Consider the following 115343-nt stretch of genomic DNA (forward strand, 5'->3'; position numbering starts at 1 on the left):
GTCACAATACAGTACCGCGTTCCTGTCGATGCCGACGCCCCGCCTCTGGCACTGCCCCAGTATGAAATGCGCACCGAACTTGGCGGCTTTTCTGCGGCAGGCAACGCGTTCCTGATCCTGCCGGATGACAAGACGCCGCGCCGTGCCAGCGTGGAATGGAATTTCTCCGCCTATGGTCCGGGCGGCAAGGGCGTTTCCAGCCTTGGCGTAGGAAACGCCGCCAGCCGCACGGCTCTTCCGGCCGGCGACCTTTCCTCGATGTATTACATGGGCGGAAAGCCCGGTGTGCATCCTCCCGCTGCGGATGGCTTCTTCGCTGCATGGCAGGGCACACCGCCCTTTCCCATGACGCCGCTGATGGACTGGGCTTCGGACCTGCACCGATATTACGGCACTTTCTTCGGCTATGCCCCGCCCAGCTTCGGCGTGTTCGGCCGCACCAATCAGCGCAATCCCGGCAGCGGGATCGGCCTGACCGACAGTTTCGCCTTTACCTTCAACGACACTTCAAAACCGGCTGAACTGCGTTCATTGCTGGCGCACGAAATGCTGCACGCCTGGGTGAACTCGCTTGAAGCATCGATGGACGCGGCCGGAGGGCTGGACCGTTCGTGGTTCGGAGAGGGACTGGCGGTTCACTATCAGCGCCTGCTGCCATACCGCGCCGGCCTGATCACCGCAGAGGATTTCCTGTCCGACCTCAACGAAACGGCGGCGCGGTATTATACCAACATCAAGATCAACGTGCCCAATGCGGATATTCCGGCAGGGTTCTGGCGAGACACCCGCATCCGTGTGCTGCCTTATGATCGCGGCTCACTCTATTTTGCCGCCACCGATGCCGCTATCCGCCGTGCAAGCGGTGGCAAGCGTTCGCTCGACGACCTTGTGCGCACGATGCTGGCCGAACGGCGCGCTGGACGGCCGATGGACGAGGCGCTCTATCGCCGCCTGCTGAAAGCAGACCTTGGGGATGCAGGCATCGCCGCTTTCGAAGCTATGCTGAGGGGGCAAGTGGTACTGCCGCCCTCGGATGCGTTCGGCGCACAGTTTCGCCGCGTGGAAAAGCCGCTCAGGCGCTTTGACCTGGGGTTTGATCCCGCTTCGCTGCTGGCGCGCCCGAAGATCGTGAAGGGGCTTATTCCCGGATCAAATGCTCAGGCGGCGGGCCTGCGCGAAGGGGATGAAATCCTGAACACCTTCTCGCAAGACGGGCTGCAGGGTGATCAACAAGCGTTCCTGTCTCTGGAAGTGAAGCGCGGCGATGAAAAGCTCAGCTTGCGCTACCAACCGCGCGGCGAAACGGTTTCCGCTTATCAGTGGGAATCCGCACAATGACCGCTCAACCCTTGAAGATCCATACCAGTCGAAATGGCTGATAAGGATATATGCATACAATTGAACACTTTGAATTCAATTTATATGCATATAGCCGCTTCAATAAAACCTGCGGCGTTCCCATATGAAGATCATGTCACAGCATGATACGACCATAAATCGCAGGGCGATTATGCTGGCCGGCGCCGCTCTTGCGGTTGGTGCCTGCTCTCGCTCGTCTTCAACCCTGCGCTCCGCCACGCCACTCAGCGCGCCGACCTTGCCTCCGAAGGGGCGTCTGCCGAGCGTGCCCGCGATGGTACGCCAGGACGCCCCCAACGCCGTGTTCTCAACGGTCAGTCCGGCACTGCTTGGCAAGGCGCTTGCCTCGCTGGATCGCCATGGCAGCCGGATTAAACACCGCGACCGCATCGCGATCGTCGATTTCTCTGCCCCGTCATCGGACGCACGGCTGCATTTCCTCGACGTGGTCGGCGGCAAGGCGTCGCGACTTCTGGTAGCCCACGGATCAGGTTCAGACCCCCGCCATACGGGCTATCTGGAGCGGTTTTCCAACGCGTTCGGGTCCAATGCGTCGAGCGAGGGCGCTTATCTGACGCAGGACTATTACGTGGGCAAGCACGGCCGCTCGCAACGGCTTATTGGGCTGGACGCCACCAACAACAACGCTCTCGACCGCGCTGTGGTGGTGCACAGCGCCTGGTATGCCAACGAGGACATGATCAGGGCACACGGCAAGCTGGGCCGCAGCCAGGGTTGCTTCGCGGTGGGCGAGAACAAGCTGGACGATGTGTTTTCGTTTCTCGGCCAGGGCAGGATGATCTTCGCGGCACGATCCTGATCGCAGGAACCCGCAACCTTGCATTCGCCCGCTCGTTGGTTCCGACAGGCAATGCCCGCGGAGAATGCACAACGATGATCATCGTACACCACCTGGAAAACTCTCGCTCGCAACGCGTGTTGTGGATGCTGGAGGAACTCGGGATGCCTTACGAGGTCAGGCGCTATGAACGCGACCCGGCGACGATGCTGGCCCCACCTGAACTTCGCCGGATCCACCCGCTGGGCAAGGCGCCCGTCATCGTCGATCACGATCCTTCGGGCGCCGAACGCATCGTCGCCGAAACCGGTGCGATCGTTGAGTATCTTGTCGCGAAGGCGGACGGGCGACTTGGCAAGCCTTACGCAGACGACGCGGCGCTGCGCTACCGCTACTTCCTGCATTACGCGGAAGGTTCCCTGATGCCTCCGTTGCTGGTCAAGCTGGTCCTGGGTCGCATTCCGCTGCTGGGCAAGGCGGCGCAGAAAAAGCTGCAGCCGATGATCGACGTTCATCTGGACTTCGTGGAGCGCGAACTGAACGCAAGACCGTGGTTTACCGGCGACACCTTTACCGCGGCGGACATCATGATGAGCTTTCCCCTCGAAGCAGCCAAAGATCGTGGCGGCCTTGATATCGGGCGCCCCGCGACGCTGGCGTGGCTAGACAAGATTCACGCGCGGCCCGCATATCAGGCGGCGCTCGCAAAAGGCGGACCTTACCGATACGCCTGAATCCAGGATTCATTTAAGATCACTCTGCAGCCCTCTTCTTTTGTTGCGCTGCAGCGCAACTTTTCCGTAGGCGCAGGCCCCATCCGGCGCTAGTCAACCGGGCATGTCGTAACCGGCGAGGGTCCATCCTTCGCCGCGAAAGGATTGCCCGATGAAGACCCCCAGCAACTTCCTTGCCGCACTGCTGCTCTGCACAGCGCCCCTTGCCATCGCTGCGACCGAACCTGCGGGCATCAACGAAGCCGCGATGGACACCTCGGTGAAGCCGGGGGACGAGTTCTATCTCTTCGCCAACGGCGCCTGGCTTGCCAAGGCGCAAATTCCGGCCGACCGCAGCCGCATCGGCGCTCACACCGTCGCTGCCGACGAGACCGAACGACAGCAGACCGCCCTGATCCAGAAGATCATCGGCGCAAGGCAGAAGCCCGGCACGGACGAGGCGAAGATCGGCGATTACTGGCGCGCCTATCTGGATACGGCCACGATCGACAAGCTGGGCATAGCCCCGCTCAAGGCGGATCTAACGCGCTACGCCGCGATTGCGGACAAGGCCGCGCTGATCAAGGTGCTGGGCGGCCAGACCGAGGCTGACCTCGACCTGTTCAACAACAACAACGACATGGCCACCGAAAACCTCTTCGGCCTGTTCATCACTAAAGCGCTGAAAAGCGATGAGGTGGTGCCTTATCTGTTCCAAGGCGGCATCGCCCTGCCTGACCGGGAATATTACCTATCGGCCGAGCCGCGCATGGTCAGCATCAGGGCCGATTACCTGAAGTACATCGCCGATCTGCTGCGCCTATCCGGCATTGATCAGCCCGAAGCCCGCGCCGCGCGCATTCTCGCGCTGGAAAGCAAGATCGCACAGGCCCACCCGACCAAGGCCGACACTGCGGACTTTACGCAGGGCGGAACCCTTTGGACCCGCGCCGAGTTCGCCGCCAAGGCGCCGGGCATGGACTGGGACGCCTACTTCACCGCTGCCCACATGCCGAACCAGCAGACTTTCGACGTCTACAGCCCGTCCGCCATCACCGGGCTTGCCGCCCTCGTCGCGTCCGAACCGCTGGACGCCTGGAAGGACTGGCTGGCTTTCCATCGCATCAACGCCCAGACGGACGTGCTGCCCGGCAAGTTCGACGCCCTGCACTTCGCCTTCTTCGAAACCAACCTGTCTGGCACGCCGCAGCAGAAGACGCGAGAAAAGCGGGCGCTGGCGTCGATCAACGACGACCTCGGCATGCCCTTTGGCAAGCTCTATGTCCGTGAATATTTCCCGGCTTCCGCCAAGGCGCAGGTCGAAGACATGTCCAGCCGCATCAAGCATGCCTTCGCGCGCCGCATCGACGCGCTGGACTGGATGAGCCCGGAAACCCGCAAGGAAGCCAAAGCCAAGCTGGAAGGCATGGTCGTGGCGGTGGGCTACCCTGATGTATGGCCGGACACTTCGATGGTCGTCATCAAGCCGGGGCAGGCCTATGCCAACCGTATGTCCGCGATCCACGGCTACACGCTGCAGCAGATCGCCAAGCTCGGCAAGCCACAGGACCGGGGCGAATGGTGGATGACCCCGCAGCTGGTCAACGCCGTCAACCTGCCGGTGCAGAACGCGCTGAACTTCCCCGCTGCTATCCTGCAAAAGCCGTTCTTCGATCCCGCTGCAGACCTTGCTTCGAATTATGGTGCGATCGGCGCGGTGATCGGGCACGAGATCAGCCACAGCTTCGACGCCAGCGGCGCGGCGGTGGACGGCGACGGCCGCCTGCGCAACTGGTGGACGCAGGAAGACCTCGCCCACTTCGAAGCGCAGACGCAGGCGCTGGCAACGCAGTATGACGCCTACCAGCCGTTCCCCGACCTGCATCTGAACGGAAAGCTGGAACTGGGCGAAAACGGAGCCGACGTGGCCGGCCTTGCCGCCGCTTACGATGCCTACCGCGAAGCACTGGGCGGCAAGGAGCTGCCGGTGATCGATGGCTACACCGGCGATCAGCGCTTTTTCATTGCCTATGCCCAGAGCTGGGGCGACAAGACCCGCGAAGGCGCGCTGCGCCGCCAGGTCATCGGCAATCCGCATGCCCCCGGCCAGTACCGGGCGCTGACCGTCCGCAACATCGACGCCTGGTACAAGGCTTTCGACATCAAGCCGGGCGACAAGCTGTACCTGCCCCCCGAAAAGCGCGTAAAGCTGTGGTAAGCCGTTAGCAGACGGGGGTTCGGTAAGGCTCAGCCTGTCGAATCCCCGTCTGCACAGACTAATCCAGCGCGATTAGTCCTTTATACTCCGCGCGGTGCGTGCTGGCGGTGGATGTTACGGAACGAACGGCTCTGGAACAGCCACTTGCCGCCCACTTTCACGCAAGTATCCTCATATACGCCGCGATCGCGCATAGTGACGCCGTCCTGATCGTAGACTTCCGAGGTGTAGCTGCGCATCACCGCGCTTTCGCCGCTGATCTCGATCGAACCGGGCCATGCCTCGAACATGATGCCCGGATAAGCCTTCATCGCTTCCACCCACATGGCGACGATGGCCCGGCGGCCTTTCGTGGTTCCCAGTTCGGGATAGTCCGGCAGCGACCATTCCGCATCCTCGGCCCAAGTCGCGCCCCATGCATCGGCATCGTGGCGCGTCACCGCATCGGCATAAGTCTCCAGCAGCTCGCGAATGGCGAGGCGGTCCTCGAAGGGGCCGGTGAAGGGCATTTCGGCATTCTCCCGTTTCGTTTCGGAAGGATGCTAGCCCCTGTCCCGGCGGGCGAAACTATGCCTTGTGCGAGTTCATGCCGTTACGGGCCTTTCGTTCGGGCCAGGAGCCTCGTCAGGCACCGCGACCTCGATCATTCCGCCTTCGATCCGCAGCGCAAAGACGCGCAAGTCCGCATAGGCGCCGCCGATGCACCGTCCTGTCGCCGCCTCGAAGCGGGCGCCGTGCAAGGGGCACATGATCGCGCCGCGGCGCACCCGGCCGGGCGACAGTAAAGCCGCCTGATGGGTGCAGCGGTCGTTCACGGCGCGAAAGCCGTCCTCGACCCTGATTATCAGCACGCTCCAGCCGCGCAGGAGGATCGCGGCCTTGCCCTCTTCGGGAAAGTCGGCCTCGGCGATGACGGGGTGGTAGGTTTCGCTCATGGTAGCCATCGTTTTTCCGGATCTCAGATGCGGACCAGCGTCTTGCCGATGGTGCGGCCAGACATGAGGTCGATGAAAGCGGCGGGCAGGTTCTCGAACCCGTCGCGCAAATTGGCCAGCGGGCGCAGCTTGCCTGCCGCCACCCACTGGTCCAGTTCCGCCTGCGCCTCTGCCAGCACGTGCGGATAGTCGTAAGTGATGAAGCCCTGCATCCTGATGCGGTTCACCACCAGCTGCCACAGCGTCCTGACGCCGTAAGGGTGATCTGCATCATTGTACTGCCCGATCATGCCGCAGACAGCGACGCGCCCGTGCAGCCTCATGAGCGGCAGGATCGCTTCCAGCATCTCTCCGCCAACGTTGTCGAAATAGACATCCACGCCATCGGGTGCATGCCGGGCGACTTCCACGGCGATATCAGGCGTCGCGCGATAGTCGATCGCGGCATCGAAGCCGAGTTCACGGATCACGTCTGCCTTTTGCGCGGACCCGACGATGCCGATGACCCTGCATCCCCGCGCCTTCGCGATCTGGCCCACGGTGGAACCGGTCGCGCCTGCCGCAGCGCTGACCAGCACGGTTTCGCCTGCCTTGGCCTCGCCCACGGCGAACAGGCCGACCCATGCGGTCAGGCCGACCGGGCCCAGCGCGCCCATGTAATGATGCAGGTCGGTCCCCGGCTGCTGTTCGACCTTCTCCAGCCCCCAGCTGTCGCCCGACAGGATGAAATGGTCCTGCCAGGTCGCAAAGGCCCGGACCAGAGTGCCGACCGGATAGTCAGGGTTGCGGGACGCCACGACCTCTCCCAGCGACATCCCGTTGATCGGCGCGCCCAGCGCAACGGGTTCGATGTAGCTGGGCCGATCGTCAAGGAAACCGCGAATCGCCGGGTCCACCGACCCGACCCGCATCGCCACCAGAAACTCACCGTCACCCGGTTCCGGCATTTCCGCTTGTGCAAGCTGGAAATCTTCAGGCACGGGCATTCCTTCCGGACGCCGCGCCAGCAATATCTGTCTTACCTTTCCCATGCCCCTTGCTTAACCCCGCAGGGGCCAAGCGGAAGGCTGGCCTAAACGCTAGGTGCCCGTTCTCTCTGCCTAATTCCTGCCGCCTGAGGCAGAAACAACAAAGGCACAGCCATCGGCCGTGCCTTTGCATATGCTTTCGTTCAAACGGACAGGCTCAGCCCATCAGGGCGATCGCCTGCTGTTCACTGAGCACTTCGGCGTACTTCTTCGACAAGTCAAACAGGTTCGCTTCATGCGGGCGCTCGTCCCGATCACCGCAGGCATCGGCTACTACCAGAGGCACGAAGCCGTTCTGCAGGGCATCCAATGCCGAAGCGCGAACACAGCCTGATGTTGAGAAGCCGGTGATGAACAGGCTGTCCACCCCCATACTGGTCAGCGTCGCCGCCAGCGAAGTGCCGAAGAACGAAGAGGCATACTGCTTCGTCACGACCACTTCATCCGCACGCGGCTGAAGCGTGTCCGGGAAGGCGCCCAGCGCAGAACCTTCAAGGAAAGCCTCCAACGCGGGCACCTTCTTGTAGAACAAGCCGCCGTCCACACCACCCGCGCGATAGACGACGTTGGTGAAGATCACCGGCACGCCCGCCTTGCGCGCCGCTTCGGTCAGGCGCTCACACGAGGCGAGCGCGGTCTCGAAACGAGGCGAATAGAGCGGCTGGCCGGGCGTGAGATAGGCCACAACCACGTCCACCAGCAAGAGCGCCGGCTTCTTGCCAGGCTGCAATGCCCCGCCGAAGCCGCCACGGTTGTAGTCGTCGAGCAGGTCGGTCATTCCGCAGCCTCGGCCAGTTCCACTTCGTCGCGGTTCCACTTGGGCGCGGTCGGTGCAGGCAGGCCGGTTTCGGCCAGGCAGTTCTTGCGCAGCGTTTCGATGTCAGGGCCAAAGTCGAACACGCCGATCTCGCCGCGATCGCTGCGCAGCTTGTCGCGCAGAGCCTTGGTAGCGGCTTCATCGACTGCGCCGTCGACGATGACTACACCGTAGTCCTTCGCACCCTCGACGGTAACGAGGCCCTGCCCGATTTCCTTGAGCACCAGTGCCGGATCGCGATCCAGCGGGTCGCCCCAGCCGCCGCCGCCCCAGGTGATGAAGTGCAGCACGTCACCCGCCTCGACCGGGTAGTCTTCCAGCTTGTTGCCGACGACGATCTCGGTGCCGTCGGCCTTCACCAGCAGCTTGCGCGCGCGCTTGCCCGGATGGCCGCCGTTGACACCCCAGGGCGGTACGAACCAGCGGTCGTCGTGGATTGCGATCACGCCCGGCTCCAGGAAGCGGTAGACCATGTTGATGCCGTTGCCGCCACGATGCAGGCCCGCGCCGCCCGAATCCGGCACCGTCTCGTACTTCTCGATGACGAGCGGGAAGTAACGTTCAAGAAACTCGTTCGGAACGTTGGTAAAGCCGGGGAACAGCGAGTGCCCATCCGGTCCGTCACCCAGCGGACGACCGGGAATGCCACCGAAGCCGATCTGGAACAGCTGGAACCACTTGCCGGCCTTGTCGGTGCCTGCGTAGAACAGGTGCGGCGACGACGAGAAGCCGGCGGCGTTGAGGAATTCCGGGGTCTTCTGGCCGAGCAGGCCGCCCAGAATGTCAAACAGGCGACCCAGCACGTGGGTACGGCCCGAAAGCGCGGCCGGGAACTTGGGCTTCAGCAGCGAGCCTTCCGGGATACGCACGTCGATCAGCGGATAGTAGCCGTCGTTGAACAGGATCTGCGGATCGAAGACCATGATCATGTAGATGCCGAAGAACATGCGCATCATGTTCTCGTTCAGGAACATGTTGATCGATGCCTGGCTCTGCGGATCGGTGCCATCGAAGTCGAGGACGACGCGGCCATTCTCGCGCCACATCGTGCACTTGATCTTGTATGGCCCGAAGCCCATACCGTCGTCGCAGATGTAGTCTTCGAAGCTGACCTTTTCCTCGCCGATCGAACTGGCGATCAGCTGCTGCATAGCGCGGTAGTTGCGGTCAAGCAGCAGGTCCGTGGCCGAAACGAACACGTCATCGCCAAAGCGCTCGGCCATTTCCACTACGCGGTGCGCGGCGACGCGGCACGATGCGATCAGCGCGTTGAGGTCCGCCTTGCACCACGCCGGGGTGCGCGACTGGTGCATGACCAGCTTGATCAGGTCCTCGTTGTATTCACCCTTCTTCCAGATCTTGACGGGCGGGATGCGCACGCCTTCCTGGAAGATCTCGGTGGCGTGGATCGGCATAGAGCCGGGGACCATGCCGCCGATGTCGCTCTGGTGCCCGAACATCGAGGTATAGGCGATCAGGCGGCCGTCCTTGAACACGGGCAGCAGCACGAGCCAGTCGTTGCAGTGGCTGATCGCACCACCGACCGAGTAAGGGTCGGACAGGAAGATCATGTCGCCGTCTTCGACCGTACCGTCGAACCCGTCGAGGAACGGGCCGATGTAGGAGCCGAACTGGCCCACGATCATGCGGCCCTGATGGTCCGCGATCAGCGGGAAGGCGTCACCCTGTTCGCGGATGCCGGGCGACATGGCGGTGCGCACCAGCGTGGCGTCCATCTCTACGCGCGCGTTACGCAGCGCGTTCTCGATGACTTCGAGGGTGACGGGGTCGATATCGACCTTGTTGAAGGGCGTTTCGTTAGCCTGGATGATACGTGCGGGCATTGTTTCTCTCCCCTCAGGCCAGGTTGATCAGGATGTTGCCGACCGCATCGACGGTACCGACACAGTCGCCTTCGATGAGCGTGGTCGAGTCCATCTCGGTGACGATGGCCGGGCCCTTGATCACATCGCCAGCGCGCAGCTTGGCGCGGTCGTAGATTGCGGCAGGGGCCATGGCACCGTTGAACCACAGTTCGTGGTCGCGCACCTTGGCGTCGACCGGATCGCCGTTGCCTTCGGGCAGACGCAGCGCTTCCAGTTCAAGCAGCGGCCCGAGCGCCACGGCGCGCAGGTTCACCAGTTCATGCTCGGTGTCCATGTTGAACGTGAACAGACGCTCATGCTCTGCATCGAAGCGTGCCTTCACACCAGCCAGACCATCGGCCTTGAGAACTTCGGGGCTGATCGAGAGCGGCACTTCGAAGGCCTGGCCTTCGTAACGCACGTCGAGTTCGAACTGCACGGTGACGTCAGCATCCGCGATGCCTTCGGCCGTCAGTTCCTTCGTGGTCTGCGCGGCCATCTCTTCCAGCAGGGCGATGACTTCGGCTTCCTGCGTTTCCGAGAAGCGCTTGGAGAAAGAGCGCGCCGTTTCAGTGCGCATGCGCGTGGTCGCATCGCCCAGCGCGCAGAGCACGCCCGGAGAAACGGGCGAAACCGCAGGCCACGAACCCATTAGCTTGGCGACGGCGTTGACGTGGAGCGGACCGGCTCCGCCAAAGCCCATCACCGCGAAGTGGCGCGGATCGTAGCCCTGCTGCACCGAGATCATGCGCAGCGCGCCGAACATGTTCTCATTGACGATATCAATAATGCCGCGCGCTGCTTCCATCAGGCCGATGCCCAGCTTGTCGGCGATGGTCTGCACCGCCGCCTTGGCGCCTTCGCGATCAAGCTTGAAGGTGCCGCCCAGGAGGTTCTCGGGCAGGTAGCCGAGCACCACGTTGGCGTCGGTCACGGTCGGCAGGGTGCCGCCCTTGCCGTAAGCCACCGGCCCCGGAACCGCACCCGCCGATTGCGGGCCGACGCGCAGCGCACCGGTCAGTTCGGGCACATAGGCAATCGAACCGCCACCAGCACCAACCGTCTTCACGTCCAGCGCCGAGGCACGAACAGAGAGGTGGCCGACTTCGGTGGTACGCACGCGGCGCGCCTCCAGGTTCTCGATCAGCGCGACGTCCGTGGAGGTGCCGCCGACGTCGAGCGTCAGGATGTTCTTGATCCCGGCATTCTTGCCAACCCACAGCGCGCCCGTGACGCCGCCTGCAGGGCCGGACATCAGCAGTGCGACCGGCTGCTCTTCCGATTTTTCGGACGACATGAGGCCGCCGTCAGAACGCAGTAGCGAAAGCGAACCCGCCATGCCGCCGCCGCGCAGATTGTCGCGCAAGTTGCGCACGTACTTGCCCACGACCGGACGCACGGCCGCGTTGGCCACGGTGGTCAGGGTACGTTCGTATTCCTGCATTTCCGGCAGGACAAGGTGGCTGAGGGAGATCGGCACTTCGGGCATGATCTCTGCCGCCAGTTCCGCGACGCGCTTTTCGTGCGCGCCGTTGAGATAGCCGTTCATCAGGCTGACGGTGAGCGCTTCGACGCCCTGCGCCTTCAGCTTTTCAAGGGCGGCGCGAATGCCGGCTTCGTCGATCGGGCGGATTTCGTTGCCCTGGGCGTCGATGCGACCGGCGATTTCCACCGTATCCTCAAGCGCGGCGAGCGGTTCAGGCTTGGGCCACACGATCCAGCCTGCAAGGCCGCCGGGCACGAACGAGCGGGCGATCTGCATGACCTGCCCGTAACCCTCGGTCACGACAAGACCGACGCGCGACCCCTTGCCTTCGAGCACCGCATTGGTCGCGACGGTCGTGCCGTGGAGGAAGTACTCGATATCCGCAGGCGTGATTCCCGCCTTCTCGCAGATCGCGCCAAGGCCGTTCAGGATGCCTTCCGAGCTGTCATGCGGGGTGGAGGGCGTCTTGTGGCGCCAGAACGAGCCATTCTTCTGATCGAGCAGCAAAAGGTCGGTAAACGTCCCACCGACGTCCACCCCCAGGCGATAAGTCATGAACCCAATCTCCGTTAGATTGATATCTAGCAAGCATCGCGAAGCCCGCAATGACAGACCGGTGCCCCCGAATGATCGGCAGGTGGAGAGAGCTTCCCGCACTGCGGAACGATACATTGCGCAGCGCCGTTCCACCCGATTTTCGAAGGCTTGTTGAGATTACCGCTCAATACAGTTTCAGACAGATTGGTGCAGATGCGGCAAAATCCTGCGACACTGCGCAGTCATATCGGCCCCATCGACAGCCTCTGATGGACGACGCCGAACATGACACGCCTGCTTCCCGCCTTTGCCGCCCTTGCCATGTCTTCAGCCCTCCTCAGCAGCGTCGCCGCGACAGCATTGCCCCCTGCGCCCCCTGTCATCGGCGCGGAAAACCCGGTGTTCCTCGGCCGCATGATCGTCACCGCCACCCCGCTCTGACACGGCAACAGGCAATACCTTCATTGCCCGCCAGTCGATAAATCCTCGATTGGTGAATAGAGGCAGCGGCGTCGATTTGCCGTTCGCCAAGGCTGAGGCAGCCTCCACGTCGAACTCCGAAGCAATGGCCCCGGACCCAATCATGCGGGCCGGCCATCCGGACCGACAGAGAGGTACATCGAATGCCCCTTACCCGCACCACCGGCAGCTACGTTATGGGCCCCAGCGACGACCGCTCGAAGTGGGTCGAATGGGAAAACTTCATCGTCACCACCAATCCGGACGGCACCCATACCGCGCAGTCGATGACGCGCTTTCCCGGCACTTCGCTGGTGCGCCACGTCACCCAGACGGTCAACGCCGCTTTCATGCCAATGGACGGCCATCTGCGCCTGTTCGTGGGCAACGAATTCCAGGGCGTGCTGGTGCGCCGCGTGGTGGGCGATGAGGTCACATCGCTGCTCATCGCGCCGGACGGCAGCCCGATCGAACAGGCCCAGCTCCCCGGCGGCGGCGACCTTGTTCTGGGCTATCACCCCACCGTTGTCGAAGGCTGGAAGTTTACCCAGTGCGACCGCACAGTGGAAGGCACCCAGCATGTGCGCATCCTCACCACATCGGCCACCTGGAACGGTGGCCAGATGACGCACGGCAAGGAAGTGACGCTGGCCATCGAATATATCGGTGAAGAGGAAATCGAAGTCCCCGCCGGCAAGTTCGTCTGCGATCACTACCTCTGGCACACCGGCGCCATCGATGCAGACATCGAAGTCTGGACGACAGGGCAGGATCGCATCTGCGCAAGGGTAATCGGCCACGCCAAGGGCGTGACTTACGAACTGGCCGAATTCGACCAGAAAACATTCGGCGACACCCTCGAATTCGATTTCTGATCCGAAAGGCACACTTGATGCTCAGGGTAGCCACGGCACAGTTCGAAACCGGCAAGGACACCGGCCGCGTTCTTGCAGACATCCTGCGCCTTGCCGACGAGGCAGCGGCGGGCGGGGCAAGGCTGGTCCACTTTCAGGAATGCTGCAACTACCCCACGTCCTACTCCGATCGTGAACACGCCTGGCGCGAAGCGGTCACCCTTGACGGGCCGCTGATCACCGCGATCCGCGCCAAGGCGCGCGAACATAGCCTTTTCATTGGTTTCAACGCCGCAGTGCGCGGACCATTCCCCAAGGCGTGGATGGTCAACCACCTGATCGGCCCTGACGGCGAATACATCGGCTCCAACAAGAAGCAGGTGCTGATGTGGATCGAGCGCGACGCCTTCTTCCCCTCGGACGAGGACGGGCGGGTCTACGACACCGCGATCGGGCGCATCGGCATGATATCCTGCATGGACGGGCTGGTGCCTGAAACTTCGCGCACGATGGCGTGCCTGGGTGCGGACATCGTGCTGAACTCGCTCTGCTCGAACGGTGTGGACGAGGCGAACCTGCATATTCCGGCGCGCGCGGCAGAGAACGGCTACTTCATGATCTCCGCCAACCGGGTGGGGGACATGGTCAAGGGACAGGATCTGCAGGATCTGATCGATGCGGCGGGCATGACACGCGACTTCGTGAAGGGTGCAGGCGAAAGCCAGATCGTCGGCCCGGACGGTGTCCCTCTGGCCCGCGCGACGCATGATGACGTAGGGCTGGTCTTCGCCGACATCGATCTGTCAAAGCTTGAACGCGAAGAGCGCATGGCGCGGCGGCGGCCCGAACTCTACGCCCTGATGGGGGAAGAGAACACCACGCTGGCAGCCCTTACCGAAGGCCGCGCTCCCGCCGGGAAGGTGGCGCTGACGACCATCGTACCGGACGGCGCCACTTTCGATGAACGGCTGGCGCAGGCCATCGCGATGATCGCGGCGGCGCCTGCGGGTCTGGCAGTGCTTCCCGAATTCTTTGCATGGGATTTCGGGGATGATGCCCGCCTCGACGAAGCGACCACAGCGCTCGTCGAAACCGCAGCCCTAGCGGGCACCTACATCGTCGCCGGATTGCCTGGGCGCGAGGGCGGCAAGCGCGTCAACCGCGCCGTCCTCTACGGACCCGAAGGCGTGATCGGTGAGTACCGCCAAATCCACGACGATCCCGCGTCAGACGAGATGGTGCTCGGCGATCGCCTTCCGGTGTTCGATCTGCCTTTCGGCCGCATCGGGCTGCTGCTGGGCGAAGACCTGCTGTTTCCCGAAGCCGCCCGCGTGCTGGCCCGCAAGGGCGTGGACCTGATCGCCTGCCCTGCCGCCTGGCGCACGGACTGGCACCACGAACTCATGCTCACCGCACGGTCGGCCGAGAACCACGTCACCATCGTCAGCGCATCGCGCGCGGACGCCTCCTGCCCCAAGCCCGGCACCGTCTGCACCACGCCACCGGAATACCGCTTTCCGCAGACCAAGCAAGTCAACGCACCCGACCGCCACATGGCGCCCTCGATCACCGGCGTGTTCACCGTAGAGATCGATCTTGCCCCTAACCGCGACAAGCGGCTGATGGGCGCAACCGACCTCATCATGGACACGCGCCCGGAACTCTATGGTGCGATTCTTGCGCTGCGCGAAAGCATCCCGGCGTGAGCCGCCCCCCCATTGGCACCTTGCGCGGTGCGGCCAGCCTCGACGATGAAAGCTACGTCGATTTCGTGGAGGGGATGCGCGCCTTCAACCTTTCACGCATGGTGCCGCGTCTGGTCGGGGCGGGTGATGCAATCGGTGCAACGATGGAGACTCAGTCCCCCCGCCCCCGCGTGCAGGACCTGTTCAACGCGCTTGACCATGCGCCCGCCGCCCAGATGGCGCGGCGCATGATGCGATCGACCCAGATGATGATGTGGCGCGGCACCGGCGATACCTATCGCCGCATCGCAGGCGAACTGGAAGGCTGGCTGGAGCACGCCGAGTCGGCCGCGCCTCACCTGCTGCGGATCGACCCGGACTTTGCCTATCCCGAATACTTCCGCGCGCAGGACATTCACCTGCAGCCGGGCAACTATCACGACGACCCGCTTGCCGGGTTCGTGTTTCACTATGGCTCCAAGGTGTTCTTCACCGGCGGCAACGATGATGACCGGCTGCACAACGTCATGGCCACCTGGTGCCCGATCGAAGGTGCGCCGGAACGCATCGTCGACTTTGGCTGCGGCGTCGGCCAGTCCACCACCGCCTTCAAGCTGCGCTTCCCTGAGGCCGAAGTCCACGGCATCGATCTTGCTGCGCCGATGCTGCGATATGGCCATGCCCGCGCGCACGAGTTGGGGATCGAGGTCCACTTCAGCCAAGCCGACGCCTCCGCCCTAGAATTCGCGGATGACAGCGTCGACGCAGCGCTGGCGATGATCCTGTTCCACGAACTGCCGCGCGAAGTGGCCGAAGCCGTCGTGAAAGAGGCCGCGCGCATCCTGAAGCCCGGCGGCACCTTCACTATCATCGATTTCCCGCACATTCCTGTCGATGAACTCAGCGGCCGCCACTGCATGCGCCTGTTCGACAGCTGGTATAACGGCGAGCCTTACGCCCCCGCCTTCGTCCATTCCGACTTCACCGCGCTGCTCCAGGCCCACTTCGACGACGTCGATCCCGATTATCGCCCTGCCGCCACCTCCACCGGGGCGCTGCAGATCCGCGTTTGCAGGAAATCCGCATGAGGCCCGCCGATGTCACCTGACGAAGTCACCGACCTGCGCCGCTGGCTGGACAAGAGCGAGGGGCTTGCCGATGGCCGCCCGTTCCTGGGCGACCGCCGCCTCGACGCGATGATGGACGTCATGCTCGAAATGGCAGCGCAAGTCTGGGTGCTCAAGCGGCGCAATGCCGTGCTGGAGGGCATCCTTGCCACTCAGGGCACGCTCAGCCCAGCCGCTATCGAAAGCTTCACCTTCACTCCCGACGAAACCGCCGCGATGCGCGAAAGCCGCGCCGCCTTCGTATCCACCATCTTCCGAAGCCTTGCCGAGCTGCCGCTCGCACCCGAGGCCAGCCAGCAGGAGCCGTCATGATCCCGACCATCGACACCGCGCCCGTCAACTTCAAGCGCGGCTATTCCAGTTGCTTCCTTGGTCAGCTCCATTACCGCGAGCATGGCGCGGGAGAGCCGATCCTGTGTCTCCATCAGGCCCCGCAGTCGAGCGGCATGTTCGACACCGTGCTGCCGATGCTGGGCGAGCATTTCCGCACGATCTGCCTCGACACCATCGGCTATGGCATGTCCGACCTGCCCGGCCGGCTCGTCGAGCCTGAGGAATATGCCCGCACCATCGTGGAATTCCTCGACGACATGGGGCTGACCGATCCGATCGCCGTCATCGGGGTCCACACCGGCGCCTATTTCGCCACTCAACTGGCGGTGCAGTACCCGGAGCGGGTCAAGAAGTTCGTGCTGTCCGGCCCGGTGCTGCTCCACCCCGACGAAGGCGTGGTGCCGATGCGTGCACCTGCGACCATCGCAGAAGAAGACGGCAGCCACCTGACCCGCCTGTGGCAGCTGCGCTGGAAGAACGTTTCGCCCGTGAAGAACCTCAAGGCGTTCGAAAAGCTCTACGTCGCAGCTCTGACAGCGGGTGAGAACGCACAGGCCAGCTACTATGCCGCCAGCAAGCTGGACACGCTCAAACAGCTGCGCTTCGACGTGACGGTGCCCGGTTTCATCGTGTGGGGTGACAAGGATCTTTCGGCGCCGGGCATCATGAAATGCCTGCATTTCCTTGAAGGCAAGATCCCGGACTACCGGATAGAGGGCGGCACGCTCGACACGATCGAGGAATTCCCGGAAGAGTGGACCCAAGCCTGCGTCCGCTTCCTCAAGGAAGGCTGAGAGACCTTGGCCCCGCATTCGCAGACCGGCCATCCGAAGTTGGGAGACTTCGCCGCGTCGAGCATGGCGGACACGCAGGGCAAATGGCTTTTGCGCGAAAACCCCGCCCGGCCCGACGAACTGGCCGGACGCATCCGCCGCGACAGTCCGGCCGAAGTGCACGCTGCTGCGTCTGCCGCCGCGCAGGCACAGCGCGAATGGGCGGCACTCGATTTCGAGGCACGTGCAGCGCTGCTGCGAAAAGCGCTCGGCAGCGTTGAGGGCGTCGACGCCCTTGCCCGCACGATGGCCACCGAAATGGGCAAGCCGGTTGGCGAATGCGCCGGAGAGATACGCTTCGCGCTGGCCTTCGCCGCCGACATGGAAGAGCGCGCCCGCCGCCTGCTCGCAGACGATGTGCGCGGCGAAGGGCCGGGACGGCGTGTGGTGCGGCGCGCGCCCTATGGCGTGATCGCGGCGATCGTTCCGTGGAACGCACCGATCATCCTGGCCATGACCAAGATCGCCCCGGCCCTGCTTTCCGGCAACGCGGTCCTGGTAAAGCCCTCTCCCTTCGCTCCGCTTACGCTCAGCGCCATCGTGTCCATGATCGCTGCTCACCTGCCCGCCGGCGTGCTGCGCGCCGTCAACGGTGGCGCGGAAACGGGAGAGGCGCTGATCGCTGCGCCCGAAGTGACCAAAGTTGCCTTCACCGGCGGCAGCACTGTCGGCCGTGCAGTGCTGGAGCAGACCAGCCGCCGCTTCATTCCCAGCGTGATGGAACTGGGCGGCAACGACCCCCTGATCGTGCTGGAGGATTTTGAGCTCACCACCGCGCGCATGGAAGCGCTGGTCTGGGCCAGCTTCCTCAACGCAGGGCAAGTCTGCATGGCAGCCAAGCGCCTATACGTCCACGAAGCGCTCGCCCCCCGTTTCATCGATGCCTACGTCGAGACGGCGCGGCGGCTGCTCTACATGGGTGATCCGCTTGATCCGCGAACCAACATCGGACCGGTCATCAGCGCACAGGCGCAAGGCCGCATCAGCCGGATCGCAGCGCAGGCACGGTGCGACGGCGGGGTGGTCGTCCCGCTGCTGGGCCACATCTGCGACCATCCGGAACAAGGCTACTTCGTACCGCCGCAGCTCGTCACCGGGCTGACCGACGATGCCGAACTCGTGCGGGACGAACAGTTCGGTCCGATCATGCCGATCGTCACCTGGAAGGACGAGGCGCAAGTGCGCAGATGGGCGTCCAACGGTGCCTGCCTCAGCGCATCTGTCTGGTCCTGCGATACGCAGCGGGCGTGGGATATCGCCGCCTCGCTCCCTGCCGGGCTCTGCCTCGTCAACGCGCACAATCGCAGCGGCTTCTCATTCGACCTGCCGTTCGGCGGATCGGAGGCGAGCGGTTTCGGGCGCGAATACGGCGACGAGGGGCTGCTTGAATATTCCATGCCCAAGGCCCTCCACCAGCCCTCTGCGGACGCGGTGGCCAGCGCCTATCCGGGGAAAAGCTGATGCTCGAAGCGACCTGCGACACCGCCATCCCCCCAACGCGGGTGCAGGAGCCCCCAGTGCGGAGGGAGCCGCCTGTCTCCCTTGCCACCAGGCTGGGCTACGGCAGCGGCGCGGTGGGGGCGCAGATCTTCCGTGACACGCCCGCGCTGATCCTGCCGATCTACATGATCACCGTGCTTGGCATCCCGGCGTGGATGGCGGGCATCGCGATTCTGATTCCCAAGGCCTGGATCGTATTCTGCGATCCGCTGGTCGGCGGCTGGTCCGATCGCCGCGCCGCAAGCTGGGGACGCGCGCCCTTCCTTGGCGCGGGAGCGCTGCTGTCAGGGCTTGCCTTCGTGCTGATGTTCAGCGCGCCGGATTTCGCATCGCCGCTGGCGAGCGCGGCCTACATGTCGCTTGCCTTCGCGCTTGCATCCACCGCCTACAGCCTGTTCTCGGTGCCTTACCTTTCCGTCGCGTCCGAGATGAGCGAGAGCCCGCGCGAACGCACGACGATCCTTGCCTATCGCCTCGTCTTCCTGGCCATCGGGGTTGCGATCGGCGCGGGATATGCCCTGCCCGTTGCCCAATGGCTCGGAGACGGCTGGCATGGCTTCAACCGCATGGGGTTGCTTTACGGTGCAGTCTGCCTTGTCAGCATGGGCGTAACCTGGGCCACGGTGCGCCGCACGCGCCTGATCACCCTTCCCCGCCCCGAAGGCGCGACGGGGAAGGGTGATATCCTGGCCTTGTGGCGCAACCGCAGTTTCGTGAGCCTTTCCACCACCTACTTCGTCGCGCTGACGGCGCAGGGTATGACGTATACGGTCTTCGGCCTGTTCTTCCTCTATGTCCTGCATGATGCGGGCGCACTGGCCATCGTCAACGTCTTTGCCGCCGCCTCGGTGCTCGTTGCCCAGCCGCTGACTGTGTGGCTGAGCAAGCGGTTCTCCAAGCGCGCGCTATTTGTAACCGGTGTGCTCGGCTGGTCGCTGTTCTGCCTCTCGTGGATCACCGCGGGTCCGACCGAGAACGCATGGATTGCCGCGCACATCGGCATTCCCGCCCCCAGCATGGCGTTAATGGCACTGCGCGGGTTTCTGTGGGGCCTGTTCAATTCGATGTACCTGCTGATGGCGCTGTCGATGCTGACAGACACCATCCAGCACGATCGCGAAACAACCGGCGCATCGCGTGCGGGCGTCTATTCCGGCGTGTTCAGCGCGCTGGAAAAAGTCGCGTTCGCGCTTGGCCCGGCAATCACCGGCGTGCTGCTCAGCCTTGGCGGGTTCGTCGGCGCCAAGGGCAGCGGAACCGTGCCTCAGTCTTCCGCCGCGCTGACCACACTGGTGCTTTGCTTTGCGGTCTATCCGGCCGTGCTCAAGGCGCTGAGCCTGATCGCCTTCATCCGTTACCGGGGAGATTGACCCGATGACCGCCGAACCAGTTCCGCCCCCCTCTCTCGCCCGTCAGGAATCCCACAAGTCACTGCGCCGCGCCCTTGTGGAGCGATTGCGCGACGGGCGCACGGACCTTGCCGATGCCGTCATGGAGATCGACGCCCGCGCCTACGTCGATCCCGAACGCCACGCGCAGGAACGCGCAGCGTTCCGCAAGCTGCCGATCATGGCCTGCCTTTCGCTCGACGTGGCGCAGCCCGGCGACAAGCTGCTGTTCGACGCGTTGGGCCCAGAGATCGTGATCCTGCGCGACGGCGACGGACAAGTGCGCGCCTTCCTCAACATGTGCCCACACCGCGCAGCGCGCCTGGTCACCGAATGCGACAGCCGCAAGCGCATGACCTGTCGGTTCCACGGCTGGACTTTCGACCTGAAGGGCCGGCTGATCGGCCTGCCCGGCGCGGAGGGCTTCGCCGGGATGGAACGCGAGGCGCGCGGCCTTGTCGAACTGCCGGTGGCGGAATGGGCGGGCATGGTCTTCGTGCGCGCCGATCCCGATGGCGGCCAGATCGACCTTGCCGAATGGCTTGGCCCTTTCGCGGCGGAGCTGGAGCACCTCGAACTCGGCCGCGCGCGCCCGATGCGCCATACGCAGCTGGAAACGCGCACCAACTGGAAATGTGCCTGGGACACGTATTGCGAAAGCTACCACTTCGCGACCCTGCACGCGACCACGGTGGCCCCGCGCCTTGTCTCCAACGTGATGGCACTGACCCCCTTCGCCCGCCACGCCCGCATGGGCTTTCCCCGCAAGGACTGGTATGCGCTGGCCGACGCGCCGGAAGCCGAATGGCCGGACGAGAACTTCGGCGGCAACTATTTCATCTTCCCCAACATCAACCTGAACGTATCCTCCGGGCCGAACGGAGAGATGTTCTACGGCTTTTACCACCTCTACCCCGGCGAGACGCCCGGCAGTACGGTAACGCGCATGGCCACCTATCGCCCCGGCCACGCCGACGGCCCGCAGCCGGATGAGGACTGGCAGGTGCTCCACGGCTTCATTGAGGACGTGGTGCGTACCGAGGACTACAGCGTTTCCGAGGAAGCCTATCGCAACCTGCTAAATGCGCCGGAAGGCTTCAGCGCGGTGCTGGGCGCGAACGAAATTCTGGTACAGAAGTGGCACCGCGACTGGGCGCGGCAGTTGGAGGAACTGGCGGCGAGTTGACGCCCGCGCCCTCAGGTTCGCGCTAGCGCCGCCGCCATCGGCACGGACGCTGCGCGCGCCAGGTAGCGCCCATATCCGCCCGCCCCGGTGACCTTGCCGTCCTGCATGATCGTCTCCCCGCGCAGGATCGCCCGCACCGGCCAGCCGCGCAGGGTCCAGCCTTCGTACAGGCTATAGTCCGAATACGAAGCCAGCGCGGCGGGATCGACCACGCGGCTCTGCTCCAGATCCACCAGCGTCACGTCCCCGTCCGCGCCGGGGGCAAGGCTGCCCTTGCCTTTCATGGAGAACGCCTCCGCCGGCTTGCTGGTCAGCAACTGCGCGATCCGGTCAAGGGATAGACGCCCCTTGTGATAGCCCTGATCCAGCAGGACCGGCAGGATCGTGGCCGTGCCGGGAAAGCCCTGCGATGCCTGCCAGACGGGCTTCTCCTTGGTCGCCCGCTTGCGGGGAACATGGTCGGACGCGACAACGTCTATCGCACCGTCCGCCAGCCCCTCCCACATCGCGGCAACGTCGTCCGGGCTGCGGAAGGGCGGGTTGGCCTTGCCGATCGAACCGATATCCGCGTCCCAGTCATGCGTCAGGTAATGCGGGCAGGTTTCCACCGTCACCCGGTCATAACGATCGCGCCAACGGCGCACCTCGTCCAGCGCCATGCGGGTGGAAATGTGCGGGATATAAATCTGCGCACCCAGCTTTTCCGCCAGATATAGCGCACGAATGGTGCTTTCGGCCTCGGTGATCGCGGGCTTGGAAAGGTTCCAGTCCTTCAGCGTCATTCCGCCCCCGGCGATGCTGGCGCGGCGGAATCGGTTGACCAGTTCGATGTTCTCGGTGTGGACGACGATGGTGACTTCGCCAAGGCTCGCCGCCTTTTCCAGCAACGCATAGAAGTACCCATCGTCGGTGCCGTCCAGACCGAGATAGCGCCCCTCTTCGCCCTTGAAGTTCATGAAATATTTGAAGGACGTGACACCGTAATCGGCCACGTAGCGCGCCATCTCCTCTACGTGCCGTTCGCTGGCGACGGAGAAGTGGAAACCGAAATCGACGTGCGCCCGCGCGCGGGCGTGGGCATATTCGGCATCGAAGATATCGCCGTAGCCCTCGCTCGACAGGAAGTAGCCGAGGATAGACGTGAACCCACCGATGGCCGCATGTTGCGTTTCGGTGGTGTATTCGGTGATCGGCTCTCCAAAGCCGAAGTGGACGTGCGTGTCGATCAGCCCCGGAAAGACATGAAGGCCCGACGCGTCAATCGTCTCGCGCGCGGCAGCCCCGCTGCCGGAAGCGAGGCGCGCAGCAATTCGGCCGTCGGCGATGGCGATATCGCCGGGCGCAGTACCGCTTACGGGATCGACTATGGTGCCGTTGGCGATCAGAAGATCGAAGCCGCTCATTGCAGACCCTCTCTGGTTGGGGGCATCGTGCCCTCGGGTACGTGGAGCCACGGGAGTAGCGCCGCGATCTCGTCCTCCCCCCGCTGCCGGACGATGACGGTAAGGTGCGGTTCGCCCCCCGCAGCGGACGGCGGTGCCTCAGATACCGCCAAGCGCGTGCCCACGCCCTGCACCAGCAACAGGCGCCCGCGCGTTTCGACCAGTCCCTTGCAGCGCAGCAGGTCAGCACCGAAGCTAAGTTCAAGCGCCGCCGCAAAAGCGGCAAGCCCCGCGCGCGTCACGGGCTCGTTCAGGCGGAAGCTGCAGGCCCGCACGCCATGGGTATGCGCTGCGTGGGAATACGCGGCAGGGCTATCCGTCCCGGCAAGGCGAGGCCCGCGCGGAGGCGCAAGCAGAAGCGCCGGATCGGTCAGCACGTCTGCGGCCGTGACCACATCCGCCAGCGGATTGGCACCGGCGATCCAGATGCATTCTTCCGGACTGAGCGGCGTGCGCAGGTCCAGCTTGGTAAGCACCAGCCGGTCGGCCAGAACCAACTGGCGCAGCGCCTCGGGGTGACGCTCCACCTGCGCCTGACCGCCCAGCATGTCGAGCGCAGTCACGATGACCCCCAGCGACAGGAAATGCGCCAGCAGCGGGCTGCGGCGGATCACCTCAATGATCGGACCCGGATCAGCCAGGCCAGTGGTTTCGATAACGATCCTGCCAAAGCGCGGCAGCTCTCCCGCCGAACGGCGCCGGCACAGGTCCAGCAGGGTTTCGGGCAACGAATCGATGACGGCGCAGCACAGGCATCCGCCCTCCAGCAGCGCCACCTGCCCCGGCGCGCTTTCGACCAGCAGGTGATCGAGCGCGATTTCGCCCAGTTCGTTCACCACGACGGCAGTGTCGCGAAAGGCGCCCTTGGCCAGCATCCGGTTGAGCAGCGTGGTCTTGCCGCTGCCCAGAAAGCCGCTCAGGATCTCCACAGGGATGCGCTCGTCTGGCGTCATGCGTGCAGCCTAGGATGCCCTGCCGTGCTGCCAGCACTTATGCGCAGCTTTGCCCGCCAGCCGAACAAACTCCACCTGCCGGATAGCGCCCGCGCCCCGCCTCCCGCGTGGCCACGGCACCGATAGTCTTCGCGCTTATGACCAGACACGAATTCAAGCTGCGGCTCACTGCGCCGAACGCGGCAGACAAGCGCACCGTCCTGCTGCCGGGCGTGGCCAATCCGCTTGCAGCGCGCGTGGCGCAGGATCTGGGCTACGAAGCGCTCTATGTGACCGGCGCGGGTGTGGCGAACACCGAACTGGGCCTGCCCGATATCGGCATCCTGGGCCTTTCCGACATGGCGCAGGCGGTAGAGCGGATCGCCGCCGTGGTCGACGTGCCCCTCGTCGTCGATGCCGATACCGGCTATGGCAATTCGGTCAGCTGCTATCACGCGGTGCGCCGCCTCGAAGCGGCCGGAGCAGCCGTCATCCAGATCGAGGATCAGGTCTTTCCCAAGCGCTGCGGCCACTTCGAAGGCAAGGACGTTGCCCCCGCCGCTGAAATGATCGGCAAGATCAAGGCGGCGGTGGACGCCCGCCGCGACCAGAATACGCTCATCATGGCCCGCACCGACGCCAAGGCGGTGGAAGGCTACGAAGCAGCCATCGAACGCGCTGCCCGCTATGCCGAGGCAGGCGCCGACATCCTTTTCGTAGAGGCGCTGACCACCGAAGCCGAACTGCGCGATGCCCCCTGCCGCAACCCCGGCCTGCCGCATCTCGTCAACGTGGTCCACGGCGGCAAGACACCGCCCTTCCCCGCGAGCGAGTTCGAAGCGATGGGCTATGGCCTCGTCCTCTATGCCAATGCGGCGCTGCAGGCTTCGGTGCTGGCAATGCAGCAGGTGCTGGGCGCGCTGAAGGACGACGGCTCGCTGCAGAACGTGGGCGATCGCCTTGCCGATTTCGTACAGCGTCAGAAGGTGGTGCGCACCGCCGAATGGGACGCGATGCGGCTTCACTACGAAGGCGACATGAAGTCATGAACAGGCCGTGGACCGGCATCGTCTCCGAAGAGGAGGAGCGCCGTTACCGCGCGGCCGGTTTCGGTCGGCCCGGTGGTATCGGCAAGCGCCCGGCCCTGCTCATCATAGACGTGCAGTATCGCACCATAGGTACCCGTGAGCTACCGTTCTGGCACGCGATAGAGGAGTTCAAGACCAGCTGCGGCGATGCGGGATGGCAGGCGGTACGCCACATTGCCCCCTTGCTGGCGAAGTTCCGCGAACTGGGCCTGCCCGTGCTATACCCCCACGTCGCCCCCAAGGAGGCGTTCGATCAGGGCCGCCTCGCCGCCAAAGTGCCCGAACTCATGACGATAGCAGCCGAAGGCTACCGCTTCGTAGAGGAAGTCGCACCGCTCCCCGGTGACGTACTGCTGCCCAAGAAGCACCCCAGCGCCTTCTTCGGAACGCCGCTGGCCAGCTATCTCATCGATCTGGGCTGCGACAGCGTGGTCGTCACCGGCTGCACGACCAGCGGCTGCGTGCGCGGCAGCGTAGTAGACGCCTTTGCCTACAACTTCCGCGTCACCGTGCCGGAGGAATGCGTCTACGACCGCAGCCCCACGGCCCATGCGGTGAACCTGTTCGACATGGCCTACAAGTACGCCGACGTGGAGCCGCTGGCGCAGGTGCTGGCGGCGCTGGACGGATTGAACACATGACGGATCACCCTGAACTTCCACGCACCGTGCGCGGCAAACGCCCGGAATTCTTCACCACTGAAGGCGTCGACGAAGTTCTGTCGATGGTGCTGGTTCTCGCACAGGAACTGCATGTCGTGCGCGAAAGGCTCGACACGGCAGAGCGCGTGATGACCCGTCACGGCATCAACCTTGCCGCAGAAATCGAAGCCCTCCAGCCCGACGAGGCGCTGCTGCGCGAGCGCGAGCAGGCGCTTCAGGATTTCTACGGCAGGCTCTTCCAATTCTCGCGCCAGCGCCGCAGCGAACTCGAACACAAGTACAGCGACCGCGCCTATCACGAAACGCTCGACAAGGTCGCGACAGGAGATATCTGATGAAGCATTCTTGGCCCCGCCGTCATTACGCAGACGGTCCGTTCGGGCAGGTTCACTTTCAGGAGACGGGCGAAGGCCCCGCGCTGCTGATGTTCCATCAGGCCCCGATGACATCGGGCCAGTTCGACAATGTCTACGCCCCCCTGGCCGCTCGTGGCTATCGCGCGATCGGCATCGACATGCCCGGCTTCGGCATGTCCGACCCCACGCCCGATACTCCCACCGTCACCGATTACGCGCAGGTCATTCCCGCCGTGCTTGATGCACTGGAGATCGAACGCACGGCACTGCTAGGTCACCACACCGGCGCACTGGCGGCGACCGAGGGGGCCGTCCTGTTCCCGGACCGCATTTCCGCGCTGATCGTAAACGGTCCGCTGCTGGTGAGCGCCGAAGATCGCCGGAACTTCCTCGACAACCTGCACCAGTGGGAACTGGCCTACGGCGCGCGTGAACATGCAGGGCATATGGCGGAACTGTTCGATATCCGGAACAACCTGGCCAGCGGGACCATCCCCGATGCGCGGCTGAGTGATTACGTGGTGCAGGCGCTGATCGGGCGTGGCGCCTTCTGGTACGGCCACAACGCCGCCTACATGTACGATCAGGAACCGCAACTGGCGCAAGTGAAACAGCCGACGCTGATCCTGTCTAACACCGGCGACATGATCTTCGGCCACGCGCAGCGCGCCCATGAACTTTTCCCCCACTTCGCCTTCGCGGCGCTGGAAGGAGGCGGCGTCGACATCGTCGATCAACAGCCCGAAGCATGGGCCGATGAAGTCGCGAAGTTCCTGCGCGGAGCCGGCTGGAAGTGAGCACGCGCCGGGTCCTGCTGGTAGGTGCCACCCAGGGCCTCGGCCTCGCGCTGGCCCGGCACTATCTTGCCGAAGGCTGGGACGTTGTAGCGACCACGGTCTCCCCCTCCCCCGCGCTGGAAGCGTTGGAAGGCATCACCGTTCTGCCGCTCGACATCACAGATGAGCGGCAGGCGCTTGCCTTGCGCGATACCCTTGCCGGGCAGCGGATCGACGTGCTGCACATCGTTTCGGGCATCCTGCCGCAAGGCGATGTACCGATCTGGGAGCGTAGCGACGAAGAAATCTTGCGCGTCCTTCAGACCAACGCGATCGGCGGCGTGCGCCTTGCCACTTTGCTGGAGCCGTTGGTGCCAGAAGGCGGAACATTCGCCTTCACCAGTTCAGGCATGGGATCGATGGCGCGCAACACGCTGGCCGGCGCAGACCTGTACCGCGTCAGCAAGGCGGCGCTCAACATGCTGGTGCGCAGCTTCGCCGTCACGCACGGAGCACCTTCGGGGTCGGCACGTGCCGTGCTGATCATCTGCCCCGGCTGGGCGAAAACCGAGATGGGCGGCGCTGACGCCACCGTTGAGATCGCCGACAGCGTGGCGGGTATCTACCGCCTTGTCAGCACCGCCGAACCCTCTCCGAAAGGCGCCCCCTTCCTCGAATACACCGGCGAAACCGTTCCCTGGTGAGCCCTGCAAAGGACCGACCATGACCTACCAGATCCCCAAGCATCTCTCCGGCCGTGTCGTCCATCTCAAGGAAGGCGACGAGGAATGGGGGCGCGAAGCCTTCACCATGTCGGTCTGGGACAAGGGCCGGCTGATGAACGCCACCATCGAGTTCGACGACCGCAAGGTGCTACGCAACGCCACATGGTCGGTCGATGGCGCCTGGAACCCGATCGAGGCACAGACCCGCGAATTCGTGGACGGCGACCTCAAGGCGCACTGCTGGTTCCGGATCGACGGGACGGCGGTAGAGGCGGAAATCTTTTCGCAGGAAGCAGGGCGGTTCTCGCAGCGGCTGGAGGCAGGCAAGCGTATCGACTACCTCGGCATGCACACGATCCTGGCCGACGTGCTGGTCGCTGCGGCCTGCGGCACCGCCGATCCGGGTGTGGAGAAGCCGGTGACCTGTGTTACCAACTCGACCTCCGAATGGGGCATGGGCCATTACCGCGCGCACTGCGTAACGCCGCTGGTTACCTACATCGCCCGTGAGGAAATCACCGTTCGCGCCGGAGCATTCGAAGCCGAGCACTTCAAGGTGCGCTGGAGCGAGTTCGTGCCCGAATACGCCGACTTCTGGGTGACACCCGGCGATTACCTGCCCCTGCGTCTGCAGGGTTCGTTCGGGCCGGTCCGCTACGAGTTGGCCCAGATCGATCTGGGTCTGGACTGATGCTCAACGTCTTCCAGCAAGCCGACCATCCGGTCCTTCCGCGCGCCAGCCATGACGAAGCGAGCCGCCAGAATTTCGCCAAGGGGCTGCGCGGCTTCATCCAGCGAGAAGTCCTGCCGGGCCTGACCCCGCTTTTCGCCAAGACAGCAGCGGAATCGAAGTCGCTTGGCGTCGATCTGGCGAGCCGCCATGACGTGCGAAAAGCCATGAAGACGGAGCCCTACTTCCAGTCCTACGCTGCGCTCAATCGCACCGCGCAGGAACTGCTGTGGCTCTCGGTGGTGGACACTATCGAACGCGACTGGCCACGCCTTGCCGCCGAAGTCAAGGCGCGCGAGGGACAAGGCGGCGAACTGCGGATTCCCAGCGCGTTCAACGTGCCGCGCTACGTCACCGCACTCGACATCCACTGCATGCCGGGCGGTTATGCAGCGCAGAGTGACGCCGAACAGTTCGCGGCCGGCGCACTCTATGAACGGGGCGTCTATCTTTACGGCATGGGCTACGGCGGGCCGTTCAACGATGGCAAGGGCCGTTCGGTGGTGAACTATATCCGCCGCACGATGCCGGATTTCGTGCCGGCCCGCGTACTCGACATGGGTTGCACGGTGGGCCACTCGACCCTGCCCTACAAGGAGTTCTTCCCCGAGGCCGAAGTCTGGGGCATCGACGTGGCGGAGCCCTTGGTGCGCTACGCTCACGCCCGCTCCGTAGCGCTGGGCGAAACGGTGAACTTCGCGCAGATGAACGCCGAGCGGACCGAGTTCGACGACGGTTCATTCGATCTTGTCGTCAGCCACATCCTGCTGCACGAAACCAGTGGCAAGGCCATGCCCCGGATCTTCGACGAATGCTTTCGCCTGCTGCGTCCCGGCGGCGTCATGATCCACTGCGACCTGCCACCGTTCGACCTGATGGACCCGTTCACCCAGTTCATCCTCGACAACGAGACTTATTACAACAACGAGCCTTTCTGGGGCGCCATGCGCGAAATGGATCAGGTAGCGCTGGCAAGAAAGGCCGGCTTCGATCCCGAGACGATCCGCTTCGACACCGCGCCGATGGTGATCCGCGAGTACGCGGGCGCCGAAGCAAAAGGCTACGATGCCGCCAAGGCGGATGAACTGGCCGACCGCGAATTCAAAGCTGGCGAGTATGCACCCGGCGGCGGCTGGGAAGTGCTGATCGCACGCAAGTCCTGACACACCAAACCGATCGAGAGAGATGCCGATGCCCCTGCCCGATGCCCTCGACAGTGCCCCATCGCGCCTGCCGGACAGCGAAGCGGACTTCTTCGGCTCCGACGTCTACCGCCGCCACGCCACCCCCGCAGGCGTGTTCCGGCCGAGCAGCATCGCAGACTTGCGCGCCATTGTCCTCGCGGCGGCCGAAGCGGGACTGGCGATCCATACCCGCGGCGGCGGTGTGTCCTATACCGATGCGCACTTGCCCAAGCGAGCCGACAGCGTGGTAATCGACAGTTCGGGTCTCGGCCGCGTGATATCCATCGACGAAACCGACATGACCGTCACCGTCGAGCCGGGAATCAGCTGGAAGGCGCTGGACGATGCGCTCGCCTCGTACGGGCTGAAAGTGCCTTTCGTCGGCACCTTCAGCGGCCTTGCCGCAAGCGTCGGCGGCACGATAAGCCAGAATGCCAACGGTCACGGCTCCAACGCCAACGGCATTTCAGCAGACAGTGTCATAGCCGTGGAAGTGCTGCTGCCGGACGGGACATTCGTGCGCACCGGCACAACCGGCTCACAAGCGCACTGGGGCCATTTCCGCAACTATGGTCCGGACCTCGCCGGCCTGTTCCTGGGAGATTCCGGGGCCCTGGGCATCAAAACGGCGATCACGCTGAAACTGCTGCGTCGCAAGCCCGCACATGAGACCGCATCCTTCACTTTCCCCGACTTCGCCGCTCTGCACGGCTGCATGTCCACGATCGCGGCCATGAAGATCGAGGAGAAGTCATTCGGGCTCGATCTTGCGCTGTCGCAGGGCCAGATCGCCAGGCAGGACACCGGCACGATGCTCTCCGTAGCAAAGGGCGTGTGGCGTTCGTCTCCCAACGCGCTGGCAGGAGCGCGCAGCCTGGTTCGCATGGCAGCAGCGGGACGACGGGTTCTGGCCTCCGCGCCTTACGCTGCGCATTACATCGCCGATGGCTATTCCGCCGTGGAAGCGCGCGCCAAGATCGACGCCATTCGCAAGGTAGCGACTGGCTTCGGGCGTGAAATCGCCAACTCAGTGCCGACGGTCGTGCGGGCAATGCCGTTCCAGCCCTTGCACAATATGCTGGGCCCCGCAGGTGAGCGCTGGGTGCCGTTGCATGGCCTGCTCCCCCACTCGCGCGTGGCCTCGTTCCATGCCGCCTTTAGCGCTTACGTAGAGAGCAAGCGGGCCGAGATGGACCGCAAAGGCGCCTACATCGGCGCAATGTTCTCTTCGATCGGGGCAGGAACGTTCCTTTACGAACCGGCCCTGTACTGGAAGGACGAACTGACACCCTATCATGAACGGATGATGGAGCCGCGCTACCTCGCCAGCCTGCCGCGCCATGCCGCCAATCCCGAAGGTGCCGCGCTTGTCGAGGAAATCCGCACCGAGATCATCGGTCTGATGCATGCCCACGGCGCGGGCCATTTTCAGGTGGGCAAGCTTTACCCCTACGCGCGTGAACGTGACGAGGGTGCGCTGGCTCTGCTGCAGGCAATAAAGGCGCAGGTGGACCCCAGGGGGCTGCTCAATCCGGGCGCGCTGGGCATCTGACGCCGCAACTGCGCGAAATCCTGATCGACCGTGTGGATCAGCTCTTCGCGCTGATCCGCACCGGCAGTCGCTCCAGCCCGCGGAAAGTGAAGCTGTTGATCCACGGCCGCCCGGCAGAGAGAATTGCCACGTCATAGCTACCGAAAAGCTCGGTGAAAAACTCGGCGAGTTCCATCTTCGCCAGCAAATGGCCGAGGCAGAAGTGCATACCCGGCCCAAACGCCATGGAGCGATTGTTGTCGCGGTCCGGATCGATCTCGTCCGGCCGCTGCCACATGCGCGGATCACGGTTGGCGGATATGTTCATGCCATAGACGAAATCGCCTTTGCGGATCGTCTTGCCATGCCACTCGAAATCCTCGCGCGCTATGCGCAGCATGCCCTTGGCCATGCCGATGTAGCGCAGCAGTTCGTCCACGACTTGCGCTGCATCAGAAGAACTTGAAAGCAGGCGCTGCTGCAGCACCGGCCGTTCATGCAATTCGAGCATACCCAGTGTCAGCATATGCATCGTGGTCTCGAAGCCTGCGATGATGGTCGCATGGCAAGCCCCCAACAATTCATCATCGGACAACTGGTCGTTTGCATCGCGCGCCTGAACAAACTGGCTAAGCAGATCTTCTTTCGGGCTTTCGCGACGTTCGGCGATAAGCTTGAGCAGTTCAACGTTCATGTCGGCGAGGGTCTGGTGATAAAGGTCCACCATGTCTCGCGTCAGTACGGCTGCGCCGGTCGCCTGCTGGATCGCCCCAGCCCAGTCGGCGAACTGATCGCGCAAGTGGTCCGGGATGCCGAACATCGCAGTGATTACCCGCGCCGGAAGTTCACGCGCGACCGCGTGAACGTAGTCCACCTCGCGCCCGTCCACTTCGCTCAGAATGTCCGCGCTGATCTTGCGTGAGGCGGGACGCAAAGCGTCCACCACCTTGCGCGAAAACGCATTCGCCATCAGCCGCCGCAGGCGGGAATGAACCGGCTGATCGACGTTGGAAATCCACTTCTCCTCGAATTGCGCGACCAGAGGATATTCCGCCCGAACATCGGCCACGAGCGTGGAGAGAAACGGCACGATACGCGACGCGGACAGCCGCTGGTCCCGAAACGTCGCCATGACATCGTCGTAGCGCGTCACGATCCACGCCTGCTGCTTTTCGCTCCAGAACACCGGGTCCTGGCCCTGGAGCGCGCGCAGCGGACTCCAGGGATCTTCGAGGAAGGCCGGGGAGCCGAAGTCGACATCCTGCACCGGTTCTGCGATTCCGGTTTCTCCGGCCATTTGCATCACTCCTTGGTCATCAGTTTTATGCCGGGATGCCGACGCATCATGCCCGGCATCTGCTCAGGCACCGCACTGGCTTTGTTCACATCTTGTAGCGAAAGCCGATGCGCCAGACGCGCGGCTCCAGCGGGATCTTGTAGCCGAACACACCCGGTACGAACTCGGCCGAAGCGAACCAGTCCTTTGAATCGAACACATTGGTGGCCTGCGCATAGATCTGTATGTGATCGCCGGGCAGCTTGTAGGTGATCGACGCATTGGCGCGCCCGATGGCCGGATTCTGCGAGGCTTCCGATAGCGATACGAGCGAATTGTAGGACGAACGCCAGCTGTAATCCGCGGCGAGTGTCATTGTGCTGTCGCCCACCGGGATATCCGCCGTGCCGCCGACCTGATACTGCCAGCGAGAGATAAGCGGCAACCGCGTCGCCCCGGCAGTCGCCGCCTGAGATTCAGGATCGAGTTCCTGATATTTGTCGTAAGTGTAAGTCACGTTCCCGAAAAGGCTGACACCCTCCACGGGCCGCAGGGTCGATTCCAGTTCGATGCCCTGCACTTTGGCTTTGGCCGCGTTCTGGATGAGATAACTGCCTGCGACATTCCCCAATGCCAGCGTCTGCAGGTTGTCGAGGCTCTCATGATAGGCCGCAAGGTTCAGTTGCAACGCGCGATCAAGCAGGTCCACCTTGGCGCCGACTTCGTAGGACCATGCGAATTCCGGAGCATAAGGCCGCCCGTACCCGTCCGGTTCACCCGAATTGAGCGAGTTGAAACCTGCTGCCCGATAGCCGCGGGCCACGGTGGCATAGACCATCGCGTCAGGAGAAAACTTGTACTGAAGGTTGAACTTGGGCGTCCAGACGTTGGCCTTGATGGCGTAATTCAGTTCATGCATTACGCCCAGCGCATCCGGCGTGGTGCCGAAGAACCGCTTGGTATCGTGGGTGTAGCGGATACCCGCCGATGCAGTCAGGCCGGGCACGACCTCGTAGTCTGCCTGGGCATAACCCGCATAGCTTTTCGAGGTCGTATCGATCGTCGAAGGCTGGAGCTGATAGCCAAGGTAGATATCCCCCGCCGTGCCCTGTTCTGCATGTTCACGGAAGTAGAAGGCGCCCGCGATGAAGTGGAAACGATCGTCGGCACTGTTGGCAAGAAACTGGAATTCCTGCGTGAACTGGTTCTGGCGCCCCAGACTGTCACGATAGAACCCGACGATCGGGTCCGCATCGCTGCCCGGCGCCACGTAGCCCCCCGCAAAGTCGAGCGCCCAGCGCTCCTTGAGGTGCTGGTAGGCGGTGATGGAACGCACGGTGATCGCATCGCTCAGATCGTAGCCAAGCCTGCCGGAGAACGAATACTGCTCATTGTTGCCAAGGGCGGGAAGCGGCGTGCGAGTCTCGTAGAAGCCGATCGCCGGATTGTAGGGAGATGTCGGCTCGATCGGAAGGAAGTGCTGGCCGTCACTGGTGCTCTTGGCATAGCGCGCGGTGACCACCGCCTCCAGCTTGTCGACATTGGTCACACCAAGGGCAACCTGCCCACCGTAGCGGCGGAACTTGGTCACGTCCTCGCCGGTGTAGATGTTATGCTGCCAGCCCTGGTTGCGGTTGTCGTAGAAGCCCGAGGCCGCCAGCGCGAGGTTCCCGGTGATCGGCGCTCCGACGCTGACCTTGGCTTTCACTTCCTCGAAACGGGCGTAGCTGATGTCGAAATTCGCCCAGTGCTCCCCATTCGGCTGGCGGGTGACCAGCTTGATCGCCCCGGTCATCGAGTTGCGACCATAAAGCGTCCCCTGCGGCCCGCGCAGCACCTCGACCCGCTCGATGTCGGCAAGGTCGTAGTCAGCCGCGGAAAGGCGCGACTGGTAGACGTCGTCGATGTAGATCGCGACAGGAGATTCAGAGGTGATGGTGCCGCCGTTCTGTTCCAGCGCCCCGCGCATGGCGACCTGAAGCGTGCTTGGCGATGCGGTGCCCTGGCTCAGGTAAAGGCCCGGCGTGTTCTGCGCGATATTGACCACGCTGCTGATCGCGCGATCTTCCAGCATTTCGGGACTGAAGGCGCTCACGGCAATCGGAGTGTCCTGCAGCGACTGTTCACGACGCTGCGCCGTGACGACGATGTCGTTGCCGCTGACGGCCTCCGACGTAGTCTGAGCAGCCTCCTGCGCCATTGCCGGCGCAGTTGCGAATGTGGTGGCAAGAGTGGTGCTGAAAAGGAAACCGAACCGACTGGACATGACGATTTTCCCTGAACCTTTGTTGTCCGAGGAAGGTGCCTCACAACCGATTTCGGACAATTTGAGTCGAGTTCGTTGATCACCAGCCGATGATTTATCACTAGGCGGACAGCCATCAGAATCCGTGCTTGCCCGCGAACAGCGAAGGTTAACCGCGAAGCAGGGTCGCATCTGTGCCACACCGGCAACAGGTTGGAATCACATCTTATCGGGAACCCAAGTCACGATGATCAAAGACAATTTCACCGGCCTGAACGTCGTCGTCACCGGCGGTGCGGGTGGTCTTGGCAAGGCCATCGTCACGGCATTCGCTGCAGCTGGCGCCACTGTCATCAGTGCCGATCTTGCCACCTCCGGCGAAATTGCAGGTGATGGCAAAGTCATCGAACGCAGCCTCGACGTGACCAGCGAAGATTCCTGGATCGCGCTGATGGACTATATCGATCGCGAGCTTGGCGGCATCGACGTACTGGTCAACAATGCCGGCATCTACCGCCCCAACATCCCCTTCGAAGACATGCCCCTGGAGCTGTGGCAGAAGCACTTCGCAATCAATTCGGACGGCGTATTCCTTGGTTGCAAGCACGCCATCCGGCGCATGAAGGCCAGCGGCAGGGGCGGTGCGATCGTCAACATGGGCTCGGGCATGTCGATCACAGCCAACCCGACCGGGGCAGCTTATTGCGGATCAAAGGCCGCGGTTCTGATGACCACGCGCACTGCAGCGCGGGCTGCGGGGCGCTATGGCGTGCGCGTCAATGCAGTGCTGCCTGGCGCGGTGCCGACGGAAATGCTCATGGGCAACAAGCTGGATGGCGAGAGCGACGGTGACTTCCTCGCTAAGATGGAAACCTACAGCCCGCTCGGTCGCCTCGCCACGCCTGAGGACATCGCCAATAGCGTGCTGTTCCTGGCCGATCCGGCCAACAAGGCGGTCTCGGGCGTGTTCATCCCGGTCGACGGCGGGAACATTCCCGGCGCCTGAACTCAGCCGCAGTCCGAACACAAAAAACCCGCCCTGCTAAACGCAGGGCGGGCTTTTTTTCTCAGTGCAACGGGCCGATCAGCGCTCCAGGCCGGGCGACGGCTCAAGACGAGCCGCGTCCTCCCAGTTCTCCGGTCCCGTCGAAATCTCGGCCGGGTCGAGCCGGTAACGCGAAAACACCAGCAGGCTGAGGAACTGCGTGAGCACGGGAACGGCCGAGTAGAGGAGCACCACGCCCAGCACCGCGTTCTGGCTCTGCTGCACCACGCCATGGGTAGAAGACACGAAGCCGAACGCACTCATGATGATCCCCGCCACCAGCGGGCCAAGGGCGAATGCCAACTTCTCGGCGGCACTGAAGATGCCGGAAAACACACCTTCGTTCGCCGAGCCGTGGCGGCGGCGGTGCAGGTCGACGGTGTCCGTCAGCATCGAGAACGAAAGCAGCAGGAAGCCCGTGTTGACGACACCGATGAACACGCCGCGTGCCAGCACTAGCAGGCCTTCGCGCGTCAGGTCGCCGATCAACGGCAGGGTCAGGACTACCGGGCTCTCAGGCTCGACGAAGTACCACGTCACGGTAACCAGCATCCACAGTACCGAGCCCACGACGTAGCACTTCTCCTTGCCGAACCGACGCGACAGGTAAAGGAACGTCGGCTGGCTGAGCAGGCTGCCGCAAGCCATGGCGATCACGAACGTCGGAATGATGTGCACCAGGTTCAGCGCGTAGACGTAGTAGAACCCGATGACGGTATAGCTCGAAGCCTGACCGATGCCCTGGATGAAGGTGGTCGCCAGCAGGATCATGAACGGCTTGTTCGAAGCGACCGAACTCAGCTGATCCAGCATCTTGCCCGGTGCCTGCGTTCCCTTGAGCAGCGGCACGCCACGCAGGCCGAAGGCGGGGATAAGCATCGAAACGAGGCACAGCGCCGCAAAGGAGAACGCCATGACGTGCCAGCCATGCGCCCCGCCGCCCAGCGCGAATACCAGCGGCTGCGCCACGCCCACGCCGATCACTACGCCGCCGATCGTCGCCGCCATGCGGAACGTCAGGATACGGGTGCGCTCATGCGGGTCGTTCGAAAGCTCCGACGCGACTGCAAGATACGGCACCGAATAGATGCTGAAGGCCGTGGAAGCGACCAGGAACAGCACACAGACCGCAGCAGCAGCGACATAGGGGCTGGGATATTCGACAATGGCGAAAAGGCTGGCGAAGCCAAGGCTGGTCAGGATCGCGCCGATCCCCAGGAAGCCTGTGCGTCCCCAGGCTTCCTTCTTGCGATCGGAAAAGACGCCGACCAGCGGGTCGCACACGATCACCCAAAGCTTGGGGATCAGGATGACGATGCCCGAGAGCCAGGGCGGAATGCCCAGGATCGTGGTCATGAAGATCGGCAGGAGAACGGCCGGCGTGTCGCGGAAAATCTGCGCACCAAGCTGCCCGGCGCCATAAGCGGCCGCCGTGCGGGTAGGCACCCGTTTCAGGTCATGTGTCATGACGATGTTGCTAGCGTCCTTGAGGGAGGGAGGAGGACCAAGGACAGGACGCTAGCTTACGCGCGGGGGTGTATGGAAGAGCGAGATGACGTTGTCCGCAGAGCGAGAACCCTTGCGGCAGGCCAAGACCCCTTCAGGCGGCTTCGCGCACCCTCGCCGGCGTGAAGCCCAGCGGCAGGCCCGCATCGGTGACGAAGCCATAGAGCGGCTCGCCCGGCAGCGCTTCGGCTACGATCGAACGGACCTTGAAGAGCATATCCAGGTCGATCCCCGTGTCGACCCCGATGGCTTCGAGCATGAACGCAAGGTCCTCGGTCACGATGTTCCCGCTCGCCCCCGGTGCGAACGGGCAACCGCCGAGCCCCCCCAGTGAGGCGTCAATGGTGTCGAGCCCGCAATCCAGTGCCGCCAGCACATTGGCAAGGCCAAGGCCACGGGTGTTGTGCAGATGGATGCCGGTCAGCGCCGTGTCGCCCACCACGCCGCGTACCAGTTTCACCAGATGCTTCACGGCGGAAGGGTCGGCGTAGCCCGTCGTGTCGGAAAGGCCCACTTCGTCACAACCAGCTTCCATCAGCCGTTCCGCCAGCCGCGCGATCTGCGCGTCAGGTACGGAGCCTTCCAGCGTGCAGCCGAACACCGTGGAAAGGCTGCCCTCGAAATGCGGACGCTCGGCTTCGGGCAGCTCGCGGATCATCGCCGCGATCCGGGCGGCTTCCTCGACCACCTGATCGTGCGTCCGGCGCAGGTTCTTGAGCGAGTGGGTTTCCGAAACAGAAAGCGGCAGGGTCAGCTTGTGCGCTCCGGCAGCGATCGCATCGGCAGCGCCGCGCGCATTTGGCACCAGAACGGCAACGGTCAGGTCCGGCAATGTGCGCGCAAACGCCACGATCTCTGCGGTGTCGGCCAGCTGCGGCAGAAGCTTCGCGGGAACGAAGCTACCCACTTCAATCTCCCGCACCCCGGTGGCCGCTTCGGCGGCGATCCATGCCTTCTTGGCCTCGGTCGGCATCACTGCCTTGACGTTCTGGAGGCCATCACGGGGGCCAACTTCGCTGATCAGAACCGACACGTCTGGACGCTCTCTTCTTGCCTATATTGTTATATCTATATATCATTTGTTTCCAGCCTGTCCACCGGACTTTTTGCCGCTGCGACTGATCACTTGGGGAGCCGTGAAATGACCAAGACTGCCGTGTGCATCTATGCCGAAGCTGATGGTGGATCGCGCCTCGTCGACCTTGAAATTCCGCTGACCCGCAAGGTGATCGCAGGGGACGGCACCACGCATTGGGAAGGAATCGCGCCGGCTTCGATCTGGGGTATCGCCACCGGCGATCCCAGCCACTGCACCGACTGGCACCCCTGCGGCATGGCTGGCTTTTCCATCACGCTGGAGGGCAAGTGGGAAATCGAAGCGACGGATGGAACCCGCCGCCGCCTTTGCCCCGGCGACATGCTGGTGATGCTTGATACTACTGGCAAAGGTCACCGCTCATGGCCAAGTGGTGACAACCGCTGCCTGACGATGGGCGTCGGCTTCGGTGACGGCGTGGAAGAGCGGATGCGTACCCTGCTGGCCGCGACCCTCGCTGCCGCGTAAAGTCCGCAAGGTTCAGTTTTCGACGAGATCGCGCACGCGCGCGGCCAGCGTTTCGACGACGAAGGGCTTCGTCAGCACCTGCATCCCCGGTTCAAGATGGCCATTGCCGATGACGGAATTCTCCGCATAGCCGGTGATGAACAACACTTTGAGATCGGGCCTCACCTGCCGCCCTGCGTCCGCCATCTGGCGCCCGTTCATGCCGCCTGGCAAGCCGACATCGCTAACCAGCAGGTCGATGCGCACGTCTGACTGCAGCACCCTTAGCCCGGATGCGCTGTCGGCTGCTTCGATCACCGTATAGCCAAGATCTTCGAGGATATCCGTGATCAGCATGCGAACGCTCGGCTCATCGTCCACGACCAGCACGGTTTCGCCCGCGCCGACACCCGAAACCTTCACCTCGACCGAATGAGATGCGTCCTCTCCCGCATCGCCGTAATGGCGCGGCAGGTAGACACAGACCGTCGTTCCGTGCCCCACCTCCGAATAGATGCGCACCTGCCCGCCTGACTGCTTGGCAAAGCCGTAGATCATCGACAGGCCCAGCCCCGTGCCCTGCCCGATCGGCTTGGTGGTGAAGAAGGGGTCGAACGCCTTGGTTATGACGTCCGGGGGCATGCCCGTGCCGGTATCAGTTACGCAAAGCGACAGGTACTGTCCTTCGGGAACATCGTGGGTCCGGGCGCTGGCATGGTCCAGCCATTTGTTCGCGGTTTCGATGGTGATGCGCCCGCCATCGGGCATCGCATCGCGCGCATTGATGCACAAGTTGAGCAGCGCGTTCTCCAACTGGCTGGCATCCACCAGCGTAGGCCAGAGCGCCGCCGCGCCCACCGTTTCCACCCGGATCGCAGGGCCTACCGTGCGCTGGATAAGGTCCGTCATCCCGTTCACCAGCACGTTGACGTTCGTTGGGCGCGGATCAAGCGTCTGCCTGCGCGAGAACGCCAGCAAGCGATGCGTCAGCGCCGCCGCTCGCCGCGTCGCGCCTTGGGCTGCGACGAGATACTTGTCGACATCGGCGATGCGGCCCTGTTTCAGCCGCGTGCCCACCATTTCGATGGCCCCGGAAATGCCGGCCAGCAGATTGTTGAAGTCATGTGCAAGCCCGCCCGTCAACTGGCCGACCGCTTCCATCTTCTGGGCCTGGCGCAGTTGCTCCTCGGCCTTCATCAGTTCCTCGGTCCGCTCGGCGACGCGTTGCTCTAGCGTCTCGTTCAGCGCCCGAAGTTCGGCCGAGGCGCGATCGCGTTCCTGTTCGATCGTGCGACGCTGCTCGATATCAAGGAGCACGCCTGGGAAATTCAACGGCGCTCCGTCCGGGGCAAGTTCGACGCGGCCATTCGCCTCGATCCAGTAGTATCGCCCGTCCGCTCGGCGAACCCGGTACTGGTGGGCATAGGCTCCGCCTCGCCGGATCGCCTCGTCCATGGCGGAGGCAAGCCCGGCCCGATCGTCGGGATGAACCCTTGCCACGATCTGCGCCAGCGACAGGTCTTCACGCCGAAGGGCGGGGTCGAGGCCGAAGGACTGTGCGAAAGCCTCGTCGACCGTGAAGCGGTCTTGCGGGATATCCCAGAACCACGTGCCGATGATCGCACCCGCCGACAGCGCCAGTTGCACACGCTGGATGTTCTGCCGGGCCAGCGCCTCGCTGGCGAGCAGGGCATCCTGAGCACGGCGACGCGCTTCGATATCGCGGAACAGCACCGACACCTGCTTGCGACTTGCCGGCTCTACGCGTGCGGCGGAAACCTCGATATGCCGGCCGGCCGCAAGAAAATAGCGTTCGAAGCGGATCGGCTCGCCGGTCAACAGCACCCTGCCGTACAGTTCGGCCCAGCCTTCCGCATCGTCAGGTTCGAGTTCGCGCAAGGTCATGCCGACGACATTGGGGATGCCGGACTGGCGTTCGTAACCCGAATTCGCCTCTACATGGATGTAGTCGCTGAGCGGGCCGTGCGGGCCGTCGAAGAACTCGATGATGCAGAACCCGTCATCCAGCGCTTCGAACAGGGCGCGCAGCCGCTCCTCGCTGCGTTCAAGTGCGACAACGCGTTCGGCTTCAGGATCGGCAGGGTCGTTCATCAGGGGCGGGCTTCGATCTTCCGGTTGAACGCCAGCCCCTTAGCACGGACAGGCTGCGACGAAAGCGCATCGGGCGGCTTCCCGTTCCCGGCGAACGCACAATCTTGCTCTATCCCGGCGCATCTACTCCAGTTCAGGCCGCCACGGGCCTGTCCAGATAGACCGCGCCATCGCGCCGCTGCGTTTCCAGACCGAACAGCGCACCGATCAGCGCCAGAGATTCCTCAGGTGCATCCAGCCTGAAGCGGCCGCTGAACGTCAGCGCCGCAAAGCGCTCCTGCCCCAGCCGCAAAGGCACGGTGCTGTAACGAGACAGCCGCGCCACTGCACGGCCGAGCGGCATCGCCTGTGCATCAAGCCAATCCGTCTGCCAGTCTCCCGCGTCAGGATCAAACGTACCGCGGCTGCTGATCCTGTCAGCCCCGATCATCGCCCATTGCCGGGCAGGAACCACCAGCCGGCTGCCCGAGGCACCATCGATGCCGACTTTGCCGGAGAAGACACGCAGTTCGCTGCCGTCGGCGCCGTAATCGACACTGAAGCTGGTGCCGAGGGCGGTCATGCGCGCCTGCGGCGTGTGCACCTCGAACGGCCGTTCCGGATCATGCCGTACGTCAAAGCGTGCCGCGCCCTGCTCCAGCACGACCGCGCGGCGTCCCTGCGCAAAGTCCACCGCAACGCGGGAAGACGCGTCGAGCAGCAGGCCCGAACCATCAGGCAGTTCCAGTCGCCGTCGCTGGCCAACCGCGCTTGCAAGCAGGGTCGGGCCGGGCATACCATGGCGGCTCTCACCGCCCATTATCCAATATCCCGCCGCAGGCAGTGCAAGCGCACCGGCAAGCCCCGCCGCAATCGCCCGGCGGCGAGTGGCAGCGGGAGCATTCTGGCGCCACGCCCCCGGTCGCCGCCTCGTATCGGGACGGTTCGACGGGAGCGCCGGCGCCCCGGTATCGCTGCTCAACGCCTCTGCCAGCGCAGTGTCTGCCACCAGCCGCGTCATCCGCGCGAAGGCCCGTGCATGGTCAGGCGATGCATCAAGCCATGTCTTCAGTTCCTGCCGTTCAAGCGCCGTCAATTCATCAAGCCGGTCCGCCCAGTCGGCGGCAGTTTCCAGGATCGGGGCCGCGCGTTCATCCATGCTCGTTGTGCCCTTCTTTCTCCCCGCCGAGATCGTCTTCAAGCGCCAGCGCCAGATCAGCCATCGCCCGCACCAGATGCTTCTTCACCGCCTCCACGCTGATGCCAAGCTCTTCCGCGATCTCCTGCCGCGAACGATTTTCCATGTGCCGTAACCTGAACACAGCGCGCCGTGCCGGGGTCAGCCGCGCCAGCGCCGCTTCGAAGCGTTCGTAGCGCTGGCGATAATCGAGCACCTCGTCAGCAAGCGGCAGGTCGCATACGAAATCCAGCATATCGGCATCACCGATCCGCCGCGCCCTACGCGCGCCTGCAAGGATGACGGAATCCGCCACTCGATAGGCGTAGGCAAGCGGGTGCTCTATCGCCTGACGCCGCTCTTGCTCCATGACCCTGACCAGGGCTTCCTGCACCACATCCTCCACGCTGTCCGGATCACGCATGCGCTTGCGGACGTAATTCCGCAGCCGGTCCATCCCCCCCAGCAGGGAATTGCCGGCCTTGCTCATCAGCATTGCGCGGCTCCCTTCTGGCGGCCGATACTTTCGCGCCACTGCTGTAGAGCACGCAGCGGCCCGGCCGGGGACAGCAAGGCCGCAGGATCAATAAGCATAGCGCAGCCCTACAGCGATGGTCCGACCGCTGCGCGTGCGCGCCAGCAGGCGTTTCGCATTACGGTCGGTATATTGCTCGATCGGCGTATCGGTGAGATTCCGCGCCTCGATCGATGCCTGCAGGCCGGGCCGCAGCATGGCGTGAGCGGCAAAGTCGATCGTCGTACTGCCCCGGATCCAGGTGCCAATATTCCCGTTGTTCCCCACCCCGTCACGATACGTACCGCGATAGGCCAGAGCGACGCGTGCGTCCCAGCTGTGCCCGGTGTAGTAAAGCGTCGCATTGCCGGACCAGCGCGAAAGGTCGATCAGCGGCAGCGAAACGGCCGTGTCGTCGTACAGCACGTCGCTATGGCCAGATGCGAAGGTCGCATTCGTCTGCACGCCCAAACGGTCAAACGGTGCAGGAAGAAAGTGCAGGTCACGCTGCACCGACGCCTCCACGCCCAGGATCGAGGCGCCCGATCCATTGAGCGGACGCACCACGTTATAGAGCGTGTCGGCATCGACGCCGGAATACAGGAATGCAGTGGGCAACCCGGTCTGCGAATAGGGCATCAGCGTGGTGGCGGAAGTAATGAAGGAATCCATCCGCTTGTAGAACGCCCCCAGTGACGCATAGCCATCGCGCCCGATGTAGTGTTCCAGCACCAGATCCAGCGCGGTTGCGGTAAAAGGTCGCAGCGATGGATTGCCGGTCTCTACCGTGCCGCCAAAAGGCGTGGAGTTCACTGCAGCGGCCGCCCGCAGATCGGCAACGTCGGGCTGGTTCACATCGCGACTGAAGGCAAAGCGCAGCCTCAGGTCTGCCCGCACATCCAGCCACGCGCGCAGCGATGGCAGCCACGCCTCGTGGCGATTGCGCTGTCCCCTGTCCAGCGGCTGATCATCACCGCGCACCTCACCCGACGATGAGGTATCCGTCCGCAGGTACTGCAGCCCGAGTTCGACTTCCGCAGGCATCGCCCCGACTGCAAGATTCCACCGCGCCAGCGCGAAGGCGGCATAACTGTTTTCCCGCACGCGGTAGGCCATTCCCGGCAGGTTCGCCGATGCGGTGAGATCGCGCGACTGTCCCGTCGCCGCGAAAACCGCATCGACATCAGCCACGACGTAACTGGCCCACGATCGTATATCGAGGGGGTAGGTTGCGACGAGAGGTGCATCCTCGCCATAGTCCTGCGTCACACGCCGTTCATAGCCGTCGTTGCCGTAGAAGCGGTAGGTCGCGCCCGCCTTCAGTTCCAGCGCTGGCGCAAGGTAGCGCGACAGTTCGATCCGGGCGGCGACGTTCTCGTTAAGGATGGCGTCCTCACGCGCATCGGCGCGCATCAGCGTCCAGTTGGAGGCATCCACGACATCGAAGCCATAGCGATTGCGTGGATGCGCGCCCGTCGCCACGAATGCGAAGTCCTTTCCGGTGCTCTCAAGGAACGCCTTGTCGAATATCGGTTCGGAAAAATCGGAGCGCGCATAGCCGACGCGTGCGCTCAGCTTCGTATCACCCAGCGGACGCTCTGCCGACAACGCGAGTTGCGTGAAAGCAGTCCGATCCTGCGTGATCTTGCTTTCCGAGCGCATGTCGACGCCGCTGAAATCCCCGGCCACCATCGTGTCACCGACGATCTGCACGGAATTCAGAACTTGCGTGCCATCGACAGTGCTGGTGGTGAGGCCATTCGTTCCTGCTGCAGCGAGAGAGTTTTCCTTGCGATCGTTGTTGAGCCGCGCATGAACGGCATCTAGGGCCAGATGCAGGCCGTTCGCGTCTTCATGCTCTATCGCACCGACAAGATTGAGCCGGTCGAAGCGGTTGCTCCAGCTTGAATAGCTCTGCCCGCGCGACATGTAGACGGGATCATCTGCATCACCCGTCAGCCGGGCACGGTCGGCCTCGCTCACATCCGGACCGATATTGGCCGCGCCGAACGTCACGGGCACCCAGTCCCAGTTGCGATAACCATACTCGGTCACGCTGTTGCGGCTGTAGGATGCGGCCAGAAGCAGCCCCCAGGAACCGCTCCGCCGCGACAGTTCGGCCGTGAATCGCGGAGCCACTCCTGCGGCATTACCGGCACTTGCCGCGCGCACGGCAAGCAGGCTTACGTCGTCTGGCCGGTCGAACGGCCTCAGGGTATGCAAGGCCACCGTCCCACCCACGCCACCTGCATCATATTGTGCCGACCACGCCTTGCGCACTTCGATCCCGCTAAAGAGCGCCGCATCGAAAACGGAATAGTCGAAGCGCCGCTGACGGCTGGCTGAACCGCGGTTGTCCATTCCCGATGCAGTAGTCGCCAGGGCTTCCATCCCGTTCAGCGTGGTGCGGGTGAACAACGGACCAAGCCCGCGCAGCGAAACCTGCCGCCCTTCACCGCTATCCCGGCTGATGGCGATACCGGGCAGGCGCTGCAGGGCATCCGCCGCGTTGGGATCGGGGAAAGCGGCGACATCCTCTGCGCAGGTAACTTCGACGATGCCGGTTGCAGTGTGCTTGACCGCAACAGCCAACCGCAGGCTTTCACGATAGCCGGTGACGATGATCGGCTCTCCGACAACCTCCACCGGCGCTGCAACCGGCATCGCCACCGGCTTTGTTGCGCGCGATGCGGGGGTGACGAGGTAGCCGCCGGGCATGGCACGCACCGCCAGCGGCAGGCCGAGAAGCAGGCGGCGCAGGGCCTCGTCAGCACGGAGCCGTCCAGAAACGCCACGCTCCACCTGCATGTCCGGGGATGCAGAGGTCACCACCTGCATACCGCTTTGCCGGGACACCTGAGCCAGTACATCGCCCAGCCGACCCGCTGATACATGAAGCTGTTGCGGCCGGTCACGCACATCGCGCGCCGATGCTGCAACAGGCACCCCAAGGGCAGCAACCAACCAGAGAGCGGCAACGCTGCCGCGGGAGTGCGAATACACGGAAGGTGCGCCCTTTCGCGGGCGCGCCTAACAATACACCATGACAGTGATGTGACTTCACGCCATGCAACGTCCCGGCCCGTGCAGATAAGACCGGACCGGGACGTCGGCCCGGATCAGAACTCGAAACGCACACCGCCCATGATCGTGCGCCCGGCACGGGTCACGACATAAAGGCGCTTGGTGCTGTCGGAATACTGCTTTTCCGCCTGATTGGTCAGATTGATACCGTCGAGCGTCAGCTGGATGTTGTCCGTCAGCTTGAAGTGCGCTGCCATGTCGACATAGAGCGTACCTTCATAGCCCGACAGGTCCTGATCAGTGCCCAGCGTACTGGTTACAGGCGCCGCGCTATAGACATAGCTGCTGCGATAATTGCCCGAAACGCGCACATCGAACCGGGCATCCTGATAATACAGCGTGGCGTTGGCATTCACATGGCTCAACCCTTCCAGCGTGGTGTTGGTGCCGCCGCTGTAGACCGTCGAATAATCGTACTTCGAATCCACATAAGTGAAGTTGGCGGAGGCACCGAAACGGTTGAACGGGGCCGGCAGGAAGGTGAAGTCCGACTGCGCAGCCAGTTCGATACCCCACAGGTCCGTCTTGCCCAGATTGATGGGCCGCGAATAGCTGGCCACCTCCGTCGCAGCGGTCAGGCCATCAGCCAGGTCAAGAGAAAGGCCGGTCGAGCCATATGTCACGTTGGTTGCGGTCTTGGTGACGATGAACCCGTCCAGCGTCTTGTAGAACAGCGCCGCGCTGAGCGATCCAGTATGGCCGATGTAATATTCGACCGACAGATCGAAATCATTCGACTTGTACGGCTTGAGGTTGGGGTTGCCGGTAGAAACCGAAATCTCGCGCTTGCCGGTCGTCGCATCGGTGTCGCCGATCGAAACCGAACCATTCATCGCCAGCGCGCTGAGGGCCGGGCGGTTGATGTTCTTCGCCGCCGAAGCGCGAACGACAAGGCTGTCGTTCACGTCGAAGATCAGGTTCACGGCGGGCAGGAAGCCCTCGTAACGCGACTTCGCTTCGATCAGGCTGCTGCTGTCATTCAGCGTGCCCACACCTGCCGAATAGATATCCGTGCGATAATAGCGTCCGCCAAGGTTGCCGCGGAAACCCACGCTGCCAAGGGTATGGTTCCAGTCGTACTGGATAAAGGCCGCCCCCGTGCGTTCTTCCACCGAATAGATGCTGCTCTTGGTCGTGAGGTAATCGGCACGATTGACGCCAAGCGCCTCAAGCGCCTTATCGTAGTCCACGATCACCCAGGACTGGCCGGAATAGCCGTTATAGACCTTGGCATAATCGCTGATATCCGCGCTCACCGCACCCGATTTGAAATCACTCAGCAGTGCGTCATCGGTCTTGCGCTTGTAGCCCGAATTCTCGAACCGGCGCCATTCACCGCCCACGCTGATCTTGTCGTCGGGGGTCAGTTCGAATTCCAGGCTGCCCTTGACGTTGTCAAAAGCGGTGTCCTGATAGCTGGAGCTGATATCGATTTCGTGCGCGTGATAGTTCGACGCGTCGGCGGTGTCCCAGCCGTATGTGTTGACCAGCGAATAGTTGCCGCCACGGTAGTCCGAGATCACGTCTCCGTAGGCCTCGGTGTAGAAATGGTCGTCCACCGGCATATCGTAGCTGGACCGCTCGATCCCCCCGAGGAAGCGGAAGGTGAGGCGGTCGGTAATGCCGGTGTCGCCGCTCAGGACCAGTTGCTTGAAAGTGTTCTTGGTGTTCTGGACCCGCGTTTCGGTAGCCGTCTGGCCTCCCGAAACGTCAAGGTAAGTCACCTCGTTCTGGTCGTTCCATTCGATCGCGTTGATGGTCGAGGCAGGGTAAGTCACGCCCGCAAAGGTTTGCCCGCCGCCAAGCCAGGTCGAGCCACCGCCCCCGCGCGAGGCAAGATGCGTTTCGAAGCGATCTGCTTTGTACTGGCCATAAAGGCCATCAAGCGTGATGTGCGTGTTGCTGCCGGGATTCCACTGGATTGAACTGGTGATGCCAAGACGATCCTGCGTGCTGTCCCACACCGACAGTCGGTTTCCGCGCGCAAAGCGCAGCGTGCCGGAATTGATCTTGTCCTGCTCTTCCTGCGTCAGCCCGGAAATGTCCGATCCGTTCGCGCTGTTAAGACGCCAGCGGTACGTGTCGAAACCTTCCTCACGCGTCTTGCGGTGGCTGTAGGCGGCCGAAACGAGGATGCCGAAATCCCCCCAGTTCTTGGAAACAAGGCCCGTCAGACGCGGCTGGAAGTCTTTGGTCAGGCTGTTGGTGCCGCCCGAGGCCGAGATCGCGAACTTGTCTTCCTTGTAATCCAACGGGCGTGCGGTGAAGAGCCCGACGGTGCCGGCAAGGCCGCCTTCGGTCTGTTCAGCCGAATAGGACTTGCGCACATCGACGCGATTGAACAATTCGGCCGCGAAGATGTTGAAATCGAACGCACGGTCGCGCGTGCCCTGCCCGCGGCTGTCCTGCGGGGAATCGACGTTGCCCAGCACTTCCATGCCGTTGAGCTGAACGCGGGTGAAATCGGGGCCAAGGCCACGCAGGCTGACACGGCGACCTTCACCGGCCTCGCGGTTGATGGCCACACCCGGCAGGCGCTGCAGTGCTTCTGCAAGGTTGAGGTCGGGGAAGGCGGCGATATCGTCGGCAACGATCGAATCCTGGATGATCGTCGACTGGCGCTTCACGTCGCGCGCAAGATCAAGGCTGGCACGATACCCGGTAACAACGATCGCTTCTCCGGCATCATTCGCCGCGGCGGCATCCTGCGCCAGAGCGGGCTGGGCGAACAGCACAAGTCCCGTCGATACCAGCCAGAGGCTGCGCTTCGTCCACATTGCAAAAACTCCCCTTGTTCCGATCCGGATGCGCCGCAACGCAAGATCGCGTGCGACGGTCGGGCGGGGAGAGCGGCCAGAAGCGAAAACGGGGACAGAAAAAAGTTATGAAACTTCAGAGACTTTTCTATTACACTTTTGTTTCAAAACATATCTCAATAATAAACTTTCCAAACTTGCTTATTATTTCACCATCAATAATGAATAATTATTTCTGCATAAAAAATATTATAGAATTTATCTTTCACCTATACTCATGAAGGATAATCGCTTTCCACCAATAACGCGCACTTGGTCACATGCCTTCGATTTACGATTGACGGAGCCCCTCGCGGAAGGCCAGACGACCGGTAACCCCGCAATACCGAGGACCTCCATGACCAAGCCCGAAGCCCCCCGTCCGGGTTCGCTCAACCCAGATCGCCGCCAGTTTCTCGAAGGGCTCGCAGTGCTTGGCGCGGCCACGGCTGCCGGGGCTCCCGCTGCCGAAGCGCGTACAAGCAAGGGTTCATCCCCGTCCCCGGTTAGCGACGCAAAGCTGCGTGAGGCGATCGACACTGTCGTCGTGATCTACGCAGAGAACCGCAGCTTCAACAACCTCTTCGCCGACTTTCCGGGGCTGGAGCAACCGCTGTCCAAGGTTTCGGCCGATCGCTTCACCCAGCGTGATCGCGACGGCAAGCCGTTCGAGACGCTGCCGAAGATCTGGGAGGGACTCGTGCCTGACCGGCAGGTGGTCGAACATACCGAATACCTCATCGGCCCTGACGACCTTGCGTCGCTGCCCAACGCGCCTTTCGCGCTGAAGACCAAGGATGGCGATCCGCTGCCGCACGGCGTTGTGACACGCGATCTCGTCCACGCGTTCTACCAGAACCAGTGGCAGATCAACGGCGGGAAGAATGACGGCTTCGTCGCATGGGGAGACAGCGGCGCGCTTGTCATGGGGCATTACGGCGACACTCGCGCCCAGCTTCGGCTCTGGCAGGTCGCGCGTGAATTCACATTATGCGACAACTTCTTCATGGGCGCATTCGGCGGTTCGTTCCTCAACCACCAGTACCTGATCGCTGCGCAGCCCCCCTTCTATCCCGACGCGGATAAGGGCCCCGCTGCCCGCCGTATCGCCAAAGTTGAAGGCGACGACCCCAAAGGCATCCGCCTGAAGCTTGATCAGAAGACCGCCGCCAGTGCCATGGATGGCCCGGCCAGCTTCGTGACCAGCACGCTGTCGCCGGACTTCTGGGCGGTGAACACGATGCTGCCGCCCTATACGCCCACATACCTGCCCGACCCCGACAAGCCCGGTTATGCGGACTGGGCAAACGGCCAGACGCTGGTGCCTCAGGACCACCGCACCATCGGCGACATGCTTTCAGCCCGCGACATCGGCTGGGCCTGGTATGCGGGCGGCTGGAATTCGGCGTTGGGCAAAGATGCCTCGTTCCCGGCCCGCCCAAACCTGCAGCCGCATCACCAGCCGTTCAACTACTATTCCCGCTTCGCGCCGGGCACGAAGGACCGCGCAGAGCACTTGCGCGACGCAGGCGAGGGCAGCACGGCACGCACCAACCACTTCCTTGCCGATGCCGAGGCGGGCCGCCTGCCGCCGGTGAGCTTCTACAAGCCGCAGGGCAATCTCAACATGCATGCGGGCTATTCCGATATCGATGCCGGCGACCGCCATATCGCCGCCGTCATCGACACCTTGCGCGCCAGCCCGCAATGGGAACGCATGATGATCGTCGTCACTTTCGACGAGAACGGCGGCTGGTGGGATCATGTGGCCCCGCCCAAGGGCGACCGCTGGGGGCCGGGCACCCGCATCCCGGCGATCGTCATCTCGCCGCACGCCCGCAAGGACTTCGTGGACCACACCATCTACGACACCGGATCGATCGCACGCTTCCTCACCCGCCGCTTCGGTCTGGCCAAGCTGCCGGGCCTGACAATGCGTGAAGAGGCGATGCGGGCAGCCGGCGGCGTCGCGCCCGGCGATCTTACAGGCGCGCTCGGCCTCTGAGTAAACAGCGGATTGTCAAAGGCTTGTCATGGTCGGAGGGCATTCGCCCTCCGCCATCATCTCAGCCTGCGGAGCCGCCATGCCATTTATCGCCCCTCTCGTCCTTGCAGCCGCCGTGATACAGGCCCCGACCGAGCCGAAGATGAACGACATTCAGGTCGTCGGCACGCACAACAGCTACAAGCAGGCGATGAGCGATGACGTGCGCGCGCGTATCACCGCATATAGCGAAAAGCTGGCGCAGGCCCTCGACTACGCGCACCGGCCGCTGGCACAGCAGCTCGACAAGGGCGCCCGTCAGCTGGAAATCGACGTTAATTACGACCCCAAGGGCGGCTATTACGCCAAGGGTGCCAGTGATGCAGAGCTTCTGAAGCCCGGCTTCAAGGTGCTTCACATGGCCTTCAGCGATGCGGCCAGCAGCTGCGAACGGCTGATCACGTGCCTTGCGCAGATCCGCGACTGGTCGGATGCCCATCCCGACCATGCTCCCATCATGCTGATGTTCAACGCCAAGGAAGACGCAGACCTTGAGCATGGCAAACCGGCAATGCGCTTTGACGAGAAGGCGTTCGACGCGCTGGATCGCGAAATCCTGTCGGTCATCCCGCGCGACAAGCTAATCCTGCCTGACGATGTTCAGGGCCGCTACCCAACGCTGCGCGATGCGGTGTTGGCGGGGAACTGGCTGACGCTTGCGGCTGCGCGCGGGAAGATTTTCTTCGCTCTCGATGAACACGAGGCAAAGGTCGCTATCTATCGCGGAAAGCGCAAATCTCTGGAAGGAAGGGTTTTCTTCGTAAACACCGACGAAAACTCGCCCGCGGCTGCCTATCTGACGATCAATGATCCGATCGCGGAAGCCGATCGCATCGCCCGCGACGTCAAGGCCGGCTACATCGTGCGCACCCGTGCCGATGCCGACACCTGGGAGGCACGCAACGGCACTCTGGAGCGCCTCAGGGCCGCTTTGAGCAGCGGTGCCCAGTACATATCGACCGATTATCTCTGGGAAGACGCGCGCCTGCCCGGTTACCGCGTGGCCTTGCCGGAAGAGGCAACGGTGCGCTGCAACCCCGTCAGGCAGCCCACCGCTTCAACGAGGGATTGCGGTACGAACTGAGGCAGCAGGGCGACCGGACCAACCGGCCGCCCATCTGTCTTCGATCAGGCCACGCCCGAGGCGACGAACCACGATCGGAACACGCCCTCACTCTCCGACCCATAGCGAAACGGGCCGCTGCGCGCTGCCGGACTGGTGGCCTGATAGCCGGTTTCAACCGAGGAGAAGCCAGCCGCTTCAAACAGCGAACGGTAATCCGCGCTGAGCGCACCGCGCCAGTTCGGCTCGTTGTTGTATTGCGCTTCCAGTTCACCCGACAGTTCGACCCAGGCATCCGAATTGTCATGCAGCAACGGCACTTCAAGGTGGACCGCAACACCGCCGGGGCGCAGCAGACGGCGGCTTTCAGCGATGATCGCCATCGTTGCAGCCTGCGAGGTTTCGTGAAACATCACGCAGCTGAACACAAGGTCGAAGCTGCCATCCGCAAAGTCAGTCTTCTCCGCGCTCTGCTGCGAGAAGTGGACGCCCGCGCCAAGGTGCTCGGCACGCGCATGGGCATAGCGCAGCATCGATGCGCCAACGTCGATGCCGTGGACTTCGGCCTCGGGGAAGCACGTTGCCGCAGGGACGGTGCTGGTGCCGATGCCGCAGCCCATGTCGAGGATGCGCGCGGGGTTCAGGTCCGGGAAGCGGGTGAGGACGTGCGCCATCGCGGTCTGCCCGCGCAGGTCGTTCAGCATGCCCCCGTTGCGGCCCAGCATGTAGACCGCGCCGCCGCGGTCCATCATCGCGCCCTGCAGGATCGAGCCGTCGTCATGGGCATTGCCGCCCGGCATCAGGTGAATGTCCCCGCGCCGAATGTAGTCGGGCACCGCAAACTCCGGATCGGTGCGTACCGAACCCCTAGGCGCCTCGATCGCGGCCAGTTCTTCCAGATCACCCGCCTGACGTTCGACGCTGGCGGCAACGCTGGACCACAGCTGGCGCTGCGATTCCCGCTTGAGCGAGAGCCAGGTGGAAAAGCTTTCATGCCGACCCATCCGCTCGCGCAGTGCAGCGGCAGTATTGTTGGCACCTGCGGAGGTCTTCTGTTCGGCCGCGGCAATGCGGGCCTGCACCGGCTCGATCTGGCTCATGACGTAAAGCTTGAGGTCGCGCACGAAGAGCTGCTCGGCCAGTTCGTCATGGCTCGGCACAGCGATCAGCGGATGGTCCAGCTGGGCACGGCGTTCGGACATCTGTTCGCTCACGACAGGGTCTCCTCGACAGGGGCGTTAATCGCGGCCAGTTCGGCCTCGGCGGCTTCGCGCAAGGGGCGGAACACCTTTTCGAGCGTTGCCTTGCGAAGCGCTTCGCGCTGCGCGGCGGCCTCGACATCCGGCTCGAAGGCATCGATCGCGCCGCCGGGTAGTGCGCCCGATGCGGCCAGCAGACGCTCGGCCGCATCAAGACGCGCGCGCATTACGGTCACTTCCGAAGTCAGGCCGACGATCATCGCCAGCAGTTGCTCGTCCATCGGGCGGCTGCCGTCGATGGCATCAAGCCGGTTAGGCGTGCGGGGCAGGGATTTGCCCAGGGACTGGCTGGTCATGACTCGCGGAAGCTCTCGTTGCGTCAGTTGGACTGTACTCCCACTGGCTGCAACGTCGAGGCTTGCGGCTCAACTTCATCCTTGGCTGTCTCCGGCAGGCGGTAACGCAGCATGATGATGCTGGAAACGACCGCGGCCAGCGCGGGGACCAGCGAGACGGTGACCATGATGCCTGTCTTGACGCTGGCGGGCTGCTCTTCCGCACCGGCGCCCGTGGCCGAAACGAAGCCGGTCCAGCTCATGATCGTGCTGAACACGAAGATGCCGAAAGCCGAAGTGCCCTTCTCCACCATGACGAACACCCCCGCCAGCATGCCTGCGCGGTTCTCACCCTGGATACGGCGGGAATAGTCCATGGTGTCGGTCAGCACGGTGTAGAGGCCTAGGAATACGCCCCCGCTCGCCGTGCCGGACAGGGCGCAGGCAATGTAGATGAGCGGGAACGGAGAGCCCGCCGGGATCAGCGCCCAGACGGTATAGGCGATCGCACATAGGCTGCCCGCGCTGACCAGCGCGTTGCGGCGGCCGAAACGGCTCGCCATGCGAACCCAAAGGACTTGCGAGATCACCATCATCGCCGTCTGCACCGCGAAGATCGTGCCGAGCGCGGTGTCGGTCACGTGCAGGACATGGCGGGTGTAGTAAGGGATCGCGGTTATGTGGACGGCAAGGCCCGAAAACAGGATCAGCTTGAAGCCCATCAGGCACAGGAACGGCTTGTTGGACCACAGTGCCGCCCATGTCGCGCCCAGCGATCCGGTCGGCTTCGTCTCCGCCTCTACCGGATGGCGTTCCTTGAGGAGCAGGAAGGCCGCGATGCCGCCTAGTGCAATGGCAATGCCCAGCACCAGCGCGACGTGGCCGTGCCCCGCCCGGTCGCTGCCCAGCCGCGCCAGCAGGAACGGCGCCGCCGAAGTCGCCGCGAAACTGCCCAGCGAAGAACCGTAGACGCTGAAGGTCATCAGCCGCGAACGAGCATGGAAATCGTCCGTGATCGCGCGCCCGATCGCAAGGTAGGGGATGCGGAACATGGTGTAGGCGGTCGAGTAGAGCAGCAACGTGAAGCCCACATAGAGCCACATGCTGTCACCCTGCAGTCCACCCGGCACGTTGAAGAGCAGGATCATCGACAGGCCCGCCAGTAGCCCGCCGCCCAGCAGGTAGGGCCGGAACTGACCGAAACGCGTGCGGGTACGATCGCCGATGTAGCCCATCAGCGGGTCGGTCATGGCATCGTAAATCTTCGCCGCGACTGTCAGCATCCCGGCCAGCGCAATGGCAAGACCAAGCGAGTCGGTCATGAACCGCAGGTGCAGCAGCCCGACGGCGCTTACCAGTGCGGCGGAAGTGAACGAGCCGATCGCCCATCCGATGTACGCGCTTTTCTTCATGGGGCATCTCCCTGCATGATGCCGGATTACTTTATTCGGACCACACCTTGCTCATGTCCGAGCTGCCGACCTTGGGGCAGCCCTCCTTCGGCAACTGGACTGCGACCATGAACGAGCCTTGCGGGCCGGACTTCGAGATGTGTCCTTCCCCGGTGCAATCCTCGGCATAGGCCAGATCGCCGTGCTTCAGTTCGTACTCGGTCCCATCATGCAGACCGATGATCATGGAGCCGAACAGCGGGATCAGCAGCGTCGGGTTGTTGGCGACATGGAAGCCGAAACCCGCATTGGGCTGCGATCCGCCAAGGGTCACGCGAAAGGCGGTGCGGCGCAGCAGCGTGGCGATTTCCTGCCCGCGCGGCTCGACCACATCGAGCTGTTCTGCGCGGGTGAGCCCGTCCGGGCCGGAGTAGAGGTGAAACACCCGCTTGATCCAAGGCATCGGGTCGCCGGTGCCCTTGAACTCCATCGGAAAGCCCTGCCCCGGCAGTGGCTTGACCGCAGCGGGAGTCTCGGCGGCATCGGCGTAATGGGACAGCCCCATCATGGCCATGAGCATGCCGCCACCGGCGAGGAAATCGCGCTTGCTGTGCGTCGTCATCGCGGGCGCCCTCCTCAGGCGGCTTCTTGGCGCGACGGCGTAAAGGCACGCGGCTCGCTGTCGGGGCGGTGCCAGATCAGCGGCAGGTTCTCGCTGGGAGCGGGATGCACGCCTTCAGGCTGGGCAAGCACGTCGACGCCCGGCACCGGCGTCAGTCCTTCGCGGGGGCACCAGTAGCTGTCATCGCCGATCATGCGCATGGCAAGTCCGGTCCGCGCAAGGGTGTCGGAATCGTTGCCCTTGGAATAGTGCGGAATGTCGACGTGGAACAGCACCGCGTCGCCCGGCTCCAGATCCCAGGTGACGAAACGGAACGGGAAGCCGGGGTTGTCGCGTTCAGCCTGGAAGTCGGGGAAGCGGAACGTGCCGTCGCCCGCCGGACCGAAGCGCGAACCCGTTTCGATGCAGAACTTGTGATAGCCCGCAACGAACTCGATCTGGCCGTTCTCCTTGTTCACCGGCGACAGGGCGACCCACAGATTCGGGATCATCGTGCCGGTGAAGGGCCAAAGGTGGTCTGCATGCCACTGCATGATCGAGGGCGAAAGCGGCGGCTTGCGGAACAGGTGATCGTGGAACATCTGCACGTTGTCCGCGCCGATCACCCGACCGACGATCTCGCCCGCTGGCGAATTGAAGACGAAGTCGCGGAACGGCCCCGGCTTGCGCCACAAGTGCGCGACCGAGATCATCGCCCCGTGCGAAGGGCCGGTCTGACCATAAGCCTCGGGATCGCTCTCAACCGCGCGCGCCGCTTCCTGCATCTTGGCGATCCATTCGGCGTCGAACATCTGGCGCAGGCAGACCACGCCGTCACGGGCGTAATCGTCGATATCCTGCTGGGTGATGGGATTGAGAGGTTCCTTGTTCATCGTCTTTCTCTTCTCAATGTGTGGAGGATCGGGGCCTTGATGGCCCGGAGTGAGCGGCAAGCCATGCGCGGGCGCGCAGGATCGCGTTCTGGCGCACGTCCTCGTAGAAAAGGCCGAGGTCGTGATAATGCATGCTGTCGCCCGGCAGCGGCTTGAGGCCGAGCGCCGGATCAGGATCGACTACCAGCAACCCGCGCTCGCATTTCGCGGAGACGGCGCGGGGGACGATGGCCCTGACGGCGCTCTCGTCCGGCGCGCCAGGGACCGCGCCCTTCGCGGCATCGCGCAAGGCGGCTGGCTGCGAGCGATCGAATGTCAGCGGGTTGATGCAAAGTATCGTAGGGTCCGCGCCCTGCGGCAGCACCGTGCGGTTGTACCCTTCGGCAAACGACGCCGTCTTGACGAGGTCCGCGCTCGGCAGGATCGAACTCCAGTGGACTACGCAGCCGGTGCTGTCGGGCTTGTCGCACATCTTGAGCTTCGAGCCAGGCCGATCATACTTGGACTCCGGGAAGGTGATCCCCACGTCGTAAGCCGCGACCATCCGTGCGGCGAGGGCCTTGCCGTCGATCTCCTCGTCCAGAAGCCGTTCGAGATGCGCGGCGCCCTGACTGTGACCAACGAGGATGAACGGGCGCCCCTTGTTGTAATGGTCAAGGTAATACTGGAACGCCCGCTTCACGTCGCCATAGGCAAGCGCGAAAGCGTCATCCCGGATCTTCCCGCCTTCCTTCTGCGCGCCGCTGGTTGCCTGCCGATAGCGCGGAGCAAAGACGCGGCAGCAGCCGTTGAACACCCCGCCCTGCCGCGCGATCACGCTGCCGTCGGTCCAGCCGTTGGTCGCCTTGTCCGACACCGGCTGGTTGTAGCGGTCCATCGAACGGTCGGTCGTCGGGTGGATGTAGAACACATCGACCGGCAGGTTCTGCCGCGCCGTGGCTCCGGGAGCGACCGCTGCGGCAGCGCCCTCGTTCTTGCCGTCAGCCGCCCAGCTTGATACGCGGGCGTAATCGGGCGCGGGCGGAACTTGCGCCATAAGCGGCGCAGCAGTGGCAAGGCCGGCGATGGCCGTCAGGATTCGAAATAGAGGCTTCACGTCCGCTCGTTCTCTTGTCTGAAGAGGAGATGGAGCCGGGATTCGGAAGGCCTCGCCGATCCGTCACGACCCCTTCAACCTGATCGGACGAAAGCGGGTTGAAAAGCTTACAAATCTCGGCAGGCGATAGACTTTCCTTATACTGTAGCGGTCAGGGCACGATCATTGCGGTGGGCGTGCCGCAACTGCGTGGCGAACCGGCGCACCGACGCGCTCTTGTAGCTGCCGTGAACGCTGAGCAGACCTACGGCCGGCGCCTCGACGCGGGTATCAGGCACGCGGCACAGCGTCCCCGCCTCAAGTTCCGCCGCAACAAGATCGTCAGGCAGCATGCCCAGCAATCCACCGTCGAGCACCAGCGATCGGATCAGGTTCATCGAACTGGAACGGACCGCCGCCTTGGCGGGCGTCATCCCCAGACGCTGCAGCATATCGAGCAGGCCCTTGGCCTCGTCCTGATCGGGGGCAAGATTGGGGACTGCAACTTGCGCCCAGTCATGCGGGGCGAGCGGCTGGCCGGACGCAATCTCGGCGAAGATCGGGTGATCGGGCCGCGCGAAGACAGAGTAGAACTGGCGGACCAGCGGATCGAAGTCGAACTCTTCGTCACCCGGATCAACGCTGGCGTTGGCGCAGAAGGCCAGGTCGATCTCTCCCTGCCGCAGTCGCTCATGCAGTTCGGAACTGTATCCCTCGACGATGCGCAGGGCAACGTCGGGGTCGGTTTCGCGGAATTGCGCCACAGTGCGGGAGAACTGGGCATTCACCATCACAGGATGAATGCCCAGTTCGATGATCTGGGCGCGGCTGCTGCGCTCTACTTCGGCGAGCAGACGGTTCTGTTCGCTGACGATCAGGCGGGCACGCACGATCAGGCGTTCGCAGGCATCGGTCGGCTTGATGCCGCGCGGGCCGCGAATGAACAGCGAAAGGTTCAGGCTTTCCTCGAGCTGGCGGATGCTCCAGGTCAGTGCCGGCTGCGACATTCCGAACATTTTCGCGGCCTTGCGAAAGCTGCCGGACTCGTAGACCGCGATCATCCGCTCGAGTTTGGCGATGTTCATTGCTGCCTCCTTCGTGGCGTGTGGGCCCGACGATCGATCAAGCCTATAAAGAAGAGTAATAGATAATTTGGATTATCCGCCCTGCGAAGGGATGGCACGGCATGGGTTCACCCAACCTGCGGCCGCGCCCAGTGTGATCGGTGCCGAAACGGGGCGCCGGTGCCGCGCGCCGCCCTTACGGAGCCGTCCCATGTCGCTAGAAATCCTCGGAGTCCTGCTCCACCGCAATGCATCGGAGATCAGCCGAGGGGGCGGCCCCGCGTTCGACGTCGAGATGATCGGCAAGATGGCGCGGGCTTTCGACGAGAACGACTTCGACCGCGTCCTGATCCTGCAGAACTCCTATGCGCCGGACCCTTTCGCGATCGCCAACTATGCTGCGGCAGTGACGCAAAACCTGGCTTTCATGGTCGCGCACCGCCCCGGATTCATCGCGCCCACCATGGCGGCGCGCATGTTTGCCACGCTTGACAACCTGAGCGGCGGCCGCGCCGGGGTTCACGTCATAACGGGCGCCAACGACACCGAACTGCAGTGCGACGGAGACTTCCACACCAAGGAAGAACGTTACCATCGCAGTGCCGAATACGTGGAAATCATGCGAAAGGTGTGGTCAAGCAGCACCCCGGTGGACCACAACGGCACCTACTACCGGTTCAACAGCGCCTTGTCCGAACTCAAGCCGGTAAACGGTGCGATCCCGGTCTACTGGGGCGGCTCTTCACCGCTCGCGCTGGAAAAGGGCGCCGAAGTCGCCGACGTCTACGCCATTGGGGGGCTCAAGCCGGTGGACCAGATGGCTGGCGCCGTCGCCCAGATCCGCGATGCCTGGGCGCGCACCGGTCGTCCCGTTCGCATCCAGACTTCGGCGCGCGTGATCATCGGCGACACTGAGGAAGCCGCGTGGAAGGCCGCCGCCGACGTGATCGAGGCATTGCGCGAGACTGCGCTTGAACAGCAGCGCAAGATTGCCGGCAGCGATGAGGCTCTGAGCACCGGCATGCGGCTGGACCCAAGGCTGGCTACCACCAAGGGCGGTTCGGGGCGTGATGAACTGGAAGCGATCGCGGGCGGCAAGGAACTGCTGGACAAGCGGCTGTGGACCGGGATCACCAAGGCTTCGATCAGCTTCTCCACGCCGATGCTGCCGCCCGCGCTGGTGGGTACGGCGGAGCAGGTCGCCGATGCGATGATGGACTATTACGCCATGGGCATCACCGGGTTCCTGATCCGCGGCTTCGACCTTTACGACGACATCGCCCTGCACGGCCGAGAGTTGATCCCCACGCTGCGCCGCCTTGCCGCCGAGCACGACGCCCGCGTCGGCCAGGCCCGGACCCAGCTGGCGTGAGGACCATCATGAAGCGCTTCATCCCCATTTTCGCCGCAGCGTTTCTGTCCGGAGCCTGTTCCGCTGCCGATCGCCCGGCCTCCACGCCGCCACCGGTTTCGCCGCTATCGCCCGGAGCCGACGCTTTTCGCGTGCTCCACATGTACGGCGGCGACGATGGCGAATCCTACCTTGAGATCAAGGAACTGCCGCGCACCGGCGGCGTCCCCGGAAAAAGCGTGCAGACGCGGCTTTACGCCACCGATGTGGAAATCGGCGACGCGCTTCCTGGCGACTTCATCGACTTTCATGGCGTATCGACGCCGCGCTTCCTGATTGTCCTGTCAGGGCAGCTGGAAGTCGGCTTCGGAGATGGATCCAAGCACGTGCTGTCCAAGGGCGATATCGTGCTGGCCGACGATGTAACCGGGCGCGGCCACACATCGCGCACCATCGGCACGGAACCGGTGCGCATCCTCACCGTGCGGCTGCCCAAGGACAACAGCTTCCAGCCCAAACTCAGTTCGTGCCCTGACGGCATGCCCGTGGAGCAGTGCGTCAGTGCCCGGCTCTACGGCAAGCAGGAAGCCGGCAAGGCTCCGTCCGACAAGAAGTAACCCACACCCAACCTAAGGAATCGACGTGGCAGCATACATCGTAGCAACCGTGGTCATCACTGACGCCGAAAAGTTCGGCGCCTATGTGAAGGCCATCGCCGGCCTCAGCGAAAAACACGGCGGCGAATACCTCGTGCGCGGCAAGGTGAGCGAAGTGCTCGAAGGCGACGTCAATCCCGACGAGCGCGTCGTCGTTTCGCGCTTTGAGACCGAAGAAGCCGCCCTCGCCTATGCAAAGAGCCCGGAATACAAGGCTGGCGCAGCGCTGCGCGAAGGTGCCGGCACCGTCCAGACGCGCCTGATCATCGCGCCCTGAGGCAGCGATATCGTCTGACGAAATGACGAAGGCCGTCCGCATCGCGGGCGGCCTTCGCATTTGGTTCATCGGCAGGCGGATAGAGTCCCGGCGAACCACCTGACCGACATGGTGATCAGCTATATGGATCATGCGCGGGTAGTGATTTTACGAGGTACACGAGAGATGAAAGCGCTTCGCGGTCTGGCCGCAACTCTTCCGCCGGCAGGTATGACGCTTACGGGTCTGACCATGGGCCTGTTCCTTGCCGTGGCCCCCGCCTCGGCCCAGACGGCCAATGCGCAGGCGGGCAAGCGCCTGTTCATGCGCTGCCAGGCCTGCCACTCGACGGCGGCGGGTCAGCCCAACAAGGTCGGCCCCAACCTCAACGGCTTCTTCGGCAAAAAGGCCGCCAGCCGCCCCGGCTTCCGCTTTTCGCCGGCTCTGACCAAGAGCGCCGTCAAATGGGATGACAAATCGCTCAACGCCTGGCTTGAACGACCCAGCAAGCTGGTTCCGGGCACCACCATGGCCTTCCCCGGCATCGCCAAGCCGGAAGACCGCGCGACACTGATCGCCTGGCTCAAGACCGCGACGAAGTGAGCAATACGGTGGGGAGCGCGGGCGAACCCCGCCGCGGAGAATTCGCCCGAGGCTGGAAGATCGTGCTGGCCGCGACGCTGGGCGTCGGCCTTGGCCTGTCCCCGATGCCGGTCTATACGCTAGGTATGCTGGCCCCGGCGCTGGCCGCCGATTTCGGCTGGTCGATCGCGCAAGTGATGGGCGTCATGTCGATTACGACGCTGACCGTCGTTCTCTCCGCGCCGCTCACCGGCCTGCTCACCAACCGTTTCGGCGCCCGCAACGTTGCCCTGTGCTCGGTCGTGCTGTTCGGCCTTGGCGTGTTGTCGCTGGCGTTTTCCGGCGGCTCCATCCTGGGCTTCTACCTGACCTGGGGCTTCATCGCGCTGGGAGGTGCGGGCACCCTGCCGATCACCTGGACGCGCCTCGTCAACGAACATTTTCATCGCAACAAGGGACTGGCGCTGGGTCTGGCGATGATGGGATCGGGGCTGTTCGGCATTTTCGCCAAGCCTTACGTGCGCTGGCTGATAGAGCAGTGGGGCTGGCGCGGCGCATTCATCGGGCTTGGCCTGCTGCCGCTGGTTCTGGCGCTTCCGGCCGCCTTCGTCTGGTTCCGCACACCCGAATCGCCTGCGAACGAAGCTAGCGCGCCCGCCGTCCCGATGGGCGGCATGACCACGGCACAGGCCGTGCGCGACTGGCGCTTCTGGCTGCTGGCGCTGGCGCTGGTGCCGATCTCTTTCGCGCTGGGCGGCGCAGTGCCCAACATGGAGGGCATCCTGCACGCCGGGAAGCTGGATAGCGGCACGATCGCCTCGCTGACGCCGCTGATCGGCCTGTCCGCAATCATCGGCCGCCTCGTCGGCGGCTGGCTGCTCGACCGGTTCTGGGCGCCCGCGATCGGCACTATCCTGCTCGCGCTGCCCGGCCTGTCCTACTGGAGCCTGATCGGCGCCACGATCGACCCGCAGGCGGCCGGTATCTCGATCTTCCTGATCGGCTTCGCGCTGGGCATCGAGTACGATTTCATCGCCTTCATCGTCGCCCGCTATTTCGGGATGAAGCACTACGGCACGATCTATGGCTGGCTCTATATTCCCTTCGCCATCGGCGCCGGGTTCGCCGCGCCGGTGTTCGGGCATGACTTCGACGTCAACGGCAGCTACGTCCTGTCACTGAGTTGTTCGGCCGTTGCGCTGCTGGTCTGCGCAGGGTCGCTGCTGCTGCTTGGCCCCTACCGCACGTTCGAGGCGTCAGAACGCGCCTGACGCAAGTCCTGACGACATTGCCCTCGACGAAGGTGCGGCCTGCAGGAACCCTGCCTGCTGCACCGTCTGCCGGAAAGACCGGCTGACCGGCACTTCCAGCCCGCCCTGCAGCACCAGCCGGGGCGCTGCCGCGCTCCCCGCCACCCGGACCACCGCGCCCGATGCCACCCAGAAGCTGCGGTGGACCTGCAGGCCGCGCCCGCCCAGCTCGCTCACCGCCTGCGACAGCCGGTAGAGGATCAACGCATTGCCCGCACTGGTGTAGACGCGCAGGTAATGCTGTTCGGCCGCCAGTGCGAGCACGTCGCCGCGCAGGCTCACCGGCACCCTGGTCATGAACGGCAGCACGCTTTCCACGCTAACCGACGTGGACGGCGCTTCCGGCAAACGCGGCCGATAGCCGAAACAGGGCATCTTCCAGAGGTGGAAAAGCATCAGGTTGATCAGCGGCCATTCGATGTAGCCATAGATGTGCGTCTTGAAGAACAGCGCCGCGTCCAGCCGGATCTGCGGCATCGGGCGCGTCATCGGCAGGTCGGGGAACATCGCCAGATAGGCGTGGACCCATAGCTTGAGCGCCCCGTCCGAGGGAAGCGAGGCCACGACGACTCCGATCACCAGCGTCGCCCACAAGGGCATTCCCCAGCCGCGCAGCGGCCGCGCAAGCGCACGGGTGACGATGTCATTGGCCCACCAGCCGCAAAGCGACAGGCCGATCCAGAAGGCGATCGCGTGTTCCTTGGGCCAGGCAACCGTGCGCCCCGCTTGCGGCCATCCGGCCACGAAGCCCAGGAACACCGGTACGCCGATGAAATGGACGCAAAGCTGCCACGGAGTGAGCCCGAACAGCAGCGGCTCGTCCGAAAGCCAGAACCCCCTCGTGAACATGCGGTGACCTGCCATGCCGAATCCCCGTATCGCTGCCCCGAACCGTTGCCTCTTCATTGAAACGGGCCGATCCTGCGGGTTTGCGGGCCCCGACTCCGTTCGTGCAACACGAATGACGTTCGTGAAGGCCCGTCCGCGCATCAATGGCGTTCAGGAATTTTGATCGCCTGCCGGGAACGCTTGATTGCACCGGCCCCGCAGCACCCGTCACCCTGCGTCCAGAACACCATCCATGACACTGGCCAGGGAGGCCCACCTTGAATCGCGAACTTTCCCGTCGGACCCTGCTTGCCACCGGCATGCTGGCTGCCGCCGCCGCCTACCTGCCCCGCATGGCCTTCGCCGCCGAGAAGACCGACGTGGTGGTCATCGGCGCCGGTCTGGCCGGGCTCAATGCCGCGTTGCTACTCGCCGAGAATGGCTGCCGTGTTACGGTACTGGAAGCCGGCAGGCGCATCGGCGGCCGCGTCTTCACCTCGACCGAGATCGAAGGCAGCCCTGAACACGGCGCATCGCAGATCGGTCGCTCCTACGCCCGCGTCCTCGACCGCTGCGAAGCGCTGGGCGTGAAGCTGGCGCAGGGCTCCAACATCTACGACAATTATGCCATCTCGCTCGACGGGCAACTGATCCGCCCCGGCCAGTGGGAGAACCACCCGCTCAACAAGACCGTGGGTGCGGAACGCGGCGTCGTGCCCTTCGCGCTCGGCAGCTATTACCTTGCCAAGACCTATCCCTGGAACACGATGGACGGCTGGGCCTCGCCCGAGGCGCTGGCGAACTACGACGTATCCGAGGCAGACTACCTTCGCCGCGTGGGCGCATCGTCCGCCGCGATCGACCTTGTGGCGCGCGGATACGGCGACGGTGACCTCGATGCCATTTCCGCGCTCACGCTGATGCAGGAAATGGGCCGTGCCAAGTTCGAAGGCAAAGGCGTGCCGACTTCGGCCAAGCAGGACCGTTTCCAGCAGGCCTCGTTCCTGTCCTACCGCATCCTTGGCGGCTCCTCGCGCCTGACAGACGCAATGGCGGACGCGCTCAAAGGCGCGGTGCTGACCGGCAAGCAGGTTACCGCCATCGACATGACCGAGACCGGCGCGACAGTCACCTGCGGCGACGGGTCCAGCTACAAGGCGGATTACGTTATCTCCGCCCTGCCCTTCACCGCGCTGCGCAAGGTCGCGGTGACGCCCGCGCTCACCGGCGGGCAGGCGGATGCGGTCAAGCTGATGCCCTACAGCGGTCAGAACCAGGTCTGGCTGCGCGTCAAGGCGCCCTATTGGGAGCAGGACGGCATCGAAGGCTCGATGTGGACGGACGGCCCGGTCAGCATGCTGCGCCAGTCGATCGCGCCCGATGGGTCGCGGGACAGCGCCGTCGCGATCACCAGCGGGGTCAAGGGCGACGCGCTCGATCGCATTCCGGCGAAAGAGCGGGGCGAATATGTCCTTTCCGAACTGGCGCGGATGCGGCCCTCCACCAAGGGCAAGCTGGAAGTGCTGGGCGTCTTCTCGTGGAAGCTCGACCCGCTCATCCACGGCTGCCGCCACGGCTACCACCCCGGCCAGATGAAGGCATTCCGCCCGACGATGGCCCAGCCGCATGCCCGGATGCACTTCGCGGGTGAGCATACGCGCCTGATGGAAGTGGGTATGGAATCGGCGATGGAGACCGGCGAGCGCGCCGCTCTGGAAATCCTCGACCGCATCTGACCACACGACAGACCGAATTCCCGACCGCCCGCAAGGGCGGCGGGACGGCGCGCGCCTGCATCACCGGCAGCGCGCCAAGCGCCGGGCACCAGAACCCGGCCTCAAACGACGCAGACGGAACAAGGTTCAGCACAAAGGGGGAAGTACCATGATGAATGCCAGAATCCTGCTAGCCGCAGGAGTATCGCTTGCCACGCTCATCCCAGCCGTCGCCCATGCGCAAGTCGAGGACATCGTCGTCACCGCGCGCAAGGAAAAGGAAACGCTGCAGGAAGTGCCGATCTCGGTCGCCGCCTTCGATCAGGAGGTGATCGCCCGCTATGATATCTCCGATCTTGAAGACATCGCCAAGCGCACGCCCAACTTCACCTTCTCCAACAACCTGGGGCTGTACGGCGGCGTCCCCGTGATCCGCGGCATCGGCGCGCCGCGCACCGGCAGCAACGCATCGGTCGGCCTGTTCATCGACGGCGTCGACACAGGCAACGCGGGCGGCATCAGCCTGCAGTCTTTCGACGTCGAACGCATCGAAGTTGTGCGCGGGCCGCAGAGCACCCAGTTCGGGCGCGGGGTGCTGGCCGGCGCGATCAACTATGTCTCGCGCCGCCCCAACCTTGAAAAGATCGAAGCCGAGTTCGGCGGCGAGATCGCGGAATACGGCATGTACCGCGTGGAAAGCCGCGTCAGCGGCCCGGTGGCGAATGGTCTGGCGTTCTCCATCGCGGCGCAGCGCCGCAGCTTCGACGGCTTCTACAACGACGCCAACACCGGCGACGACATGGGCAATTCGGACAGCACCGCCCTGATCGGCGGTATCCGCGCCCAGTTCGGCGCGGAAAAGCAGGCCGAACTCTACGTCCGCCTTGCCTATAGCGATGAACACATCGGCCAGCCTGCCTGGCATCAAGTGGCCACCAACACCCAGACCGGCACCCTCGCCAGCCAGCGCTGGTACGTCGGCACTCTGAAGGGCGATCCCGACCAGCTGGGCAGCAACGCAGCCGATTACGGCAACATCGACCTCAAGTATTATCGCGCCGCCGCCCACTTCACTTACGACTTCGGGGGCGCCACCTTCTCGTCGATCTCGGCGTATAACCGCAGCAGCCAGAAGCAGGACGTCGATTCCGACTTCACCGCCAATCCCGACCTGCTTTCCGGCTCCACCCTGCTCGGCAACTTCCGTAGCGCGCTGGATGTCGATGTGGAGGATTTCAGCCAGGAACTGCGGCTGCAATCGTCCGGCAGCGGCCCGTTCAAGTGGCTGATCGGCGGTTACTTCCGCACGGAAGACTATACCAGCGACGACTATTCGCCGACCGCCGCGCAAGGATCTTCCAGCGTGCTGGCGCCTACGCCCAACATCCTGACCCGCGATACGAAGACTTACGGCGTTTTCGGATCGCTCAGCTACGAAATTACGCCGGGCCTGACCGTGTCGCAGGAACTGCGCTATTCGGAGGACAAGATCTCCGAAACCTCGCAGCCCCGCACCGCCGCCGTGGCGGGCGCTTTCGGCGCAACGTTCAGGAACTGGCTGCCGCGCACCATCGTCGAATGGCAGGCGACGCCTGACCACATGCTTTACGCCAGCCTCGCCAAGGGCAACAAGCCGGGCGGCTTCAACAACGCCGCAGGCACCGGCTTCAGCGCGGTGCCCGACGAGTACAAGGCTTACGGCGAAGAGGAAATGTGGAGTTACGAAGCAGGCTTCAAGACCGCCTGGTTCGACCGCAAGCTGACCTTCAACGCCTCTGTCTTCCACCTCGAATGGTCGGACATCCAGGTCAACTCGCAAGTGCAGGTCAACGGCTATCCGGTGGGCATCACGCTTAACGGCGGCAAGGCGCGCGGCACCGGCGCGGAGATGGACCTGCACTTCCAGCCCAACCCCGGCTGGGAAGTCTATGGCGGCCTTGGTTACGCGCCGATCCGCATCCTCGACTACGTGGACAGCCGCGTACGCAATGCCGGGATCACCACCGACGGCAAGGACCAGCTTGCAGGCAGCCCCGACTGGACCGGCAACGCGGGCGTGATCCGCAACATCGAACTGGAAGACGTGGGCACGCTGTTCCTGCAGGGCGACGTCAGCTATCGCAGCACGACGTATGCAACCGAGGCAAACCTGGCCGAAACCGGTTCCAAGACCACGGTGGACGTGCAGGTCGGCCTGCGGCGCCCCGGCATTCGCGCATCGCTTTACGTGAACAACCTGTTCGACGACAAGGCGGTGCAATCGGCCCGCGCTTACGTCAACCCGACCAATTACGCGCGCAGCTTCATCGTGCAACTGCCGAACCGCCGTCAGGTCGGCCTGCGGTTGTCGCTGAAATATTGATGAGAATGCCTTCCCGAGCGTGCTCGGGGAGGTCCTGCCGACGAAGTCGGTGGCGGAGGGGGAATATCCCGCGCCTCTCGCCCTCCACCACCCTTCGGGCGGCCCCTCCCCGAGCGTGCTCGGGGAGGGAACGGGGCTTATCGAAGGTCCACGATAACCTTGCCCATAGAGCGGCCGGACAGCAGCCGTTCCACAGCATCGAACACGCCCGGCAAGCCCAGGAAGCGCTCCTCGTCGAAGCAGACCTTCAGCTTGCCTTCGTTGTACAACGAAAACACCTCTTCCCGCGCAGGCGACCAGAACTGCGACAACAGTCCGTTCATGAAGCCGCGTACCGAGGCGCCCTTGTAGTAAAGCTTGTGCGCGATGCGCGGGGCGGTGACGATCTCCGGCCGCCCTTCAAGGTCCGACGCCGCACCGCCGACTACCACGCGCCCGTGCGGCGCCACGTTGTCGAGGAAGGCGTCGAAGATTTCACCCGAAACCGTGTCGATCGCCACGTCCAGCCGGTTGGGGTATTCGCGCGCCAGCACTTCGGGCACCGATTCCGAACGATAGTCGATCACCCGCGCCGCGCCGAGGCTGCGTGCGAAATCCGACTTCACCGCCCCGCCACAGACCGCCACGACCTCGCAGCCCTTGAGCGCGGCAAGCTGCACGATCAGGTGCCCAAGCCCGCCTGCCGCCGCCGAAATGGCAACGACTTCGCCAGGCTTCGCCTGCCCGACATGGAACAGCGCCATCCACGCCGAAACGCCGGTGGAGGCAAGCGCCAGCCACTCCGGGCTGTCATCCGCCACTTTCACGAAATGATCGCGCGGGGCGATGTTGTACTGGCGATAGCCGCCCGGAAAGCGGGTGGTCACCACCGCATCGCCGGGGGCAAGATCAATCACGCCATCGCCCACCGCCTCGACCGTGCCCAGAGCTTCCACGCCGGTCAGCGTCGGCAGGCCGATCTTCACGTAGTCCACCGCATTGCGGGCGATCTGCGTATCGAAGATGCCGTTCACGCCCGCATACTGGTTACGCACGCGCACTTCACCGGGGGCCGGATCGCGCAGGTCAAGATCGACGATGCGCGCGGCCTCGCGGAAGCTCTCGCCGAACTGGGCAAGCTGAACCGCCTGATAGGTCGTCATCAGGCCTGCCCTTCCGGGAAACCCAGCACGCCGGGGTTGAACAGCCCCTTGGGGTCAAGATGCCGCTTGAGCGTGTCGAGCAGCGCCGTGAACGCCGGATCGCGGCTCTCGCGATAAGGATATGTGCGCCCGATCTGGAAATGGCCGGTACCATACCGCGCGCAGATCGCGACCACGCCCTTGCGCAGGAACTTCACCGCCTCGGTTGCCGCCGGGTTTTCGGGCCGCTGCGTCAGACGCGCGACGTGCGAGGCTTCCATCGATTGCTCGTGGATGGGACGCCATCCGGTAGGCCAGAAGAACACCGGTTCGATGATCAGCGCATTGCTGGCCATGCCGGTGAACAGGAAGCCGGTGTGGATTTCGTGCTCGGTGAAAAGCGATGCGTTCTCGGCGTAGAACTTCTGGATCTCTGTGAAGATTTGCGGCGCGGTGGACAGCGGGCAGACCCCGTGGACCGGAATCCATGCCTCGCCGGTCGGGCCGACCATTGAGTTCAGCGGCGGGAACGGGTTGGCGCGGATGATCCTGGCGATCGAATTCTCGATCTCCGTCCCCTCGAACTGGCGTGCGATGCGGCGAGCTTCGGCCATGTCGAACGCCACCGCGTCCTTCGATCGCCCTTCCGCGATGATGTGGAGCGGATAGTCGCCCTTGGGGATGAAGTTGCGCCCGCCCAAAGCCACCTTGGCGGCCGACAGCAAACCCTTGCCGAGCGACTTTTCCTTGCCGATCACCGCGCCCAGCGTCTTCACATCCGACAGCAGCGACATGCGCTTCATGCGCACTTCAGTCAGGCCGGGGTCGAAGGCGCACATCTCGCACGCGATCCCGGCGCGCGACATTTCGCCCATCGCCTCAAGCAGCTTCTCGCCGCTGGGGAACGAGAACGAGGCGTAGTCCTCGTGCGCAGGGGCGGTGATCAGGCGGAAGGTGACTTCGGCCTTGATGCCCAACGTGCCGCAATCGCCGCAGAAGATGCCCGCCAGGTCGGGACCGAAGTGGCGGTAGAAGGGATGCTCGCCGCCTTGTCCCCGCGCGCCCGTGCGGATCACTTCACCGGTGCCGGTGACGACCGTGAGCGCGACCACGCTTTCGCTGCTGGTGCCGTACTGGCTGGCGCCGAACATGGCGTTAAGCTGCGACAGGCCGCCGCCGATCGTCGAAGTAAGGCCCGACATCGGCCCCCAGAACGGCGTGCGCAGCCCTTCCTTCGCCAGCGCCTCGTTCAACTGAATCCAGCTGACGCCTGCCTGCACCGTCACCGTCATGTCGGCACGGTTGACCTCAATCACCCGGTTCATGCGCAGCGTGTCGATGGAAACCGTGTGGCCGTTGGCAGGGACGTAAGCCGAAGTATAGCTCATCCCCGCACCGCGCGGTGCGATGGAACAGCCCGCGTCCCCGATGACCTTGACGACTTCGGCCAGTTCCCCGGTCGTTGCAGGCGCCACGATCAGCGCCACGACTTCGTCGGCGCGCGACCAGATATCCTCGCTGTGCAGCTTGCGCTTCGCCTCGTCGACGGTGACGTTTTCGGCCCCGACGATCGCGGCGAGGCGTTCGGCCAGTGCCGGGGTTGCGGTCGGTTCGGGAAGCGTTGCGCTCAGCGGGTCCATCGTCGTGCTCCGGTGATTAATCGTGATTTACTGCTGTCAGGTTGGGTTGATCACGCAAAGAGCCGCAGGGCGACCCTCCGCTCTGCGATCATCAGCCCTGTGCGATCGCTGCCGCCCCCTCGCCCGCCAGCCTGCCGAGCGTCATGGCGGTGCAAAGTCCCATCGCCGGGAGGTAGCCCCAGGACGACGGGCCAGAGACGCTGCGTGCCGCGCCGCCGCCTGCGAAACTGTTGGGCAGAGCCGAGCCGTCCTCACGCAGAACCCGCGCATTCCGGTCTATCTGAAGCCCGCCTTGCGTGTGGTAGATCGCGCCGACGACCTTGAACGCGCCCAGCGCGCCCGAGGGCGGAAGCTCGTCCCCCCAGACTCTGCCTTGCGCGTCGGGTCGACCCTTGGCCTGCGCCTGACGGGCCTCTTCCAGCGAAGCGGAGAGCGCCTGCGGATCGACGCCGATACGCTGTGCCAGCGCCTCGACGCTGTCGCCCCGACGGGCAACATTGAGTTCGGTCAGGGCCTTGGTGTCGGGCTGGTAGGCGTTGCGCCTCTCGATCTCCTCATCGAAGATCACCCAGACGTGGCCGCCGGGCTGCGCCATGACGGGGTGGACCATCCCGGCGATGTCCTCCTTTTCGTCCACGAAGCGCAAGCCATTGATATTGATGAGGATCGCACCGTCGATGACGAAGCCCGGAGGTACACTGATACCTTGCGGTTCGGTCAGCATCGCGTAACCCTGAAAGGCACCCAAGTCGCCCACAGCGGCACCTAGCGACACCCCAAGGCGGATTCCGTCCCCCCGGCTGCCCTCATGGCCGTTGTTGCGCGCGTCCGCCATCTCGGGGATGTACTGGCGCAGCATTTCGTAGTTGCCGGCAAAGCCGCCGCTGGCGATGACAAGGGCCTTGCACCCCACCCGCTCCCGCTCTCCGCCCGGCCGTTCAATCTCGACGCCAAGGACGCGGCCCTCGTCGTCTGCGATCACATCGACGACCCTGGCCGGATTGAGAACCATCACCCCGGCATCGGCCACCTTCTGGTGCAGCAGTTCCAGCAAGTCCTGTCCGGCATGGCCCGGCCAGCCATGCACCCGCATCCGCGTGTTGCCGTAGGCCGGACGGAACCCGGTATCGAGTTCGAGCGGAACCCCGTGGGTTTCGACCAGCCAGTCCAGCGTCGGGCCGGAACCATAGGCCAGCGCGTGCGCGATCTCGGGGTCGGTCTGGCCTTTGGTCTTGGCGAGGATATCTGCAAGGAAAGTTTCCCCGTCGTCCTGCTCGCCCGCTGCGGCTTGCTGTTTGGTGCCCGCCGCGCAGAAGACGCCCATCGACATGCCGGTGGTGCCCATCGGCCGCGCGTCGGCTTCGACGAGGAGCACTTCGGCCCCGGCATCGCAGGCCGCCAGCGCAGCCGTGGCTCCGCAAGCGCCGCCGCCCATGACAAGGACGTCGACAGTGAATTCGAACTCCATGTCGCTCACGATGCGGCGCCAACCTCTACCGCCACATCTTCCGAAGCGATGTCGTCAGGCCGGCCCACCGCCTCGTTCTCCTGTTGCACGATGCGCAGGATGCGGGCGATGTATTCCTGGTTCCACAGCGCCCGCTCGGTGGCGGCGGCGCGGTCGGGCACGAAGGCGTCGATCTCGCCTTGCGAGAGCACGCCCTTCTCCAGCAGCAGGCGCTCCAGCGTATCGGTACGCTGGCGGCTCACCGCCAGTTCCTGAGCGATCGACATGGTGATGGCAAGGACACGCTCGACTTCGGCGTCGAGGAAGTAGGGGCGCTTGCCGGCAGGCTTCGCGCCCGCGCCGCGCAGGGCATCGGCGATAGACATCAAACGGTTGCTCCGATCACGTGCCAGGCCGCCTTGCGGCCGTAGTCTTCCTTGTCGTCGTCAGCGGCATCAGGGAACAGATCGCGGTCGACCACCGCCGTCACCCCGCCGTGGATCAGCTGGTCACGCTCGAACCCGGCCGCGATCATCTCGGCGTCGAGGTCCATTTCGTGCATCCGGCTCCAGAACGGCTCGTTGTTGTAGTAGGCGTCCCAGTCACGCATCGCCTGTTCGAACAGCGGCATTTCGGGCGCATACTGCGGCTGCTCGACATGCAGGACGATGCCGCCCGGCTTCAGCAAACGGCGCGTTTCCGCCATGATCCGGCGCAGCGACCCGGTGGACAGTTCGTGCAGGAACATCGTCGTCTGGATCCAGTCGAAGCTGGCATCCGGGAAGATCGACAAGTCCTCGCCGCTCGCCTGCACGAAGCGCACGTTGTCGACGCCCAGCGACTTGGCACGGCCAAGGCCATAGCGCAGAACCGGCGCGCCGAGGTCCACGATCGTCATTTCGGCCTCGGGGAACGCCTGCGCCAGCGGCAGGCTGGAATGGCCCACGGTGCCGCCGATCTCCAGAATCTGCTGCGGCTGGAAATCGGGCAGGTTGCGCTTCACCCAGCGCGCGACTGCGTGGCCGCCACCGTCCGAATACTTGCCGAGAAGGCCGCTGGTGGTGACGAACCCGGCGTGATCGTAATTCGCGCCGTTGGTCACGTCGCCGGGGAAGTATTCGGTGTGGTAACTGCCCGGCATGCAGTGATGATCGACCGCCGAGACATAGCGCGGCTGCTGCAACGTCGGATCAAGCTTCAGCCGCTCATCGCCCTCGGTCAGTTCGCGGGCCTTCTCGGCCAGTTGCTCTGCCTGACGCAGCGCCGTCCAGCGACCGGCCTGCTGGCGCTGCTCCATCGTCATGCGTCGCAGTGCCGACCATGTCTGGAACGCGGGATCCTGCAGCAGCGCCTTGCGTGCTTCGTGGCGATTGGCGATCGGGCGCGCTTCAAGGGCTTCGAACGCAGGCACGACGCGCTTTTCGTAAGCCTGCTTCACGCCGGGCACGACATTGGCCGCCAGGTGGCGATTCATCTGCGCGAGGAAGTTGATCCGCTCGATCTCGTCATGACTGGTCTGCGGAAACAGCGCATGGCGGCCAATTACGCGGTAGTCGGGCGGGCCGTCATAATCGGCTGCTGGGTCATTTCTGGACATGGTCAACCCTCGCTTTATATGTCATGCTTGTATATCAAATAACAGGTAGCTTGGCTCACCTCAAGGAGGAGATTACCCGTGACTCGCATCATCGTGCTGCTGAACCTCAAGCCCGGAAAGAGCGTTGCCGATTATGAACGCTGGGCGGAGACTACCGATCTGCCGACCGTGAACGGCCTCAAGTCCGTGTCGAACTTCGAGGTGCTGCGCACGGCGGGCCTGCTGGGCGGCGGCGCCGCGCCTTACCAGTACGTCGAGATCATCGACGTGGCCGACATGGACCTGTTCGGCGAGGAAACCTCGACCGAGGCGATGGGCAAAGTGGCCGCCGAGTTCCAGGACTGGGCCGACCCGATCTTCATCATGACCGAGAAGTTGTCAGGGGTTCAGGGCGCATGAGCGGCAGGTTCGACGGTAAGGTGGCTGTCGTCACCGGCTCCGGCCGCGCGGGCGGGTTGGGCGAAGGCATCGCCCGCCGCCTTGCGGCCGAGGGCGCGGCCGTGGTCATCTCGGATATCGGCGCACAGGCCGACGCGGCGACGCCGGGTTCGATGATCGGCTCAAGCGCGGAAATGGACGCCATCGCGGCATCGCTGCCTAAAGCCTCGACCTTCCCTTGCGACGTGCGCGATCCCGATCAGGTCCGCGCGCTGGCCCGCCATGCGGCAGACACGCACGGTTCGCTCGACATCTGGGTGAACAACGCAGGCATCGGCTATATCATGAAGCCGATGATGGAAGTCTCCGCCGACGAATGGCGCGCGGTGATCGACGTCAACCTGACCGGCGCATGGTACGGGCTGCAGGCCGCCGCCGAAATCATGATCGCGCAAGGCAAAGGTGGCCGCGTGGTCAACATCGCCAGTCAGGCGGCAAAGTCCGGCTTCATGCACGCGCAGGCCTATACGGCCTCTAAGCACGGCCTTGTCGGGCTGGTGCGCTCAGCCTCGATCGAACTGGGCGCACACGGCATCACCGTGAACAACGTCTGCCCGAACCACGTCACCACCGGCCTTGGAAAGTGGCAGAACGAACACTTTGCCGAGGTGCAGGGCATTTCAGTGGACGAATACCTTGCCAACATGGCCGCGCGCATCCCGATGGGCCGCCCCGGCATGCCCGAGGACACCGCTGCTGCGGTAGCGTTCCTGTGCTCGGACGAGGCGATCTATATCACCGGCGAAAGCATGAACGTCTCGGGCGGTGAAGAACCGCATTGATCCTGTCGTCGTCCCGGACCTGATCCGGGACGACGAATGACTAGCCCAGCAGTTCCGCCAGCACCTGCGCCACATCCCCGGCCGCATCCAGCCGCCCGACAAGCGCATGCAGATCCGGCACCAGCGCCACATCCAGCCCGCCGAACGCGAAGCACTTGCCTGCTTTCTCCAGTTGCTGCTCCAGCGTCAGCGGCCACTCCGGCGCGCCAAGCTGCTGCGCCACGTCGACGCGGAACGAACGCCCGTCCACCAGCCGTACTTGCGCGAAGGCGGGCACGAAAGCCGCAAGGTCGGGGTTGTCGTCCGCAACAACGGTGATCTTCCCGGCAATCGCGGCCAGCGCCGGATCGCCCAGCCGCTCGGGCGTGAAGGCATCGAGGCCCACGTCGCCCTGTGTCAGCACGACCGCGCCCAGCCATGCAAAGCACAGCCGCGCATAGGCGACCGTCATGTCCGCCTGCGGACGGCGGCCGACCAGCCGATGGATCAGCGGCGGCGCGTGGTATTCCAGCGTTTCGAGATTGTCCGCCGTCACGCCATGTTGCGCCATCAGCGTCTTGAGCGCCACGATCGCCCCTTGCGCGGCGCGGCCGGTGGGGAAAGGCTTCCAGCTCACTTCCTCGACGCGCCAGACCTTGCCCAGCTTGTCGAGTTCAGGCTGCAGCACCGGCTCGTTCTCGAACAGCGCCATGTAGCCGAACGGCCCGCCGATCGCCCCTGCCGGAGACGGCACTCCGGCGCGCGCAAGGTCGAACGCCTCGACCGCAGAGCGGGCGGCGGCGGCGACCTGCAGCGCCAGCGTGGGCTTGCCCTCGATGTGCGACTGCATCGTCCCGCTTGCCAGTGCAAGCGCGTGGCCGAAAGCGCGATAAGCTACCTCGGCTTCCACCCGACGCAGGCGCGAAAGCGCCGCGACGCAGCCGAAGATACCCGCCGTCGCCGGGCGGAAGAACTTGAGCGGCCCCTTGACCGCCACGCCCAGCGTCGCCACCACATCGATCCCGGCGACCACTGCGGCAAGGAAATCCTCACCTGCCACGGGAGAGCGCCCCGCCTCTGCCAACAGCGCCGCGCAGACGGTCGCCATCGGGTGGGCGACCGCCGGTTCATGCACGCAGTCGTATTCCTGCGAGTGTATCTGGTAGGCGTTGACGTAAGCTGCATAAGGCGCAGGCAGCCGCAGGGCCGGCGCGCCCAGCACCATGCCCTCGCCTGTAGCGCCGCCAGTCCAGACCTGCGCGGCCTTGCGCACTTCGGCGGCGTAAATGGCGCGATGGCCCGCCACGCCAACCGCAAGACTGTCGAACAGGAAGGCCCGCGCCGCCGCCTGCGCCGAGGATGGCAGCGCCCCCCACTCGACGGACAGCGCGTGATCGGCAAGGCGAGCGGCGGGGTCAGCCATCGTCACCGCGGTCATCAGGCGACCTGGATCATCACCTTGCCGAAGTGATCGCCCGAATGGAGGTAGCCATAAGCCTCACCAGCATCGTCGAAGCCGAACACCTTGTTGACCACCGGCTCCATGCCGTTGATCGCGATGGCGTTCACAAGGCGCTGCAGCATCGCGCGGCCACCGGCGGCGATGCCGTGGATGGCCAGGTTCTTGCCGATGATGGTGCCGAAGTTGGGCAGCGGATCGCTGACGGTGCCGGCCAGCGCACCGATGATGGCGATGCGTCCGTTGGGCGCCGCCGCCGCGATCGACTGGCGCAGGGTGGCAAGGCCGCCCGTCTCGACGACGATGTCCGCGCCGTTGCCGAGCGCGGCGAAGATCGTCTTCTCCCACTCCGGATCGTTGCGGTAATTCACCGTCACGTCGGCGCCGAGTGCGCGAGCCTGCTCCAGCTTTTCGTCGCTGGACGAAGTGATGGCGACGCGCGCGCCGCACATGCGGGCGATCTGCAGCGCCATGATTGAAACACCGCCAGTGCCGAGCGCGAGAACGCTGTCACCCGCCTTCACCTTGCCCACTTCGACGATGGCGTTCCACGCAGTCAGCGCTGCACCGGACAGTGCCGCAACCTGACGGTCGGTCAGCGAATCCGGCACCTTCACCAGCGCGTGCGCGGGGACCAGAACGTATTCGGCCAGCCATCCGTCATGCGTTACGCCAAGGTCGTGGCCGAAATAGGCGGGCGAGAACGGACCATCAGTCCAGCTGACGAAGTGCGGCGCGGTGACGCGCTGGCCGATCTCCACACCGGAAACGCCTTCACCCAGACCGGCAACCTCACCGACGCCGTCCGACACCGGCACACGGTCTTCGGGGCGAGGCGCGCCATACTTGCTGGAGACGATAAGCAGGTCGCGGTGGTTGAGCGAAACCGCGCGAACCTTGACGAGCACCTGGCCAGGGCCGGGCTGCGGCACGTCTTTGGTCACTGCGGTCAGCGATGCGATGCCCTGCTGCGAACCGATCGTATAGGCCTTCACGATACCCCCAAGCGTTGAATGATGCTTTTTGTATCGTACCTATAACAATAACGGTGCGCAAGCGCCGGGTCGCGCGATCGGCGGCTCAATTAACCGCGTAGCGGGTTCCGTGAAGATCGAGCCGGATCGTGAACTTGTCCGAACGATAATGCGCATAAGTCAGCAGAAACGGTCGTTCGCTGGCATCGTAGCTGGTCCGGTTGATCCGCAGCAGCGCGGCCAGCGGGGCAATCTCCAGCGCCTGTGCCAGTTGCGGATCGGCCTGAAGCGCGCCGATCGTCTGGTCCGCATGGACCGCCTTGTACCCCGCGTCGGCCAACAGCTGCAGGATCGGCCCCTTGGCCAGATTGCCCGGCGTGATCAGCGGCGCCAGATCGCCCGGCACGTAGCTGACGACATAGCCGATCGGCGTCCCGTCGAGGTATCGAATACGCACCGCACGGATCACGTCCTCCCCGGCATCCACCTGCAACGCGGCGGCGACGGTGGGGTTCGGCTTTTCCCGGTTCACTTCGATCACATTGACCGTGGTGCCGCTTCCCAGCGCCATCAGCGAATCCATGGCCTGATCGATGTCCGCCTCGATCGGCTTGGCAGGGCTCTTGAAGATGACCGTCGTGCCCAGTCGTCGCTTGCGCTCGACATAGCGCTGCTCGGCCAGTTCGTTCAGCACCCGGCGCGCGGTAATGCGTGATACGCCGAAAAGCTCGGCCAGTTCATGCTCGGTCGGCATCGCGCTGCCGAAGGGGCGCTGGCCGCTGAGTATCTCATCACGCAATTGCAGGTAGATCTGATAATAGAGCGGCACTGCAGCGTCGCGATCGACCACCCCGATACTCCCGAACTTTACACGATGGCAATGCGCGGACTGCGCAAGCCTGATCGTCAAACCTCGCGTAGATATGTCAATTGTGTAGAGCACGGCAAATTCGCCAGGCGAAAAAGTCGGGCAAGAAAAAGGGGCACCCAAGCGCCCCTTTTCCTTTCGTACTTTCCGGTAACGCTCAGAACTTGAACCAGACGCTGCCGGTGAAGCGGCGCGGATCGCCCGGAAACAGCGACAGGAAGTTCGCGGTGATCGTCTCCTGCTTGGTCAAGTTGGTCACCCCGAACGATGCGCCAAAGCTGCCGTCGTTCTGCTCATAGGATACCTTGAGATCCACGAAATCCTCGCGCGGGGCCGCCGCAGTGTTGAGGACTGCGATGTAGTACGAGGAATTGTGGCGGTACGATCCGATCAGCTTGACGGCGCCGTCCAGCGCATCGACCGGGATGGTATACGTTGCGCCGCCGGTGAACTGGAATGTCGGCGTGCGCACCGGCCGGGTATCGGTGGAGATCTGCAGCGCTTCCGACACGTCCGGCAGGATCACGACCGACGAATATTCGCCGTGCGAAAGCGAACCGTTGGCGAAGAATTCGAAGTTGCGAACCGGTGCGAAGACAGTCTCGAATTCAAGGCCGTAATCCACCAGCGTACCGGCATTGCGCGCAAGGCTGACGATAACCGTCTCGCCCGGCGGCACGATGCCCGAAGTGATCTGCAGGTTCCTGGTCCGCGCGTAATAGCCGTTCAGGTTGATGCGTACCTTGCGGTCGAACAGTTCGGACTTGATGCCGCCTTCGTAGGACCAGGTCACTTCCGGATCGAACGCCAGCACGCGGGTCGCCACGGCGGCATTGCCGTTCCAGCCGCCCGACTTGAAGCCGTTCGTCGCCGAGGCGTAGAGCATGACCGAGGGCGAGAGCTTGTAATTGATGGCAAAGCGCGGGGTCACGCGGTTCTGCGTCAGCTTAAGCGGGATGCCCGCCGCGCGCACATCGCCGCTGTTGAAACCGAAGCCGGGGAAGCGCTCTGAATCGAAATATTCGATCGTCTTCTTCTCGTAAGTGTAGCGCGCACCCACGGTCAGGGTCAGGTCCGGAACGACCTCATAGTCGCCCTGAAGGTATCCGGCTACCGTTTCCACCTGCTGTCGGAAGTGGCGATCCTGCAGGAGATTGAAATCCGTCGCGGTCGCCGCACCCTGGAAGTCGGCGGAGGCGAGATGGTTGACCTCGCGCAGATAGAACAGGCCGGCTACGTACTTCAGCTTGTCGTCCAGCGCCTCGCCGGTCCACTTCAGTTCGGTCGAAACCTGGTGATTCTTGATCTTGTCCGCCAGGATATACGCGGCATAGACGTTGGTGGTCGTGCCGTTGTAGTTGTTGATGTAACCCTGTTCCTGTTCGCGATACCCCGCGATCAGTTCCAGATTGCCCGCATCGGTGTTCCAGTTGACATCGGCCGTCGCCGCATAGCTGTCCGTCAGCGAACAGTTACCGCTTACCGTGGTCAGCAGGATGTTCACCGGATCGCCCTTGCAGTTGCCTTCGGGCAACGCATTGCGGGTGTTGTAGAAATCGGGCGTAGTCGTCGTCTTGTAACGGTCCGATGCGATCGGCGCGGCATAGACGCCAAGGTAAGTGCCGGTGTTGCGGGTATATTCGCCCGACAGGTCGATGGTCAGATCGTCTGTCGGCAGGAACCGCAGGTCGCCGCGAAAGCCATAGTTACGTTCACCGTTCAGTCGGTCCCCGGTCGTGACGTTCTTTAGGTAGCCCTCGTCGTAGACGTAGTAGGCCGACCACTTCGTCAGCACCCGTTCGCTCACCGGCAGATCCACGGTGGCCTTGGCGGTGACGCGGTCATACGAACCGTAAGTCGCCTCGAACTTGCCGCCGAACTGGTCCGATGGCTTCTTCATGATCACCGAGACGGCACCACCCGTGGTGTTGCGGCCGAACAGCGTGCCCTGCGGGCCGCGGAGCACTTCGACACGGCCAACATCGAAGAACTGGTAGTTGTTGGCGTTCTGCCGCGCGACGTAGACGTTGTCGACGTAAGTGCCGACAGGCGGGTCGAAGGTGGCAACCGACTGGCTGTTGCCAAGCCCACGCAGATAATAGGCGTTCGCGGTGCCAAGGCCCGCATTGTGCGTGGCGATCATGCCGGGAACCAGCTGCGCGGTCTTGATCGCGTCGTTCAGGTTGAGGTTGCGGATCGTCTCTTCGCTGAAAGCGGTCACTGCCACCGGAACGTCCTGCAGGCGCTCGGGACGGCGCTGCGCGGTGACGATGATGTCGCTGCCGAGATTGCCTGCGGGCTGGGCATTGGCCTGTGCGTTGGTCTGGGCGTCGGTGCCCTGTGCCTCCTGCGCATGGACAGTCGTGGCAGTGATGGCCAGCAGCGCTGCAGCGCCCAGAAAGCGCGCACGAATACCCCTCGTCGAATCAAGCATGACGACTCCTCATTTTCTGTCCTGGAACCTTGGAACGCGGGCGCATCCTGCCGCCGCCGCTGCGAACTTATTTGTTATGCATTGATGACATAATAGATTGCGCGCTGTGTCAACCCGCCATTTCAATCCTGTGTCGATTTACATCAAAGCTGGGGTCGGAAAGTCACAGGAGGGATGAAAGTCGTTATTTTTCATGTAGTTTCGGATAAGCCCCCATCGCCAGCAGCAGCACGGCGCCGACAATCAGGCATGCAGAGCCTGTCCGCAGGGCAATCGTGTAATTGCCGATCGTATCGAAGGCATAACCAAAGACCACAGGCCCCAGACCGCCCGCAAAAGCGATCACTGCATAGAAACAGCCATAGATCGCCCCATAGTGCCGCTGCCCGAAGAAGCGGCTGATCAGATAGGCCAGCAGATCGAATTCGAACCCCGCACCAAAGCCGAGCGATATGACCGCCAGTGTCGCGGTGAGAGGCGACAGCGCCGAACTTGTCAGCAACCAGCAGCCCAACGCCGGGAAACCGAGGATGACAAGCGCGATCAGCGGCGCCCAGAACCGGTCGAGCAGCCAGCCGCCGATCAGTCTTCCGGCGATCACAGACAGCCCGAAAGCGGCGGTAATCTCGCCGATCTGGGGCAGCGTGAAAGCGCGGGTCTTGAGGATGTTCTCAAGGTTGGGCGTCGGCGCGGTGAGCGCGAAGGCGATGAACAGGAATGCCCCCGCCATGATCCAGAGCCGTCGGTCGCGCGCGGCCTCGGCCAGCGTCAGTCCGGGCTGGGGTACGACTTCGACGACATTGACCGTCTTGCCTGGAACCGTGGCGCCACGCGCCATTTCGCGGAAAAGCAGCGCCACCACGGGCAGACCGACGACGATAGGCAGACAGCCGACCACGACGACCGCCGTGCGCCAGCCATACGTCTCGATCAGATGGGCGCAGAGCGGCTTGATGATGAATCCGGTGATGCCCGTGCCGCAGCTTGCAAGGCCCAGCGCCATGCCGCGCCACTTGTCGAACCACTGCGTCACCACGCGCGTCCAGGTTGCGGACAGGGTGCCGACACCCAGCACCGCCATGATTACCCATTGCGCATAATACAAAGTCAGTGACCCGTTGCTAAGCGCCAGGCTCATGAACGAGAGGCCGAACAGGGGTAGCGATACGAGCGCGACAGGCCGCGCGCCGAACCGATCGATGGCGATCCCGGCAAGCGGGCTGGCAATCATGACCACGCCCGACTGCACCGTGATGCTGGCCATCAACGCGGCAAAGCTCCAGCCGAATTCGGCGGAAAGCTGCGGTGCAAGCATGCCGATGGTGTAGAACGGAATGGGGCTGAGCCCCAGCGCCACCCCGACCATCGCGGCAACCACAACCGCCCACCCTCGCGGGTCGTCGGGGCGCGGGGCAGGACGCGAAAAGTCACTCTGGCGCATCTTCACTCGGTTCGATCTCCGGGCTGGACAACCCGATTTTTATCGATCACGAATAGATATATGTCTATATCAAAATGAGGGTCACAGCGTCATGTCCTCCCGGCAACCCGCCGCCGCTTCCGCATCCACCAGGATCGCCCGGCGCTACGTCGACGTCCGGGGACGGCGCGTTCACTTGCGTGAAGCTGGAAGCGGCAAGCCCGTTATCCTGCTGCACGATTCGCCGCGATCTTCGCGCTTGCACCTTGATACGATACGGCTGCTGGCGCCGCATTTCCGGGTCTTTGCACTCGACACGCCCGGTTATGGCAACTCCGATCCGCTGCACGCAGAGACGCCCGCTATCGGCGACTTCGCTGCGGCTCTGGGCGATGCGCTGGAGGCCCTTGGCCTTGTCGACGCACCGATCTACGCGACGCACACCAGCGCCAAGATCGCGCTGGAATATGCGGCCTCCACCGCCCGTCCGCCCGCGCTGATCCTTGATGGCCTGTCCTTCCCGGAAACGCTGGCCCCGGCCGCATTCATCGACGCCTACATGCGCCCTTTCATCATCGACGCGCATGGTGCCTATATCGCGGCGGAGTGGACCCGCACGCGCGACATGCTGCGCTGGTTCCCGTGGTTCGCCACGACGACCGCGGGCCGCATGGCTATGGAAACGCCCTCTTCCAAGTGGATCGAGCAGTACACCATCGACCTGTTCAGCGCCGGGCCTGACTATTCCGGCGCATATGCTGCTGCCATGCGATACGACTGCGGCTCGGCGCTCCGCGCGATCACGGTCCCCACGCTGGTCGCCGCCCGCCGAGACGACGTTCTCTACGGCTACCTTGACCGCATCCCGGTGGCCGAAAACCCGGCGCTGAGCATCGAACGGCTCGAAAGCGACCGCACGGCATGGGGCGAATGGCTGCTTGCCCGCCTGCACGATGCGGCTGCATCGTCGGCGGAAATCCCGGCTGCTGCACCATCGGCCACTGGCTACATCGACCATGCCGAGGGCCAGATCCACGTCCTGCGCCGAGGCCCGCAAGGCGACCGTCCGCTGCTGATCCTTGAGGCATCCTCGACGCTGTCCGCAATGGGATGGCAGGACGCGCTGTGCGCCACCCGTGACACCGTAGTCCCCGACCTGCCCGGCTTCGGCGAATCCGAAGCGCTGGATGATGCCTCTGCAGCCGGCTACGTCGCTGCACTGGCGACGCTTGCCGCGCATCTTGGCGGCAAGGTGGACGTGCTGGCGATCGGGCCCGCCTCATACCTCGCCCTCGCCTTTGCAGAAACGCAGCCGGGCATGGTGGGTCAGCTGATCCTCGACGGCGCGACTGACACCGCCGCCGATCCCGCAGCGCTTTGCCCGCCGCTCGCATTCGACATGGCAGGCGGACATCTCCACCGCGCATGGCACATGCTGCGCGACGGGCAAGTGCAATGGCCCTGGTATTCGGGCACGATCGCCGCGCAGCGCAAGACAGAGCCCGTCCTGGACGGCGAAGCACTGCACCGCGCGCTGCTGGGCGTGATCAAGCAGCCCGCCCGCTATGGCGATGCCATGCGCGCGGCATTTTCGTCCGTCGATGCGTCGGCGCGCATCAAGTGTCCGACGCTGGTATTCACGCGCGAGAACGATCCGTTCTATGCCGCCGCACCGGGCCTTGGCGGTACGAACACCCCACGCCCCGACACCATTGCCGAGGCAGCCGCGCTGGTCGCACAGTTTCTTGATACGAGCGCCGCCGCAGCGGAGAGCGTGGCGTGAAAGTGGGAGCCTCTCAGGAAGTCTGGCCGGCCCGCGGATATGCCTGGTACGTCATCGCGCTGCTGACGCTGGCTTATGCGCTGGCAATCCTCGACCGCGTCTCGATCGCTCTGCTGATCGAGCCGCTGGAACGCAGCCTTCATCTGAACGACACGCAATTCGGGCTGCTGCAGGGCATGGCCTTCAGCATGGTCTACAGCCTGCTCGGCCTGCCGCTGGGTATGCTCTGCGACAGGTCGCGTCGCGTGCCGGTTCTGGTCGGTGGCCTGACGGTGTGGAGCCTTGCCACCGTATGCTGTTCGTTCGCCTCCAACTTCGAACAACTGTTCATGGCCCGTATGATGGTGGGCGTGGGCGAAGCAGCGCTGGTGCCGGTCGCAACCTCGCTGATCGCGGACTACTTCGCGCCGGATGTGCGCCCGCGCGCTTATGGCGTGTTCGTTGTTGGCAGCTCTATCGGCACGGCGGCGGCCATGGCGCTGAGCGGGTTGTTCATCCGCTGGGCGGACGCGCTGATCGTCGGGCTGCCTTCGCTGTTCGGGTCGAGCATGCCCTGGCAGATCGTCTTCGTGCTGTGCGGCCTGCCGGGCCTGGTTCTCGCCCTGATCGTGCTGGCAAGCGTGCGCGAACCTTCGCGCAAGGGGCACGACACGCAAGTGACCAGCATCAGCCTGCGGCCAATCCTGACGCTCTTCGCGCAGCGGCCGGTGGCCTATGGCTGCTTCCTCATCGGGACGGTGATGAACCTTGTGTGCGTCTATGCCATCGTCGGCTGGTTTCCCGCGCTGTTCATCCGTGCGCACGGGTGGGACGCGGCGCATACCGGCTATGCGCTGGGCGCGGTGGGCTTTCCGGTGAGCGCCTTTGCCGCCGTCAACAGCGGCTGGGTCATCGCATGGCTGCTGAAACGCGGCCATCGCGATGCACCGGTGCTGGCGGCGATGGGCTGCGCGGCATCGATGGTACTGTTCGGCACTGCGGCCTGCCTTGTCCCCTCCGGCTGGATGGCGCTGGTGTTCTACGCCCTTAACGCGCTGTTCCTGAACTGGAACATTTCGGGCGTCTATTCCGGCATTTCCGCGATGACGCCCAATCGGCTGCGCGGGCAGGTGATGGCGATCCACACGATCTGCTCGGGCCTGATCGCGTTGACGGCGGGCAACTTCATCGTCGGTTTCCTGTCCGACACCGTGTTCACCGGGCCGGGCGGCATAGCATGGGCGCTCGGCATCGTCTTCTTTGGATGCGGCATGGCCGCTGCGGTCATTCTTGCGGCGGGACGCACTGCGTTCCGTGAGGCGGTGATCGCCAATGAAAGGGAATAGCATGGCAGCCGCAATCATGGCCGACGACGCGCTGGAACGCGATCTGGCCGCCATCCTTGGCCCCGACGGCCTGCTGACGGACGATGCGGCGATCACGTTGCACTCTTCCGATCTGCTGGCCCGTGCCGGGCGGTGCCGTCTGGTGATCCGGCCGGAAAATCAGGAGCAGCTGGTCGAGGCGGTGCGCCGAATCGCGCCCACCGGGCTGCCGCTGATGCCGCGCGGTGGTGGCCTGACCTATGTGGCTGGCTATGTCGGCAGCACGGACGACTGGGTTGCGGTGGACCTGCGGCGCATGAACCGCATCCTTTCCATTGACGAAGAAGACATGGTCGTCACCGTGGAGCCGGGCGTGACGTGGCTTCAGCTCTACGAAGCGCTGCAGGAACAGGGACTGCGCCTGCCGTTCTTCGGCACGTTCTCGGGCCGGGGCGCAACGGTGGGCGGAGGGCTGTCCAACGGCGCGCTGTTCCTTGGCACCGCGCGCTACGGCACTTCGGCGGACATCGTGCTGGGGCTGGAAGTGGTGACGGCGGGCGGTGAGGTCGTCCACACCGGGCAGAAGGCCGTGGCGAATGCGCCCAAGCCTTTCCTGCGCAGCTTCGGCCCGGACACCACCGGCCTGTTCATCCACGATGCGGGCGCGCTGGGGATCAAGTGCAAGGCCAGCCTGCGCATGATCCGCAAACCGGCGCACACCGACTTCCTCTCGTTCGGCTTCCCGGACCGCGACGCCGCCATCGCCGCGATCTGCGAGATCGGACGCGCCGAGCTGGCAGAGGACGCCTATGTCATGGACCCGGACAAGACGCGTCAGGCGCTTGCCGCACCGTCCGACCTGATCCGTGACGTGAAGACGCTGGGCAAGGTCGTAGCGCAGGAACAAGGTTTGCTGCGCGGCCTCAAGGCGGGGGCGAAACTGGCGCTGGCAGGGCGCGACTTCATCGACGACGGCTGCTTCTCGCTCCACCTCGTCCTTGCCGGTCGCAGCCGCGCCAGCGTGGAAGAGGACATAGCCGCCGCGCGCCAGATCGCCGCGAAGCTGGGCGGCAGGGAACTGCCCAACTCCATCCCCAGGGCCGGGCGAGCAGAGATGTTTTCGCCGCTCGATGCGGTTCTGGGAGCGACAGGGGACCGCTGGGTCGCGCTCAACGGCAAGGTGCCGCACAGCCAGGCCAAGGCGCTAGTGGACGATCTGGAACAATTGTTGACGGACAACGCCGAAGCGCTCCGCGAAAACGGCGTGGTCGTGTCGCGCCTGATAACGATCATGGGCAACCATGCCTTCAGCTACGAGCCGGTGTTCAACTGGCACGACGAATGGTTGCCGATGCATGAAGCTACCCTGAGCGCAAAGGCGCTACGCGATCTCCCCCGCCCGCCGGCAAATGAGGCGGCGCGGGCGCTCGTCATGCGGCTGCGGCAGGAGATCGTCGCCGTGTTCGCCCTTCACGGTGCCGCATCGAACCAGATCGGGCGGACGTACCCCTATGCCTCGATCCTGCGACCGGAATCGCGGGCCTTGCTGGAAGGGGTGAAGCGCACGCTGGACCCGGACCTGCGCATGAACCCCGGCGCCCTGGAACTGGGCTGAGACGAAGATGCCGCGGCCGCACATCGAATTCATCCAGACCCAGAACGTCGACTGGCGCACGCGGCCGGATGGCGCTCTGGAGAAGCTGCTCAGCCACGATCCGCTGAGCACCGATGCCACGCTGATCGTGCGTCTGCCGCCCGGCATTGTGTCCGGGCCGCGCACGGCGGGAGAGCCTGCCTTCGAGTATTTCGTGCTGGATGGCGATGCAGAATTGGACGGGCTTGCCTGCGCGCGCCACGCTTACGGCTTCGTCCCGCAGGGCTCCGGGTCGGGCGTTATTTCCTCAGAACATGGGGCGACACTACTGGTGTTCCGCCATGCGCTCGACGATCCTAACACGCTGTCTGGACGCGCCGAGGCCATCGCCATCGACACTGCGCGGATGCCCTGGGATACCTCGACCTATGATCCGAAGCTGGGCCACCTGCGCCTTGCCCGTAAGGTGTTGCGGCTCGGCCCGAACGACAGCGGGCGCACCTTCCTGCTGACCGGCCTGCCGCATGGCGTGCCCAAGGAAAGCCACCTCCCCACCGAGGCGCACCATCACTGTGAGGAAGCCTTCATGCTTCAGGGCGAGATGTGGGCGCCCGAAGGCCGTATGCGGCAGGGGGCCTACTTCTTCCGTCCGCCGGGCATCGTCCACGGGCCGCATGTTTCGGAAACCGGGTTCCTGCAGATCATGCGTTCGCCGGGCTCGAACAGGGTGGTGAACCAGTGGTCCGACGATCTCCAGCCGCTGCCCATCGGCGCGGCCTATGCGCCTGTAGTGCCGGAAGGAACGCCCGCTGCATGGCTGCGCCCGCTGGAGGATGCTCCGGCGTACTGAGGCCGACGGCCGGCGGGGCGCGGGGCCTCACAGCCGCCGCGCCCCGAACCCGATCAGCTGCGCTCGAACTCGACCAGTTCGTACCAGGTCTGCATGTAGCCACCGACGCCGCCCTGCACGAAGACAGCATCGTCGTCTGCCGTCACCCACACGTCATAGTCGGGATGGCCGCCGTTGGTGGTGGCCATGCCCCCGTCCGGATCGGTGAACTTGTAATGGAAGCAGTCGAAGGTGCCTGCCTTCACTGTCACCGTCTCCTCACCCACATAGGCAAGGTGGATGTTCACTTCCGAAATCATCGGCGGCGTCGCCCCGCGATGGTCGGGCGAGGGCAGGAAGGTACGGAACGAACGGGTGTGGGCACCAAGCGAACGGTCCATCTTCTTGGTGATATAGGCATCGCCCGCGATCGGGTGCGTGCCGAAGCCATCGAACTCGCCTTCGATCTTCATCCTCTGTGACAGGCGTCCGATCGAGGGGCCGTAGCTCTCACACTCGACATACCCGTCGCGGATCATGAACAGGCCCGAACCCATGAACTCATCGCCAATGGTGAGGCGCACGAAGCAGTCCATCGGCATGTCGTTTTCGTCGAGCGAATACGTGATGTCGCGGAGAACCGTCGGCGCCGGCTCGTCGATCTCGCAGATCGCGCGCATGGATCGCTTGCCATCGCCGTGAACCGTGAACACGAAATTCTCGCGCCCGCGCTCCTGGCCTTCGCGGCCGGGCTTGCGTGAGGTGTAGAGGATCTTGCCTGTGATTCTCCGGTGCTGTTGCATGGTCTCTCTCCTTGAAAGGGGGGCTTAGACGGGCGTTGCGATGCCAAGGAAGCTGGCGGTCAGAACCAGCACCCAGATGGTGATGACGCTGATCCGCGCGCGGCCGTTGACCTGCGCGATCACGCGGTCGCTCTCGGGCGTGGGGCCGTGGTCGCGCATCTGCACGATGGCACCGAACAGCGGCACCAGCTGCCGACGCACCAGCAGGCCAAGCGCGACGCAGGTGCCGAGCACCAGACACTTGAGCGCGATGAACAGCGGCAGCTCGATCTCCTTGGAAAGCGCCAGCATTGCGGTTGCCCAGAGTGCGAAGACGACGATGTAGCGGATCGCAAGGTCGATCGTCTTGTATGCGGCGCCTGCGGGGCCGTGCTTGAGGTGGACAATCCACGCCAGTGCCAGCCAGGCAAGGCCCACGATCCAGGCTGCGACCACCCATGCGTCGGCGATCTCCACCCAGCCGCGCTGCCACACCAGCGTGAAGCCGGTCGGGAAGGCCATGATCAGCGCGGTACGCGGCGCCATGTCGATGTTGTTGAGAATCTTGAGCGCCATCATCCGCTCTGCAACGGAGCGCTTGGGATCGACCATGAAGGTGGAGCCATAGAAGGCCCCAAGGTCGCCGCCGAGCCAGTAGACGGGGATGAGGACGTGCAGCAGGACAAGAAGCGATGCGCCGATCACGGTGTTGTTCTCTCTCTTATTGGGCGGATGCGAAGAAAGCCTGCATCGCGCTGAGGCGACCTGAGGCGAAGGCGGGATCGTCGAAGCGCGCCAGTTCGACGTAGCTGCCGGTGGGCACCACGGCGGACAGTTCACGCGTCTGGTCTATCAGCGGGTCGTTCTCACCCGCCAGCAGCAGCGCCGGACGCTCGAGCAGGGGCAGGCGGTCGAAACCGTTCCAGCGGAAGGCGGCGCGGTAGTTGAAATGATAGGTATCGTGCGCCTTCATCACCTCGGTCGCCCAGGCATGAAGGTCGGCAGGCGCACCCATGCCGTTGTCACGGCGACCGGCGCGGGTGCGGTTGTACCACGGGAAGAACATGTACTGATCGCGGCAGAACTGGAACAGGTTGACCAGATAGGCGCCGTTGATGTCCGGCTCGAACGGGAAGGCGTAATTGGCGAGGATGTCTTCCAGCTCCTCGGGCGTGAATGTGCTGACCCCGTCAAGCACCACGCCGCGCACGCGATCCGGCGCAAGAATTGCCAGCTCCGTTGCGATGCAAGCGCCGGTGTGCGAACCGTAAAGATCCACCCGATCCAGCCCCATCGCGTCGAGGAAGCCGAGCATGGCCTCGGCCAGCCGCACAACGGTGGTTTCTTCCCGCGCGAGAGTGGGGCTGTCGCCGTTGCCGGGGGTATCGGGCGCAATCACCCGACGCGTAGCGCCCATATCCTCGATCAGCCGCACCAGTTGGCGCGAACTGCCCGGCGATGCGTGGAGCATGACAAGCGGCAGGTCTTCGTTTGCGCCGCTCTGGTTACCGGCATGGCGGTAATGAATCTGGCCGTGCGCAACATCGGCGAACCCGCGCTTCACGATCGTCATGGCATTCCCCCGTCAGGATATGGGCTTCAGAGGACGCGACCGCCTTCGATCACTTCCAGCAGCGCGCCATCGGGCATGCGCAGCAGACCTACCTTCGCGCCGTTGTAGAGCGGCCCTTCGCGAACTTCCGGACACACCGCCCAGTGCCCTTCGAGGCGAGCGAAGTCGGGCACGTTGATGGTGCAGATCGACACGCCCGGCGGCAGCGCGCCTTCGATTTGCGGGCGCGCCGTCGCGGCCTGCGGATACTGGTCGAGTTCGAGGAAGGTCTCGCCCTCGTACTTCGCGGTGACGAGCGCTACCTTCTCGCCTTCCGGCAGGTCGAAGGCGAGCGAGATCATGGAATAGTGGATCGAGACGGGATCGATCATGTCGAAGCCCAGCACATCACGCACCCAGTCGATCGACGCCTGAAGGTCAGAACAGGCGAGGACGAGGATGAACGGCCGGTCCACCAGCGAGCGCGGCGTCGGCAACCCATGCTCCGCGCCGTTGACGCGGATTTCGGTGAGGTAGACCGTCTCCAGATCCGGCCCGCGTACCTGCATCGGCTTAACCGTGGGGAACCCGTCGAGCGGCTTGGGTGGGCCGATCACCTCAAAATCGGGCGAGGCGAGCATACGCTCGTTCACGGCCTCCACATCGGTGACGCAGATTTCGATCGCGGCCCAGCCGTATGTGCGGATCGGCGCATAGTCCGGCACCACGTCACCCTCGACGAAGCGCAGGAACACGTCCGAACCCGAAGCCGGGCGCATCAGCACATAACCTTTGCCCGCGCTGGCCGGCGCCTGCCACAGCGCAGCAAGATCATCGCTGACGACGCCCTGCTCGACTACCGAGTAATCGAGCCAGCGCGTATAGCGTTCGGCCACTTCGGCAACATTGCTGACGGTATGGGTGGCGCAGCGCAGGAGTGTCATGAGCCCTCAATCCTTTTCGGCCCCGAGGGGCCCTTTCACCGATATTGATATAATAATATATCAAATGGCAAGCGGAAATCGCGGCTGATTGTCAGTCCGCCAGATATATCCACGGGCGCACGGCAGCGTCGCGAGCGAAGAAGCTTTCGATCTCGGTACGATGGCGCAAGGTGAGTTCGATGGCATCCGCGCCTTCGATCAGCATCGTGCGCGCCTCGTCCTCCATGGAGAAGCGGAAGACCGCAAGGCCCATGCGAACTTCGCATGACGGCATGTCGATCATGACAGGCGTGCCATCCGCGAAACCCGCCGCGATAGTCTCGACCGTATCACGCGGAAGGACGATCGGGGCGATACCGTTGCGGATGCAGTTGCCCTGGAAGATCGGGCTGAACGACGGCGCGATAACGACACGGAAGCCGTATTCGGCGAGCGCCCAAACCGCATGTTCACGGCTGGACCCGCAGCCGAAGTTGGAGCCGCCCAACAGGATTTCGGCACCTTTGCTCTCGGGCTGGTTGAGCACGAAGGTCGGATCAATATCGCGCCCGCCAATGGCAGTATAGCGCCATCCCGCAAAAAGCCCGTCGGCAAGGCCGTCCTTCGATACCGAGCGCATCTCGCGAGAGGGGATGATCGCGTCGGTATCGATGTTGTCGCGCAGCAGCGGCACCGCCTTGGATTCAAGCGTGACGAGCGGGGTCATGCCGCGATCTCCGAGACTGGAGCGATTCGCCCGGCGATGGCCGAGGCCGCCACCGTCTCGGGCGAGGCCAGATGGGTGCGCGTGTTCGGCCCTTGCCGGCTTTCGAAATTGCGGTTGGTGGAACTGATCACGCGCGCTTCGGGGGCAAAACTTTCCCCGCCTGCAAAGAAGCACATCGAGCAGCCCGCCTCGCGCCATTCGAACCCGGCGTCGAGGAAGACTTCATGCAGCCCCTCGGCCTCGGCGGCGGCCTTGACCTGGGTGGAGCCGGGTACGCAGATCGCCTTGACGCCATCCGCCACCTTGCGCCCCTTGAGGATCGCGGCGGCGCGGCGCAGGTCGGAAATGCGGCTGTTGGTGCAGGAACCGATGAAAGCCGCGTCGATCGGCAAGCCGGCAACGGGCTGACCGGGTGTGACGGCCATGTAGTCAACCGCGCGCTGCTGGTCGGCCTTGCTCAATGCATCGACCGGGACCGGCGCACCCAGCGGCGCGGCGTGCTGCGGGCTGTTGCCCCAGGTCACCATCGTGCGGACCTGCGCGGCATCGAAACGATGCTCGGTCGCGAAGACCGCGCCCTCATCGCTATAGAGCGCGCGCCATGCAGCGATCGCCTGCTCGCGAACCTTGCCCTTGGGCGCGTAGGGACGCCCTTCGAGCCAGTCGAAAGTCTTGTCATCCGGCGCGATCACCGCGCCTGCGCAGGCCATCTCGGTCGCCATGTTGCACAGCGTCATGCGCGCTTCCATGTCGAGCGCGCTCACGGCGCTCCCTGCAAACTCGATGATGTGGCCCTTGGCCCCGTTCGAGCCGAGCGCGGCGATCAGGTGCAGCGCCAGATCTTTGGCGGTGACGCCTTCGCGCAGCACGCCGTCCACGGTGATACGCATATCAGGCGGACGGTTCATGCGCAGCGTCATCGTCGCCAGTACATGCTCCGCCTCGGACGAACCGATGCCCCAGGCAAGGCCGCCAAAGGCCCCTTGTGTGCAAGTATGGCTGTCCGGGCAGACGAGGATCGCGCCGGGCAGGATGATCCCCTGCTCGGGCGAGACGACGTGCACGATGCCCTGCCGGGGATCGTCGATGTCGAACAGGGTGATCCCATGGCGCTTCGCACTTTCGCGCGTGGAGACGATGAACGCGGTGCCGGTGGGCATCAGCGTCTTGTCGGTGCGGCCGGGGAAAGTGTCGACGATATGGTCCATCGTCGCGAACACGCGCGAGGGATGCATGACCGTGCGGCCCGCTTCCTCCAGCGATTTCAGCGCGACGCCTCCGGTCCGCTCGTGCAGGAGCAAGCGGTCGATGGCGATGACTTCCGCGCCGCTTTCCAGCGTGGTGACGCGATGCGCGCTCCAGATCTTTTCGGCAAGCGTCAGTGGCCCGCCGTCAGCCGCGCCGGTCATTTCGCAGCGCTGTCCGCCGGTGCACGCAGCCCCTCGATCGCACCCGAAGCGAGCAGTGCTTCGATTTCGTCCGCGCCGAAGCCCCAGCCGCCGAGCACATCCTCGCTGTCCTCGCCGGGCGCGCGAAGGTCATGGCGCACGCCGGGCAGCGCGCCGTCGATCTCGACCGGCAGCGCAGGCAGGCGCACCGAGCGGCCGTCGGTCAGCGTCAGGTCCACCAGCGCACCGTTGGCGTTGAGGTGCGCGTCTTCCAGCAAGTCCTGCGGGCGGGCGATCGGCGCGAACGCGACGCCGCTTTCCTCCAGCTTCGCCAGCAGGTCTTCGCGCGTGAAGCCCCTGGCCAGTTCGCGCACGCGCGGCAGCAGCGTTTCGCGGGCGAGGACGCGGGCGTTGTTCTCCGCCAGCGCCGGGTCTGCTGCAAGATCGTCCAGCCCGAAGGTTTTCGTGAACGCCTGCCATTGGCCGTCACTGACGACGCCGATGAAGACCTGCTCCTCAGGGCGCGCCGTTTCGAACACGTCGTAGATCGCCCAGGCCGAAATCCGCTCAGGCATCGGGCGCGCGGCGTTACCGGTGACGGCAAGCTGCGCGATGTGTTGGCCGACGAGGAACGCGGTCGTTTCGTAAAGCGAGGAGCGCACGACCGCGCCTTTGCCGGTGCGGTGGCGCTGCTCCAGCGCGGCAAGGATGCCGATCACGCCGAACATGCCGCCGGTCACGTCGATCACCGAGGCGCCCGCGCGAAGCGGGCGGCCGCTTGGGCCGGTCATGTAGGCAAGGCCGCCCATCATCTGCGCCACTTCGTCAAGCGCCGCGCGCTTTTCGTAAGGGCCGGTCAGGAATCCCTTGGCGGAATAGTAGATGAGGCCGGGGTTGCTTTGCGCAAAATCGTCGGGGCCGAGGCCCAGCTTGGCGAGCGCGCCGGGGCGGAAGTTCTCGATCAGCACGTCCGCCTGGTCGACCAGCCGCTTGGCGGCGGCAACGCCCTCGGGCGACTTGAGATCGATGGCGATGCTCTGCTTGTTCCGGTTGTACATCGGGAAGTAGCCGGCGCCCGAGCCAAGCAGCTTACGCGTACGGTCTCCGCCGATGGGCTCGACCTTGACCACAACGGCACCCAGGTCGGCCATAACGACACCTGTGGAGGGCCCCATCACCATATGGGAGAACTCGACCACCTTGATGCCCGAGAGAGGAAGGCCGCCTTCCTGAATCATGTCGCGTTCCGTCTTGACTGTCATTTTGGTATATCTACAGTACAAATCAGCAATCGCAAGGTCCGCGAGGAGCGAGAGCGCGGCAGTGTTCGCGTCGCGAACAATCGGCCCGGCCCTCCTATGGCAACGACCCGATCGGGCGCACCTCTTCCCCCGTGGGGCCATGTAGCCAGATAATGGAGCACGAGAATGAGTGAGATCGTCGGCACGCGCATGATCCGTGAGGACAAGACCGCGCGCGAACTCTTCGAGCAGGTGATGGCCAACCCCGCCCGCACCAAGTTCGGTTTCGGCGAGAAGCTGGCGATCGTCAACGTCGACTTCCAGAACGCCTATACCCGGATCGACGAGTTCAAGACCGCTTACGAGACGGACCCGCGCCAGATCGAGTACACCAACACGATCTCCGCCCTGGCCCGCGCGAAGGGCATGCCGGTGATCTGGACGCATGTGGCCTATGCCGAGGATGCCAGCGACGCCGGGGTCTGGGGCACGCGCACCAATACGCCGGACTCGCTCCAGAACATCAAGTACGAAAGCCGCCGCCACGCCTTCGACGATCGCTGCGAAATCGCGGCCGAGGACATGATCTATACCAAGCGCATGCCCTCGGCCTTCTTCGAGACGCCGCTGCAGAGCCTGCTGATATGGCACAAGGTCGATACCGTGGTGATCACCGGCGGCTCCACCTCGGGCTGCATCCGCGCAACGGCGGTGGATTCTCTCAGCCGCGGCTACCGCACCATCGTCCCGATCGAGACTTGCGCGGACAAGCATGAAAGCTACCACTTCGCCAACCTGACCGACCTGCAGCTGAAGTACGCCGACGTCGAGCCGGTGCAGACCGTGATCGACTGGCTGGAGGCCCGCTGATGCGCGAAGGGCAAGCCGATCCGGGCCTGTACGACTACACCCCCTATCGCGGGCGCAAGCCCTTCGCCTGGCCCGACGGCAAGAAGGTGGCGGTGTGGGTTTCGCCCAATCTCGAATTCTACGAGCTTGATCCCCCCGCCAACCCGCACCGCAAATCGTGGGCGAAGCCGCACCCGGACGTCGTGGGCTATTCCCACCGCGACCACGCCAACCGCGTCAGCCACTGGCGCATGGCGGACGTGATGACCAAGCACGGCTTCCCAGGTTCCGTCTCGCTGTCGGTAGCGCTGTGCCAGCACCACCCGCGCGTGGTCGAGGATGCCAATCAGAGGGGCTGGGAGTTCTTCAGCCACGGCATCTACAACACCCGCTATTCCTACGGGATGGACGAGGCGCATGAGCGCGCCATCATCGAGGATTCGATCCGCACCGTGCGCGACGCCACTGGGCAGACGATCAAGGGCTGGCTGGCCCCCGCCCTCACCCACACACCGCGCACGCTGGACCTGATCGCGGAATATGGCCTGACCTATACTTGCGATCTCTATCACGACGACCAGCCGATGCCGGTGAACACCGCAAGCGGGCGCCTGATCTCGATGCCCTACAGCCTTGAAGTCAACGACCATTACGGCTTCTTCGTCTACAACATGAGCCCGCGCGAATACGCCGACACGCTGATCCGTCAGTACGAGCGCCTTGCCGCCGAGCCTTCGGGCACGGTCATGTGCATTCCGCTGCACTCGTACCTGATCGGCCAGCCGCACCGCATCGGCCCCTTCGAGGAAGTCCTGCGCCACATCGCCGCAGACGACCGCGCGTGGATCACCCGTTCGGGCGATATCGCAGACCACTGGATCAAGACCGTGGGAGACGCCGCATGAGCCTCGACCCCACCTATCTCGAATACCCGCGCCGCCGCGAAGGCTACGACCACGATCTCTACACCTGGTCGCCGATGCGCGAACGCCCGCCCGTGGCATGGCCCGGCGGCAAGGCACTGGCGGTATGGCCGGTCGTCAGCCTAGAATGGTTCCCGATCATTCCGACCGACAAGCCGTTCCGCGCGCCCGGACACATGCAGACGGCCTATCCGGACTATCGCCACTACACATCCCGCGAATACGGTTCGCGCGTGGGCGTATACCGCCTGCTCGACGCGTTTGCGAAGGCGGGCGTGAAAGCCTCCTTCGCCACCAATGCCGCCATCGCGGAGCGCTACCCCTCGCTGGTGGCGGACGTGGTTGCGGCGGGGCATGAAATCATCGCGCACTCGACCGACATGAACGGCACCATCGCCTCCGGCCTGCCCGAAGACGAGGAGCGCGCGCTGATCGCAAAGTCTTTCGATGCGCTGGAAAAGGCCACCGGCACCCGCCCGCGCGGCTGGCATTCGATCGCGCGTTCGCAAAGCTTCGCGACCCCGCGCCTTCTGGCCGAAGCGGGCGTGGAATATTGCTGCGACTGGGTGAATGACGAACTGCCCTACGTGATGACCACCGAGGCGGGCGAACTGGTCAACATTCCGCTCAACCACGAACTTTCCGACCGCCAGATCATCACCGTGCAGCAGCACTCCGCCGACAGCTACGTGGAGCAGATGCTAGACGCGGCAGACTGGCTGACTGCAGAAGCCGCGCGCGAAGGCGGGGGCCGCATGCTGCCACTGCAGCTGACGCCCTACATCATGGCCCTGCCCTATCGCATCGGCTCGCTGGAAACGCTGCTGGAAACGCTGGCCGCCCGCCCTGACGTGTGGTTCGCGACGGGCAGTGAGATTATGGATAGCTGGAAGGCGTAACGCCCGCACCAACCTGATACCGAAAGGCTGGGACTCCTTGCGAGTTTCGGCCTTTTGCTTTTCCGGCGCACGAAAAAGGCCGGGCGATTGCTCACCCGGCCTTTCCCTCCCCTCCAGGAACAGGTCAGAAGCGCAACGTGGCTTCCATGCCGAATTCGGGCGGACGCGGCGCCGATGCGTAGAGGCATTGCTGGTTCGTGCCATAGGTCGCGGTGTCGCGTTCGATGAACATGCAGCTTGCGGTCGCCCCCGCAAGGCCCGAACCGGTTGCGCGCTGGTTGTTCAGGATGTTGCGGCCAAACAGCGCGAAATCGATCATGTCGCTCGTCAGGTTAAGCCGCGCATCGACCGTCCAGGCCGAACGCACCTTCACCGTGTTCGACAGCGTGGCGTAGTAGCTGCCGCGATAGCTGCCGTCGACGCGCAGGCTGGGCTGGAACCCGCCCACTTCAGGAAGCTGGTACTCGCCGCCGACGAAGCCGTTCCAGTAGGGCACGTTGGCCTGTGTCAGCCCATCAAGCACCACCGAACCATCGGCCGTGACCGGGAAGCCCGCCGTCGAGCCCGAACTGATGAGGATCGGCGTTTTATTGGTGAATTCCTGCTTCGCATAGCCAACCGAGCCGCGCAGCGTCAGCTGCGGGGTCACGCGCCAGTTGCTTTCCGCCTCGAAGCCGAGAATGCGCGAGGAACCTACGTTGCCAACCGCAGAAACCGTCACGGTCTGGCCATCGATGGTGCGCTCCAGCGTGCTGACCAGCTGCTGGTCCTTCACTTCGTCATAGAAACCGGCAAGGTTCAGTGTCAGCGCGCCGCCAAAGAAGCTGTTCTTGCTGCCGATTTCGTAGTTATAGAGCTTTTCTGGGTCGGCGTAGACAGGCTGGGTGACACCGCCCACCGTCACATAACCGGCGCGCGCGCTTTTCACGCCCTTTGAGAACAACGCATAGAGCATGTTCTGCGGCGTCGCCTTGTAACTGACCGTCACGCGGGGCGAGAAGTCCTTGGATACTTGCGAGTAATCTGTCGCAGTCGGGTAAAAGGCGCAATCGGGGCACGCGGGCGCGAAGATCCGTTCACGCGCGTAGCGCCCTTCGAGGCTGAGGGTCAGCTGCTGGGTGAAATCCCAGTCCAGCCCACCGAAGATTGCGCGGTTTTCCAACCGGTCGTCGCGGGTACGGCCAGACGGGTTCGCCGCCGTGGCGAAGGAAGAAAAGCCCGTGTCGTCGCGTTCCCAGAAATAATAGGCGCCCACGCGCCAGCGCAGCGGCTTGTCTCCGGGCGAAAGCAGCATCAACTGGTGGCTGGTATTGGTGAACTTCTCGTAAGACGGGAACGTCCCGAGCGACGCGGCGCGCAGTGTCACCTCATCGTTGGCAAGCGCATCCCCAAACACCTTGTCCTGGCCCACGCCGCTGGCGCGCGGGGCATTGGGCGCATCAGCCGTGCGCGATTCATTGACGTAGCCGCCGCGGTAGCTCAGCTCGTAATCGCCGAACATCTTGGTGACGACGGCGCTGGCGAAGTAGCGATCACGCGCATAGCCGTCCGCGCCGCTGGTGCCGATATTGTCGATGTCCGGATCGGGCAGGTACTTGGGAAAGAACGAACCGTTGCCGCGTGCGAAGGGGGCGGTAGCAATGCCGGACTGCAACCATTCACGCGGCTGTTCAACCACCTGTGCGGCCACCGAGTCCCGATCATGCTGGTACATGCCGCGCAGCTTGATGGAGAACGTGGGATCGGGCTTGAAATAGAGCGTACCGGAAACCGCTTGCGTGCGCTCGCGCCCGATCGGCGCGCCGCCGTCGCGCGACTTGGCGATGGCGCCGTTCTGGAACACGGAGCCCGCGACCGAAGCCCAGAGAGCGTCCTTCACCAAAGGCGCGGTTATCGTACCGCCGAAGTAGTAGCTGGCATCCGGTGCCGAATTCATCAGGCTGCCGCGCGCCTTCACGAAGCCGGTGACTTCGTCGCCCGAGGGATCGACGGTGACGTAGTTGATCGCGCCGCTATATGTGGCGCGGCCGAAGTTGGCGCTCTGCGGTCCCTTGATAACCTCGACACGCTGCAGGTTCTCAAGGTCGAGCGACGCGAGCTGGCCCGACAGTGCCACGCCGTCGATGAACACCGAAATGCCCTGGTAGCGCTCGTCCGAGGTATTGGGCGCAAGACCGCGCAGTGAATAGGCCGAAGGATCGTTACGACCCGAACCCGCGAACAGGCTGAGGTTCGGCGTAACCTTCTGAAGATCGCGCACGTCGCGGATCTGCGCGCTGGCCAGATCATCGCTGGTAAGGGCGGTAATGGCGAGCGGAACTTCCTGCAGCGTCTCCTTGCGGCTCTTGGCCGTCACGATGATCGCATTGGAAGAAACTTCGTCATCGGGAGAAACTTGCGCATTGGCCGATGTACTGCACAACATCATACCGATTACTACAAGACTTACCGAAGATGAAACAGACCTCATCATTACCGACTTCCCCTTGATATGTTTAATTTTATGGATATTCGCCTCAGATAGCCCCAAGCTAATTCACACGATGATAGCAACAACAATTCACGAATAAATGTTCGGCAGGTGAGCATTATTCAAATCTTATCAGATATAAATAAATCTTTCGCTTGACGACTGGCGGCGATGGTGGACCGGCGACTTGCCGCCAGCCCACTTGTTCAGACTGCGCCCGCGATGCGGCGGCGCAGAACGGGCACCAGCCCCTCGCCAAACAGCCGCACGTCGTCGATCGTGTAGAAGCCGTTCAGCAGGAAGCGATCGACGCCGATGGCGTGATACTTCTCCAGCGCCGCCGCGACCTGATCCGGTGTGCCCACCAGCGCGGTCGCGTGGAGCCGCCCCTCGGTGGCGCGGGTCATGCCGGTCCACAGGCGTTCATCCAGACGTTCGCCCATGGCAGCCTGTCGCTTCAACGCCAGGGTGCCGGGATCGTTGTCCCCCTTGTCGCGGCCGATCTGCTTGCCACTGGCCATGTGGTCCATCACCGTGCCCAGCAAGCGCTCCGCCTTCTCCCACGCCGCGTCTTCGGTATCGGCTACGATTACGCGCATCGACATCGACACATCGGGATTGCGTCCGTGCCGCGCCGCTTCCTGTTTGAACCGGGTGATCGTCGCGCCGGTATCGGCAAGCGTCGCGGGGCCGATCGCGTAGACGTCGCAGACTTGCGCCCCCATCTGCACCGCCGCATCGGAATTCCCCGCCCAGAACACCGGAATCTGATCCTGCACCGGCTTCACCAGCGCGAAGGCACCGTTGAAGCGATACCATTCGCCCGCATGGTCGAAGGGCGCATCGCTCGACCACATGCGGCGCAGGATCTCCACGTATTCGCGGCTGCGGTGGTAGCGCTGCTCCTTGGTCAGATAATCGCCGTCTGCCTGCGTCTCAACGTCGCTCGCGCCGGTGATGATATGGATGCCCGCGCGCCCATCGCTGGCCTGATCAAGCGTCGCGAACATGCGCGCGGCCATGGTCGGCGCGATGAAACCGGGACGGTGCGCGACCATGAACTTCAGCGTCTTGGTCACCGCCGCGATATGCGCGGCGGTCGACAGCGGATCAGGCCATGTCGCCGTCTGCCCGACGAGGACACGATCGAAACCCGCCTCCTCATGCGCCACGGCGTAATCACGCAGGAATTGCGGGTCATAGACTCCGCGTACCGGATGAGCCTCGGACGAATCCGCGAAGAAGTGGAGGCCGACGACTTCGAAAGCCATCACTGCACCTCCATCGAGGCTTCACGCTCGGCAACCTTGCGGCGCAGGGCGGGAATGATGTCACGACCGATGATCTCGGCGTCCCCGATCGGGTCGTAGCCGCGCAGGATGAACTTGTGCACGCCTGCATCCCAGTAATCCATGATCGCCTCGACCAACTGGTCAGGATCGCCGACAAGGGTGCCACTGTTGCTGTGCGCGCCACGGATCTCGTTGATGCCGTTCCAGAAGCACTTCTCCAGCCGCTCGCCCTTGCCTGCGAGTTCGGCGGTGCGCGCGAAACCTGCAGCACTGGCGGCGACCTTGTTCTTCTCCGCCTTGTCCTCCAGCGCGGCGATGCGGGCCTTGAGATCGGCAGCCTGCGCCCACGCCTTGTCCTCGCTCTCACCGACGACGAGGCGCAGCGAGACGAGGAAGTCGGGCTTGCGCCCCAGCGGCTGCGCAGCGGCGCTCACTTTCTGCACCACTTCGGTCATGCCCGCCACGGTGTCGCTCAGCGTCGCGAAAACGTCCGCGCAGGCCGCCCCCGTAGCAATTGCCATCGGCGACATACCGCCGAAGAACACCGGGATCGTCCCGTTCAAAGGCTTGATCTCAGCATAGCCGCCGTTGAAGCGATACCACTTGCCATCGTGATCTACCGGGCTCTCACTCGCCCAGATGCGGCGTAGAATATCGATGTATTCAATGCTGCGGTCGTAACGTTCTTCCTTGGTGTGGAAGTCACCGTCGCACTGCATCTCGATGTCGCTGGCGCCAGTGATGATATGGACGCCCAGCCGCCCGCCAAGCAACCGATCAAGCGTCGCCAGCATCCGCGCGGCCATGGTCGGCGCGATGAAGCCGGGGCGGTGGGCCAGCATCACGCCCAGCCGCTCTGTAACGGCGCCGACATAGGCGGCGGTGGTGAAGTTGTCCGGCATCGTCGCCGCATTGGCGATCAGCACGCGGTCATAGCCCGCCGCTTCCTGCACTTTGGCCAGCTTCACGATGGCATCGATATCGTAGTGCGAGACCGGCACCGGCGACAGTTCGGAGGCCATGTTGTGGTTGATGAGACCGTTGATTTCTATCGGCATGGATGTTCCCCTGGAATTTGCACCAAGGCTACGTGCGGCCCCATGCATGGCCTCAGCAGCCGGGCGCATATCTCCGCATGACGATCAAAATCCCGGCAATCGCCAGATTTGCGGCGCAGAACGCATAAGCCGATGCGGCAGGCTCATGCCCCGCCCCGGCAGAATCAATCTTGCAGTGATCAACTCCACAGAGCGGACATGCCCTCGCCTGCCGGTTGTATCCGGCGCGGCCAGCGCATTGCATGGCCGCTTGATCGAGGTCATTCCGATCTCGGAAACCACCGGAACGATGCGCATGTCGACATCCCTTTCACGCCGCACCCTTCTTGCCAGCGCATTGCTCAGCGCCACTGCCGCCTGTGCGGGCGCCGCATCGCGCAACGTCGTCGCCGCACCGATGCCTGAACGGCGCTCGTTCGAACTGACCGGCCCCGGTGGGCGCGTCATCTCGATCAGCGAATGGGCGGGCACCAGCGGCAAGCGCGGGACGATCCTGTTCTCTCACGGTGCAATGTCGGCGCCCTGGTATTACGACCGCATCCTCCAGCCGCTGCTGGCCTCGGGCTACCGCGTGCTCGCCCCTCTGCATGTCGATTCCGCACAGCACCCGCGCACAGCCGAATACAAGGGCCTTGCCAGCTGGCGATGCCGGATCGAGGATATGCGCACCCTGATCGCGCACCTCGGGGATGCGCCGTTCATCGCCATGGGCCACAGCTATGGCGGCCTGATCGCCACCGTCCTTGGCGGCGCAGCGGGTGTCATCCCCGAGGGGCTCGAAGGCCCGCTGGTGCCGCGCCTTGCGACAAGCGTGGTGGCATTCTCGCCCCCGCCGACAATCCCGGTGATGATGACCGCAGAGGGCTACGGCGCACTTGCCGTCCCCGCGCTGATCCAGACGGGCACTATCGACCTGCTGCCCGGCATGACCCCAAGTGATGCCGAAGGCTGGCGCGCGCACCTTGCCGCCTTCGATTCCGCCAAGCCCGGCGGAAACCGCTACGGCCTCGTGCTGGAGGGGGTGAACCACTACTTCGGCGGCGCCATCTGCGATTTCAGCCAGCCCGGACCAATGCAGCTGGATGGCCTTTCGCACGCGAATGCGGTGGCGGGCCTGTTCCTTGATGCCTTCGCCACCGGCAAGCCCAGTCCCAAAGCCCTCGCCCGGCTGGATGCCGGAGTGACCGACGCGCTCCCCATCCGCCTGATGCGGCGCTGAGGAAAGCGACGGTGACCGACGTTCTGGGCTGGCGCAAGTTGCTGGGGGTGATCGCCCCATCGACCAACACGGTCGTGCAACCCGACATGGAACGGATGCGTCCGCCCGGCGTCACCAACCACCTCTCGCGCATCCACGTAGAAGACCCGGTCGCGCTATCGAACGACGATTTCATCGCCGGCACCACTGCCATTGCCGAGAATACGCTGGATGCGGTGCGCTCGGTCATGACCTGCCGCCCTGGCTATCTGGTGCTCGGCATGTCGGCGGTGACATTCTACGGCGGCGTCGAAGGCTCTCGCCGCTTCAAGGCGCAGATCGAGGCGGAAGCCGGCGTGGGCGCGACCACCGGGGCCGAAGCGATCGCCGCCGCACTGACGGCGGTGGGGGCGAAGTCGGTCAGCTTCGTCTCGCCCTACTACCCGGTGGCCAATGCCGAAGTCCGCCGCTTCCTTGAAGAATCGGGTTTTACGGTCAGGCGCGACCGCGCCCTGCAATGCCGCCGCTGGACCGACATCGCGAAAGTGGAGCCGGAAACGCTGCACGACGTCATCGCCGAACTGGACGGCGACGATGTGGATGCCATCGTGCAGGTGGGCACCAACCTTTCCATGGTGGACCTTGCGGCCGAATGTGAAGGCACGCTGGGCAAGCCGGTCATCGCCATCAACACTGCAACATACTGGCACGCCCTGCGCGCTTGCGGAATATCCGACACGCGCCCCGGCCTCGGCAGCCTGTTGAGCGCGTTCTGATCCGCGCCATCCACCCTGCGGCCATATAAGGAAACGGCATTAGGCCATCGCTGCTGCCGCCCGTGTTCTTCGCTCTCAGGCACGACCACAAAGAACGGCACGGAGAACGGTGTGGCAACAGGATCAGGTACGGCGGCCCATGGAAGTGCCGCGAGTTCGCAAGCATGGTCGATCAGGATAGGCTCGCTCCTGATCCCTCTTGCCCATGCGGCGGGGCAGAACGTGGTGACCGTACTCGGCCTGCGGTTCATGACCGACAGTCTGGCAATCTCAGCCGGGACCGCAGGACTTATCTTCGCGCTCGTGAAGATCTACGACGGTTTCCTCGATCCCACGGTGGGTGCGTGGAGCGATCGCTTCCAATCGAAGTGGGGCCGCCGCCTGCCGTTCCTGTTCGCGGGCGGACTGGCGATGCCGCTGGGCGTGGTCATGCTGTTCGGTGCGCCGGACGTGGGCTCGGTGCTGCTGACGGAAGCCTTCGTCACGCTGGCGCTGGTCATCCACGCCTCAGGCTACACGCTGATGACGATCCCCGGCTTCGCCATGGTGGTCGAAAGCTCCACCGACCCTGACGAGCGCGCACGCCTCATGGCCTGGCGCACTTATGGCAACGCCATCGGCACGCTGCTGGGCTCCACCCTGCCGACCTGGCTGCTGGGCATGATCGGTCCCGGGCGGCAAAGCCATATCATCCTTGCAGTGCTGGTCGGGATCATCGTCTTCGTGGCCACCACCGCAGCGGTCCGCCTGCTGCGCGATGCGCCGCGCACGGCCCCCAGCGCCGAGGCCGCGCTGAAATCGCGCGGCCGCTTCCAGCTGTGGCGTCAGCTGGTGCTCGTATGGGCCAACAAGCCGTTCCAGATCCTGGCCATCGCGCACGTTTTCCTGCTGTTCGGCACTGTGATCGGATCGGCCACCCTTGCCTACTTCACCCGCGTGGTGCTGAAGGTCAGCGACGCCACGCTGGGCACCTATTTCATGCTTTCAACGGTCGCCATGGTCGTGTCGATGCCCGCCTGGGTCTTCGGTTCACGCCGCCTTGGCCGCAAGGCATGCTACATGATCGCCCTGGCCGTCTATGGGTCCAACCACCTGACCTGGCTTCTCGCCGGCCCCGGAGAGAGCATCGTCGGCGTGGGGGCACGGGCACTGGTCGGCGGCTTTGCCGGTGGCGGCATGATCCTGTGCGCCTATGCGCTGCTTTCCGATGCCGTGCGCTACGATTTCGTGCGTAGCGGAGAGCGCCGCGAAGGCGCGTTCGCCGGGATCACCACCCTGCTCGACAAACTGTCCTCAGCCGCATCTCTCGCCGCGCTGGGTGCGTTTCTTTCGGCGATGGGCTATGTTTCATCCGCCAGCGGCGCCGCAGGGACACAGGGCCTGCGGGCGGAGTGGGCGATCATGATGTGCGAATCCGTGATCCCGGCGCTGGCGATGGCAGGCGCCTTCATAACGATGTGCTTCTACAAGCTCGATGCCGGGGAACTGGCCCTGGCAGAAACCGCAACCCCCGCGCTCGACCCCGCCGTCGATCCCACGGGCGAACCGGCCTGAACGAAAGCGAGCCCCGGTCCGTCAAACCGGGGCTCGCGTAATCCCGCTTCAGTTGGCGTGCGTTCGGTTTTCTGTCCGGACTGCAACCGGCAAATGATGCAGCGTGCGGCCTTCCTCTGCGTCCGGCCGGCCGAGATGGGCGCGCAGCTTTTCAGCGAAGAGTTCCGCCGAACGCTTGACCTCTGCATCGGCCCGGAAGAGCAACCCCGCACGCAGCGGCTTGGGTGATCGCTCCACGTCCAGCCCAACCGCGCCGGTCCCTTCCATCAGCACATCGGGCAGGATACCAAGCATTCCTTCCTCAAGAACCAGCGCCTTCATCAAAGAGGCCGAACTGGTCTTGACCCCGGCGCCCGGCATCCCGGAATTGCCCACCGCGAAGTAATTGCGGATCGCCGCCAGCCAGTGCTTCTGATCCAGCATGGCCCAGGACCAGCGCGAAAGTTCGGCCGGCGTTATGCCGCTGCGGTGTGCCAAGGGATGTCCCGGCGCGGCATAGACCGAGCAGGATGTGCTCCTGATCCGTTCGTAGGCCAGCTTTTCCTGCATCGTCGTTGCAGGGACCGTAGTGAACACCAGATCGACCTTGCGGTCCATCAGCGCCGGAACGGTTTCGTCCACGTGCCCCTCAACGATCCGCAAGGAAACGTCAGGGTGTTCGCGCGCAAATTCCGCCACCACGCCGCGCAGTCCCATCTGAACCTGCAAGGGACAGATCGCCGCGACCAGTTCCTCGCCCAGCCCCCGCTTCGCCAGCGCGATCCGCTGCTGCGCACGCTCCTGCTCATTGACCATGAGCCGCGCATGTTCCAGCAAGGCGCTGCCTGCTGCGGTCAGTTCGACGCCGCTCGAACGGCGGTCGAACAACCGCGCATCGATCTCGTCCTCCAGAGTCTTTATGCTGCGCGTAAGGGCGGGCTGGGTAAGGAACACCCGCTCCGCCGCTCGTGAAAAATTCCCGAGTTCTGCAACCGCTATGAAATGCCGCAACTGACGAAGATCCATGATCCCACCTCAGGCTGTATGACGGAAAGGGACAGGGTTTCCCGGACCCTGTCCCGGGTCCAGAATTTAACGCCCCCTCCCCGCAGTGCGGACAATCGTTGCGCCTATTTCCCCTCAGCAGGCGCAGCGGGAAGCGCGTCGATCCACGCCTTGAGATCGCGTCCCGTCTCTTCTGGCAATTCGATCATCGGGTAGTGGCCGACATCGGGATAATGGATGATCTTCATCGGCGCATTGGCAAACATCACCCGCGCATCATCGGCCCGGTCCTTGGGGATCACGATGTCGCGGTCACCCCATTGCAACAGCACCGGCACTTTCACCGCCGCCGCCGCATCGCCCGCGCCGGATTTCCAGACCGCTTTCTGGTTCGCCTGATAATAGGTCTTCACCCGTGCGAAGCCACCGGGGATGTTGTTGGTCATGTAGTACCAATGGACCGTTTCGGGCTTCAGCCGTTCCGGGCGACCGTACAGTTCGGCCAGCGAATGGCGGTAGAAGACTTCCGGCATATAGTTCGGAACGATGTTGTCATGTACCCACAGCATCGAAGACACCAGCTTCGACGTTTCGGTGGGAGGCGGCGCCTTGAGCGGCAGGGTAGACACTGCCAAGGCCCGAACCTGCTCCGGATGGCGCGCCGTATACATGGTGGCGATCGTCGCTCCGCTAGAGCTTGCAACAATCACGAACTTGTCCAGGCCCTTCTGCTTGACGAACCGTTCGATCAGTTCGACGACCGATGGCATACCCTGCGACGGGCGGGGATCCACTGACAGTCCGTAAGGCGGCCAGTCGAAGCGGATCACGCGGTATGACCCCTTCAACTGATCGGCCCAACCGTCCCATATCCGCAAGTTCGACATTGAACTGTGCAGCATCAGGATAACCGGCCCCTGACCCTCATCGCGGACGTGCAGCTTGACGTCGCCGACCATCTCGAATTTAGATGGGCCCGTCGCCTGCTCGGCAGCGACCTGTTCATAGCTCGGGTTCCACCACCCAAGACGCATGGAGCCAAGCCCACCGACGGCAACGACCGCCACCGCCGCCAGCAACCCTCCGACGATCTTCGCGGCGCCGCGCCCGCCGCGCCCGCCGCGCCCGGATTTACCGGCTTCCTGATCCTGAACACCCATCGCTGATCCCCTGTGCTGAAAGGCGGATGATGCCGGGCGTGCGGTGCCGGCTCCAATCAGTAGATTGCAATGAGCCATACCCGAACCGCATGGCGCTACATGCCAAGGCGAATGCTCTCCGGCAGGCGAGAAAACAGCGCTTCTTTTCCGATCTTGAACGCGGAAATGACGATATCTCGCCGCGCAACAGCCAAAGGTGTGTGGATTCAGCGCTGCACACCTGCCGAGGGAGACCAAGCCATGCGACATGCCCCACCCGCGCCCTATGTGATCGCTGCATGCGCCACGACGCCGCAATGCGTTTTCTCGAACGGCACCATCGTTCGTGATGCGATCGACAGCAACATTGCGCAGTGCATCGCGGCAACCGAGCGCTCGGTCGGGGATCATGGCGCGAAGCTGGTCGTTTTTCCCCAGTTCGGCCTTACGGGCTATGCCATGGTATCGTCCGATGCCTGGCACGACGCGGCCTTTGATCTGTCAGGCAAGGAAATCGATGCCATCGCTGCCGTCGCTCAGCGGACCGGTACATGGATCGCGGTACAAGTGCCTGAGCGCCATACCGCGTTTCCCGGCCGCTATTTCCTCTCGTGCGTCATCGTGGGCCCTGACGACGGTGTCATCCTTGCGCATCGCAAGGGATACTCGCTCTCCTTGCGCACCAGCCCGACGGATGTGCACGACCGTTTTGTAGACGCATTCGGTCCTGAAGCCTTCCATCCCGTGGTGAGCACCAGAATCGGCCGCCTGGGCGCCACCATCGGTGCAGAGTTGCACTGGCCGGAAGTCTGCCGCTCGCTGGCGCTTAAAGGCGCGGAAGTCATCGTCAATCCGATCGCCGCGGCACCGCACATAGACTATCTCCAGCGTCCGGGCGCGCTCCACGCAAGATCCGTGCGCGCGTTCGAGAATATGGTCTATCTCGCCTCCGCCAATATCGGCGGACATCCTGATGCCCCCGCATCAACGGCCTATGATTTCAAAGGCACGATGGTCGCCGAAGCAGCAGCAGGGGCACCGGACACGATGCTTGCCACCGCTGACATCGCGGCATTGCGCAAATGGCGCGAAGAACCCTCGGCAAACTTCCTTGCCCAGCTTCAGCCCCGGACTACGGTGCTTGCTTCAACGGACCACCACTGGCCCAACAATGGATGGGCACAAGTTCCGGCGGCAGGTTTCGAAGAACTGGTAACCGCAGAGGCGACCGCGTGGGCGGATCTCACCGCCCAATGGGAGTGAGAAAACCTACCATCCAACCGATTGCATAGCTATCTGCATTTAGGTATGCATATAGTCGAAAAATGACGGTATATGTCGCCAAACCTTCGGCCGGAAATTGTGCGAACTGACCCTGATTGCGATAAGGTATGCACCGAAGAAGTGCTTTGCTCCATGGCTTTCGGCCGGTTGGCTGGAGGACTGGCATTCTGCAGCGAAGCGGCGCTGCGCGTATTCGCGGGAAGGGTGCTGCGCCAGACCTTGATCGATGCTCTCCGCCAGGAAGGCCATGCGTTCACGGACCTGCGCTTTCATGCATGGTTCTCCGGCCTTACCACGCTCTCTGACGAGCCCCCCCGGCATGCCCGACCTGCCCGCGCCCTGTGCCACACCATCCTTACGGAGATAACGAACTGGAGTGGCTCAGCCTTGCCTTTCGTTGCGGCCCAGTTGCGCGAGGCCATGCTGGCTCCATCCGAAATCGGCCGGGGAGACGAACATGAGGAGGCCCTTCGGATCGTCAATGCCGCCCGCGTATTGACCAGCACCCTGCCCGACACCCATCGACAAGACTTGTTCGCTGACATCACAAGTCTGCGCGATGCGCTGTCCGCCGATCTCGACTTTGCACCACCGGAAGCCACGCCTCCCCCTCTTCCTGGCGATCGGACACTAAAGGCAGGAGCCACGACCGCGCCGGCCCCTCTGTGGGCCATCGATATTGCTTACGGACGACGCCTAAGTCAGACGCACAGACTGCGGATCGCCCTGCCCTTCCCCGGCCTCATCCGGCCATCGGCGATTGTCGGGAGTTCTCCGTCTTCTCTGGACATCATGCAACCGCAGGCGATGCGCGAAGTCATGGAACGCATGACCGAATGGCTTACAGACGCCGCCCGCCTTGCCGCTTTTGCCCATCAGCCTGTTCACGGTCGACGCGCAAACTCGCGGGCACCGACGATCATGGAACTGCTCGCCGGCTTCGGACCCTTGCGCTCCCGGCAGATGGAAACAGCCCTTGGCGCAACACGGGTCGGGGTCGCCGGAATGATCGCGTCATGGGATACTGTCGGCGCGATCAGTCGAACGACGATATCCGGCTCCCATCTGCTTTCGCTGCGTACCCCCGCAACCGAGACAACGCAGGACGCCCCACCGCATAGCGACGCTGCATTTTCCGCCGAAGCTCTCGACGATTACAACGCGTCACTCGAAGCGATCGACCGCTTGCTCAGCCAGCGCCACTTTCGCGATTAATCCGCGAAATGGACATAATTTGAGATTTCCTCAGGACTGTCACAGAGCTTCAGCGCTTTCGCCGCGAAAAGTCGCCGAAAAAACCTTCCCGGAAATACGCCTTCCAGCGTCAACACCCCCACCTCCCGACCCAGAGCACCTAAAACGGCAAAACTCGCTGCACGGGCCTGTGAGGCGGAATTTTCGATTTCCGCCTCGATCTGCGCACCAAATTGCAGATCAATGTCCTTAGTTTTCGATCAGCCCGCGAATTGCGTTCATCAACTCGTCTGTGGAAGCACCAGAGCGCGGCACGATCTTTAGGCTGAGCCCCGTACGCGCGGAACGGGTATAGCGCAGCATCGGCTTGCCATTCTGCGCCTTGACGATCAACTCGCCTCCGCTCGCCTTGGTCTTGACCACAGTGGCACCGATAAGCCGCTTGGCCACTTCGGGGCCTGTAAGCTTGACGCCAAGATCTGCGCGTTCAGCGCGCAGCTCGCGCCCCTCTTCAATCATGAGCCCCAGCGCGCGCGCATCGCCCGTCAGCGGCTTGATATCCCGCGCGACGCGAACGGTGATATCGTGCTTGTCCGCGAAGACCTCGATGATCTCGTCAGGCAAACGTGCCACATCGAGAAGCCTGCTCAACCATGATCGGGATATCTTGAGATGCTCAGCCATCTCGCTTTGCGACCCGTCGTAGAACTCGTCGAGGGCGCGCAGGTATTCGTTCGCGCGCTCCCAATCCGAAATGTCCTTGCGGGACCGGTTTTCGATATCGGAAACCCTGAAGGCTTCTTCATCAGATACATGCTGGATGGTGACAAGATAATCGTATTCGGGGTGGTGATGGGCGCGCAGCCATTGCACCGTCCACCATCGACGAACACCGGCGATGATCTCGAAGTCATAGTCCGGGTCGTTGGTCAGCCTTCTGACGATGGCCGGTATCCGCTGCTTCTTGGCAGACAGGAAGGCATCGATCAGATCCCGGCAGCTCTCCTCATCAAGATGATCAAGATCGCGATTGTGCAAGCGCCAGGGACGGCACCGCGCCGGGTCGACCCACTCGGTCCGGTCCGTGACCACCTTGCCCGAAGCAAGCCGGGCAAGGGTCTGGCTGCGACTGGCCATGATGCTTTCGGACGGCGCTGAAGTGTCGAGATCGGCATCCTCAAGCCCCTCTGTGAGACTGCTCCCAAATCCGCGATTACCCTTGCTCATAGTCACTTCCTGTCCGCCGCAGCGCGCTTTCCATCGCCGGTTGCCACGTGGCAACTCCAGCCCTTCTATCAATTTCCCGTGATGCCATCCGAGAATTGGAAGGCATCAAACACAACCATCATGCCATTAAAAACAAACGGTTTTCGCCGTGTTGCCACGTGGCAACGCCTTAATCGAACTGCCCTGCCCGGCTATCCCACGTGCGCAAAACGTCCTGCTCAATGTCATGGCAAACATCGTTGAGGAACCGCACGCAACGGTTGTGCACCTCATGCGATGTTACCGGGCGGTCCAGTTCGTAGACCGTCTTCATGCGCGAGCTGGCGTTGTCGATTTCCGCGCTGACCTTGAGCACCGATCCGATCATCGAGCCGCCGAAGACCTGCCGCATCATGCTGAGAATTTCGCGGTGCATCGACTTGCTGTCGTCTACGCGGCTCGCGACCAGTCGGATGAAATTGTACGCCGGCCGGACCCGTCCGCCCAGCTGCTCCAGCTGCCGCATCGTGGTCCGGGCCATGTCGATGAATGAAACGGTCGATGCGAAATCGATGACGCTGGGCGGCGCGGGAATGACCATCGCATTGGCTGCCTGCAGCACGGCCATGGACACCATGCCCAGAGCCGGCGGCGGATCCATGATGACGATGTCGTAGTCGTCAACGACCTCATCGATCGCCTGCGCAATGATGTCGATGATGTCGAAGCTCTGGTTCTGGGCAAGATAGCCGGCGATCTCATATTCGAGATTGTAGAGCTTGAGGTTGGCCGGGATCAGATCGAGGCCGAAGAAATGCGTCTTCCTGATGATGGAGCGCACACCCAGGAGTTCCGGGTTATGGAAATGCCCATAAAGCGTATCGTCTTCACCAAGGTCGACGTCAGGACGATACCCGAACATCATGGTCGAGCTCGCCTGGCTGTCGCAGTCGATGAACAAAACGCGGTAACCCCTGATCGCAAAGTGCTGCGCGAGGTGAAGCGCCAGGGTCGACTTGCCGACACCGCCCTTGAAATTGGACACCGATATGATGGCAGGCGTATCTCCCGGTGCGCGCCAGGGGCGCGTGCCGAAAACCGCCCGCATGTGATCGAGCTCCTCCAGCGTATACTGCACACGATGGCCCGAAGCGGTCCGGTCCCGCTCCGGCAAACGCCCATCGCGTTCCGCTTCCCGAATCGCCGATGCCGTACGCCCGACGAGTGAGGCCGCTTTGGAAATCGGGAAGGACGGCCCGACCTTATGGCCGGTCTCCGGATCGAGCGCGCCATCGCGAATGCGCTTGAGGATGGTGAGAGCCTTGCGGTGAAGCAGGCCAAGGCTATCTTCCAGCAGTTCGTCGCCGCTGGTTTCAGAAGGAGCAGGGGTCGTCGCCATAGATACCGTCTTGTGAGTTTGAGCCCCGACCCTACCCGCGTTGGAAGTTTCGAGCAACGACCCGTCCACCAGTGTTACAAAACGACCGATGATCTTCGTGCTCTTTTGCGCCGGAAACGCTTCCAGCAGTGCTGTGCGATCCTCATGCACCGATGATCTCGGTGCCGTTTACTCCGCCCCGCACATCTGCTGCCACTCCGAATCACGCAATTCCGAGCATGTGCGCAGGCTGAAACCCGCGAGGACATGCGGCACCGATGATCTCGGTGCGGCGCGATGATCTCGGTGCGAAAGAGCGATGATCTCGGAGCCGTCCAGACCGATGATCTCGGAGCCCATACCTATTACAAGAATCCCTAATCAAAATCCGATTCGCGAATCGGCTTGATTGAAAAGATGGGAAAACAGGTGTGGGCCACTTCAACGCACCGAGATCATCGGTGCTGTTGTAGGTTTCAACCACCAATTCCTGCCGAAACTGCCAACATGCTTGCCAATTGGGGTGAAACCTGTTGTCTAGGTTGCATATTCACAGCCCCTGAGTCGGGGCAGAGCAGGGTGACATGAGCGCGGATAGCAGTAAGCCAATTGGACACCAGTATGCTCTCGCCATGCTTGATGGCGGAGAGGAACGTGTTCGTTCGCTTGCCCAGATCGCAGGCTCGCAAATCACGATGGATGCGTTTCTGCGTGTCCGCGACGAAGAACCGGTTCCAGCGTTCCTGCATTCGGCGCTTTGCGCAATGTCCTTGCCGACCAAGCGCCCCAAAGACGAGACGCAACCCATTTTGCGTGAAGATGGGAAGTATGCCCTTGCGATCAATCCGCGGCCTGTGCTGCAGACCGTGGACGGCAAGCCTGTGCTACGCAGTCTCGGTGTACCTTACGGCGCCTATCCGCGTGTCGCGCTGATCTATCTGCTCTCGCAGGCAGTCACCAAGCGATCTCGCGACGTTTATCTTGGCCGCAATTTCACCGAATGGATGCGGCGGCTTGGCTATCAGACGGTGTCTTATGGTCCGCGCGGCACTGCCAATCGCATGCGAGAACAGGTTGACCGCTTGCTGGCCTGCGAATGGCAGATCCGCTGGGACGGTTCCGAGGCCGGCGATAACGCGTTCGCGGTGCGGGACGTCAAGATTTCCAATGAATACTCCGGATCGCTTGAGAAGAACGGCGCATTTGCGCGCGAAATCAGGATGTCGGAAGGGTTCTATAGCCACCTCATAGAGCATGCGGTGCCGCTTAACGAAGTGGCGATCCGCGAGCTTAAGGGCACGCCGACGGCGCTCGATCTATATACCTATCTAGCCTATCGTCTGCCGCGCATCGCTGCTGACCGCGGGCAGACCATATCTTGGGATCAGTTGGCCCGTCATCTTGGCAATGACGCCGACAGCAAGCGCTTCCGTCAGACCGTGCGCGAAACCATGCAGCTTGTGTCGGCCGTCTATCCCAACGCCAATGTCGATATGTCGGGCCGGAAGGTCGTGCTCTATCCGTCGCCGGCACCCTTGGAGCGTAAACTGGTTGGGCCGCATCTGCGGCTGTTGGGTGCGCCTGCTCCAAAAGAGGCACCGAGATCATCGGTCACCGCCAAAGTCAAAACTGACGCCGGGGCAAAGGAAACGCTGCTCGATTTCCCAAGCGGGAGCTTGAATTTCGGAACCCGCGAAGCGGCATTCCGCAAGATCGGTCTCGACAAGGGGCACCCCTGGTCGGTGGATCAGATGGCGGATGCATTCAGGGCGGGGTTTCCGGGTATTTCGCGGCAGCGCAACGAAACCGAGTGGCTTCGGGTGTGGGACGCGTTTGTGGTCAGCTACGCCAAACGACGGGCGGCGACCGAGACGGAATGACCGATGATGTCCGAGCCGTTTTGATGGCGCTGCCGGACTTATAGCCCTGCGCCCTGCGGATCGAGCAGGTTTCGGAAGTTGCAGGTAACTGGCGACGCATTGCGCAGATGGATCATTACCAACTGGCTGGAAAACGGCATTTCGATCGGCCGAAATACCAGCATGTCGACGTTGAACCGGGCGAGCGAACTGGACAAGATCGTGATCCCCAGGCCTGCTGCGGTTAATCCGACCAGAGTGCCAAAGCTATCGGCTTCCAGAGCTACGGTGGGGCGAAATCCCAGCGAATCACAATGCGAAACAAGCATTTCGTTGAAGCCTGCGCCGTTCATCGAGCCGAACAAGATCAGTTGTTCACCATCGATATCAGACAGGGTGAGGGTACGTTCCAGAGCGGCGAGGCGATGGTCGCTTCGCATCGCCACGATCATCCCTTCGTGATGCAGCGGTAGCGTCTTCATGTGCGCCGGCAAGGCTAACGCGGAAAAGGTGCGCAATATGCCGATATCCAGCGTCCCGCGTTCGACGCCATCGATCTGATCCTCGCGTGGCAATTCGTTCAGTTCCACGTTCACCTCCGGATACATTTTCCGGAAGCGGGCCAGGGCATCGACGATGTAAGGCGTGAATGGCACGGATGGCGAAAACCCAAGGCTGAGTCGTCCGACTTCCCCGAAGTGCGCCAATTTGGCGATCCGCGCGGCGCGATCTGCCTGTGCCAAAGTCTCACGCGCCTGGGGCAGAAAGTGCAGGCCGGCCTCGGTCAGCTTCACGCTGCGACTGGTGCGATCGAACAGGCGCACCTCCAGTTCATCTTCCAGTGCGCGGATTTGCTGGCTGAGCGGAGGTTGCGAGATGCCAAGGCGCTGCGCGGCATTGCCGAAGTGCAATTCCTCCGCAACGCAAACGAAATAGCGCAGATGCCGCAGTTCCACCAATAACGCTCCGATTGAGAGGTTTTCGATATCAATCGTGCGTCCATATATATTGGACAGAAAAGATCCAAGCGCGCATCGGCGATTTTGTGAGGGGATCCTCTCACGATGCGGCCGGCCAACACCGCTCCCCCAATGCCAAGGCGGGTGACCGATCCGTTTTCCTGATCGCCGGGTTCCCGTCCGGCCCTGCGTCCCGCGCGTGTTCGCGACGGGGCAGGGCGGTGCCTGGCTTACGAAGAGGATGACGTTGAAGGGGCCGTAAGGCGCGGATCGACCGTGTCTTTGCGGCGCATGGAGAAGTCGATGATCGGTATCGTCAAAGTCGCCCTGAACCGCCCGCTGACGTTCATCGTCATGGCCATCCTGATTGCTGTTGGCGGTATTTTTGCTGCGCTCAGGACGCCGGTCGACATCTTTCCCGAAATCAAGGTGCCGGTGATCGCGGTCGCCTGGCAATACACGGGCTTGCCCCCGCAGGACGTGGGCGATCGCATGGTCACGCCTTACGAGCGTGTGCTGACCACTACGGTCAACGATATTGAACATATCGAAAGCCAGTCCTACCAGGGCATCGGCATCGTAAAGATCTACTTCCAGCCGGGCGTGGATATTCGCACGGCGACGGCGCAGGTTACCTCGGTTTCGCAGACGATCCTCAAGCAGCTTCCTCCAGGCGCGACGCCTCCGCTGATCATCAACTATTCGGCTTCCACCGTGCCGATCCTGCAGCTTGCGCTGTCGGGCAAGGGCCTGTCGGAGCAGCAGCTATTCGACCTTGGCCAGAATCAGATCCGTCCGCGCCTTGTGACCGTTCCCGGCCTTGCCATGCCGTTTCCTTCCGGGGGCAAGCAGCGCCAGGTGCAGATCGACCTTGATCCACAGGCGCTGCAGGCGAGGGGCCTTTCGGCGCAGGACGTTGGCAACGCCATCGCCGCGCAGAACCAGATCAATCCGGCCGGCTTCGTGAAGATCGGGGCGACCCAGTACAGCGTGCGCCTCAACAACTCGCCCAGCACGATAGACGCGCTCAACGACATTCCGGTGAAGGTCGTCAACGGCGCGACCATCTATATGCGTGACGTGGCTTTCGTGCGCGATGGCAGCGCGCAGCAGCAGAACGTCGTGCATGTCGATGGCAGCCGTTCCGCGCTGCTGACGGTGCTCAAGAACGGCGCGGCATCGACGCTGGCTATCGTCAACGGCGTCAAGGAGAACCTGCCGGCGATCCAGCAGACCTTGCCCGATACGCTGAAAGTTCTGACGGTTGGCGACCAGTCGCTGTTCGTGAAGGCTGCGGTCAGCGGCGTCATCCATGAAGGCGCGATCGCGGCTGCACTGACGTCGCTGATGATCCTGCTGTTCCTTGGTTCCTGGCGCTCCACCGTGATCATTGCGCTGTCGATCCCGCTGGCAGTGCTGGCGGCGATCATGGCGCTGGCGGTGTTCGGCCAGACGCTCAACGTCATGACGCTGGGCGGCCTGGCGCTGGC

At 63.6% G+C, this 115343-nt stretch carries 100 protein-coding genes (2 of these 100 cut by a window edge); 48 read left to right on the top strand and 52 right to left on the bottom strand.

Translation table 11 applies throughout. The features are described 5' to 3' along the window. The 4 genes from A8V01_RS18315 to A8V01_RS18330 form a co-directional block, all read left to right on the top strand. On the top strand, window positions 1-1338 hold the 3' portion of the coding sequence (locus tag A8V01_RS18315) for a M61 family metallopeptidase (protein WP_103097901.1). The gene continues 366 nt to the left of window position 1, outside the view; 1338 of the gene's 1704 nt are visible here — the last part of the coding sequence; the start codon falls outside the window, past its left edge; its stop codon occupies window positions 1336-1338. Between the two features lie 133 nt (window positions 1339-1471). Beyond that, a complete protein-coding gene (locus A8V01_RS18320) occupies window positions 1472-2179 on the top strand; it encodes a murein L,D-transpeptidase catalytic domain family protein (RefSeq protein ID WP_245892726.1) in 708 nt (235 codons plus the stop codon). A 74-nt stretch (window positions 2180-2253) separates the two neighbouring features. Further along, the gene (locus tag A8V01_RS18325; protein ID WP_103097662.1) at window positions 2254-2892 is read left to right on the top strand and encodes a glutathione S-transferase family protein; all 639 of its coding nucleotides are present in this window, start codon (window positions 2254-2256) and stop codon (window positions 2890-2892) included. 151 nt (window positions 2893-3043) lie between these two features. Beyond that, entirely contained in the window at window positions 3044-5089 is a 2046-nt protein-coding gene (locus tag A8V01_RS18330; RefSeq protein WP_103097664.1) for a M13 family metallopeptidase, read from the top strand. Between the two features lie 80 nt (window positions 5090-5169). On the opposite strand, the gene A8V01_RS18335 is transcribed toward A8V01_RS18330, so the two are convergent. The 6 genes from A8V01_RS18335 to A8V01_RS18360 all read right to left on the bottom strand — a co-directional run bounded on the left by A8V01_RS18335 (window position 5170) and on the right by A8V01_RS18360 (window position 11775). Further along, window positions 5170-5598 carry a nuclear transport factor 2 family protein gene (locus A8V01_RS18335; protein WP_103097666.1) on the bottom strand — a complete coding sequence of 143 codons (429 nt, stop codon included), beginning with the start codon at window positions 5596-5598 and terminating at the stop codon, window positions 5170-5172. Between the two features lie 75 nt (window positions 5599-5673). Then, complete coding sequence (locus A8V01_RS18340) at window positions 5674-6024, bottom strand: Rieske (2Fe-2S) protein (protein WP_103097669.1); 351 nt, start codon at window positions 6022-6024, stop codon at window positions 5674-5676. Between the two features lie 23 nt (window positions 6025-6047). Continuing rightward, window positions 6048-7055, bottom strand: a complete 1008-nt coding sequence (locus A8V01_RS18345; protein ID WP_103097672.1) for an NADP-dependent oxidoreductase — start codon at window positions 7053-7055, stop codon at window positions 6048-6050. 154 nt (window positions 7056-7209) lie between these two features. After that, a complete protein-coding gene (locus tag A8V01_RS18350) occupies window positions 7210-7830 on the bottom strand; it encodes an isochorismatase family protein (protein WP_103097675.1) in 621 nt (206 codons plus the stop codon). Further along, window positions 7827-9713: a hydantoinase B/oxoprolinase family protein gene (locus tag A8V01_RS18355; RefSeq protein WP_103097679.1), complete on the bottom strand. Its 1887-nt coding sequence runs from the start codon at window positions 9711-9713 to the stop codon at window positions 7827-7829. The genes A8V01_RS18350 and A8V01_RS18355 overlap by 4 nt, the downstream gene beginning before the upstream one ends. A gap of 13 nt (window positions 9714-9726) precedes the next feature. Next, window positions 9727-11775: a hydantoinase/oxoprolinase family protein gene (locus A8V01_RS18360; protein WP_103097682.1), complete on the bottom strand. Its 2049-nt coding sequence runs from the start codon at window positions 11773-11775 to the stop codon at window positions 9727-9729. Between the two features lie 267 nt (window positions 11776-12042). Between A8V01_RS18360 and A8V01_RS28720 the strand changes: the two genes are divergently transcribed. From A8V01_RS28720 to A8V01_RS18400, 9 genes are all read left to right on the top strand, one after another. Beyond that, on the top strand, window positions 12043-12198 hold the full coding sequence (locus A8V01_RS28720) for a hypothetical protein (RefSeq protein WP_170065980.1): 156 nt from the start codon (window positions 12043-12045) through the stop codon (window positions 12196-12198). 182 nt (window positions 12199-12380) lie between these two features. Further along, entirely contained in the window at window positions 12381-13091 is a 711-nt protein-coding gene (locus tag A8V01_RS18365) for a hypothetical protein (RefSeq protein ID WP_103097684.1), read from the top strand. A gap of 17 nt (window positions 13092-13108) precedes the next feature. After that, window positions 13109-14776, top strand: a complete 1668-nt coding sequence (locus tag A8V01_RS18370) for a carbon-nitrogen hydrolase family protein (RefSeq protein ID WP_103097686.1) — start codon at window positions 13109-13111, stop codon at window positions 14774-14776. Then, window positions 14773-15843 carry a class I SAM-dependent methyltransferase gene (locus A8V01_RS18375; protein ID WP_103097689.1) on the top strand — a complete coding sequence of 357 codons (1071 nt, stop codon included), beginning with the start codon at window positions 14773-14775 and terminating at the stop codon, window positions 15841-15843. The genes A8V01_RS18370 and A8V01_RS18375 overlap by 4 nt, the downstream gene beginning before the upstream one ends. Window positions 15844-15852: 9 nt before the next feature. After that, window positions 15853-16194: a hypothetical protein gene (locus tag A8V01_RS18380; RefSeq protein ID WP_103097692.1), complete on the top strand. Its 342-nt coding sequence runs from the start codon at window positions 15853-15855 to the stop codon at window positions 16192-16194. After that, window positions 16191-17009, top strand: coding sequence for an alpha/beta fold hydrolase (locus A8V01_RS18385; protein ID WP_103097693.1), 819 nt, complete (start codon window positions 16191-16193; stop codon window positions 17007-17009). The genes A8V01_RS18380 and A8V01_RS18385 overlap by 4 nt, the downstream gene beginning before the upstream one ends. A 6-nt stretch (window positions 17010-17015) precedes the next feature. After that, entirely contained in the window at window positions 17016-18509 is a 1494-nt protein-coding gene (locus A8V01_RS18390) for an aldehyde dehydrogenase family protein (protein ID WP_103097695.1), read from the top strand. Beyond that, complete coding sequence (locus A8V01_RS18395) at window positions 18509-19918, top strand: MFS transporter (protein ID WP_103097697.1); 1410 nt, start codon at window positions 18509-18511, stop codon at window positions 19916-19918. The genes A8V01_RS18390 and A8V01_RS18395 overlap by 1 nt, the downstream gene beginning before the upstream one ends. Window positions 19919-19922: 4 nt before the next feature. Beyond that, a complete protein-coding gene (locus A8V01_RS18400) occupies window positions 19923-21122 on the top strand; it encodes an aromatic ring-hydroxylating oxygenase subunit alpha (protein WP_103097699.1) in 1200 nt (399 codons plus the stop codon). A gap of 11 nt (window positions 21123-21133) precedes the next feature. Here the strand turns inward: A8V01_RS18400 and A8V01_RS18405 are convergent, their stop codons facing one another. Together A8V01_RS18405 and A8V01_RS18410 are read right to left on the bottom strand one after the other, a co-directional pair. After that, window positions 21134-22525, bottom strand: a complete 1392-nt coding sequence (locus tag A8V01_RS18405) for a dihydroorotase (protein ID WP_103097701.1) — start codon at window positions 22523-22525, stop codon at window positions 21134-21136. Further along, window positions 22522-23517: a CobW family GTP-binding protein gene (locus A8V01_RS18410; protein WP_103097704.1), complete on the bottom strand. Its 996-nt coding sequence runs from the start codon at window positions 23515-23517 to the stop codon at window positions 22522-22524. The genes A8V01_RS18405 and A8V01_RS18410 overlap by 4 nt, the downstream gene beginning before the upstream one ends. Before the next feature lie 137 nt (window positions 23518-23654). On the opposite strand from A8V01_RS18410, the gene A8V01_RS18415 reads away from it, so the two are divergent. Genes A8V01_RS18415 through A8V01_RS18450 form a run of 8 tightly spaced genes read left to right on the top strand, consistent with a single transcriptional unit; the run spans window position 23655 to window position 30569 of the window. Next, window positions 23655-24545, top strand: a complete 891-nt coding sequence (locus A8V01_RS18415; RefSeq protein ID WP_103097706.1) for an isocitrate lyase/PEP mutase family protein — start codon at window positions 23655-23657, stop codon at window positions 24543-24545. After that, window positions 24542-25225, top strand: a complete 684-nt coding sequence (locus A8V01_RS18420) for an isochorismatase family protein (protein ID WP_103097709.1) — start codon at window positions 24542-24544, stop codon at window positions 25223-25225. Before A8V01_RS18415 ends, A8V01_RS18420 begins: the two co-directional genes overlap by 4 nt. Further along, entirely contained in the window at window positions 25222-25581 is a 360-nt protein-coding gene (locus tag A8V01_RS18425) for a hypothetical protein (RefSeq protein ID WP_103097711.1), read from the top strand. Before A8V01_RS18420 ends, A8V01_RS18425 begins: the two co-directional genes overlap by 4 nt. Continuing rightward, window positions 25581-26399 carry an alpha/beta fold hydrolase gene (locus A8V01_RS18430; protein WP_103097714.1) on the top strand — a complete coding sequence of 273 codons (819 nt, stop codon included), beginning with the start codon at window positions 25581-25583 and terminating at the stop codon, window positions 26397-26399. The genes A8V01_RS18425 and A8V01_RS18430 overlap by 1 nt, the downstream gene beginning before the upstream one ends. Next, window positions 26396-27082, top strand: coding sequence for an SDR family oxidoreductase (locus tag A8V01_RS18435; protein ID WP_170065981.1), 687 nt, complete (start codon window positions 26396-26398; stop codon window positions 27080-27082). The genes A8V01_RS18430 and A8V01_RS18435 overlap by 4 nt, the downstream gene beginning before the upstream one ends. Before the next feature lie 19 nt (window positions 27083-27101). Continuing rightward, complete coding sequence (locus tag A8V01_RS18440) at window positions 27102-27794, top strand: hypothetical protein (protein WP_103097719.1); 693 nt, start codon at window positions 27102-27104, stop codon at window positions 27792-27794. Next, window positions 27794-28996 (top strand): class I SAM-dependent methyltransferase, encoded by a 1203-nt coding sequence (locus A8V01_RS18445; RefSeq protein WP_103097721.1) that lies wholly within the window; start codon window positions 27794-27796, stop codon window positions 28994-28996. The genes A8V01_RS18440 and A8V01_RS18445 overlap by 1 nt, the downstream gene beginning before the upstream one ends. A 28-nt stretch (window positions 28997-29024) precedes the next feature. Next, a complete protein-coding gene (locus A8V01_RS18450; protein WP_170065982.1) occupies window positions 29025-30569 on the top strand; it encodes an FAD-binding oxidoreductase in 1545 nt (514 codons plus the stop codon). Window positions 30570-30606: 37 nt separating this feature from the next. Here the strand turns inward: A8V01_RS18450 and A8V01_RS18455 are convergent, their stop codons facing one another. Then, window positions 30607-31845 (bottom strand): cytochrome P450, encoded by a 1239-nt coding sequence (locus A8V01_RS18455; protein WP_170065983.1) that lies wholly within the window; start codon window positions 31843-31845, stop codon window positions 30607-30609. An 85-nt stretch (window positions 31846-31930) separates the two neighbouring features. Then, entirely contained in the window at window positions 31931-34090 is a 2160-nt protein-coding gene (locus A8V01_RS18460; protein ID WP_170065984.1) for a TonB-dependent receptor, read from the bottom strand. A gap of 226 nt (window positions 34091-34316) precedes the next feature. Between A8V01_RS18460 and A8V01_RS18465 the strand changes: the two genes are divergently transcribed. Then, window positions 34317-35075 (top strand): SDR family NAD(P)-dependent oxidoreductase, encoded by a 759-nt coding sequence (locus tag A8V01_RS18465; RefSeq protein WP_103097729.1) that lies wholly within the window; start codon window positions 34317-34319, stop codon window positions 35073-35075. Between the two features lie 78 nt (window positions 35076-35153). Here the strand turns inward: A8V01_RS18465 and A8V01_RS18470 are convergent, their stop codons facing one another. Both A8V01_RS18470 and A8V01_RS18475 read right to left on the bottom strand, forming a co-directional pair. After that, a complete protein-coding gene (locus A8V01_RS18470; protein ID WP_103097731.1) occupies window positions 35154-36581 on the bottom strand; it encodes an MFS transporter in 1428 nt (475 codons plus the stop codon). 133 nt (window positions 36582-36714) lie between these two features. After that, window positions 36715-37653 (bottom strand): hydroxymethylglutaryl-CoA lyase, encoded by a 939-nt coding sequence (locus tag A8V01_RS18475; RefSeq protein ID WP_103097733.1) that lies wholly within the window; start codon window positions 37651-37653, stop codon window positions 36715-36717. A gap of 108 nt (window positions 37654-37761) precedes the next feature. On the opposite strand from A8V01_RS18475, the gene A8V01_RS18480 reads away from it, so the two are divergent. Then, on the top strand, window positions 37762-38184 hold the full coding sequence (locus A8V01_RS18480; RefSeq protein ID WP_103097735.1) for a cupin domain-containing protein: 423 nt from the start codon (window positions 37762-37764) through the stop codon (window positions 38182-38184). Between the two features lie 12 nt (window positions 38185-38196). Here the strand turns inward: A8V01_RS18480 and A8V01_RS18485 are convergent, their stop codons facing one another. The 5 genes from A8V01_RS18485 to A8V01_RS18505 all read right to left on the bottom strand — a co-directional run bounded on the left by A8V01_RS18485 (window position 38197) and on the right by A8V01_RS18505 (window position 47806). Further along, window positions 38197-40275, bottom strand: coding sequence for an ATP-binding protein (locus tag A8V01_RS18485; RefSeq protein WP_103097737.1), 2079 nt, complete (start codon window positions 40273-40275; stop codon window positions 38197-38199). Between the two features lie 133 nt (window positions 40276-40408). Then, window positions 40409-41413 (bottom strand): FecR family protein, encoded by a 1005-nt coding sequence (locus A8V01_RS18490; RefSeq protein ID WP_103097739.1) that lies wholly within the window; start codon window positions 41411-41413, stop codon window positions 40409-40411. After that, window positions 41406-41927, bottom strand: a complete 522-nt coding sequence (locus A8V01_RS18495; protein WP_245892712.1) for an RNA polymerase sigma factor — start codon at window positions 41925-41927, stop codon at window positions 41406-41408. Before A8V01_RS18495 ends, A8V01_RS18490 begins: the two co-directional genes overlap by 8 nt. Window positions 41928-42014: 87 nt before the next feature. Further along, window positions 42015-44948: a TonB-dependent receptor gene (locus A8V01_RS18500; RefSeq protein WP_146037312.1), complete on the bottom strand. Its 2934-nt coding sequence runs from the start codon at window positions 44946-44948 to the stop codon at window positions 42015-42017. Window positions 44949-45064: 116 nt separating this feature from the next. Then, window positions 45065-47806: a TonB-dependent receptor gene (locus A8V01_RS18505; protein ID WP_103097743.1), complete on the bottom strand. Its 2742-nt coding sequence runs from the start codon at window positions 47804-47806 to the stop codon at window positions 45065-45067. A 376-nt stretch (window positions 47807-48182) separates the two neighbouring features. Here A8V01_RS18505 and acpA point away from each other — a divergent pair, with 376 nt between their 5' ends. Beyond that, a complete protein-coding gene (acpA, locus tag A8V01_RS18510; protein WP_103097745.1) occupies window positions 48183-49829 on the top strand; it encodes an acid phosphatase in 1647 nt (548 codons plus the stop codon). Between the two features lie 79 nt (window positions 49830-49908). Continuing rightward, complete coding sequence (locus A8V01_RS18515) at window positions 49909-50952, top strand: Ca2+-dependent phosphoinositide-specific phospholipase C (protein WP_103097904.1); 1044 nt, start codon at window positions 49909-49911, stop codon at window positions 50950-50952. Window positions 50953-50996: 44 nt separating this feature from the next. Here A8V01_RS18515 and A8V01_RS18520 read toward each other — a convergent pair whose 3' ends face one another. From A8V01_RS18520 to A8V01_RS18550, 7 genes are all read right to left on the bottom strand, one after another. Beyond that, on the bottom strand, window positions 50997-52145 hold the full coding sequence (locus tag A8V01_RS18520) for a class I SAM-dependent methyltransferase (protein ID WP_103097747.1): 1149 nt from the start codon (window positions 52143-52145) through the stop codon (window positions 50997-50999). Then, a complete protein-coding gene (locus tag A8V01_RS18525; protein ID WP_103097749.1) occupies window positions 52142-52486 on the bottom strand; it encodes a hypothetical protein in 345 nt (114 codons plus the stop codon). Before A8V01_RS18525 ends, A8V01_RS18520 begins: the two co-directional genes overlap by 4 nt. 23 nt (window positions 52487-52509) lie before the next feature. Beyond that, the gene (locus A8V01_RS18530) at window positions 52510-53877 is read right to left on the bottom strand and encodes an MFS transporter (RefSeq protein WP_103097751.1); all 1368 of its coding nucleotides are present in this window, start codon (window positions 53875-53877) and stop codon (window positions 52510-52512) included. A 31-nt stretch (window positions 53878-53908) separates the two neighbouring features. Beyond that, window positions 53909-54478: a cupin domain-containing protein gene (locus tag A8V01_RS18535; RefSeq protein WP_103097753.1), complete on the bottom strand. Its 570-nt coding sequence runs from the start codon at window positions 54476-54478 to the stop codon at window positions 53909-53911. A 14-nt stretch (window positions 54479-54492) separates the two neighbouring features. Beyond that, window positions 54493-55350 (bottom strand): phytanoyl-CoA dioxygenase family protein, encoded by an 858-nt coding sequence (locus tag A8V01_RS18540; RefSeq protein ID WP_103097755.1) that lies wholly within the window; start codon window positions 55348-55350, stop codon window positions 54493-54495. Window positions 55351-55363: 13 nt separating this feature from the next. Beyond that, entirely contained in the window at window positions 55364-56446 is a 1083-nt protein-coding gene (locus A8V01_RS18545) for a DUF3089 domain-containing protein (RefSeq protein WP_146037313.1), read from the bottom strand. A gap of 137 nt (window positions 56447-56583) precedes the next feature. Next, window positions 56584-57510, bottom strand: coding sequence for a LysR family transcriptional regulator (locus A8V01_RS18550; RefSeq protein WP_103097757.1), 927 nt, complete (start codon window positions 57508-57510; stop codon window positions 56584-56586). Between the two features lie 190 nt (window positions 57511-57700). On the opposite strand from A8V01_RS18550, the gene A8V01_RS18555 reads away from it, so the two are divergent. From A8V01_RS18555 to A8V01_RS18575, 5 genes are all read left to right on the top strand, one after another. Beyond that, on the top strand, window positions 57701-58861 hold the full coding sequence (locus A8V01_RS18555) for an LLM class flavin-dependent oxidoreductase (RefSeq protein ID WP_170065985.1): 1161 nt from the start codon (window positions 57701-57703) through the stop codon (window positions 58859-58861). A gap of 8 nt (window positions 58862-58869) precedes the next feature. Continuing rightward, window positions 58870-59457, top strand: coding sequence for a cupin domain-containing protein (locus A8V01_RS18560; RefSeq protein WP_146037314.1), 588 nt, complete (start codon window positions 58870-58872; stop codon window positions 59455-59457). 25 nt (window positions 59458-59482) lie between these two features. Then, complete coding sequence (locus A8V01_RS18565; protein ID WP_036527016.1) at window positions 59483-59773, top strand: DUF1330 domain-containing protein; 291 nt, start codon at window positions 59483-59485, stop codon at window positions 59771-59773. 165 nt (window positions 59774-59938) lie between these two features. Beyond that, window positions 59939-60355 carry a c-type cytochrome gene (locus A8V01_RS18570; RefSeq protein ID WP_245892713.1) on the top strand — a complete coding sequence of 139 codons (417 nt, stop codon included), beginning with the start codon at window positions 59939-59941 and terminating at the stop codon, window positions 60353-60355. Then, window positions 60352-61605, top strand: a complete 1254-nt coding sequence (locus tag A8V01_RS18575) for an MFS transporter (RefSeq protein ID WP_103097763.1) — start codon at window positions 60352-60354, stop codon at window positions 61603-61605. Before A8V01_RS18570 ends, A8V01_RS18575 begins: the two co-directional genes overlap by 4 nt. On the opposite strand, the gene A8V01_RS18580 is transcribed toward A8V01_RS18575, so the two are convergent. Next, window positions 61591-62508 carry a LytTR family DNA-binding domain-containing protein gene (locus tag A8V01_RS18580; RefSeq protein ID WP_170065986.1) on the bottom strand — a complete coding sequence of 306 codons (918 nt, stop codon included), beginning with the start codon at window positions 62506-62508 and terminating at the stop codon, window positions 61591-61593. The genes A8V01_RS18575 and A8V01_RS18580 overlap by 15 nt on opposite strands. A gap of 242 nt (window positions 62509-62750) precedes the next feature. Between A8V01_RS18580 and A8V01_RS18585 the strand changes: the two genes are divergently transcribed. Together A8V01_RS18585 and A8V01_RS18590 are read left to right on the top strand one after the other, a co-directional pair. Beyond that, window positions 62751-64208, top strand: a complete 1458-nt coding sequence (locus A8V01_RS18585; protein WP_103097767.1) for a flavin monoamine oxidase family protein — start codon at window positions 62751-62753, stop codon at window positions 64206-64208. A 148-nt stretch (window positions 64209-64356) separates the two neighbouring features. Further along, window positions 64357-66549, top strand: coding sequence for a TonB-dependent receptor (locus A8V01_RS18590; protein WP_103097769.1), 2193 nt, complete (start codon window positions 64357-64359; stop codon window positions 66547-66549). A gap of 137 nt (window positions 66550-66686) precedes the next feature. On the opposite strand, the gene A8V01_RS18595 is transcribed toward A8V01_RS18590, so the two are convergent. The 5 genes from A8V01_RS18595 to A8V01_RS18615 form a co-directional block, all read right to left on the bottom strand. Next, window positions 66687-67691, bottom strand: coding sequence for a zinc-binding dehydrogenase (locus tag A8V01_RS18595; protein ID WP_245892714.1), 1005 nt, complete (start codon window positions 67689-67691; stop codon window positions 66687-66689). Continuing rightward, a complete protein-coding gene (locus tag A8V01_RS18600; protein WP_103097774.1) occupies window positions 67691-69310 on the bottom strand; it encodes an FAD-binding oxidoreductase in 1620 nt (539 codons plus the stop codon). Before A8V01_RS18600 ends, A8V01_RS18595 begins: the two co-directional genes overlap by 1 nt. Window positions 69311-69401: 91 nt before the next feature. After that, window positions 69402-70778 (bottom strand): FAD-dependent oxidoreductase, encoded by a 1377-nt coding sequence (locus tag A8V01_RS18605; RefSeq protein WP_103097776.1) that lies wholly within the window; start codon window positions 70776-70778, stop codon window positions 69402-69404. A 5-nt stretch (window positions 70779-70783) separates the two neighbouring features. Continuing rightward, complete coding sequence (locus tag A8V01_RS18610) at window positions 70784-71143, bottom strand: hypothetical protein (protein WP_103097778.1); 360 nt, start codon at window positions 71141-71143, stop codon at window positions 70784-70786. Continuing rightward, on the bottom strand, window positions 71143-72354 hold the full coding sequence (locus A8V01_RS18615) for a class I SAM-dependent methyltransferase (protein ID WP_103097780.1): 1212 nt from the start codon (window positions 72352-72354) through the stop codon (window positions 71143-71145). The genes A8V01_RS18610 and A8V01_RS18615 overlap by 1 nt, the downstream gene beginning before the upstream one ends. Window positions 72355-72432: 78 nt before the next feature. Here A8V01_RS18615 and A8V01_RS18620 point away from each other — a divergent pair, with 78 nt between their 5' ends. Continuing rightward, window positions 72433-72753 carry an REDY-like protein HapK gene (locus A8V01_RS18620; RefSeq protein WP_103097782.1) on the top strand — a complete coding sequence of 107 codons (321 nt, stop codon included), beginning with the start codon at window positions 72433-72435 and terminating at the stop codon, window positions 72751-72753. Beyond that, window positions 72750-73574 (top strand): SDR family NAD(P)-dependent oxidoreductase, encoded by an 825-nt coding sequence (locus tag A8V01_RS18625; RefSeq protein WP_103097784.1) that lies wholly within the window; start codon window positions 72750-72752, stop codon window positions 73572-73574. Before A8V01_RS18620 ends, A8V01_RS18625 begins: the two co-directional genes overlap by 4 nt. Window positions 73575-73614: 40 nt before the next feature. Here A8V01_RS18625 and A8V01_RS18630 read toward each other — a convergent pair whose 3' ends face one another. The 5 genes from A8V01_RS18630 to A8V01_RS18650 all read right to left on the bottom strand — a co-directional run bounded on the left by A8V01_RS18630 (window position 73615) and on the right by A8V01_RS18650 (window position 80729). Then, window positions 73615-74991 (bottom strand): MmgE/PrpD family protein, encoded by a 1377-nt coding sequence (locus A8V01_RS18630; protein WP_245892715.1) that lies wholly within the window; start codon window positions 74989-74991, stop codon window positions 73615-73617. After that, entirely contained in the window at window positions 74991-76007 is a 1017-nt protein-coding gene (locus tag A8V01_RS18635) for a zinc-dependent alcohol dehydrogenase family protein (protein ID WP_103097786.1), read from the bottom strand. The genes A8V01_RS18630 and A8V01_RS18635 overlap by 1 nt, the downstream gene beginning before the upstream one ends. An 85-nt stretch (window positions 76008-76092) precedes the next feature. Further along, the gene (locus A8V01_RS18640) at window positions 76093-76836 is read right to left on the bottom strand and encodes a GntR family transcriptional regulator (protein ID WP_245892716.1); all 744 of its coding nucleotides are present in this window, start codon (window positions 76834-76836) and stop codon (window positions 76093-76095) included. Window positions 76837-77011: 175 nt separating this feature from the next. Continuing rightward, window positions 77012-79288 (bottom strand): TonB-dependent receptor, encoded by a 2277-nt coding sequence (locus tag A8V01_RS18645; protein WP_103097788.1) that lies wholly within the window; start codon window positions 79286-79288, stop codon window positions 77012-77014. Between the two features lie 184 nt (window positions 79289-79472). Next, complete coding sequence (locus A8V01_RS18650; RefSeq protein WP_103097790.1) at window positions 79473-80729, bottom strand: MFS transporter; 1257 nt, start codon at window positions 80727-80729, stop codon at window positions 79473-79475. Window positions 80730-80820: 91 nt separating this feature from the next. On the opposite strand from A8V01_RS18650, the gene A8V01_RS18655 reads away from it, so the two are divergent. From A8V01_RS18655 to A8V01_RS18670, 4 genes are read left to right on the top strand one after another with little or no spacing between them, the layout of a single operon-like run. Further along, entirely contained in the window at window positions 80821-82491 is a 1671-nt protein-coding gene (locus tag A8V01_RS18655; RefSeq protein ID WP_146037315.1) for an alpha/beta fold hydrolase, read from the top strand. Then, a complete protein-coding gene (locus A8V01_RS18660; RefSeq protein WP_103097794.1) occupies window positions 82488-83816 on the top strand; it encodes an MFS transporter in 1329 nt (442 codons plus the stop codon). The genes A8V01_RS18655 and A8V01_RS18660 overlap by 4 nt, the downstream gene beginning before the upstream one ends. Window position 83817: 1 nt before the next feature. Next, window positions 83818-85410, top strand: a complete 1593-nt coding sequence (locus A8V01_RS18665; protein WP_245892717.1) for an FAD-binding oxidoreductase — start codon at window positions 83818-83820, stop codon at window positions 85408-85410. A 7-nt stretch (window positions 85411-85417) separates the two neighbouring features. Continuing rightward, a complete protein-coding gene (locus tag A8V01_RS18670; RefSeq protein WP_103097798.1) occupies window positions 85418-86239 on the top strand; it encodes a cupin domain-containing protein in 822 nt (273 codons plus the stop codon). 53 nt (window positions 86240-86292) lie between these two features. Here A8V01_RS18670 and A8V01_RS18675 read toward each other — a convergent pair whose 3' ends face one another. The 7 genes from A8V01_RS18675 to A8V01_RS18705 form a co-directional block, all read right to left on the bottom strand. After that, window positions 86293-87021, bottom strand: coding sequence for a DUF3108 domain-containing protein (locus A8V01_RS18675; protein WP_103097800.1), 729 nt, complete (start codon window positions 87019-87021; stop codon window positions 86293-86295). Between the two features lie 24 nt (window positions 87022-87045). Then, window positions 87046-87705: a hypothetical protein gene (locus A8V01_RS18680; RefSeq protein WP_245892718.1), complete on the bottom strand. Its 660-nt coding sequence runs from the start codon at window positions 87703-87705 to the stop codon at window positions 87046-87048. 16 nt (window positions 87706-87721) lie between these two features. Further along, on the bottom strand, window positions 87722-88573 hold the full coding sequence (locus A8V01_RS18685; RefSeq protein WP_103097802.1) for an alpha/beta fold hydrolase: 852 nt from the start codon (window positions 88571-88573) through the stop codon (window positions 87722-87724). A 26-nt stretch (window positions 88574-88599) separates the two neighbouring features. Next, complete coding sequence (locus A8V01_RS18690) at window positions 88600-89496, bottom strand: VOC family protein (RefSeq protein WP_103097804.1); 897 nt, start codon at window positions 89494-89496, stop codon at window positions 88600-88602. A gap of 91 nt (window positions 89497-89587) precedes the next feature. Continuing rightward, window positions 89588-90202, bottom strand: coding sequence for a 3-isopropylmalate dehydratase small subunit (leuD, locus tag A8V01_RS18695; protein WP_103097805.1), 615 nt, complete (start codon window positions 90200-90202; stop codon window positions 89588-89590). After that, window positions 90199-91611 carry a 3-isopropylmalate dehydratase large subunit gene (locus tag A8V01_RS18700; protein ID WP_103097807.1) on the bottom strand — a complete coding sequence of 471 codons (1413 nt, stop codon included), beginning with the start codon at window positions 91609-91611 and terminating at the stop codon, window positions 90199-90201. The genes leuD and A8V01_RS18700 overlap by 4 nt, the downstream gene beginning before the upstream one ends. Next, on the bottom strand, window positions 91608-92828 hold the full coding sequence (locus A8V01_RS18705) for a CaiB/BaiF CoA transferase family protein (protein ID WP_103097909.1): 1221 nt from the start codon (window positions 92826-92828) through the stop codon (window positions 91608-91610). Before A8V01_RS18705 ends, A8V01_RS18700 begins: the two co-directional genes overlap by 4 nt. 189 nt (window positions 92829-93017) lie before the next feature. On the opposite strand from A8V01_RS18705, the gene A8V01_RS18710 reads away from it, so the two are divergent. Genes A8V01_RS18710 through A8V01_RS18720 form a run of 3 tightly spaced genes read left to right on the top strand, consistent with a single transcriptional unit; the run spans window position 93018 to window position 95502 of the window. Further along, window positions 93018-93701 carry an isochorismatase family protein gene (locus tag A8V01_RS18710; protein WP_211295073.1) on the top strand — a complete coding sequence of 228 codons (684 nt, stop codon included), beginning with the start codon at window positions 93018-93020 and terminating at the stop codon, window positions 93699-93701. After that, window positions 93701-94585 (top strand): polysaccharide deacetylase family protein, encoded by an 885-nt coding sequence (locus A8V01_RS18715; RefSeq protein WP_103097809.1) that lies wholly within the window; start codon window positions 93701-93703, stop codon window positions 94583-94585. Before A8V01_RS18710 ends, A8V01_RS18715 begins: the two co-directional genes overlap by 1 nt. Further along, window positions 94582-95502, top strand: a complete 921-nt coding sequence (locus tag A8V01_RS18720; RefSeq protein WP_103097811.1) for a polysaccharide deacetylase family protein — start codon at window positions 94582-94584, stop codon at window positions 95500-95502. The genes A8V01_RS18715 and A8V01_RS18720 overlap by 4 nt, the downstream gene beginning before the upstream one ends. A gap of 124 nt (window positions 95503-95626) precedes the next feature. Here the strand turns inward: A8V01_RS18720 and A8V01_RS18725 are convergent, their stop codons facing one another. The 4 genes from A8V01_RS18725 to A8V01_RS28295 all read right to left on the bottom strand — a co-directional run bounded on the left by A8V01_RS18725 (window position 95627) and on the right by A8V01_RS28295 (window position 100619). After that, the gene (locus A8V01_RS18725) at window positions 95627-97930 is read right to left on the bottom strand and encodes a TonB-dependent receptor (RefSeq protein WP_170065987.1); all 2304 of its coding nucleotides are present in this window, start codon (window positions 97928-97930) and stop codon (window positions 95627-95629) included. 248 nt (window positions 97931-98178) lie between these two features. Continuing rightward, window positions 98179-99243 (bottom strand): LLM class flavin-dependent oxidoreductase, encoded by a 1065-nt coding sequence (locus A8V01_RS18730; protein ID WP_103097815.1) that lies wholly within the window; start codon window positions 99241-99243, stop codon window positions 98179-98181. Beyond that, window positions 99243-100322, bottom strand: coding sequence for an LLM class flavin-dependent oxidoreductase (locus tag A8V01_RS18735; protein WP_103097817.1), 1080 nt, complete (start codon window positions 100320-100322; stop codon window positions 99243-99245). Before A8V01_RS18735 ends, A8V01_RS18730 begins: the two co-directional genes overlap by 1 nt. 84 nt (window positions 100323-100406) lie before the next feature. Then, a complete protein-coding gene (locus A8V01_RS28295; RefSeq protein ID WP_146037316.1) occupies window positions 100407-100619 on the bottom strand; it encodes a hypothetical protein in 213 nt (70 codons plus the stop codon). Here A8V01_RS28295 and A8V01_RS18740 point away from each other — a divergent pair. The 3 genes from A8V01_RS18740 (at window position 100618) to A8V01_RS18750 (ending at window position 103850) form a co-directional block, all read left to right on the top strand. Continuing rightward, window positions 100618-101541: an alpha/beta fold hydrolase gene (locus A8V01_RS18740; RefSeq protein ID WP_103097911.1), complete on the top strand. Its 924-nt coding sequence runs from the start codon at window positions 100618-100620 to the stop codon at window positions 101539-101541. The two genes, A8V01_RS28295 and A8V01_RS18740, sit on opposite strands and share 2 nt — an antisense overlap. 11 nt (window positions 101542-101552) lie before the next feature. Beyond that, window positions 101553-102296 (top strand): maleate cis-trans isomerase family protein, encoded by a 744-nt coding sequence (locus tag A8V01_RS18745; protein ID WP_103097819.1) that lies wholly within the window; start codon window positions 101553-101555, stop codon window positions 102294-102296. Between the two features lie 111 nt (window positions 102297-102407). Further along, window positions 102408-103850: an MFS transporter gene (locus A8V01_RS18750; protein ID WP_245892719.1), complete on the top strand. Its 1443-nt coding sequence runs from the start codon at window positions 102408-102410 to the stop codon at window positions 103848-103850. A gap of 48 nt (window positions 103851-103898) precedes the next feature. Here A8V01_RS18750 and A8V01_RS18755 read toward each other — a convergent pair whose 3' ends face one another. Both A8V01_RS18755 and A8V01_RS18760 read right to left on the bottom strand, forming a co-directional pair. Further along, entirely contained in the window at window positions 103899-104855 is a 957-nt protein-coding gene (locus tag A8V01_RS18755; RefSeq protein ID WP_103097822.1) for a LysR family transcriptional regulator, read from the bottom strand. 104 nt (window positions 104856-104959) lie between these two features. Next, window positions 104960-105994 (bottom strand): alpha/beta fold hydrolase, encoded by a 1035-nt coding sequence (locus A8V01_RS18760; RefSeq protein ID WP_245892720.1) that lies wholly within the window; start codon window positions 105992-105994, stop codon window positions 104960-104962. Between the two features lie 240 nt (window positions 105995-106234). Here A8V01_RS18760 and A8V01_RS18765 point away from each other — a divergent pair, with 240 nt between their 5' ends. Continuing rightward, window positions 106235-107236 carry a nitrilase-related carbon-nitrogen hydrolase gene (locus tag A8V01_RS18765; protein ID WP_170065988.1) on the top strand — a complete coding sequence of 334 codons (1002 nt, stop codon included), beginning with the start codon at window positions 106235-106237 and terminating at the stop codon, window positions 107234-107236. 39 nt (window positions 107237-107275) lie between these two features. On the opposite strand, the gene A8V01_RS28300 is transcribed toward A8V01_RS18765, so the two are convergent. After that, entirely contained in the window at window positions 107276-107530 is a 255-nt protein-coding gene (locus A8V01_RS28300) for a hypothetical protein (protein ID WP_146037317.1), read from the bottom strand. Window positions 107531-107644: 114 nt separating this feature from the next. Here A8V01_RS28300 and A8V01_RS18770 point away from each other — a divergent pair, with 114 nt between their 5' ends. After that, window positions 107645-108472, top strand: coding sequence for a hypothetical protein (locus tag A8V01_RS18770; protein WP_146037318.1), 828 nt, complete (start codon window positions 107645-107647; stop codon window positions 108470-108472). A gap of 228 nt (window positions 108473-108700) precedes the next feature. Here A8V01_RS18770 and A8V01_RS18775 read toward each other — a convergent pair whose 3' ends face one another. After that, a complete protein-coding gene (locus A8V01_RS18775; RefSeq protein ID WP_103097828.1) occupies window positions 108701-109678 on the bottom strand; it encodes a ParB/RepB/Spo0J family partition protein in 978 nt (325 codons plus the stop codon). 169 nt (window positions 109679-109847) lie between these two features. Beyond that, a complete protein-coding gene (locus A8V01_RS18780; protein WP_103097830.1) occupies window positions 109848-111056 on the bottom strand; it encodes an AAA family ATPase in 1209 nt (402 codons plus the stop codon). Between the two features lie 563 nt (window positions 111057-111619). Between A8V01_RS18780 and A8V01_RS18785 the strand changes: the two genes are divergently transcribed. Then, window positions 111620-112915 carry a replication protein RepA gene (locus tag A8V01_RS18785; RefSeq protein WP_103097832.1) on the top strand — a complete coding sequence of 432 codons (1296 nt, stop codon included), beginning with the start codon at window positions 111620-111622 and terminating at the stop codon, window positions 112913-112915. Window positions 112916-112953: 38 nt separating this feature from the next. Here the strand turns inward: A8V01_RS18785 and A8V01_RS18790 are convergent, their stop codons facing one another. Next, window positions 112954-113850: a LysR family transcriptional regulator gene (locus tag A8V01_RS18790; protein WP_103097834.1), complete on the bottom strand. Its 897-nt coding sequence runs from the start codon at window positions 113848-113850 to the stop codon at window positions 112954-112956. Window positions 113851-114156: 306 nt separating this feature from the next. Here A8V01_RS18790 and A8V01_RS18795 point away from each other — a divergent pair, with 306 nt between their 5' ends. Beyond that, on the top strand, window positions 114157-115343 hold the 5' end (the start) of the coding sequence (locus A8V01_RS18795; RefSeq protein ID WP_103097914.1) for an efflux RND transporter permease subunit. 2017 nt of this gene lie beyond the right edge of the window; 1187 of the gene's 3204 nt are visible here — the first part of the coding sequence; the start codon lies at window positions 114157-114159; its stop codon lies off the right edge, out of view.

The organism is Novosphingobium guangzhouense, assembly GCF_002896965.1.
Taxonomy (GTDB): domain Bacteria; phylum Pseudomonadota; class Alphaproteobacteria; order Sphingomonadales; family Sphingomonadaceae; genus Novosphingobium; species Novosphingobium guangzhouense.

Excerpts from the sequence above, each read along its gene's own strand:
- A8V01_RS18590 (WP_103097769.1), top strand. The coding sequence starts at position 64,357 with ATGATGAATGCCAGAATCCTGCTAGCCGCAGGAGTATCGCTTGCCACG.
- A8V01_RS18425 (WP_103097711.1), top strand. The coding sequence starts at position 25,222 with ATGACGGATCACCCTGAACTTCCACGCACCGTGCGCGGCAAACGCCCG.
- A8V01_RS18470 (WP_103097731.1), bottom strand. The coding sequence starts at position 36,581 with ATGACACATGACCTGAAACGGGTGCCTACCCGCACGGCGGCCGCTTAT.
- A8V01_RS18480 (WP_103097735.1), top strand. The coding sequence starts at position 37,762 with ATGACCAAGACTGCCGTGTGCATCTATGCCGAAGCTGATGGTGGATCG.
- A8V01_RS18560 (WP_146037314.1), top strand. The coding sequence starts at position 58,870 with ATGAAGCGCTTCATCCCCATTTTCGCCGCAGCGTTTCTGTCCGGAGCC.
- A8V01_RS18320 (WP_245892726.1), top strand. The coding sequence starts at position 1,472 with ATGTCACAGCATGATACGACCATAAATCGCAGGGCGATTATGCTGGCC.
- A8V01_RS18340 (WP_103097669.1), bottom strand. The coding sequence starts at position 6,024 with ATGAGCGAAACCTACCACCCCGTCATCGCCGAGGCCGACTTTCCCGAA.
- A8V01_RS18330 (WP_103097664.1), top strand. The coding sequence starts at position 3,044 with ATGAAGACCCCCAGCAACTTCCTTGCCGCACTGCTGCTCTGCACAGCG.
- A8V01_RS28720 (WP_170065980.1), top strand. The coding sequence starts at position 12,043 with ATGACACGCCTGCTTCCCGCCTTTGCCGCCCTTGCCATGTCTTCAGCC.
- A8V01_RS18760 (WP_245892720.1), bottom strand. The coding sequence starts at position 105,994 with ATGGGTGTTCAGGATCAGGAAGCCGGTAAATCCGGGCGCGGCGGGCGC.
- A8V01_RS18735 (WP_103097817.1), bottom strand. The coding sequence starts at position 100,322 with ATGCCGATAGAAATCAACGGTCTCATCAACCACAACATGGCCTCCGAA.
- A8V01_RS18355 (WP_103097679.1), bottom strand. The coding sequence starts at position 9,713 with ATGCCCGCACGTATCATCCAGGCTAACGAAACGCCCTTCAACAAGGTC.
- A8V01_RS18395 (WP_103097697.1), top strand. The coding sequence starts at position 18,509 with ATGCTCGAAGCGACCTGCGACACCGCCATCCCCCCAACGCGGGTGCAG.
- A8V01_RS18515 (WP_103097904.1), top strand. The coding sequence starts at position 49,909 with ATGCCATTTATCGCCCCTCTCGTCCTTGCAGCCGCCGTGATACAGGCC.
- A8V01_RS18715 (WP_103097809.1), top strand. The coding sequence starts at position 93,701 with ATGCGCGAAGGGCAAGCCGATCCGGGCCTGTACGACTACACCCCCTAT.
- A8V01_RS18535 (WP_103097753.1), bottom strand. The coding sequence starts at position 54,478 with ATGACGACGCACAGCAAGCGCGATTTCCTCGCCGGTGGCGGCATGCTC.
- A8V01_RS18380 (WP_103097692.1), top strand. The coding sequence starts at position 15,853 with ATGTCACCTGACGAAGTCACCGACCTGCGCCGCTGGCTGGACAAGAGC.
- A8V01_RS18730 (WP_103097815.1), bottom strand. The coding sequence starts at position 99,243 with ATGGCTTTCGAAGTCGTCGGCCTCCACTTCTTCGCGGATTCGTCCGAG.
- A8V01_RS18710 (WP_211295073.1), top strand. The coding sequence starts at position 93,018 with ATGAGTGAGATCGTCGGCACGCGCATGATCCGTGAGGACAAGACCGCG.
- A8V01_RS18690 (WP_103097804.1), bottom strand. The coding sequence starts at position 89,496 with ATGACACTCCTGCGCTGCGCCACCCATACCGTCAGCAATGTTGCCGAA.
- A8V01_RS18670 (WP_103097798.1), top strand. The coding sequence starts at position 85,418 with ATGCCGCGGCCGCACATCGAATTCATCCAGACCCAGAACGTCGACTGG.
- A8V01_RS18445 (WP_103097721.1), top strand. The coding sequence starts at position 27,794 with ATGCTCAACGTCTTCCAGCAAGCCGACCATCCGGTCCTTCCGCGCGCC.
- A8V01_RS18685 (WP_103097802.1), bottom strand. The coding sequence starts at position 88,573 with ATGACGATCGTGAAGCGCGGGTTCGCCGATGTTGCGCACGGCCAGATT.
- A8V01_RS18775 (WP_103097828.1), bottom strand. The coding sequence starts at position 109,678 with ATGAGCAAGGGTAATCGCGGATTTGGGAGCAGTCTCACAGAGGGGCTT.
- A8V01_RS18455 (WP_170065983.1), bottom strand. The coding sequence starts at position 31,845 with ATGGCCGGAGAAACCGGAATCGCAGAACCGGTGCAGGATGTCGACTTC.
- A8V01_RS18705 (WP_103097909.1), bottom strand. The coding sequence starts at position 92,828 with ATGATTCAGGAAGGCGGCCTTCCTCTCTCGGGCATCAAGGTGGTCGAG.
- A8V01_RS18645 (WP_103097788.1), bottom strand. The coding sequence starts at position 79,288 with ATGCTTGATTCGACGAGGGGTATTCGTGCGCGCTTTCTGGGCGCTGCA.
- A8V01_RS18335 (WP_103097666.1), bottom strand. The coding sequence starts at position 5,598 with ATGCCCTTCACCGGCCCCTTCGAGGACCGCCTCGCCATTCGCGAGCTG.
- A8V01_RS18595 (WP_245892714.1), bottom strand. The coding sequence starts at position 67,691 with ATGACGACCTATCAGGCGGTTCAGCTTGCCCAGTTCGGCGAGAGCTTC.
- A8V01_RS18665 (WP_245892717.1), top strand. The coding sequence starts at position 83,818 with ATGGCAGCCGCAATCATGGCCGACGACGCGCTGGAACGCGATCTGGCC.
- A8V01_RS28300 (WP_146037317.1), bottom strand. The coding sequence starts at position 107,530 with ATGAAAGCGCAGGTCCGTGAACGCATGGCCTTCCTGGCGGAGAGCATC.
- A8V01_RS18555 (WP_170065985.1), top strand. The coding sequence starts at position 57,701 with ATGTCGCTAGAAATCCTCGGAGTCCTGCTCCACCGCAATGCATCGGAG.
- A8V01_RS18415 (WP_103097706.1), top strand. The coding sequence starts at position 23,655 with ATGACCAGACACGAATTCAAGCTGCGGCTCACTGCGCCGAACGCGGCA.
- A8V01_RS18630 (WP_245892715.1), bottom strand. The coding sequence starts at position 74,991 with ATGACCGCGGTGACGATGGCTGACCCCGCCGCTCGCCTTGCCGATCAC.
- A8V01_RS18495 (WP_245892712.1), bottom strand. The coding sequence starts at position 41,927 with ATGCTGATGAGCAAGGCCGGCAATTCCCTGCTGGGGGGGATGGACCGG.
- A8V01_RS18655 (WP_146037315.1), top strand. The coding sequence starts at position 80,821 with ATGTCCTCCCGGCAACCCGCCGCCGCTTCCGCATCCACCAGGATCGCC.
- A8V01_RS18600 (WP_103097774.1), bottom strand. The coding sequence starts at position 69,310 with ATGGACCCGCTGAGCGCAACGCTTCCCGAACCGACCGCAACCCCGGCA.
- A8V01_RS18460 (WP_170065984.1), bottom strand. The coding sequence starts at position 34,090 with ATGTCCAGTCGGTTCGGTTTCCTTTTCAGCACCACTCTTGCCACCACA.
- A8V01_RS18785 (WP_103097832.1), top strand. The coding sequence starts at position 111,620 with ATGAGCGCGGATAGCAGTAAGCCAATTGGACACCAGTATGCTCTCGCC.
- A8V01_RS18400 (WP_103097699.1), top strand. The coding sequence starts at position 19,923 with ATGACCGCCGAACCAGTTCCGCCCCCCTCTCTCGCCCGTCAGGAATCC.
- A8V01_RS18740 (WP_103097911.1), top strand. The coding sequence starts at position 100,618 with ATGTCGACATCCCTTTCACGCCGCACCCTTCTTGCCAGCGCATTGCTC.
- A8V01_RS18650 (WP_103097790.1), bottom strand. The coding sequence starts at position 80,729 with ATGCGCCAGAGTGACTTTTCGCGTCCTGCCCCGCGCCCCGACGACCCG.
- A8V01_RS18485 (WP_103097737.1), bottom strand. The coding sequence starts at position 40,275 with ATGAACGACCCTGCCGATCCTGAAGCCGAACGCGTTGTCGCACTTGAA.
- A8V01_RS18720 (WP_103097811.1), top strand. The coding sequence starts at position 94,582 with ATGAGCCTCGACCCCACCTATCTCGAATACCCGCGCCGCCGCGAAGGC.
- A8V01_RS18450 (WP_170065982.1), top strand. The coding sequence starts at position 29,025 with ATGCCCCTGCCCGATGCCCTCGACAGTGCCCCATCGCGCCTGCCGGAC.
- A8V01_RS18610 (WP_103097778.1), bottom strand. The coding sequence starts at position 71,143 with ATGTCTATCGCCGATGCCCTGCGCGGCGCGGGCGCGAAGCCTGCCGGC.
- A8V01_RS18540 (WP_103097755.1), bottom strand. The coding sequence starts at position 55,350 with ATGAACAAGGAACCTCTCAATCCCATCACCCAGCAGGATATCGACGAT.
- A8V01_RS18530 (WP_103097751.1), bottom strand. The coding sequence starts at position 53,877 with ATGAAGAAAAGCGCGTACATCGGATGGGCGATCGGCTCGTTCACTTCC.
- A8V01_RS18490 (WP_103097739.1), bottom strand. The coding sequence starts at position 41,413 with ATGGATGAACGCGCGGCCCCGATCCTGGAAACTGCCGCCGACTGGGCG.
- A8V01_RS18505 (WP_103097743.1), bottom strand. The coding sequence starts at position 47,806 with ATGTGGACGAAGCGCAGCCTCTGGCTGGTATCGACGGGACTTGTGCTG.
- A8V01_RS18345 (WP_103097672.1), bottom strand. The coding sequence starts at position 7,055 with ATGGGAAAGGTAAGACAGATATTGCTGGCGCGGCGTCCGGAAGGAATG.
- A8V01_RS18765 (WP_170065988.1), top strand. The coding sequence starts at position 106,235 with ATGCGACATGCCCCACCCGCGCCCTATGTGATCGCTGCATGCGCCACG.
- A8V01_RS18780 (WP_103097830.1), bottom strand. The coding sequence starts at position 111,056 with ATGGCGACGACCCCTGCTCCTTCTGAAACCAGCGGCGACGAACTGCTG.
- A8V01_RS18440 (WP_103097719.1), top strand. The coding sequence starts at position 27,102 with ATGACCTACCAGATCCCCAAGCATCTCTCCGGCCGTGTCGTCCATCTC.
- A8V01_RS18550 (WP_103097757.1), bottom strand. The coding sequence starts at position 57,510 with ATGAACATCGCCAAACTCGAGCGGATGATCGCGGTCTACGAGTCCGGC.
- A8V01_RS18725 (WP_170065987.1), bottom strand. The coding sequence starts at position 97,930 with ATGATGTTGTGCAGTACATCGGCCAATGCGCAAGTTTCTCCCGATGAC.
- A8V01_RS18675 (WP_103097800.1), bottom strand. The coding sequence starts at position 87,021 with ATGCAACAGCACCGGAGAATCACAGGCAAGATCCTCTACACCTCACGC.
- A8V01_RS18605 (WP_103097776.1), bottom strand. The coding sequence starts at position 70,778 with ATGGAGTTCGAATTCACTGTCGACGTCCTTGTCATGGGCGGCGGCGCT.
- A8V01_RS18755 (WP_103097822.1), bottom strand. The coding sequence starts at position 104,855 with ATGGATCTTCGTCAGTTGCGGCATTTCATAGCGGTTGCAGAACTCGGG.
- A8V01_RS18325 (WP_103097662.1), top strand. The coding sequence starts at position 2,254 with ATGATCATCGTACACCACCTGGAAAACTCTCGCTCGCAACGCGTGTTG.
- A8V01_RS18625 (WP_103097784.1), top strand. The coding sequence starts at position 72,750 with ATGAGCGGCAGGTTCGACGGTAAGGTGGCTGTCGTCACCGGCTCCGGC.
- leuD (WP_103097805.1), bottom strand. The coding sequence starts at position 90,202 with ATGACCCCGCTCGTCACGCTTGAATCCAAGGCGGTGCCGCTGCTGCGC.
- A8V01_RS18465 (WP_103097729.1), top strand. The coding sequence starts at position 34,317 with ATGATCAAAGACAATTTCACCGGCCTGAACGTCGTCGTCACCGGCGGT.
- A8V01_RS18405 (WP_103097701.1), bottom strand. The coding sequence starts at position 22,525 with ATGAGCGGCTTCGATCTTCTGATCGCCAACGGCACCATAGTCGATCCC.
- A8V01_RS18385 (WP_103097693.1), top strand. The coding sequence starts at position 16,191 with ATGATCCCGACCATCGACACCGCGCCCGTCAACTTCAAGCGCGGCTAT.
- A8V01_RS18615 (WP_103097780.1), bottom strand. The coding sequence starts at position 72,354 with ATGTCCAGAAATGACCCAGCAGCCGATTATGACGGCCCGCCCGACTAC.
- A8V01_RS18525 (WP_103097749.1), bottom strand. The coding sequence starts at position 52,486 with ATGACCAGCCAGTCCCTGGGCAAATCCCTGCCCCGCACGCCTAACCGG.
- A8V01_RS18370 (WP_103097686.1), top strand. The coding sequence starts at position 13,109 with ATGCTCAGGGTAGCCACGGCACAGTTCGAAACCGGCAAGGACACCGGC.
- A8V01_RS18365 (WP_103097684.1), top strand. The coding sequence starts at position 12,381 with ATGCCCCTTACCCGCACCACCGGCAGCTACGTTATGGGCCCCAGCGAC.
- A8V01_RS18420 (WP_103097709.1), top strand. The coding sequence starts at position 24,542 with ATGAACAGGCCGTGGACCGGCATCGTCTCCGAAGAGGAGGAGCGCCGT.
- A8V01_RS18430 (WP_103097714.1), top strand. The coding sequence starts at position 25,581 with ATGAAGCATTCTTGGCCCCGCCGTCATTACGCAGACGGTCCGTTCGGG.
- A8V01_RS28295 (WP_146037316.1), bottom strand. The coding sequence starts at position 100,619 with ATGCGCATCGTTCCGGTGGTTTCCGAGATCGGAATGACCTCGATCAAG.
- A8V01_RS18360 (WP_103097682.1), bottom strand. The coding sequence starts at position 11,775 with ATGACTTATCGCCTGGGGGTGGACGTCGGTGGGACGTTTACCGACCTT.
- A8V01_RS18410 (WP_103097704.1), bottom strand. The coding sequence starts at position 23,517 with ATGACGCCAGACGAGCGCATCCCTGTGGAGATCCTGAGCGGCTTTCTG.
- A8V01_RS18350 (WP_103097675.1), bottom strand. The coding sequence starts at position 7,830 with ATGACCGACCTGCTCGACGACTACAACCGTGGCGGCTTCGGCGGGGCA.
- A8V01_RS18700 (WP_103097807.1), bottom strand. The coding sequence starts at position 91,611 with ATGACCGGCGCGGCTGACGGCGGGCCACTGACGCTTGCCGAAAAGATC.
- acpA (WP_103097745.1), top strand. The coding sequence starts at position 48,183 with ATGACCAAGCCCGAAGCCCCCCGTCCGGGTTCGCTCAACCCAGATCGC.
- A8V01_RS18580 (WP_170065986.1), bottom strand. The coding sequence starts at position 62,508 with ATGGCAGGTCACCGCATGTTCACGAGGGGGTTCTGGCTTTCGGACGAG.
- A8V01_RS18570 (WP_245892713.1), top strand. The coding sequence starts at position 59,939 with ATGAAAGCGCTTCGCGGTCTGGCCGCAACTCTTCCGCCGGCAGGTATG.